Annotated in this window: 62 protein-coding genes and 2 pseudogenes (1 of these 64 running past the window's edge); 31 read left to right on the top strand and 33 right to left on the bottom strand. The window is 71.6% G+C overall.

All coding sequences use genetic code 11. The annotated features are described in order from the left end of the window. The coding region (locus NQO67_RS36640) for a type I polyketide synthase (RefSeq protein ID WP_255954774.1) at positions 1 to 5,391 on the top strand (5,391 nt) is incomplete at its 5' end. Positions 5,392 to 5,491: 100 nt separating this feature from the next. On the opposite strand, the gene NQO67_RS36635 is transcribed toward NQO67_RS36640, so the two are convergent. Further along, positions 5,492 to 7,846 (bottom strand): MFS transporter, encoded by a 2,355-nt coding sequence (locus NQO67_RS36635; protein WP_308295731.1) that lies wholly within the window; start codon positions 7,844 to 7,846, stop codon positions 5,492 to 5,494. Positions 7,847 to 7,955: 109 nt separating this feature from the next. Here NQO67_RS36635 and NQO67_RS36630 point away from each other — a divergent pair, with 109 nt between their 5' ends. Continuing rightward, positions 7,956 to 8,555, top strand: a complete 600-nt coding sequence (locus tag NQO67_RS36630; protein WP_255954773.1) for a TetR/AcrR family transcriptional regulator — start codon at positions 7,956 to 7,958, stop codon at positions 8,553 to 8,555. Positions 8,556 to 8,641: 86 nt separating this feature from the next. Here NQO67_RS36630 and NQO67_RS36625 read toward each other — a convergent pair whose 3' ends face one another. Further along, the gene (locus tag NQO67_RS36625; RefSeq protein ID WP_255954772.1) at positions 8,642 to 10,315 is read right to left on the bottom strand and encodes an FG-GAP-like repeat-containing protein; all 1,674 of its coding nucleotides are present in this window, start codon (positions 10,313 to 10,315) and stop codon (positions 8,642 to 8,644) included. Between the two features lie 200 nt (positions 10,316 to 10,515). Here NQO67_RS36625 and NQO67_RS36620 point away from each other — a divergent pair, with 200 nt between their 5' ends. The 3 genes from NQO67_RS36620 (at position 10,516) to NQO67_RS36610 (ending at position 13,377) form a co-directional block, all read left to right on the top strand. Then, entirely contained in the window at positions 10,516 to 11,508 is a 993-nt protein-coding gene (locus NQO67_RS36620; protein WP_255954771.1) for a phosphotriesterase family protein, read from the top strand. Positions 11,509 to 11,584: 76 nt separating this feature from the next. Then, on the top strand, positions 11,585 to 11,869 hold the full coding sequence (locus NQO67_RS36615; RefSeq protein ID WP_255954770.1) for a DUF3311 domain-containing protein: 285 nt from the start codon (positions 11,585 to 11,587) through the stop codon (positions 11,867 to 11,869). Beyond that, on the top strand, positions 11,866 to 13,377 hold the full coding sequence (locus tag NQO67_RS36610; protein WP_255954769.1) for a sodium:solute symporter family protein: 1,512 nt from the start codon (positions 11,866 to 11,868) through the stop codon (positions 13,375 to 13,377). The genes NQO67_RS36615 and NQO67_RS36610 overlap by 4 nt, the downstream gene beginning before the upstream one ends. Here NQO67_RS36610 and NQO67_RS36605 read toward each other — a convergent pair. The 8 genes from NQO67_RS36605 to NQO67_RS36570 all read right to left on the bottom strand — a co-directional run bounded on the left by NQO67_RS36605 (position 13,277) and on the right by NQO67_RS36570 (position 22,882). After that, on the bottom strand, positions 13,277 to 14,296 hold the full coding sequence (locus NQO67_RS36605) for a DMT family transporter (RefSeq protein WP_255954768.1): 1,020 nt from the start codon (positions 14,294 to 14,296) through the stop codon (positions 13,277 to 13,279). The genes NQO67_RS36610 and NQO67_RS36605 overlap by 101 nt on opposite strands. Before the next feature lie 276 nt (positions 14,297 to 14,572). After that, positions 14,573 to 15,751: a methionine adenosyltransferase gene (metK, locus tag NQO67_RS36600; protein WP_255954767.1), complete on the bottom strand. Its 1,179-nt coding sequence runs from the start codon at positions 15,749 to 15,751 to the stop codon at positions 14,573 to 14,575. A gap of 304 nt (positions 15,752 to 16,055) precedes the next feature. Next, positions 16,056 to 17,153, bottom strand: coding sequence for a pyridoxal phosphate-dependent aminotransferase (locus NQO67_RS36595; protein WP_255954766.1), 1,098 nt, complete (start codon positions 17,151 to 17,153; stop codon positions 16,056 to 16,058). Beyond that, positions 17,150 to 18,274 carry an iron-containing redox enzyme family protein gene (locus NQO67_RS36590; RefSeq protein WP_255954765.1) on the bottom strand — a complete coding sequence of 375 codons (1,125 nt, stop codon included), beginning with the start codon at positions 18,272 to 18,274 and terminating at the stop codon, positions 17,150 to 17,152. Before NQO67_RS36590 ends, NQO67_RS36595 begins: the two co-directional genes overlap by 4 nt. Before the next feature lie 50 nt (positions 18,275 to 18,324). After that, positions 18,325 to 19,521, bottom strand: a complete 1,197-nt coding sequence (gene alr / locus NQO67_RS36585; RefSeq protein WP_255954764.1) for an alanine racemase — start codon at positions 19,519 to 19,521, stop codon at positions 18,325 to 18,327. Further along, positions 19,518 to 20,696 (bottom strand): KamA family radical SAM protein, encoded by a 1,179-nt coding sequence (locus tag NQO67_RS36580; RefSeq protein ID WP_255954763.1) that lies wholly within the window; start codon positions 20,694 to 20,696, stop codon positions 19,518 to 19,520. The genes alr and NQO67_RS36580 overlap by 4 nt, the downstream gene beginning before the upstream one ends. Before the next feature lie 56 nt (positions 20,697 to 20,752). After that, positions 20,753 to 21,733, bottom strand: coding sequence for a C-terminal binding protein (locus NQO67_RS36575; protein WP_255954762.1), 981 nt, complete (start codon positions 21,731 to 21,733; stop codon positions 20,753 to 20,755). Between the two features lie 360 nt (positions 21,734 to 22,093). Continuing rightward, positions 22,094 to 22,882 (bottom strand): MBL fold metallo-hydrolase, encoded by a 789-nt coding sequence (locus NQO67_RS36570; RefSeq protein ID WP_255954761.1) that lies wholly within the window; start codon positions 22,880 to 22,882, stop codon positions 22,094 to 22,096. Between the two features lie 123 nt (positions 22,883 to 23,005). Between NQO67_RS36570 and pip the strand changes: the two genes are divergently transcribed. After that, positions 23,006 to 23,971 carry a prolyl aminopeptidase gene (gene pip / locus NQO67_RS36565; RefSeq protein WP_255954760.1) on the top strand — a complete coding sequence of 322 codons (966 nt, stop codon included), beginning with the start codon at positions 23,006 to 23,008 and terminating at the stop codon, positions 23,969 to 23,971. A gap of 120 nt (positions 23,972 to 24,091) precedes the next feature. On the opposite strand, the pseudogene NQO67_RS36560 reads toward pip, so the two are convergent. Continuing rightward, a pseudogene (locus NQO67_RS36560) lies at positions 24,092 to 25,318 on the bottom strand (glycoside hydrolase family 27 protein); the annotation flags it as partial. 520 nt (positions 25,319 to 25,838) lie between these two features. On the opposite strand from NQO67_RS36560, the pseudogene NQO67_RS36555 reads away from it, so the two are divergent. The 4 genes and pseudogenes from NQO67_RS36555 to NQO67_RS36540 all read left to right on the top strand — a co-directional run. After that, positions 25,839 to 26,948 (top strand): annotated as a pseudogene (locus NQO67_RS36555) (arabinofuranosidase catalytic domain-containing protein); the annotation flags it as partial. Between the two features lie 250 nt (positions 26,949 to 27,198). Further along, complete coding sequence (locus NQO67_RS36550) at positions 27,199 to 28,398, top strand: cysteine desulfurase-like protein (RefSeq protein WP_255954759.1); 1,200 nt, start codon at positions 27,199 to 27,201, stop codon at positions 28,396 to 28,398. After that, complete coding sequence (locus NQO67_RS36545) at positions 28,395 to 29,144, top strand: SDR family NAD(P)-dependent oxidoreductase (protein WP_255954758.1); 750 nt, start codon at positions 28,395 to 28,397, stop codon at positions 29,142 to 29,144. Before NQO67_RS36550 ends, NQO67_RS36545 begins: the two co-directional genes overlap by 4 nt. Positions 29,145 to 29,274: 130 nt before the next feature. Then, the gene (locus NQO67_RS36540; RefSeq protein WP_255954757.1) at positions 29,275 to 32,202 is read left to right on the top strand and encodes an AfsR/SARP family transcriptional regulator; all 2,928 of its coding nucleotides are present in this window, start codon (positions 29,275 to 29,277) and stop codon (positions 32,200 to 32,202) included. A 354-nt stretch (positions 32,203 to 32,556) separates the two neighbouring features. Here NQO67_RS36540 and NQO67_RS36535 read toward each other — a convergent pair whose 3' ends face one another. After that, complete coding sequence (locus tag NQO67_RS36535) at positions 32,557 to 34,251, bottom strand: TIGR04141 family sporadically distributed protein (protein ID WP_255954756.1); 1,695 nt, start codon at positions 34,249 to 34,251, stop codon at positions 32,557 to 32,559. A 191-nt stretch (positions 34,252 to 34,442) separates the two neighbouring features. Between NQO67_RS36535 and NQO67_RS36530 the strand changes: the two genes are divergently transcribed. The 6 genes from NQO67_RS36530 (at position 34,443) to NQO67_RS36505 (ending at position 45,031) form a co-directional block, all read left to right on the top strand. Then, the gene (locus NQO67_RS36530) at positions 34,443 to 36,563 is read left to right on the top strand and encodes an N-6 DNA methylase (protein ID WP_255954755.1); all 2,121 of its coding nucleotides are present in this window, start codon (positions 34,443 to 34,445) and stop codon (positions 36,561 to 36,563) included. A gap of 78 nt (positions 36,564 to 36,641) precedes the next feature. Further along, complete coding sequence (locus NQO67_RS36525) at positions 36,642 to 38,708, top strand: type I restriction-modification system subunit M (RefSeq protein WP_255954754.1); 2,067 nt, start codon at positions 36,642 to 36,644, stop codon at positions 38,706 to 38,708. Continuing rightward, positions 38,705 to 39,964: a restriction endonuclease subunit S gene (locus NQO67_RS44430; RefSeq protein WP_255954753.1), complete on the top strand. Its 1,260-nt coding sequence runs from the start codon at positions 38,705 to 38,707 to the stop codon at positions 39,962 to 39,964. Before NQO67_RS36525 ends, NQO67_RS44430 begins: the two co-directional genes overlap by 4 nt. A 7-nt stretch (positions 39,965 to 39,971) precedes the next feature. Further along, on the top strand, positions 39,972 to 41,213 hold the full coding sequence (locus tag NQO67_RS36515) for an AAA family ATPase (protein ID WP_255954752.1): 1,242 nt from the start codon (positions 39,972 to 39,974) through the stop codon (positions 41,211 to 41,213). Next, positions 41,210 to 41,824 (top strand): DUF4276 family protein, encoded by a 615-nt coding sequence (locus tag NQO67_RS36510; protein ID WP_255954751.1) that lies wholly within the window; start codon positions 41,210 to 41,212, stop codon positions 41,822 to 41,824. The genes NQO67_RS36515 and NQO67_RS36510 overlap by 4 nt, the downstream gene beginning before the upstream one ends. Before the next feature lie 6 nt (positions 41,825 to 41,830). Further along, entirely contained in the window at positions 41,831 to 45,031 is a 3,201-nt protein-coding gene (locus NQO67_RS36505; RefSeq protein ID WP_255954750.1) for a type I restriction endonuclease subunit R, read from the top strand. A gap of 42 nt (positions 45,032 to 45,073) precedes the next feature. Here NQO67_RS36505 and NQO67_RS36500 read toward each other — a convergent pair whose 3' ends face one another. Continuing rightward, positions 45,074 to 45,487, bottom strand: coding sequence for an ATP-binding protein (locus NQO67_RS36500; protein ID WP_255954749.1), 414 nt, complete (start codon positions 45,485 to 45,487; stop codon positions 45,074 to 45,076). Between the two features lie 255 nt (positions 45,488 to 45,742). Between NQO67_RS36500 and NQO67_RS36495 the strand changes: the two genes are divergently transcribed. The 3 genes from NQO67_RS36495 to NQO67_RS36485 all read left to right on the top strand — a co-directional run bounded on the left by NQO67_RS36495 (position 45,743) and on the right by NQO67_RS36485 (position 48,495). Further along, complete coding sequence (locus NQO67_RS36495; RefSeq protein ID WP_255954747.1) at positions 45,743 to 46,594, top strand: helix-turn-helix domain-containing protein; 852 nt, start codon at positions 45,743 to 45,745, stop codon at positions 46,592 to 46,594. A 9-nt stretch (positions 46,595 to 46,603) separates the two neighbouring features. Next, the gene (locus tag NQO67_RS36490; RefSeq protein WP_255954746.1) at positions 46,604 to 46,795 is read left to right on the top strand and encodes a hypothetical protein; all 192 of its coding nucleotides are present in this window, start codon (positions 46,604 to 46,606) and stop codon (positions 46,793 to 46,795) included. Between the two features lie 83 nt (positions 46,796 to 46,878). Then, positions 46,879 to 48,495, top strand: a complete 1,617-nt coding sequence (locus tag NQO67_RS36485; protein WP_255954745.1) for a serine/threonine-protein kinase — start codon at positions 46,879 to 46,881, stop codon at positions 48,493 to 48,495. 247 nt (positions 48,496 to 48,742) lie between these two features. On the opposite strand, the gene NQO67_RS36480 is transcribed toward NQO67_RS36485, so the two are convergent. Next, positions 48,743 to 49,975: an MmgE/PrpD family protein gene (locus NQO67_RS36480; protein WP_255954744.1), complete on the bottom strand. Its 1,233-nt coding sequence runs from the start codon at positions 49,973 to 49,975 to the stop codon at positions 48,743 to 48,745. 301 nt (positions 49,976 to 50,276) lie between these two features. Here NQO67_RS36480 and NQO67_RS36475 point away from each other — a divergent pair, with 301 nt between their 5' ends. Further along, the gene (locus tag NQO67_RS36475) at positions 50,277 to 51,596 is read left to right on the top strand and encodes a hypothetical protein (RefSeq protein WP_255954743.1); all 1,320 of its coding nucleotides are present in this window, start codon (positions 50,277 to 50,279) and stop codon (positions 51,594 to 51,596) included. 126 nt (positions 51,597 to 51,722) lie between these two features. Here NQO67_RS36475 and NQO67_RS36470 read toward each other — a convergent pair whose 3' ends face one another. Continuing rightward, positions 51,723 to 52,841: a hypothetical protein gene (locus tag NQO67_RS36470; protein ID WP_255954742.1), complete on the bottom strand. Its 1,119-nt coding sequence runs from the start codon at positions 52,839 to 52,841 to the stop codon at positions 51,723 to 51,725. A gap of 320 nt (positions 52,842 to 53,161) precedes the next feature. Here NQO67_RS36470 and NQO67_RS36465 point away from each other — a divergent pair, with 320 nt between their 5' ends. The 3 genes from NQO67_RS36465 to NQO67_RS44425 all read left to right on the top strand — a co-directional run bounded on the left by NQO67_RS36465 (position 53,162) and on the right by NQO67_RS44425 (position 59,141). Then, on the top strand, positions 53,162 to 55,651 hold the full coding sequence (locus NQO67_RS36465) for a GTPase-associated protein 1-related protein (protein WP_255954741.1): 2,490 nt from the start codon (positions 53,162 to 53,164) through the stop codon (positions 55,649 to 55,651). A gap of 428 nt (positions 55,652 to 56,079) precedes the next feature. Beyond that, positions 56,080 to 56,745 (top strand): vWA domain-containing protein, encoded by a 666-nt coding sequence (locus NQO67_RS36460; RefSeq protein ID WP_255954781.1) that lies wholly within the window; start codon positions 56,080 to 56,082, stop codon positions 56,743 to 56,745. After that, on the top strand, positions 56,742 to 59,141 hold the full coding sequence (locus NQO67_RS44425; RefSeq protein WP_308295730.1) for a protein phosphatase 2C domain-containing protein: 2,400 nt from the start codon (positions 56,742 to 56,744) through the stop codon (positions 59,139 to 59,141). The genes NQO67_RS36460 and NQO67_RS44425 overlap by 4 nt, the downstream gene beginning before the upstream one ends. 386 nt (positions 59,142 to 59,527) lie before the next feature. Here the strand turns inward: NQO67_RS44425 and NQO67_RS36445 are convergent, their stop codons facing one another. The 5 genes from NQO67_RS36445 to NQO67_RS36425 all read right to left on the bottom strand — a co-directional run bounded on the left by NQO67_RS36445 (position 59,528) and on the right by NQO67_RS36425 (position 66,256). Next, entirely contained in the window at positions 59,528 to 60,535 is a 1,008-nt protein-coding gene (locus NQO67_RS36445; RefSeq protein ID WP_255954740.1) for a threonine ammonia-lyase, read from the bottom strand. A 48-nt stretch (positions 60,536 to 60,583) separates the two neighbouring features. Then, entirely contained in the window at positions 60,584 to 62,938 is a 2,355-nt protein-coding gene (locus NQO67_RS36440; RefSeq protein ID WP_255954739.1) for a fibronectin type III domain-containing protein, read from the bottom strand. A gap of 113 nt (positions 62,939 to 63,051) precedes the next feature. Then, the gene (locus tag NQO67_RS36435) at positions 63,052 to 63,531 is read right to left on the bottom strand and encodes a hypothetical protein (protein ID WP_255954738.1); all 480 of its coding nucleotides are present in this window, start codon (positions 63,529 to 63,531) and stop codon (positions 63,052 to 63,054) included. Then, positions 63,528 to 65,405, bottom strand: coding sequence for a hypothetical protein (locus tag NQO67_RS36430; RefSeq protein WP_255954783.1), 1,878 nt, complete (start codon positions 65,403 to 65,405; stop codon positions 63,528 to 63,530). Before NQO67_RS36430 ends, NQO67_RS36435 begins: the two co-directional genes overlap by 4 nt. Positions 65,406 to 65,635: 230 nt before the next feature. Further along, a complete protein-coding gene (locus NQO67_RS36425; RefSeq protein ID WP_255954737.1) occupies positions 65,636 to 66,256 on the bottom strand; it encodes a hypothetical protein in 621 nt (206 codons plus the stop codon). A 306-nt stretch (positions 66,257 to 66,562) separates the two neighbouring features. Here NQO67_RS36425 and NQO67_RS44905 point away from each other — a divergent pair, with 306 nt between their 5' ends. After that, complete coding sequence (locus NQO67_RS44905; protein WP_308295732.1) at positions 66,563 to 67,036, top strand: hypothetical protein; 474 nt, start codon at positions 66,563 to 66,565, stop codon at positions 67,034 to 67,036. 3 nt (positions 67,037 to 67,039) lie between these two features. Here the strand turns inward: NQO67_RS44905 and NQO67_RS36415 are convergent, their stop codons facing one another. The 3 genes from NQO67_RS36415 to NQO67_RS36405 all read right to left on the bottom strand — a co-directional run bounded on the left by NQO67_RS36415 (position 67,040) and on the right by NQO67_RS36405 (position 69,726). Continuing rightward, complete coding sequence (locus tag NQO67_RS36415; protein ID WP_255954736.1) at positions 67,040 to 68,083, bottom strand: alpha-hydroxy acid oxidase; 1,044 nt, start codon at positions 68,081 to 68,083, stop codon at positions 67,040 to 67,042. 91 nt (positions 68,084 to 68,174) lie between these two features. Further along, positions 68,175 to 68,963, bottom strand: coding sequence for an SIR2 family NAD-dependent protein deacylase (locus NQO67_RS36410; RefSeq protein ID WP_255954735.1), 789 nt, complete (start codon positions 68,961 to 68,963; stop codon positions 68,175 to 68,177). A gap of 136 nt (positions 68,964 to 69,099) precedes the next feature. Next, entirely contained in the window at positions 69,100 to 69,726 is a 627-nt protein-coding gene (locus tag NQO67_RS36405; RefSeq protein WP_255954734.1) for a hypothetical protein, read from the bottom strand. Between the two features lie 187 nt (positions 69,727 to 69,913). Here NQO67_RS36405 and NQO67_RS36400 point away from each other — a divergent pair, with 187 nt between their 5' ends. The 3 genes from NQO67_RS36400 (at position 69,914) to NQO67_RS36390 (ending at position 72,144) form a co-directional block, all read left to right on the top strand. Continuing rightward, the gene (locus tag NQO67_RS36400) at positions 69,914 to 70,918 is read left to right on the top strand and encodes a metallophosphoesterase family protein (RefSeq protein WP_255954733.1); all 1,005 of its coding nucleotides are present in this window, start codon (positions 69,914 to 69,916) and stop codon (positions 70,916 to 70,918) included. A 153-nt stretch (positions 70,919 to 71,071) separates the two neighbouring features. Beyond that, positions 71,072 to 71,698 carry a DUF1349 domain-containing protein gene (locus tag NQO67_RS36395; protein WP_255954732.1) on the top strand — a complete coding sequence of 209 codons (627 nt, stop codon included), beginning with the start codon at positions 71,072 to 71,074 and terminating at the stop codon, positions 71,696 to 71,698. Between the two features lie 56 nt (positions 71,699 to 71,754). Beyond that, a complete protein-coding gene (locus NQO67_RS36390; protein WP_255954779.1) occupies positions 71,755 to 72,144 on the top strand; it encodes a hypothetical protein in 390 nt (129 codons plus the stop codon). A gap of 95 nt (positions 72,145 to 72,239) precedes the next feature. Here the strand turns inward: NQO67_RS36390 and NQO67_RS36385 are convergent, their stop codons facing one another. After that, the gene (locus NQO67_RS36385; RefSeq protein WP_255954731.1) at positions 72,240 to 72,431 is read right to left on the bottom strand and encodes a hypothetical protein; all 192 of its coding nucleotides are present in this window, start codon (positions 72,429 to 72,431) and stop codon (positions 72,240 to 72,242) included. Between the two features lie 11 nt (positions 72,432 to 72,442). Continuing rightward, positions 72,443 to 73,291 carry a helix-turn-helix domain-containing protein gene (locus tag NQO67_RS36380; protein ID WP_255954730.1) on the bottom strand — a complete coding sequence of 283 codons (849 nt, stop codon included), beginning with the start codon at positions 73,289 to 73,291 and terminating at the stop codon, positions 72,443 to 72,445. A 214-nt stretch (positions 73,292 to 73,505) separates the two neighbouring features. On the opposite strand from NQO67_RS36380, the gene NQO67_RS36375 reads away from it, so the two are divergent. Next, positions 73,506 to 73,928 carry an ATP-binding protein gene (locus NQO67_RS36375; RefSeq protein WP_255954729.1) on the top strand — a complete coding sequence of 141 codons (423 nt, stop codon included), beginning with the start codon at positions 73,506 to 73,508 and terminating at the stop codon, positions 73,926 to 73,928. A gap of 19 nt (positions 73,929 to 73,947) precedes the next feature. Here NQO67_RS36375 and NQO67_RS36370 read toward each other — a convergent pair whose 3' ends face one another. Further along, positions 73,948 to 74,838 carry an AraC family transcriptional regulator gene (locus tag NQO67_RS36370; protein WP_255954728.1) on the bottom strand — a complete coding sequence of 297 codons (891 nt, stop codon included), beginning with the start codon at positions 74,836 to 74,838 and terminating at the stop codon, positions 73,948 to 73,950. A gap of 112 nt (positions 74,839 to 74,950) precedes the next feature. On the opposite strand from NQO67_RS36370, the gene NQO67_RS36365 reads away from it, so the two are divergent. Continuing rightward, a complete protein-coding gene (locus NQO67_RS36365; RefSeq protein WP_255954727.1) occupies positions 74,951 to 75,826 on the top strand; it encodes a phytanoyl-CoA dioxygenase family protein in 876 nt (291 codons plus the stop codon). Positions 75,827 to 75,865: 39 nt separating this feature from the next. Here NQO67_RS36365 and NQO67_RS36360 read toward each other — a convergent pair whose 3' ends face one another. From NQO67_RS36360 to NQO67_RS36350, 3 genes are all read right to left on the bottom strand, one after another. Next, entirely contained in the window at positions 75,866 to 76,894 is a 1,029-nt protein-coding gene (locus NQO67_RS36360; RefSeq protein ID WP_255954726.1) for a nucleotidyl transferase AbiEii/AbiGii toxin family protein, read from the bottom strand. After that, on the bottom strand, positions 76,891 to 77,559 hold the full coding sequence (locus tag NQO67_RS36355) for a hypothetical protein (protein WP_255954725.1): 669 nt from the start codon (positions 77,557 to 77,559) through the stop codon (positions 76,891 to 76,893). The genes NQO67_RS36360 and NQO67_RS36355 overlap by 4 nt, the downstream gene beginning before the upstream one ends. A gap of 65 nt (positions 77,560 to 77,624) precedes the next feature. Then, complete coding sequence (locus NQO67_RS36350; RefSeq protein WP_255954724.1) at positions 77,625 to 78,362, bottom strand: hypothetical protein; 738 nt, start codon at positions 78,360 to 78,362, stop codon at positions 77,625 to 77,627. Positions 78,363 to 78,660: 298 nt separating this feature from the next. On the opposite strand from NQO67_RS36350, the gene NQO67_RS36345 reads away from it, so the two are divergent. Continuing rightward, positions 78,661 to 79,359, top strand: coding sequence for a DUF4232 domain-containing protein (locus NQO67_RS36345; RefSeq protein WP_255954723.1), 699 nt, complete (start codon positions 78,661 to 78,663; stop codon positions 79,357 to 79,359). A 297-nt stretch (positions 79,360 to 79,656) separates the two neighbouring features. After that, positions 79,657 to 80,889: a threonine synthase gene (locus NQO67_RS36340; protein ID WP_255954722.1), complete on the top strand. Its 1,233-nt coding sequence runs from the start codon at positions 79,657 to 79,659 to the stop codon at positions 80,887 to 80,889. Between the two features lie 135 nt (positions 80,890 to 81,024). Here NQO67_RS36340 and NQO67_RS36335 read toward each other — a convergent pair whose 3' ends face one another. The 4 genes from NQO67_RS36335 to NQO67_RS36320 form a co-directional block, all read right to left on the bottom strand. Further along, positions 81,025 to 84,048: an AfsR/SARP family transcriptional regulator gene (locus NQO67_RS36335; RefSeq protein ID WP_255954721.1), complete on the bottom strand. Its 3,024-nt coding sequence runs from the start codon at positions 84,046 to 84,048 to the stop codon at positions 81,025 to 81,027. A gap of 171 nt (positions 84,049 to 84,219) precedes the next feature. Beyond that, a complete protein-coding gene (locus NQO67_RS36330; RefSeq protein WP_374119244.1) occupies positions 84,220 to 85,143 on the bottom strand; it encodes a carbohydrate ABC transporter permease in 924 nt (307 codons plus the stop codon). Next, positions 85,140 to 86,096 (bottom strand): carbohydrate ABC transporter permease, encoded by a 957-nt coding sequence (locus tag NQO67_RS36325; RefSeq protein WP_255954777.1) that lies wholly within the window; start codon positions 86,094 to 86,096, stop codon positions 85,140 to 85,142. Before NQO67_RS36325 ends, NQO67_RS36330 begins: the two co-directional genes overlap by 4 nt. Further along, on the bottom strand, positions 86,096 to 87,163 hold the 3' portion of the coding sequence (locus tag NQO67_RS36320; protein WP_255954720.1) for an ABC transporter substrate-binding protein. Its footprint extends 264 nt past the window's final position; 1,068 of the gene's 1,332 nt are visible here — the last part of the coding sequence; the start codon falls outside the window, past its right edge — the gene reads right to left on this strand; it ends in the stop codon at positions 86,096 to 86,098. The genes NQO67_RS36325 and NQO67_RS36320 overlap by 1 nt, the downstream gene beginning before the upstream one ends.

The following is an 87,163-nucleotide window of genomic DNA, read 5'->3' as shown; positions in this document are numbered from 1 at the left end:
ACCTGGGAGACCTTCGAGCGGGCCGGCATCGACCCGGGCACCGTGCACGGCAGCGACACCGGTGTGTTCACCGGGATCATGTACTACGACTACGGAACCCGCCTCGCCGACCGGGTGCCGGACGACCTCGAGGGCTACCTCAGCACCGGCAGCGCGGGCAGCGTGGCCTCCGGCCGGATCGCCTACACCTTCGGGTTCGAGGGCCCGGCCATCTCGGTGGACACCGCGTGCTCGTCGTCGCTGGTCGCCCTGCACCTGGCGGCGCAGGCGCTGCGGGGCGGCGAGTGCACGATGGCGCTGGCCGGCGGCGTCACCGTGATGGCGACGCCGACCACCTTCCTGGAGTTCAGCCGCCAGCGCGGGCTGTCCCCGGACGGTCGCTGCAAGTCCTTCGCGGGTGCCGCTGACGGGGTCGCTTGGGCGGAGGGCGCGGGCATGGTGCTGCTGGAACGGCTGTCGGACGCCCAGGCCAACGGCCACCCGGTCCTCGCCGTCATCCGCGGCTCCGCCGTCAACCAGGACGGCAGGAGCAGCCAGCTCACCGCCCCCAACGGCCCCTCCCAGGAACGGGTCATCCGGGCGGCGCTGGCGAACGCGGGACTGTCCACCGCCGACGTCGACGCGGTCGAAGCGCACGGCACGGGCACGACGCTGGGCGACCCGATCGAGGCGCAGGCGCTGATCGCCACCTACGGGCGGGACCGCGACCCGCTGCAACCGTTGTGGCTCGGGTCGCTGAAGTCGAACATCGGCCATGCGCAGGCCGCCGCCGGTGTCGCCGGTGTGATCAAGACGGTGGAGGCGCTGCGCCGCGGGGTGCTGCCGAAGACCCTGCACGTGGACGAGCCGTCCCCGCACGTCGACTGGGCGGACGGCGGCGTCGAACTGCTGACGCAGGAGCGCACGTGGCCCGAGACCGGACGTCCGCGCCGGGCCGCCGTCTCCTCGTTCGGCATCAGCGGCACCAACGCGCACGTGATCCTGGAGTCCGCACCCGAGGCGAAGACACCGGCCACGGACGCACCGACCGGGGCCGGTTCGGTGGTGCCGTGGGTGCTGTCGGCGAAGACGGAGCCGGCGCTGCGCGACCTTGCCGGCCGGCTGCACGGGTTCGTGTCCGGACGGCCCGAGCTACGGTCCGCCGACGTCGCGGCTGCGTTGCTCACCGGCCGCGGCGCCTTCGAGCAGCGGGCCGTGGTGCTCGGCGCCGACCGGGACGACGTCCTGACCGGACTCCGGGACCTCGCCGAAGGCACCGCTTCGCAGCGTGTCGTGTCCGGCCCGGTGCGGGGCGGGAAGCTCGCCGTGCTGTTCACCGGGCAGGGCGCGCAACGGCTGGGGATGGGACGCGAGCTGTATGCGGCCCACCCGGAGTTCGCGCGGGCCTTCGACGCGGTGTGCGAGGTCGTGGACCCGCACCTGGAGTCCCCGTTGAAGGAGGTGCTGTGGGGAGACCAGGGCGCGGGTGCCGGCGCCCGGCTGGACGAGACGCGGTACACGCAGCCGGGGCTGTTCGCGCTGGAGGTGGCCCTGTACCGGCTGGCGGAGTCCTTCGGGGTGCGGGCTGATGTGGTGGCCGGCCACTCCGTGGGCGAGCTGACCGCCGCTCATGTCGCCGGGGTGCTCTCCCTGGAGGACGCGGGCGTGCTGGTGGCCACCCGGGGCCGGTTGATGCAGGGCGCCCGCCCGGGCGGAGCCATGGTCGCTCTCCAGGCGACCGAAGAGGAGGTGCTGGCGCACCTCGCCGAGCAGCCGGGCGTGTCGATCGCGGCGCTCAACTCCCCGGACTCCACGGTGGTCTCCGGGGACGCGGACACCGTGGCACGCATCGCCGGGCACTTCGCCGAGCTGGGCCGTAAGACCCGGCATCTCCAGGTCAGCCACGCCTTCCACTCGCCGCACATGGACGGGGTACTGGAGGACTTCGAGAAGGTCGCGGCCGGGCTCACGTTCCGGGAGCCGTCGATTCCGGTGGTGTCGAACGTGACCGGGCAGGTGGCGACCGTCGACCAGCTGACCGACCCGGCGTACTGGAGCGGGCACGTCCGCCAGCCCGTGCGTTTCGCGGACGCGGTGCGCAGCCTGCACGCGTTCGGGGCGCGTACGTATCTGGAGCTCGGCCCCGACCCGGTCCTGACCGCGCTGGCCCGGACCACCCTGGACGGCGTCGACGAGGACGTGGCCGCCGTCGCTGCGCTGCGCGGCGAGCACCCCGAGACGCACACCTTCCTGGCCGCGCTCGCCGCGGCGCACGTGGGCGGCGTCCCCGTCGACTTCGAGCCGCTCGTGCCGGCCGCCGGAGCCGGGGTGGCGCCCGCGCTGCCGACGTATCCGTTCCAGCGTGACCGCTACTGGCTCTCGCCCACCCGGCCGGCCGGTGACCTCGGCAGCGCCGGGCTCGAGGCCGCCGGGCACGCCCTGCTGGACGTCGCCGTCGAACTGCCCGACGGGAGCCACCTCCTGACCGGGACGCTGTCCCTGGAACGGCACCCGTGGCTGGCCGAGCACACCGTGCTGGGCGGCCCCGTCCTGCCCGGGGCCGCGTTCGCCGATCTCGCCCTGCACCTGGCCGGCAGCTTCGGCTACGGGCAGGTGGCGGAGCTGGTCCTGGAACACCCGCTGGCGCTGCCCGAGCGCGGCGGCGTGGAGCTTCGGGTCCTGGTGGACGCGGTGGCGGACGCGGCCGGTGAACCCGAGCCCGGGGAACGGCCGTTCAGCGTGCACAGCCGCCTGCGGTCCGCGGACCGCGAGACGGGGGAGTGGGTCCGGCACGCCACCGGACGGCTCGCGGCGGACGAGCCGCACACCGCCGGGCGGCGGCCGGCGGAGCAGGCCGGCACCTGGCCGCCCACCGGCGCGACACCCGTGGACCTGACCGCGCTCTACGACGTCCTCGCCGACGTGGGCATCGGCTACGGCCCGGTGTTCCGCGGGCTGACCGCGGCCTGGACGCACGACGAGGAGCTGTACGGCGAGGTCGTGCTCGGCGACGACGTCGCACCCGACGGGTTCACCGTCCACCCGGCGCTGCTCGACGCGGCCCTGCATCCGATCGCCCTGACCGTGCCGGACGGCAAGGGCGACGACAACGCCTACGGCAACGACAAGGGTGACAAGGGCGACCGTGACGGCGCTGCCGGCGGCGGGCCGCGGCTGCGCCTGCCGTTCGCGTGGAGCGGGCTCGGCGCGCGGACGACGGGCGCCACGGTGCTGCGGCTGCGGATGTCGCCCACCGGCCCCGGCACCGTCGGGCTCACCCTCACCGACCCGGTGACCGGTGCGCACGCGCTGACCGCGGAGTCGGTGGCCGTCCGCCCGGTGGACCCCGCCCAGTTCGGCCCGGCGGGCGAGGAGCCGGCACCGCTGTACCTGGACTGGACCCCGATGCCGGCCGGCACCGCGCTGCCGGTCGCGGACAGCCGGTGCGGTGTCCTGGGCGCCGTACCGGACGCACTCGCCGGCCGGGCGCTCAGCACCTGGGCGGACCTGGACACGCTGGCCGCGGCGTACGGCGAGGCGAGCCAGCCGGCGGGCGCGGCAGCCGCGACGGGCGCACCGCACGCGGCGGGCACCGGAGCGGGCACGCGTGCGGACGGCACCGGGGCGCCCGACCCGGCGGTCCTCCCCGACCTCGTGTACTTCGCGCCGGGCGGTGCGCCGGGCGGCACGGCGGGCGACACGGCGGACGGCGGGCCGGTCGAGGCCGCGCACGGGGCGGCGCAGGAGGCGCTCGCGGTGCTGCGGGGCTTCGTCGCCGACGAGCGGCTGGCCGGGACGCGACTGGTGGTCCTGACCGAGGGCGCCCTCGCGGCGCGCGCCGGGGACACCGTGCCGGGGCTGGCGAACGCGCCGGTCTGGGGCCTGGTGCGGGCGGCGCAGTCGGAGAACCCGGGGCGGTTCGTGCTCGTCGACCACGACGGGACGACCGCCTCCTGGCAGAAGCTGCCGGCCGTGCTCGCCGGCGGTGCGGCGGCGCACGAGGAACAGTTCGCGCTGCGTGCCGGGGAGGCCTTCGTACCGCGGCTGGCCCGCGCGTCCGAGGCACCCGGCACCGGCCGGGCGCTGGACCCCGACGGCACCGTGCTGATCACCGGTGGCACCGGCACCCTGGGTGGGCTGCTCGCCCGCCACCTGGTCGGCACGTACGGCGCACGGCACCTGCTGCTGGCCGGCCGGCGCGGTCCGCAGGCCCCGGGCGCCGCGGAGCTCGTCGCCGAACTGGGTGCGTCGGGAGCCGAGGTCACCGTGGCGGCCTGCGACCTCACCGACCGGGACGCGCTCGCCGGGCTGCTGGCCCGGATCCCGGCCGCGCATCCGCTCACCGCCGTGTTCCACTCGGCCGGGGTGCTGGACGACACGACGCTGCCGTCGCTCACCCCCGAGCGGCTGGCGGGCGTGCTGCGTGTGAAGGTGGACGCCGCCTGGCACCTGCACGACCTCACCCGGGAGTCGGACCTGGCGGCCTTCGTGCTGTTCTCGTCGGCGGCCGGCACCGTCGGCGCACCCGGGCAGGCCAACTACGCCGCCGCCAACACCTACCTGGACGCGCTGGCCCAGCACCGCAGGGCCGGCGGCCGTCCCGGGCTCGCCCTCGCCTGGGGGCTGTGGGAGCAGGCCGGCGGGATGGCGGGCGGCCTCGACGGGCAGGACCGGGCCCGGCTGCGGCGCTCCGGCATCGCGCCGATGGGTGCGGAACTGGCCCTGCGGTGGCTGGACTCGGCGCTCGCCGCCGACCGCGCCACAGTGGTGCCGCTCCGCCTCGACGTGGCCGCCCTGCGCGCCGCGGGAACCGTCCCGGCGGTCTTCCGGAACCTGGTGCGCGCCCCGGTCCGCCGGGAGACCGCCGCCGGGCCGGCCGGCCGGGCCACCCTCCCGGAGCGGTTGGCGGGGCTGGCGTCCCAGGAGCAGTACGACCTGATCCTGGACACCGTCCGTGGCCAGATCGCCGCGGTGCTCGGCCATGGCACCCCGCGTGCCGTCGATCCCCGGCAGGGCCTGATGGAGATGGGCTTCGACTCGCTCACCGCCATCGAGCTGCGCAACGGCCTGGGAGCGGTCGCCGGTCTGAAGCTGCCCAGCACCTTCGTCTTCGACTACCCGACCCCGAAGGCGATCGCCCGGCAGCTGCACGAGCGACTGGGCACCGGCGACGCGGAGTCGGCGGCCGTGGACGAGACGGCACTGCGCCGCACCCTGGCCGCGGTGCCGCTGGACCGGTTCCGCGCCGCGGGGCTGCTCGAACCGCTGCTGAAGCTGGCCGGGTTCGCGGCGCCCGGGACAGCGCCGGCCGCCGATCCGACCGCCGGCGAGGCCGACGAGCCGGACGCGATCGACACGGCCGACACCGACGAGCTGATCCGGATGGCGCTCGCGGCCGACGGCATGGCGTGACGGAGCCCGTCGGCCCGCGTGGAGTGACGACACGTGGGCCGACGGCAGGTGGGCCGGACCCGTACGGGCCCGGCCCACCTGTGTGACCTGCTGGCGCGTCCTACTCGCCCTGGTGGACGAGTTCGATGTCATGGCTGTCGATCCGGCGCCCGGTGATGGTAAGACCGGCCGCCACCGGCGGGTAGCCGGCCGCCGTCACCGTGTACGCCCCGCCCTCCAGGTCGGAGAACGCGTACGCGCCGTCAGCGCCGGTCGTCGTCGTGGCGACCACGTTGCCGGAGGCGTCCGCCAGCGTGACCCGCGCACCGCTCAACGGGGTGCCCGCACCGCGCACCGTGCCCCGCACGTGCGCCCCGGACTGGAGCTCGATCTCGACCCGGGTGGCCCCGGTGCCGCCCACATCGACGGGTTGGGCGAGTGCCCGGTGGTGGGCCGAGTTGACCGCGAGGGTCACCGTGCCCGGCACCAGGTCGGGGATGGCGAACTCGCCCACGCCGTCGGTCTCCGTGGTGGCCAGCACGTCGCCGCGCGCGTTGGTCACGATGACCACGGCGCCGGGCACCGGGGTGCCGTCGTCCGCCGACCGCACCAGACCGGTCAGGCCGCTGGTGCCGCTCAGCTGGATGTCGTAGGTGAACGGCGCGTCGGAGACGAAGACCGTCAGTGCCTGGGGCTGGTAGCCGCCCGCCGAGGCGATGAGGACGTAGGAGCCGGAGGCGGGCGCGGACACGGTGTAGGCGCCGTCGCCCTCGGCGACCGACCGGCCCAGCTGGCGTCCCGTGGGCGAGATCAGCGTCACCGCGGCGCCGGGCACGGGCGTGCCGTCCGCGGTGTGGACGCGCCCGTCGATGCGGACCCCGCCGGCGAGTCCGTGCATCACGCCACCGACGTATCCGTTCACGCCGGTGCCGGCCGGCGGCGCCGGCTGGTCCTGGGCGGGCACGGGGGCGGTGCCGGGCGCGGGCTGCGCGGCGGTGGTCGTGCCGTCCGGCACGGGGGCCGGCGCCGTGGCCAGTGCCGCGGTCCGGGTCACGGCGGCCGGCTGGTGGCGCGGGATGAACGCGGCCAGCACCGCGGCGAGCACGGAGGCGCCGGCGCCGATCACCAGGACCGTGCGGAAACCGTCCTTGGAGGGCAGCTCGAAGGTGCCCAGCCTGATGGTCATCTGGGCCAGGATGACGCCGGCGACGGCGCTGGCGGTCGAGGTGCCGATGGACCGCATCAGGGTGTTGAGGCTGTTGGCAGCGCCCGTCTCGGACAACGGCACGGCGGCCATGATGAGCGACGGCATGGCGCCGTAGGTGAAGCCGATCCCGGCTCCGATGACGCAGGAGACCACCACCAGCTGCCAGACCTCGTCCATCAGCGCGATGTTCAGACCGTAGCCGAGGGCCACGATCAGGGCGCCGACGATCAGCGTGATCTTCGGGCCCTTGGCCTTCGAGAGGGCGGCGGAGACCGGGGCCAGGGCCAGCATCACCAGGCCGGACGGCGCCATGACCAGGCCGGCGGAGAGCAGCGACTGGCCCAGGCCGAAACCGGTCTCCTTGGGCATCTGGAGCAGCTGCGGCAGGACCAGGGACATCGCGAACATCGCGAAGCCGAGCGCGATCGAGGCCAGGTTGGTGAAGAGCACCTGGCGGCGCGCGGTGGTGCGCAGGTCAACCAGCGGCTCTTTGCTGCGCAGTTCGAAGACGCCCCACAGCAGCAGGATGACGACCGCCGCGCCGAACAGGCCGAGGGTGGTGCGGCTGCTCCAGCCCCAGTCGGCGCCCTTGGAGATCGCCAGCAGCAGGGACGACAGGCCGGCCGCCATCCCGATCGCGCCGACCACGTCGAACCGTCCACCCGTGCGCACCTGCGACTCCGGTACCAGGATCGGTACGAGGACGACGGCGATGAAGCCCAGGCCCGCCGAGGCCCAGAACAGCATGTGCCAGTCGAAGTGCTCGGCGATGACCGCCGCGGCGGGCAGTCCGAGCGCGCCGCCGACGCCGAGCGAGGCGCTCATCACGGCGGTCGCGGTGCTGAGACGTTCGACGGGGAGCTCGTCGCGCATGATGCTGATGCCGAGCGGGATCACACCGGACGCCATGCCCTGGAGGGCGCGTCCGACGATCATCGGCGGCAGGTTGTCGCTGAGCGCTGCGGTGACCGAGCCGGCCACCAGCATGATCAGGCTGATCAGCAGCATCTTGCGCTTGCCGAACATGTCGCCGAGGCGCCCCATCATCGGGGTGGCGACGGCGGCGGCGAGCAGGGTGGCGGTGACCGCCCAGGCGGCGTCGGACGCCGAGGCGTTCAGCAGGCGGGGCAGCTCCGGGACGATCGGGATGACCAGGGTCTGCATCGTCGCGACGACGATCCCACCGAAGGCCAGAACCGCCACGACAGCGTTCACCCGCGGCGCCGCGGGCATCCCCTCGCTGGAGGGGCGGGGAAGGGCATGGGACACGATCGGGCCTCCATAGGGCGATCAGCTCCGCGCCAGCCTCACAGAGACCTTCCCTTTGCGCAAGTTTTCCCCATGGGAAATTCTTCACTCTTCCCGTATGCTCGCCGTGATGAGCTCTGGCCTGCGTGAACGGAAGAAGGCGGCGACCCGGGAGGCGTTGCACGACGCCGCGGTACGCCTCGCCGCCGAGCGGGGCGTCGAGAACCTCACGGTCGAAGCCATCGCCGATGCGGCCACCGTCTCGCGGCGGACCTTCTCCAACTACTTCGCCAGCAAGGAGCAGGCGCTGATGCACCGCGACCGGGCCAGCATCGCCCGGCTCGTCGAGCACGTCCGCGCCCGCCCTGCGCACGAGACCCCGGCGACCGCTCTCGTCCACGCCGCGGAACAGCTCGCCGCGGGGCACACCACCGATCCCGTGCGGGAGGAACGGTACTGGGAGTTGCGCCGCCATCCCGCGCTCCTTGCCGAAATCGTTGCGACTTATGCCGCCGCCGAACAGGATCTGGCCGAGGCCGTCGCCCGGCGCCTCCCCGCCGGCGGCCCGACCGACCCGCTGCGCGCCCGCGTCATCGCGTCGACCTTCCTCGCCACCCTCCGCGTCGCCAGCCAGGCGGCCTCCGACCACCGCGACATGGACTACCGTGACCGCCTCTGCCGGGCCTTCGCCCATGCGCGGGAGGGATTCGCGGAGGGGGAGGCCGGCTAGCAAGGGGCGCGACGGACGCCGCGGACGCGAGAGCAAGGGGCGACGGGGCCGCGACGGCAGGACCGCGCCACCCGCCCGGCACCGCGTCACGAGTTGAAGTCCGCGCCGATCCAGTCCCAGTGCCCGGTGGGCGTGGACAGGGTGCGCGGGGTGATGTGGAGGGCGTTCCTTGTGGTCACCCCGCAGGCCGCGGACAGGAACTGCCAGGCCGCGCCGGAGACGTCATCGCGGGTCTCGGCGCCCTTGCCCTGCTGCGGGGCGCCGACGAGCAGGTCGGCCCGGCCGTCGTTGCCGGTGTCGACGAGCCTGACCGCCGCCCCGAACCTACCGCCGCTCACGGCGGCGCCCGCCACACCGCGGGTGCCCTCGCCGAGGGTCTGTGCGCCCTCCCCGGTCGGGCCGTGTGCTGTGCCGCGCATGATGACGACACGTCCCCGGTCGTCGTTCTCGTTCGGTACGCCGACGGCGAGGTCCGCCAGTCCGTCACCGTCGATGTCAGCCACGGAGAGGGCGGCGCCGAAGTCGTCGGACACCATCATGTCCCCGTCGGGCGTCTCCTCCTCCTCGGCGACTCCGGGGACACCGGGAGTGTCCTGGTTGTAGGTGGTGATGTGCCCGGTGTCGGGGCCGCTCCCGCCACCCGGCACGTAGACGACGGCGCCCGCCTTGATGTTCGGCACGTGATGTGCCCTGCCGTACCTGTCGACGTCCCCGTCCCCCGCCACTCCGCCGCCGTCGGCGTCGACGTACTGGAAGTCGTCGTCGGCGACGATGTCGTCGTATCCGTCGCCGTTCACGTCGCCGGTGGCGACGGTGCCGGCCACGTCCACACGGGAGCCGTCGGGCCTGGTCAGGAGGGTGCCAGAGGTGAGGCCTTGGTGGCTGCCCGGCCAGTGGACGAGGCCGTTGACGGTGCCGTCTCCGGTGCTGACGGCAGCGAGGTCGGTGATGCCGTCGCCGTTCGTGTCCCCGGCGGCCATGGTCCGGATGCCTCCGGCGTTCCTCGGTCCCCGCACGTCGTGTACGCCGCCGGCCGGTGTGCCGTCGCGGCCGAACGGACCGGTCAGGAGGCGCAGGTCGTCGTGGGACCCGATCCGGGTCGCCAGGTCCGGGGCGCCGTCGCCGTTGAAGTCGCCCGCCACGACCGTCCACCCGACGCCGTCACCCGGCTCTGCGCGGCTGGGCAGCGCGGCGGAACCCGACAGGCCGTGTGGGCCGCCCCAGACGACCGTGAGCGCCCCCGCGAACACCACGTTGTTGGTCCGGGGATCCACTGGTGAGTCCTCACCCCCGGAACCGACGACCAGGTCCGCGTACCCGTCGCGGTCGAGGTCGGCGGTGGTCACCGAGGTGCCGAAGCCGTCCCCGCGCTCGGCGGTTCCCACGATGCCGGGCCCGTTCTGGTGGATGAGCCGCTTCGACGAGGCACGCAGGCCGGAGGCCGAGCCGTACAGGACGGCCACGTACCCGGTGCCGAGTTCGGTCACCGGCACCTGCTTCAGGTGCTCGACCGTCGTGTTGGGGACGGGGAGGGCCACGTCGGAATAACCGTCGCCGTTGAAGTCGTCGTGGCGTGGCCCGTCAGGGTGCCGCGCGGAGGCGGACATGGTGCTCGTCGCGGGAGTGCCGTCGGCGCACCACCCGGGCAGGCCCTCCCCCGTTCCGGAGCCGGGCACGGAGACCGTGCAAGCAATCACCGACAGGCCCACCGTCAGCATCACCACCAGCCCACGGGCGTGTGCGGCTCCACGTGCGTCCATGTGCGTCCCTCGCCTTCCAGCCACTCCTTCTGTCTCTCGTCCGACCTGCCTGCGGGGGCCATGGATGCCCGCCTGCACGTAACGTTCCGTATGCGAACGGATAACGGGCCCGGCGGGGCGTGTGTACGCCTCGTCAGGAGCCCGTCGGCATCATTGCCCCGCCCCACCGTGCGCCCTAGATTGAAAGGGTGCTGGATGTCATGACCACCACAGGTCTGCTGGGGGCGGCACACCTGGGCACCGTCCTGCCCCATGAGCACTTGCTGTCCAACACGATCCGGGAGTACCGGGCCACCGGACTGCTCCATGACATGGCGGTGATGTCCGCCGAGGTCAGCGCCTTCGTGGCGGCGGGTGGCGGGACCATCGTGGACGTGACGCCCGCCGAGATCGCCCAGGGCGCGGCGCCGGATCCGCTCGGTGTCCTGGACGACCGGGCGAAGCGCAGGCGTCCGGCGGCGGACACCACGGGCACCCGGCCGGTCGCCAACGTCCTGGCGCTGGCGCGGCTGGCGGAGGAGACCGGCGCCCATGTGGTGCTCGGCACCGGGCACTACCGGGACCCGTACCTGGACCGCGACTGGTTCGACCGCACCAGCGCCGACGAGATCGCCGAGCTGATGGTCAGGGATCTCGAAGAGGGGTTTCCCGGCACGGCGGTCAGGGCGGGCGTCATCGGGGAGATCGGCGCCGAGCAGTGGTACGTCTCGGCGGCGGAGGAGCGCTCCTTCCGCGCCGCCGCCCGTGCCCAGCTGCGCACCGGCGTCATGATCACCACGCATGCCATGCGCTGGCCCGTCGGACTGGCCCAACTGGACATCCTGACCGCGGAGGGCGTGGACCCGCACCGGGTCGTCATCGGCCACTGCGACCTGGTGCCGTTGCCCGAGTACCACCTGGAGATCGCCCGGCGCGGTGCGTACGTGCAGTTCGACACCTTCCACCGGTGCACCGACGCGGGCCAGTTGCGGGCGCGTGTCGAGGCCATGGTGCGGCTGGTGCGGGCGGGGCACCTGGAGAAGGTCCTGGTCTCGCACGACGTGTTCCGCACCGACCACCTGCGCTCCTCGGGCGGCACCGGCCTTGCGTTCATCCCCGAACGGTTGCCCGGCGCGCTCACCGACGCCGGCCTGGACGCGGAAGAGGTGACACAGATTCTCACCGTCAACCCGCAGCGCGCGTTGGCAGGGTGAATTCGACCGGCACATCGGCCCCACCGACCTCCCCCACACCGCGATGGCGTGGGAGGTGCCCCCAGGAAGGCGGCTCATGACGCGCAGCATCGAAAGCGAACGTGGCAGCGGCGGCGGCAGCAGCGGTCACGGCAGCGGTAGCAAGGGATTGTTGATTCTCCGTGTGGTGCTCAGCGTGGTCCCGTTCCTCGGCATGTGCGGCGCCGTGCCGCTGGTCAACCAGGTGGAGCCCTACGTGCTCGGTATGCCCTTCCTGGTCTTCTGGATCGGCGCCTGGACGGTGCTGACCAGCGTCTGCATGGGGCTGGTCCACCTGCTCGCGCCCGCTGCGACAGTGGCCGACGAAGGCCGGCGGTCATGAACGCCGGCCTGGTCTGCATGGCCGCCGTCTGCCTGGTGGCCCTCGTCATCGCGCTGCTCAGCCGCTCCCGGAACGTCGACCTGGAGCAGTGGTCGATCGGCGGCCGGCGGTTCGGCGCACCGTTGATCTTCCTGCTGCTGGCCGGTGAGATCTACACGACGTTCGCGTTCCTCGGCGGCAGCGGCTGGGCCTACGGGCAGGGCGGTGCCGCCCTGTACGTGGTGGCCTACTCGCCGCTGGCCTACGTGGTGTCCTACTGGCTGCTCCCGGTCGTCTGGCGCTATGCGAAGGCCACCGGAGCCATCTCCCAGTCCGACTTCTTCACCAGCAAGTACGACAGCCCCGTGCTCGGCGTGCTGGTCACCGTGATCGGCGTCGGCGCGATGATCCCCTACATGACGCTCCAGCTCCAGGGCATCAGCATCATCGCCTCCGAGGCGTCCTACGGCCGGCTCGGCCGCACCCCCGCCGTGCTCATCGCCTGCGCGCTGCTGGTGGCGTACGCGGTCGCCGGCGGTATGCGGGGTGCCGCGCTCAACGCCGCCATCAAGGACATCCTCATCCTGGCCACCGTCATCGCGCTGGTCGTCTACCTGCCGCACCACTACTTCGGCTCCTGGGAGGGCATGTTCCGGGCCGTGCAGCTGAAGGACCCCGGGCACGCCACGCTGCGGGTGGCCACCGGACACGGCGTCACCTGGTTCATCTCCACCGTGACGATCAGCGCGATCGGGTTCTTCATGTGGCCGCACCTGTTCACGGCGTCGTTCGCGGCCCGCAACGAGCAGACGTTCCGGCGCAACGCGGTGCTGCTGCCGCTGTACAACCTGATGCTGCTGTTCGCCCTGCTGGTCGGCTTCACCGCCTTCGCCCGGATCCCCGGTCTGTCCGGCACCGATCAGGACCTGGCGCTGCTGCGGCTGGTCAAGGACGCGCTGCCGCCGTGGCTGGTCGGACTGGTCGGCGCCGCCGGGCTGCTGACGGCGCTGGTGCCCGGTGCGGTGCTGGCCACCACCACCGGGACCCTGCTCGCCAACAACGTGTACCGCCCGCTGCGCCCCGGCACCGGTGACCGGCAGCTCGCCGGCGTCGCACGCGGTGCGGTCGTCCTCGTCGTCGCGGCCGCCGCGCTGCTGGTGTTCTACGGCGGCTCCACGCTGGTCAGCCTGCTCATCGTGGGCTACTCCTACATCGTGCAGCTGCTGCCGGCCCTGCTCACCAGCCTGTTGCCGCGCAACCCGCTGGAGCGCTGGGGCGCCGGCGTCGGCGCCGTGGTGGGCGTCGTCGTCGCCAGCCTCTTCGCCTTCAACGCGGTGACGGTGGCGGACCTCCAGAAGGTGCTGCCCACCGAGCTGGCCCAGCTCAACAGCGGGGTCTTCGCGCTCGTGGCCAACGTGCTGGTGGCCTTCACGGTGTCCGGCGCGATGCTACGGAGTCGTCGCTCCCGGCCGTCGCCCCGGCCGCAGCCGGCGCCGGAGCAGCAGGTACCCGGGTCCGCTGCGCCATGAGGACCGTGCCACCGACCCCGAGGCCGACCAGCAGCATCACGCCGTTGAGCGGCTCGTCCAGCAGCAGGCTGGCGAACAGCATGGTGAGGATGGGCTGGAGCAGCTGGATCTGCCCGACCTTCGCCACCCCGCCCGCGGCGAGCGCCCGGTACCAGCAGAAGAAGGCGATCAGGGAGCTGCCCACCGCCAGGTAGAGGAAGGCGCCGACGGTGCGCCAGGTCAGCGACGCCTCCGACGGCAGGCCGGTGACCAGCACGATGGCGAGGACGGCGGGGAACCCGATGATCAGCGACCAGCAGGTGACCAGCCAGCCGGGCGCTTCACGGGACAGCACCCCGCCCTCCGCGTACCCCAGCGCGCACAGCAGCACCGCCAGGATCAGCTCCACATCACCGGCGCCGAACTGGCTGTCGGCGCCCAGCGCCAGGTAGCCGGCGATGAGCGCGGTGCCGGCGCCGCACCACGCCCAGAAGACCAGCGTGGGCTTCTCCCTGGCCCGCGCCGTCGCCATCACGGCGGTGGCGGCGGGCAGGAAGGCGATCATCACGGCCGCGTGGCTCGCCGAGACCGACTTGAGCGCGTGCGCGGTCAGCAACGGGAAGCCGACGACCGACCCGATGGCGACGACGACGACCGACACGAGCGAGCGCCGGGGCGGGAACACCGGACGGCGCAGCACCACGAGCAGCAGCACCGCGATCAGCGCCGCCAGCAGGGCCCGCCCCGGCCCCACCAGCTCCGGACCGAACGCGGGCACGGCGTACCGGGTGACGGGGAGGGTGAGGCTGAAGCCGACCACGCCGGCCAGACCGAGACCCTGGGTGCTCAGGGTGCTCAACCCCGCCTCGCTGCCCGCCGACCCGTCCGTGTCGCCGTCGGCCCGCCCGTTCGTGCCGGAGTTCCCGCCCGCGTCGCTCATAGGTCTCCCTTACTGTGCTGTCGTGTCACCGGACCGGGCCTGGAGCTACTCAGGTTTCCCGCGCGATGCCCGCGCCGGTCACCCGACTGGCCCGTTTTTCCGGCTGGGGGTCCGGGGGTCATCCCCCGGGACATGCAGTCGGCCGGGGGTCCGGGGGTCATCCCCCGGGACATGCAGTCGGCCGGGGGTCCGGGGGTCATCCCCCGGGACATGCAGTCGGCCGGGGGTCCGGCCCGTCGCGGAGCGATTGTGGACCACAGCGTCCCCCGGGAAAACTCAGTGTGCCGTGGTGTCACCGAAATGGGCCTGGAGGTCCGCGGCCAGGCCGGTCCCGTCCCAGGGGAAGGCCGTGTCGAGCCGGCCGAAGTGGCCGTAGGTCGCCGTCGGCAGGAACGCCACCTTGCGCAGCCCCAGCCGTTCGATCACGGCCTCCACCCGGAGGTCTACCAGGTTCGGCAACGCCTGCGCGACCTGCGCCGCGCCGATGCTCCCGGTGCCCAGGAAGTCCACGTCCACCCAGACCGGCAGCGGCTCGCCGATGGCGTAGCCCAGGCCGACCCGGCAGCGCCGGGCCAGCCCGGCGGCCACCAGGTTCACCGCCAGGTACCGGGCCGCGTACGCGCCCGAGCGGTCGACCTTGGTCGCGTCCTTGCCCGAGCAGCACCCGCCACCGTGCCGCACCAGGCCGCCGTAGGCGTCCACCATCAACTTGCGGCCCGTCAGGCCCGCGTCGGCCGAAGGACCGCCCACCACGAACGTGCCGGCCGGGTTCACGTACACCCGGGCGGGAGCGACGCCGCGCTCGCGCAGCGCCGGGCCCACCAGCTTCTCGGCGACCATCCCGGTCAGCTCGTCGAGGCCCAGCTCGGCGGGGTGCTGTGCGGAGACCACCACCACGGCCTGCTGCCCGGTGCGTTCGTCGGCCGCGCTGCCGGAGAGCTGGACCTGGACCTTGCCGTCCGGGCCGAGCAGCCGGGCACCGTCGTCGTCGCGCGTGGTGCTGACGCGCCGTGCGATGTCGTGCGCCAGCACGCAGCTGAGCGGCATCCGTTCCGGGGTCTCGTCGGTCGCGTAGCCGTAGACGATGCCCGAGTCACCGGCACCGCCCTCGTCGACCCGGTGGGCGATCTCCGGCGACTGCCGGTCCAGCAGCAGGCGTACCTCGCTGCGCTCGGCCGACAGGCCGTGCCGTGCCTCGTCGTGGTAGCCCACCCGATCCAGCACCCCGCGGACGGTGGCCTCCACGTCCACGTCGGCGGTGGAGGTGATCTGCCCGGTGGCCACCACGGTTCCCCGGGTGACCAGCACCTCGCAGTTGACCCGCGCGAACGGGTCGGTGGCGAGGAAGGCGTCCAGCACGCTGTCCGATATCTGGTCGGCGACCTTGTCGGGGTGCCCGGGGCACACCGATTCGGCGATCTGCACTGCGGTCGGCTCGGCGGAAGGCTGAACCATGCGGACTCCTCGGCTTAGGGCCTGTCCGGCGGATCAGGCCGCATTCGGGTAACGGTTCCCTTATCGGTGCACGTGAGCGGGGTCTGGTGCTCCCCCACTGCCCTAAAGGCGTGGGAGGTGCCCCCATGCTGCAAGGCGGAGGAGGGCGTCGACGCGGAGCGACGGGGGTACCTCCCTGCTCGAACGAAGTTGAGAGCTTGGGGGAAACCGACGACAACGCCGCTGGGGGTACCTCCCACGCCTTTAAGGCAGTGGGGGAGGGCGTGCCAACCCCGCGACCGCGGCAAGATCCGCCGGACAGGCCCTAGGGGGAGACGGGGGAGGGACGGACACCGCTGCGTGCGACGGCGTCCAGGACGAGGGCACGTTGGCGGGCCGGACCGACGCTGATCCGCAGGCAGTCGGTCAGCCCCGGTGCGGCGGCCAGCTGCCGTACGAAGACGCCGAGCGCCTGCAACTCCTCGGCGAGCCGCTTGGCGTCGGCCGGCGAGGGCAGCCGCACCGTCACGAAGTTGGTGTGCCCGTGCAGCACGGTGAACCCCAGCTCGTCGAAGGCGGTGGCGTAGTGCGCCCGGCCGGCGGCGGTCTCGGAGAGCACCCGGGTGAGGTGCTCGCCGGCGTCGAGCGCGGCGAGCGCCGCGGCCTCCGCGATCCGGCCCACCACGTAGTGCTCGGCACCGTCCGCGAGCGCACGGACCAACCTGGGCTGGCCGACCGCGTACCCGATCCGCAGCCCGGCCAGCGCATACGCCTTGGAGAACGTGCGCAGCCACAGGATGCGACGGGACGCCAGGTCGTCGGCGGTCAGCTGGGTGGCCGGGTCGGCGTGTGCGGCGTATTCGGCGTAGGCGCCGTCGACGACCAGCACGGTGTGTTCCGGCAGTTCGTCCGCCAGCGCCAGCAGGGCCGTCCGGCCGTGCAGGGCGCCGGAGGGGTTGTCGGGGTCGGCGATGTAGACGACGTCGGCCCGCCTGCGGTGCGCGCACTTCACCAGCGCCCGCAGGTTCGGCGCGTCCGACAGGTACGGCACCTGGTGGACCTCAGCCCCGGCGGCATGGGCGAAGTAGCCGAAGGTCGGATAGGTGGCGTCGCTGGTCACCGCGTCCCGTTCGGGACCCAGGAAGGTACGGCAGACCTGGCCGATCAGACCGTCCACGCCGGAGCCGATCCGGATGCCGTCCGGGGACACCCCGAGCCGGCCGGCGAGCCGCTCGCGCAGCACGAGGTGGTCGCAGTCGGGGTAGCGGTGCACCTCGGCCGCCGCCGCCGCGATGGCCTCGACCACCTCGGGGGCGGGCCCGAACTCGTTCTCGTTGGTGCTCAACCGTTCCCTGGCCTGCCGGCCGACGGCACGCTCGGTCATCTCCAGGGAGGGAAACGGGTTCTCCACGTCCGCGCTCACTCGGGTCCTTCCGTCGCCGCTCCGGGGCTCGCAGCGGTGCCTGGGTCGCCGAGGCCGAGCCGTTCGGCGAGGTACTCGTTGTAGCGGCGCATGGCGAGCATCCGCAGCGCGCCACCGGTGATCAGCTCGATGCCCGCGTCGGGTTCCGCGGCCACGATGGGCAGGATGACGCCGTCCAGCCACTCGGGCCCGTGCTCGGCGTCGCCCTCGATGTGGCTGTGGAAGAACTCGAAGTCCTCCGACCCGGTGTAGCCGTGCCGCTCCAGGCCCTTGACCACCGCGGCGTCACGGTCCACGTCGAACAGCTCGGGCATGGCGAGGCTGCCGAGCGCCTTGAAGTAGTGCCGGCGGTTGCAGGCGAGCACGAAGTACAGGTTGTGGCCGGCGTAGGGCCGCCAGTCCTCCCACGGGGGGACGTCCGGGAGCGACAGCGACAGGGTGCGCAGGCCCCGGGTGAACTGGAGGGTGTGGGCGCGGTGTTGGGTGCCCTCGCCGCACTCGTCCCACATGTGCTGGCTGATCTCGTGCTTGACGGTCTCCATGAAGTGCGGCTGGGCCAGCACGAGGGCGTCGTAGAAGCGGTAGTTGAGGTAGCCGTCGGCCTGGATGAAGCGGGCCAGCTGGTCCAGCGTTGCCCGCTCGGCCAGCGCGGTCTCCACCGTGCGGTCCAGCGCGTTGCGCTGCTTGGCCTCGGTCAGGAACCAGTCCCGCACGAAGTCCGGGCGGGTGGCGTCCCCCTCGGGCGGCAGCCGGTCGGTGATCTCCTCGACGTCGCCGCGCAGCACCGCGTCCTCGTAGATCGAGCGGAACGCGTTGAACCAGGCGCTGCGCTCGTGCACGGCGGGGCCCAGCGGGTGGCCGAGCACGGCCTCGTAGACCGTGTACGCGCTGCGGTGCACGTCGAGCAGGGCGTCCTCGTCGCCACCGCGCAGCCCGAGGTCGAGGCGCTCGCGGAGGGTGGCCAGCAGGGTCCGGTGGTGCGGGTTGAGTTCCAGCGGCTCCGTCGGGCCCCGCAGGCTCTCGCCCAGCAGGCTCTCCACCGACCCCGGCGGGACCTGATCGGCCGAGCGCAGCACGCCGGCACGGGGCGGGACGCGTTCCAAGGACAGGTCGTCGATCACGGCATTGCTCCCTTGATCACTTGTCTCCCCGATGTCTTCACCCGATGTGTTCACCTGATGTCCGCCACGGAATCGTCGAGCCGTACCGGCATCCGCAGCGTCGCGAGCAGTTCGTACAGGCTCAGGTTCAGCTCGGCGGCGACCTGCTGGGCGGTGCGTGCCGCGCCGCGGCCGTCCGGCTCGGACCCGATGAAGGTCATCCAGTCGCCGGGGCGCGCCCCGGGCGCGTCGGTCACATCGAACTGGGTGCAGTCCATACCGGGCCGGCCCACCATCGGGCAGCCGCGTCCGTGCAGCAGCCCCGTGAACCCGGCGGGCGCCCCGGCCAGGCCCCGCGAGAAGCCGATGGCCACGGAGGCGACCCGGCGGCCGGGTGCGACGGCGGCGACCCGGTCGTAGCCGAGGCCCTCCGCACGGGTGAGCGTGACGACGTCGAGCACCCGGGCCCGCACGGTGACGGCCGGGCGCAGCCGGTGCAGCCCGGAGCCGTCCCAGCCCGGCAGGGACCGGCCGGCCGGCACGAGCAGCCCGTACAGCCCGATGCCCGGGCGCACCCAGTCGGTGCCGTGCAACGCCGCCGGGTGCAGCACCCCGTGGGTCGCCGCAAGACTGGCCGCGACGCCCGCACCGAGCACCGCACGCACCCGCTCGAGGCGGGACGCGAACGTGGCGGCCTGCTCGACGGTCTCCGCCGCGTCGTGCGCGGAGCTCGACAGGTGCGCGAAGAACCCGGTCACGAGCACCGCGGGGCGTGCCTGGCGCAACCGGTCGAGCACCGCGTCGAAGTCCCGCTCCTCGCGCGGCCCGAAACGGTTGAAGCCGACATTGGCCCGCAGCCACACGCGCACGGGTGCCCCGCGCCGCTGCGCCACCGCCTCGTGGCGTGCCACCTGCTCGACGGTGGCGACCGCCGGCGTCAGCCGGTACCGGGCGCACGCCTCGGCGTTCTCGTCGACGTCGACGTCCATCACCAGCAGCGGCGCGGTGCTGCCGTGCTCCCGCAGCGCGACGCCTTCGGCGACGGTGTCCACCGCAAGCGCGTCGACGCCCGACGCCACCAGCAGCTCACCGACCGCGGGCGCGCCGAGCCCGTACGCGTCGCCCTTGACGACGGCCATGATCCGCCGGCCGCCGGCGGCCGAGCGCAGCACGGTCACGTTGTGGCGGATCGCGTCGCCGGAGACGGTCTTCGCCAGCCGGGCCGCGGCCAGCAGGGCCGGGGAGGAGCGGACCGCGGTCTCGGTCATGCCCGGTCCCGGTCCGGGTAGTGGACCCGCTTGCCCTGCCAGTTGACCAGCTCCAGCACCCGGTAGCCGTGGTCGTCGACGGTGTGCCGCGGGTAGCCGTCCGCCGCGTCGATGTCGACCAGGGGCACCGTGTACTTGCCGGTGGAGTGCGGCAGGACGTACTCGGGGACGGCCGGGTTGGAGATGTGCCGCTTCAGCGAGCGCACCAGTTCCACCCCGCGCTGCACCGGCACGTGGAAGCACTCGGACTCCGGGCTGTGCGGCATGAAGTGGTACAGGTAGCCGGCGTGCACGCCGCGCCGGTACAGCCCCATGCACAACCGGCGCAGGGTGGCCGGATCGTCGTTGACCCCGGCCAGCAGCGGGACGTTGGCGAAGATGATGGGCACGGCCTCATGCAGCCGTCGCACGGCCGTGTCGAACGCGCGGCTGAGCTCGTGCGGGTGGGTGATGTGCAGGCCGATCGCGGTCACGTCGTGCCGGGCCAGTACCGCGACGAGTGCGGGGTCGACCCGGTAGGGGTTGAACGTCAGCGCACGGGTGTGGATGCGCAGGATCAGGTCGGGGCGGGCCTGCCGCGCCTCGTCCAGCAGGGCGTCTATCTGCTCGTTGCCGTGCATGAGCGGCTCGCCGCCGCTCAGGATGATCTCCTCGACCTCCGGGTGCTGCACCAGGTAGGACAGGGTGTCCCGCCAGTGGTCGTGGTCGAAGGTCTCCTTCGACGAGTCCTTGTCGAGGGTGCGCAGCGCCTCGTAGCAGAACTGGCAGTAGGCGTGGCAGACGTTCGCGTAGCGCACGATCAGGCGGTTGTCGTACTTGCGCTGCGCGATGGGGGTCACCATCTCGTGCGCGAGTTCCCAGTTCTCGGTCTTCCCGTCGTAGCGGTACGGGTCGTCGCTGCTGTCCTCGTCGAGCGGGGCGACCTGCCGCCACAGCGGGTCCTCGGCCAGCGGTGCGCCGGTGTCGGGGTCCTTGTCGATGAGGCTCAGGTAGTACGGGGTGACCTGGAACCTCCTGCTGACGGTGTGCTGGTCGATGCGCTCCAGTAACTCCCGGTCGCAGCGCGGGAAACGCTGCTCGAACTGCCGTGAGGTGCGTACCGCGTTGCGCTGCTGCCACCGCCAGTCGTTCCAGGGTTCGCTGGTGGTGTTCGGCGTGATGATGTTGCTGGTCATCCTGGTTTCCTAGGGGTATGGGTCGAGCGTGTGGGGGGGGTGGGGCGGCCGGGAGGTCAGGCCACGGGGAACGCGGAGGTGACCGGAGCGCCGGTGATCATCTGGAGCACTGCTTCCGCGGCCCGGGTGCGCAGTTCGGCCATGGACTCGACCGAGTAGAAGGCGGCGTGCGGGCTGAGCAGTGCCCGTTCATGGCTCCGCAGCCACTGCGGGATCGCCGGCTCACCCTCCACCACGTCGAGGCCGACGTGGGCCGGCCGCTCCTCGGCGAGCGCGGCACGCAGCGCGGCGACGTCGATCAACCCGCCCCGTGCCGTGTTGAGCAGGATCGCGCCCTGCTTCATCTGGTGCAGTCGCACCCCGTCCAGCAGGTGCCGGGTGTCCGGCGCGAGCGGCACGTGCAGGCTCACGACGTCGGACTCCCGGAGCAGTTCGTCGAGCTGGTGCCGGCGCTCGATGCCGAGGGCCTTCTCGACGCCGGGGTGGTTGTACGGGTCGTGGAAGACCACCCGGATGCCGAACGCGGCCGCCCGCTGTGCCACCGCGAGCCCGATGCGGCCCAGGCCGACGACTCCCCACACCATGCCCCGCAGCCGGCGCGGCGCACCGATCACCCGCCAGTCCCACCCGCCGTCGCGCGCATGCTCCTGGAGGCCCTGCAAGCGACGTGCCAGGGCGAGGAAGAGCGCCAGCGTGTGGTCGGCGACCTCCTCGGTGCCGTAGTGCGGGACGTGGTAGACGGCGATGCCGTTGGTGCGGGCCGCGTCGGTGTCGACGTGGTCGTAGCCGACGCTCGCGCACACCACGGCGCGGCAGGTCTTGTTCCGCTCGAAGAAGGCCGCGTCCAAGGAGACCCGGTGCCAGAGGATGAGGTACTCCGCGTCGAGGTCGTGCAGGCGATCGCGTTCGTCCTGGGCGACGATCAACGGGTGGACCTCGCCGCGTGGCGCGATGATCTGCTCTTCCAGGTCGGTGGTGGTGACGTACCCCGCGCCGGGAGCATCGACCACCGCGACGGACGGATTGTCTCGGTACATGGGCATCGCCCCCGAAGCGCCGCTGGTGCCGCGCACACGGCACCCCTGGTACTGCATTTTCCCGGGGGACGACCCCCCGGACCCCCAGCCGGAGAAGCAGGCCAGCCGGGGCGACCGGCGCGGACATCACGCGGGAAACCTGAGTAAACGCGCAATGCACCGACGGTCGCACGGGTATCGCCGCTGGCCTAGGCTTCCTTTCAGCCGCTCCACGAACGGTGTGTCGAGCGGGATCGGCGCAGGTCATGCCGGGCCAGCAGGGTGTTCGTGGCGGGCCGGGACGGCTGCCGGGGCAAACCGCCTGATGATCACGGCCGATAACCGAGCCTTGACATCGTCGCGTGACGGCCATGACGGCCGTCAGGAGCCGGTTGCACTCCGGCCGATCGGGAAAGTGGCACCGGGGGCGGCGTACTCGACGGGACCGTCGAACCGCGCCGCGGCACGCGCGACCGCCTGCTGCGGGGTGAGGGAGCGTCCGACGTGCGTGACGACCAGCCGGCCCGCGCGGGCCGCACGTGCCGTCTCGCCGGTGTCCTCCGGAGTGTGGTGCACCTGCTCGTCGTCGACCGGCGCCCGATCGCTCTCGGCCTCGCACAGCAGCACGTCGCAGCCGGCGGCCAGTTCGGTCAGGCTCGGGCAGGGCGCCGTGTCCCCGGAGTACACCAGCGACCCGCCGGCCGCCTCGACGCGCAGGGCGAAGGCCGGGATGCCGTGCGCCACCGCCCGGCTGGTGAGCGTCAGCGCGCCGACCCTCACCCGGTGGCCGTCGTGCAACTCGGTGACCGCGAAGGCGGACTCGACGGGGCTGCGGGCCGGGGTGTTGGTGAGGAAGCCGGCCAGCCGGTCGGCGGTGCCCGGCGGGCCGTAGAGGGGGATCGGCGCCGCGCGCCGGATGTCCGCGTACAGGACGCCGTAGTACGCCGTGAGCAGGTCGGCGCTGTGGTCGGCGTGCAGGTGGGAGATCCAGATCGCGTCGAGCCGGTCCAGCCTCACGTGGCGCTGGAGCGGGCCGAGGGTGCCGCTGCCCGCGTCCACCCAGACGTGGGTGTCACCACCGGACACCAGATAGCCGGAGCACGGGTTGTCGACGGCCGGGTACGGCGTCGCGGACCCGAGGACGGTGAGAGCCAGCAGCTCAGGAGCCATCCCGGGATTCTAGGCCGGTCGTCGGGTGCAGGGCGCGGCGCGGAAACTCGGGCGACATCGCCGCAACCCTCCCCTAGCCTCGCGAGGTTGTGCCGCCCGCCCGCCTTTCCCCAGGAGACCGCCATGGCCGAGCCCTTCCCGCCCATCGATCCCCACGCGCAGGGCCTCCTCGACGTCGGTGGCGGCAACGAGATCCACTGGGAGGAGAGCGGCAACCCGCAGGGGAAGCCGGCCCTGGTCGTGCACGGGGGACCGGGCAGCGGAACATCACGGGGCAGGGCCAGGCTGTTCGACCCCGAGGCCTACCGGATCGTGCAGGCCGACCAGCGGGGCTGCGGCCAGAGCCGGCCGCACGCCTCCGACCCGACCGTCGGCCTCGAGCACAACACCACCGACCACCTCATCGCCGACATGGAACGGCTGCGCGCGCACCTGGGCATCGAACGCTGGCTGCTGTACGGCGGTTCCTGGGGATCGACGTTGATCCTCGCCTACGCCGAGCGCCACCCGGAGCGGGTCTCCGAGATCGTCATCTCGGGTGTCACCATGACCCGGCCCGAGGAGACCGACTGGCTCTACCACGGCGTGGGACGCCTGCTGCCCGGCGCCTGGGAGGCGTTCCGTGACGGCCTTCCGGAGGCGGACCGGGACGGCAACCTCGTGGTGGCCTACGGACGGCTGGTGAACAGCCCCGACGCGGCGGTCCGGGCCAGGGCGGTGCGGGACTGGCTGGCGTGGGAGGACGCCGTCATCGCCCACGAGGCACTCGGCCACCCGGGCGCCTACGGCAACCGGCCCGACGACGCGGCGATGGCGTTCGTCCGGATCTGCGCGCACTACTTCGGGCACGACGCCTGGCTGGCGGACGGCCAACTGCTGCGGGAAGCGCACCGGCTGGCCGGCATCCCCGGAGTGCTGATCCACGGCCGGCTCGACCTGGGCAGCCCGCTGAAGACCGCGTGGGAACTGGCGAAGGCCTGGCCCGACGCGGAGCTGAAGGTGATCGACGACTCGGGGCACACCGGCAGCCCCTCGATGCAGCAGGTGATCCTGGAGGCGCTCGCACGCTTCGGCGGATACGGCGGATGACGGGTTGCGCTCCGTGACCGGGGCGGCGAAGCAGTCGGGCGGGCAGGGCCGGCCGGTGCCGGGCGGACGTCGCCGTCCGTGCCGGTCGGCCCTGCCGTGGTCGCCCGGTCAGCGCGCGGTCGTGCCGCCGCTGACGCGGTACAGGACGGTGCCGTGCGCGGGGACGGAGGCGCTGATGGTGTCACCGGTGGTCCGGGTCGCGCCGGTCCACAGGTCGGTCAGCTGGTAGCTGGAGGCGCCGCTCTTGCCGATCGCGGCCGCTGTGGTGCTGAGGGTGGCGGTCGAGTCGGTCTCGTTGAACAGGGCCACCGCCACATCGCCGCCGGACAGCGGCTTGGCCAGCACGTGGTGGCCGCCGGCGGACGACACCTCGGTGCCCTGCTTGCCCAGCGGGTCCTGGTCGACGGCGATCACGGCCTTGTTGGTGAGGATGCCGAGCGTGGTGTCCGACGCCTGGGGGATGTTGGTGCCGGCGATCAGGGGAGCGGCCATCTCCGCCCAGAGGCTGAACTCGGTCTGCTGCTCGGTGACGGACATGCTGCCGTTGCCGATCTCCAGCATGTCCGGGTCGTTCCACTGGCCGGGTCCCGCGTAGCCGGCGAGGCCCACATTGGCCTTGAAGATGGACAGCATGCTGGAGTAACTGGCCTGGATGTCGCCGGTGGTGCGCCAGCTGTTGCCGATGTCGGCGCCCCAGGTCCACACGGACTCCTGGCCCCAGCTGCACAGGCTGAACAGGATGGGCCGGCCGGTGGCGGCCAGCGCGTCGCGCATGGCGGTGTAGCGGGTGCGGGCGGAGGAGCCGTCGTTGTTGCAGTTGTCGTACTTGAGGTAGTCGACGCCCCAGGAGGCGAACGTCTGCGCGTCGGTGGTCTCGTGGCCGAGGCTGCCGGGGTATCCGGCGCAGGTGGCGCTGCCCGCGTCCTCGTAGATGCCGAGCTTCAGGCCGAGCGAGTGGACGAAGTCGGCGGTGCCCGAGATGCCGTCGGGGAACTTGGCGGAGTCGGGGACCAGCCGGCCGTTGCTGTCGCGTGCGTGGGTCATCCAGCAGTCGTCGATGTTGACGTAGGTGTATCCCGCGGCCTGCATGCCGTTGTCGTGCATGGCCTGCGCGGTGGACTTGATCAGTGACTCGGTGACGTTGCAGCCGTAGGCGTTCCAGTCGTTGAAGCCCATCTGCGGGGTCAGGGCCAGGCCGTTGCCCAGCGCGGACGCCGGGGGCGCCGTGGTCAGGGTGACGGCCGACGCGGTCGCGACGGTGAGGGCGGCGGCGAGCGCGAGCGTGCCGGTGCGCAGCCATCGCTTCGCCGTTCCGGCCGAGAACGTGGAGGTGTGTACGGACGACATCTGTGACTCCCGGTGTGGGGTGAAGGAGTACCGCGCCGCCAGGCACCAACAGCGGCGGGAGTGGCCACCGCCGGCTGAGGGGCCTGCCTTGAGGGGGGATCTCTGTCGCTCACGCAGCGTGCCCGTGCAGCGGGTGTGAGCGGTCACAACACTGCATGATTGTGACGTCGGAACCGAACCTGTCAATACCCGGTGCACGAAGCGGACCGCGCTTCGGCGGGCCCGTCACCCGGTCGCGCCAGGGGTGTTGACACGCTTCGGGGCCCCTCTATCATCTATGACTGTCCGAGAGTCCGACCAGTGTTCGAAATACCGAAACTCAGAGATGCCGGGCGAGCACCTTTCTGGCCTTCCCGAGTGCCCCTGTGCCTGCTTGTCTGCCGTGCCCGTCGTGCCCCCGTTCGGACTCCGCAGACTTCCCGGACTCCGCGGACGTGGGCGCAGGTCTTCGATCGACCCCGGAGGCCTGTGACCGCACGAATGACATGGACATGACTCAATGCCTCCCGAGGAGATCCGCATGTCTCTCGTTCCGACCGGCATACGACGGGCCAAGCCGCTCGCCGTGCTCGTGCTCGCCAGCGCCGCCGCACTCTTCGGCGGTCAGGCGTCCGCCACCGGGCCGGCGGCGACCACGCCCACCGCCGTGCACCACGCGGGCACGACCGCGGTGACCGCGGGCTCGCTGCCCTGCGACATCTACGCCGCCGGCGGCACACCCTGCGTGGCCGCGCACAGCACCACGCGGGCCCTCTTCTCGTCCTACACCGGGCCCATCTACCAGGTGCGACGCGCCTCGGACAACACCTACAAGAGCTTCCCGCCGACCACCGCCGGCGGCTACCCCGACGCCTCGGCGCAGGACTCGTTCTGTGCCAACACCTCGTGCGTCATCACGCGGATCTACGACCAGACCGGGCGGGGCAACGACCTCACCCAGGCGCCCCCCGGCGGCTTCTCAGGCCCGGCGGCAGGCGGCTACGACAACCTGGCCGACGCGAAGGCGGCACCGATCACCATCGCCGGCCACAAGGCCTACGGCGTCTACGTGGCCGCCGGCACCGGCTACCGCAACAACAACACCAACGGCATCGCGACCGGCGACCAGCCGGAGGGCATGTACGCGATCCTGGACGGGACGCACTACAACGGCGGCTGCTGCTTCGACTACGGCAACGCCGAGACCAACAGCCGGGACAACGGCAACGGCACCATGGAGGCCATCTACTTCGGCAACATCAAGGTCTGGGGCTACGGCACCGGCAACGGCCCCTGGGTCATGGCCGACCTCGAGAACGGCCTGTTCTCCGGGGTGAACCCCGGCTACAACTCCAACGACCCGTCCGTGAACCACCGCTACCTGACGGCCATCGTCAAGGGTGAGTCGAACCACTGGTCCATCCGGGCCGGCGACGCCCAGTCCGGCGGCCTGTCGACCTACTACAACGGCGCGCGCCCCAACGCCTCGGGCTACAACCCGATGAAGAAGGAGGGCGCCATCATCCTCGGCATCGGCGGCGACAACAGCAACGGCTCCGCCGGCACCTTCTACGAGGGCGTCATGACCTCCGGCTACCCGTCGGACAGCACCGAGAACTCGGTCCAGGCCAACATCACCTCGGTCGGCTACGGCCGCTAGGGGTAGGGGACCGCCGGGTTGTTCACACGGGTGACGGGTCGGTGGCCGCCGACCGCGGCAAGGTCCGCCGACAGGCCCCCGCGCATGCCAGAGCGCGGAGCCGGGCCGTGCCATCGACGCCATCGATGGCGCGGCCCCGGCGCATCGGCCGACGCGCCGGCCCGGCCGGTACCGAAGGGCGCGCCCCCGGCGCCCCGGACCTGCGAGGTCGCACGCGGCCCCGGCGAGGCAGGATGGACGCATGAGTTTCGACGTCTCCAGGATCCGTGCCGACTTCCCCGCCCTCCAGGACGGTGTGGCCTACTTCGACGGGCCGGGTGGCACCCAGGTGCCCCGGCAGGTCGCCGAGGCGATCGCGGCGGCGATGTGCTCGGGCGTCTCCAACCGGGGCACGACGACGGCCGCCGAGCGCCGTGCCGACCGGATCGTCACCGGCGCCCGGCAGGCCCTCGCCGACCTGCTCGGCTGCGACCCGCGCGGGGTGGTCCTCACCCGGTCGGCGACGCAGGCCGCGTACGACGTCGCCCGGGCGCTGGCCCGGGGGTGGGCCGCCGGTGACGAGGTCGTCGTCACGCGGCTCGACCACGACTCCAACGTGCGCCCGTGGATCCAGGCCGCCGAGTCCGCAGGCGCGGTGGTGCGGTGGGCCGGGTTCGACCGGGAGAGCGGCGAGCTGGGCGTCGACGCCGTCCGGGAGCAGCTGTCCGACCGCACCCGGCTGGTCGCCGTCACCGGCGCGTCGAACATCCTGGGCACCCGGCCCGACCTGCCGGCGATCGCGGACGCCGTCCACGCGGTGGGGGCGCTGCTGTACGTCGACGGGGTGCACCTGGCCGCGCACACCCCGGTCGACGTCACCGCGCTCGGCGCCGACTTCTTCTCCTGCTCGCCGTACAAGTTCCTCGGCCCGCACCACGGGGTGGTCGTCGCCGATCCGGGCCGGTGGGAGGGGCTGCACCCGGACAAGCTGCTGGCCTCCAGCGACCAGGTACCGGAACGCTTCGAGCTCGGCACCCTGCCCTACGAGTTCCTCGCCGGCACCGAGGCGGCCGTGGACTACCTCGCCGGCCTCGCGTCGACGGCGCCCGACCGCCGCACCCGGCTGCTGGAGTCGCTGCGCGCGGTGGAGCAGCACGAGGAGGCGCTGTTCGGGAAGCTGCTCGCCGGACTCGCGGGCATCCCCGGCGTGCGGCTGTACGGGGCGCCGGCCCGCCGCACCCCCACGGCGTACTTCTCCGTGGCCGGCGTGCCCGGCGCAGACGTGTACCAGCGGCTGGCGGAGCGCAAGGTGAACGCGCCGGCCAGCCACTTCTACGCGCTGGAGGCCTCGCGCTGGCTGGGCCTGGGCGACACCGGAGCGATCCGGGCCGGCCTCGCCCCGTACTCGAACGACGAAGACGTGGAGCGGCTGCTCGCCGGGGTCGCCGAGGTGGCCGGGTGACACGAGGGGTACTGGTCACGGGCGCGTCCCGGGGCATCGGACGCGCCGTCGCCGAAGCGTTCGCGAAGGCCGGGGACCGGGTCGCCGTGCACTACAACAGCGCGGCCCGGCAGGCCGGCGAGGTGGCCGGCGCACTGCACGGCGACGGGCACGTCGTCGTCCAGGCCGACCTGGCCGACGCGGCCGCGGTGCGACGTGCCGTGGACACCGCGGCCGAGCGGTTGGGCCGCCTGGACGTGCTGGTCAACAACGCCGGCGTCTATCTGGCGCACCCGCCGCTCAGCACGTCGTACGAGCAGTGGCAGGAGGTGTGGTCGGCGACGCTGGCCACCAACCTCACCGGGGCGGCCAACGCCACGTTCTGCGCGGTGCCGCACCTGAGCGCCGCCGGCGGCGGGACGATCGTCAACGTCTCCAGCCGCGGCGCGTTCCGCGGCGAGCCCGACCACCCGGCGTACGGCGCGTCCAAGGCGGCCCTGAACGGCTTCGGCCAGTCGATGGCGCTGGCGCTCGCCCCGCAGCACATCAGCGTGGCCACGGTCGCACCGGGCTTCGTGGACACGGACATGGCACGCGAGATCCTGGACGGGCCGCAGGGCGAGGCGATCCGGCAGCAGTCGCCGTTCGGGCGGGTGGCCCGGCCGGAGGAGGTCGCCGCAGCGGTGCTCTGGCTGGCCTCCCCGGAAGCGGTCTTCGCAAGCGGCACCATCATCGACGTCAACGGCGCCTCCTACCTGCGAAGTTGACGGCCGGAGCGAGGCGGAGCCGAGCCCCGGCACCGGGGCCGCGCGGCCCCTGGGGGCGGTTCTGGGGAGGTGGGTTGGGTGAACCGTGTGAAAGCCGGTGCGGCCGTGACACGCGCGTTAGCGTGAGGCCATGCCCGACCCGGTCGAACCTGAGCTGCGCTTCACCGTGCTGGGGCCCGTGCGGGCCTGGCGGGGCGAACGGGAGCTGGAGCTCGGCTCGCCGCAGCAGCGCGCCATGCTGGTGGCGTTGCTGCTGCGGGGCGGGCGTGCGGTCACCGCGGAGGAACTCGTCGACGCGGTGTGGGGCGAGCAACCGCCGTCCGCCGCCGTCCCGATCCTGCGCACCTACGCCTCCCGGCTCCGCAAGGTGCTGGAACCGGACCGGCAGACCGGCCGGCCCCCGCGCGTCCTGGTCTCCGTGGCCGGGGCCTACCGGCTGCACCTCACCGAGGACGCCCTGGACATCCGGGTGCGCGAGCACCACGTCACCGAGGCGAAGCAGGCACGCGCCGCCGGCGACCTGCCGCGGGCCGCGGCGCTGCTGCGCACCGCACTCGACGGCTGGGAGCCGGTCACGCTGACCGGCATACCCGGGCCGTTCGCCGAAGCCGAACGGTCCCGGCTCGCCGAGTCGCGGCTCGGGACGCTGGAGACCCGGCTGGAAGTGGAACTCGACCTCGGCCGCCAGGACGAGCTGGTGGCCGAGCTGACCGCCCTGGTCGCCGAACACCCGCTGCGCGAGCGGCTGTGCCAGTTCCTGATGCTCGCGCTCTACCGCTGCGGCCGGCAGGCCGAGGCGCTCGCGGTCTTCTCCGACACCCGGCGCACCCTGGTGTCCGAACTGGGCGTGGAACCCGGCCCCCCGCTGAAGGACCTGCACGCCCGGATGCTCGCCGCCGCCCCGGAACTGGCCGCAGGGCCCGCACCGGCCACCCCACCCTCGACCGCCGCACGGGTCCGCCCGGAACAGCTGCCCGGCGCCATACCCGACTTCGTCGGCAGGGACGAGGAGATCGAGCAGCTCCGCGCGGCGCTGCGCACCCCGCCCGACGCACCGGCAGCGGCGATCACGGCCGTGGTGGGCATGGCCGGTGTCGGCAAGACGACGCTGGCCGTGCAGGCCGCGCACGCGCTGGCCGAAGCCTTCCCCGACGGCCGGCTGTACGCGGACCTGCGCGGCGCCGACGAGAACCCGGCCAGCCCGCACACCGTGCTGGCCGGTTTCCTGCGCGCCCTCGGCGCCGCCGACGACGCACTCCCCGGCGATCCGGCCGAACGGGCCGCCCTGTACCGCTCCCTGCTGGCCGGACGGCGCATCCTCGTGCTGCTCGACAACGCGTACGACACCGACCAGGTCAGCCCGCTGCTGCCCGGCTCCGCCTCCTGCGGCGTGCTCGTCACCAGCCGCTCCCGGCTCGCCGCGCTCCCCGCCACCCGACGCGTCCACCTCACCGGGTTCACCCCGGAGCCCGCGCTCGCCCTGCTCGCCAGGATCGTCGGCGCGGAACGCGCCGCCGCCGAGCCGGCCGCGGCGTTAGAGGTCGTACGGGCCTGCGGCGGGCTGCCGCTGGCGGTGCGGGTCGTCGCCGCCCGGCTGGCGGTGCGGCCGGGCTGGTCCGTCGCCGCCCTGGCCGACCGGCTGTCCGACGAGCGCCAACGCCTCGCCCAACTGCGCGCCGAGAGCCTCGCCGTCGAGTCCTCGTTCCGGCTCGGCTACGCACAGCTCACCACCGACCAGGCATGCGCCTTCCGGCTGCTCGCCCTCCCCGACACACCCGACATCTCCCTGCCCGCCGCCGCTGCCCTCCTGGACCTGGCCCCGGGCCCGGCGGAGGACGTCCTGGAGCACCTGGTGGACGTCGGCATGCTGGAGTCCCCGGCGCCGGACCGCTACCGGTTCCACGACCTGCTGCGGCTGTTCGCCCGGCAGCGCGCGGAACAGGAGGGCACCGCGGACGACGGAGCCGACGCAGCGCTGACCCGGCTGCTGGACCTCTGCCTGGCCACCGCCCGCACCGCCTACCGGCTGATCCGCCCCGCCCACACCGTCCCCGACGCGCTCAGCGCCACCGTCGCCCCCGGCCTGTCGTTCGCCGACGTCGGGGCGGCCCGCGCCTGGGCGCACGGCGAGCTGCCGGGCCTGCTCGCCCTCACGGCACAGGTGGCCGCCCGGGGACCGGCCACCCTCACCGCGGTCGCCGCCGACCTGCTCTGGGCGCTCGACCCGGTGCTGGAGGAGCAGTTCGGCTGGCAGGACGCCGTGCCGGCCTGCCACGCCCTCATCGCGGCCGCCCGGCTGGTGGGTGACCGGCGGGCCGAGGGGCGGATGCGCTACATGCTCGCCGGCTCCCTGATGCAGTTGGACCGGTGGGGGGAGGTGAACGAGCACGCCCGCGTCGCGCTCTCCCAGGCACGCGCCGGCTACGACGGGGTCACCCTGGCGATGACGTTCAACGTGTGCGGCGCCCACGCCTCCTACCAGGGCGATCCCGACACCGCCATCGACCACTTCGGCCAGGCCGTCGAGATCAGCCGCGCCATCGAGGACCGCGGCGTCGAGGACTACGCGCTGGGCAACCTCATCCAGGCCCGCCTCGACCGGGGCGACGGCGACGCGTCGCTGCTGACCGCCGCCCAGCACCACCTCACGATCACCGAGCAGATCGGCGAACCGTTCACCAGGTCGCGTTCGCTGCTCCGGCTCGGGCAGGTGCTGCGGCAGCTCGGCCGGCCGCAGGAGGCGGTCGACACCCACCACCAGGGCCTGGCCCTGATCGAACCGGACGGACCCCGGCTGCTGCGGGCGGGCCATCTGTTCCGCCTCGCACACGCGCTGCACCTGGTCGACCGGCCCCGGGAGGCGGTCGGTGCGGCGGAGCGTGCGCTCGCGCTGGTACGCGACATCAAGTTCGCGTCCGTGGAGGCCCGGATCCTGCGCTTTCTCGGCGATGTCCTGGACGAGCTGGGGCAGACCGAGCGGGCGCGGGCCTGCTGGCGGCAGGCCCACGAGATCCTTACGCGGCTCGGGCTGCCGACGGGGGAGCCGGCGGGCGGTTGAGGGAACCCAGCGGGGGTGGGACGGGGCTGTGCCCGCTGTATCCGGGAGCTGGGCCCGTGACGCGTGCCGAATTCCCCTGTGTCAGTGCACGACCGAAGCCAACCGTTCCACCAGTGCCGCAGCCTCGGACTCCCCACTCCGGGGCGCTTCGGGCCATGGATCGAGCCGGTCCCAGGGGTATTCGCTCGGAGTCCCGGATAGCGAGGGATCACGTGGACGTGGAGGTGGGCAGACGAAACAATCGGCCGGTGCTGTGTTGTCCGCCATGACAGACGTGATGCTGCGTCCGACGACAAGCCTCCTGCCGGCGCCGAACGGAAGGCAGAGTTGGGCGCCTACGCCTCCGACACTCCGCTATGCGGCCAGGCGGCGGATTCCCGCTCGGCTCGGAGCCACCGCTGCGGCCCGGATCCCGACGACCTCGACCTCGACGCCCCAGGCTGCGAGGGTCTTGGCCGTCTGTACGAGGGTGACCTGGGAAAAGGGGAAGAGCGTGTCAGCGGTGAGGTCGGTTCCACTCTTCAGCAGGATCGCGAACACGACCTTCGACGGGCGGAAGCCGTCCGGCAGAGCCCGGCCGGGCCGGGCAGCGGCCACCTTCCTGGCGAACTCGTCCATGGCCTCCGGCGAGTGCAGCAGGGTCTGAACGGCGACCACCGCCTGACCGAAGAGATGGCTCAGCGCGTCGGAGCCCTTGGCCCGCTTCACCATGATCAGAACGTTGTCCGGGCTCAGCAGGTCGCAGATCTCCACGCCGTTGCCCCGGTGCAGAGCGGTTCGTACGTTGTCACGGTCGAAGCAGACATACCCGGGCCGCATGTCAGGCACCGACTCGTTGTACGTCCGCTCCGTGTCGCCGAGTACCCAGGCCGGAAGGTCGACCGAGGGTGTGCCGGTGATGAGCCGTTCCATCTGCGAGCGGATGGCCTTCCGGTACGCCTCGCCGATCTCGTACCACTGCCCGTCCAGCAGGAAGAACCGGCGGCCGTCGAGCGTCACCCAGGCTTCGATCCACCGCAGCACGTTGGACGTCCACAGAACGTCATCCCTGTTCGCTCGGGTGTGCGAAAAGAGAGTGACGGTGCCGTCCCGGAGCGCGGCGAGGCGTCGTCCCGGCCTGTGCACGCGTGCCCGGTTGAGGACGTACTCCAGGCTGAAGTCGTCCGTGAGATAGGCCGCCGAGCGGTTGACCCTGGTGGCGAACAGCTGGGCGGCGGTGTAGTCGTCCCAGTGGTCGGAGGGGACGGCGACCGCGATGCGCCCGTCGGGCTCCTCGCCCAGCAGGGCGTCGAGCCGCTCCTCCAGCCGCGTGAGGACGTCGGCGTCCTTGACGGGGACGATGTGCTCGACGAATTCCAGCTCCGGGTTCGGGGCCTCCTCCCGCAGGACACGGGCGATGGCACGGATGTCCGCGACCAGGTCCGTGGCGTCGACGCCGAGCCGCATCCGCAGCCCGGTACCGCCCTCGACGCTGGAGATCTTCGTACGGTCGTCCTTGGCGATCGTGAGCTGCATGCCATCGAGCCGACCGCCCAGCCGGCGCACGATCTGCGCGTGCTCCTGTACACCCAGGCTCCAGACCGGCGTGCCACCGGGCACAAGGGTGATGTCGGTCCGTCCGCCGCCCGGCGTGTGGGAGACCAGGTCGCGGATCTGGGCGGGGTCCACCCTGCGGATCACGAAGCTCAGCCCGAACCGGCGGTCCTTGATGTCGTCGGGCACCAGGCGGAACCCCTGGTCGTAGCCGATGGCGTATACCGCGCCGTCGATCGCGAGCATCAGCAGACCGGCCGACCGGTTGACGGAGCGCGACACCTCGCACCCTGTGGTGCGGTTGACCTCATCACACCAACTGGCGACCGGCTGCTCGAAGCCGCCGGTGACCAGCAGCGCCGGAACCCCCAACCGGGCCTCGGGAAAGCCCAGTTCCGCGCGGACGGCGTCAAGGCGAGCATGGTCGAGGGCTTCGAACATCGCGTCGACCGAGGGAGCGACACCCGTGAGCCGGTACAGGGTGCGCTTCGACGTGCTGGAGGTATTCGGGGCCATGGCGCCGTTCCAATCCGAGGTGTTGAGGGCAGGGCGTAGCCCCGGGAGTCCAGAGGCAGCCGGGACGGCCAGTGAAAGCGTCTTCAGTAGAGCGTTAACTGAAAGCACTGTCAAATGCTTCACGGTGAAGGGGGACCGGTATAGAGTGGGACCCGTCCAGCACGCCCGCCCCGCGTCACCGGCAGGAGCCCATGAACCAGCAGGCCAGTGCCCTCGTGACCGCCGCCGACATCTCCCGGCTGGCCGGAGTGACCCGCGCCACGGTGAGCAACTGGCGTCGCCGGCATCCGGACTTTCCGGCACCTGCGGGAGGCACAGACACCAGCCCGACCTACGACCTCGACGCGGTACGTGCCTGGCTCTCGGCCCGCGGCCAACTCCCTGAGGCCACGACGTTGGACCAGTTTCGCACCGCGCTGCGCGCCCGTTCTCGCGACGGCGAGCAGGCCCTGCACCTGCTCCTCGCGGTACTCGCGACTGCCGGCCTGGGCCGAAAGGAGCGCGAAGCCCTTCCCGAGCTATGTGACGACGCACTGCTGCGATGGGCCAGGTCGGCTGCCGAAGACGGAGCCCAGGACGTTCCGGGAACCGAGGACGCCGCATACGGTCCCGAGGCGGCCGGACCGCTGAGGGCCTTGTTGCGGTGCGTCGCCACCGAGGGCGCCGAGGCCGCGACGGATGTCCTGGCCGAACGCCTAATGGAGGACACGGGGAGCACCGGCACCCACCGCACGCCGCGCCCCTTGGCCGACCTCATGACCCGGCTCCTGACCGGCAGCGCGGGAGCTTTCCCCGCGAGCGTTCTCGACCCCGCGTGCGGCACCGGATCGTTGCTCGCCGCGGCGGCGTCCGCCGGCGCGACCGCACTGCACGGCCAGGACGTCCTGGTCGGCCAGGCCGCCCAAGCCGCAGTACGGCTCCGGCTGAGAGCCCCTCAGGCGGTGATCTCGGTACGCACGGGAGACAGCCTGCGTGCCGACGCCTTCAGGGGCCTCACCGCGGACGCCGTCCTGTGTAATCCGCCGTACGGAGTCCGTGACTGGGGCCACGACGAGTTGGCGTACGACCAACGCTGGGCCTACGGCGTGCCTCCCAAGGGCGAACCCGAGCTCGCCTGGGCCCAGCACTGCCTGGCCCACCTCACCCCCCGCGGCCTTGCCGTCCTGCTCATGCCGCCCGCCGTCGCCGAGCGCACGGCCGGCCGGCGCATCCGGGCCCAGCTCGTACGCGACGGAGCCCTCCGCGCGATCGTCTCGCTTCCCCAAGGAGCGGCCACCCCGCTCCACATCGGCCTGCATCTGTGGATACTCGAACGCCCCGAGCCGCAGGCCGAAGCCCCGGCTACGGTCCTGCTCGTGGACGCCGCCGCCGAGACCCGGGACCTCAACTGGGACACCGTCAACGACACCGTGCTTTCGGCGTGGCGGCCCTACCTCGACGACCAGGAGAGTTTCACGGGCACCCCGGGCGTCGCCGCCGCCATGCCGGTCACCGACCTCCTGGACGAGGCCGTGGACCTCACCCCGGCCCGCCGCATCCGTACGGTTTCCCGGCAGGCACTCCGCCCCGCCCTGCTGGCCCGGCAGGCATCAGAGCTGTACGACCAGCTCCGCCAAGGAGCCACGGACCTGGTCGGCCTCAGCACCGACGGAAACTGGCCGCCGGCCGACGACCGGCCTCGCGACTGGCGCACCGCAACCGTCGCGGACCTTCTGCGCGGTGGCGCTCTCCGCCTGCTCCACACCGCGCCCCCAGGCCGCCGGACCCGTAGCGGCCAACCGCAGCCCCGGCCCGAAGCGGAACCGGCCACCCGGCCGACTCTCACGGCTGCCGACGTCTTCGAGGACCGGCCCGCCACCGGAGCCGAAGCGGACCTTCCCACCGGCGGTGCCCGCCCCTTGGTCCAGGCAAGTGACGTGCTGCTTACGGAGATCCTCCGGGTGGGACGTACGGCTGTGGCCCGGGTCGTCGAGTCGGGCGAGGGGGGCTGTTTCCTCGGACCCCACCTTCTCCTCTTCCGCCCGGACCAACGCCGGCTCGACCCCTGGTTCCTGGCCGGGTTCCTGGCGGCGGAGCAGAACGTCAACGCCGCCGCCACCGGCACCTCGCTCGTCCGGGTGGACCCGAGACGCCTGCGCGTTCCTTTGCTCCCCCTGACCGAGCAGCAGCGCTACGGCGCCGCCTTCCGCCGCCTGCACGCCCTGCGCACGGCCGCCCGCCGCGCCGATCGGGCCGCCGACGAGGTCTCCCGTCTCCTCAGGACCGGCCTCACCGGCGGCGCACTGCTGCCGGACGACCACGAATCGGCGTGAAACGTGCGGCCCGGAACCGCGAACCACCACACTTGACGTCTCTGCCCCGCCGGGACGGCGAACACCGGAAGGACTCCGTTGAACAGCAGTAAGCACACGGAACTGGCGAACCACGCGTGGTCGGTCGCCGACCTCCTGCGCGGCGACTACAAACAGTCCGACTACGGCAAGGTGATCCTGCCGTTCACCGTGCTGCGACGCCTTGAGTGTGTCCTCGCGCCGACCAAGGACAAGGTCCTGGAAGTCGCCGCCCGCTACCAGAACCAGGACATCAACCCGGACCGCTTCCTGCGCATAGCGTCCCGCCACAGCTTCTACAACACCAGCGCCTACACGCTGAAGGCCATCGCGGGCGACCCCTCGCACGCCGCGAAGTACCTCAACGAGTACTACGGCGCCTTCTCACCGAACGCCCGGGAGGTCCTGGAGCGGTACGAGTTCGCCCAGCAGATCAAGCGGCTGGACGCGGCGAACCTGCTGTACGAGGTGGTCGGACGGTTCGCCGACCTCGACCTGCGGCCGGTGAAGAGGGACGCGGACGGCAATGTCGTACTCGACGAGCACGGCAAGCCGGTCGAGATCGTCACCAACCACCAGATGGGCTACATCTTCGAGGAGCTGATCCGGCGCTTCGCCGAGCAGTCCAACGAGACGGCCGGTGAGCACTTCACACCGCGCGAAGTCATCCGGCTGATGGTCAACCTGCTCATTGCCCCGGACAGCGACGCGCTGGCCCTGCCGGGCACCGTCCGTACCGTCATGGACCCGGCCTGCGGGACCGGCGGCATGCTCAGCGCGGCCGACGAGCACATCACGGCTCTCAACCCGGACGCGACGGTCAAGGTCTTCGGCCAGGAACTCAACCCCGAGTCCTGGGCCATCTGCCGGTCGGACATGATGATCAAGGGTCAGGACCCGGAGAACATCAAGTTCGGCAACTCCTTCAGCGACGACGGCCACGCCGGAGCCACCTTCGACTACCTGCTGGCCAATCCGCCGTTCGGCGTGGAGTGGAAGAAGGTCAAGGGCGCCGTCGAGTACGAACACGAACACCTCGGCGAGAGCGGACGGTTCGGCGCCGGCCTGCCGCGCATCAACGACGGCTCGCTGCTCTTCCTCCAGCACATGATCTCGAAGATGAAGCCGGTGGACCCGTCGGGCTCGGGTGGCAGCCGCATCGCGATCGTCTTCAACGGCTCCCCTCTCTTCACGGGCGCGGCGGAGTCGGGTGAGTCCAGGATCCGGCAGTGGATCATGGAGAACGACTGGCTGGAAGGCATCGTCGCCCTGCCCGACCAGCTCTTCTACAACACGGGCATCTCCACGTACTTCTGGGTGCTCAGCAACCGCAAGGCCAAGGACCGGCGCGGCAAGGTCGTCCTGCTGGACGCGCGCGACTACTGGCGCAAGATGCGCAAGTCGCTGGGCGACAAGCGCAAGGAACTGGGCGAGGAGCACATCTCCGAGATCACCCGGCTCTACACGGAGGCGCTGGCGGTCCTCGACGCGGGGGAGAGGGGCGGCGGCCACGACCTCGCCGACCGGGCCGGAAAGATCAAGGTCTTCCGCAACGAGGACTTCGGGTACCGCCGGATCACCGTCGAACGGCCCCTGAAGCTCCGCTTCGAGGTGACGGAGGAGACGCTGACGGCGATCGCCGCGTCAAAGCCGATCGCACGGGCCACGGACGTCGAGGCATTCGTGGCGGCGTTGCGCCCGTTGGTCGGCAAGTCCTGGACGACGAAGTCCGACGCGTGGCTCGACCTGAAGGACGCGGCTGTCGCGGCCGGCCTACTGTGGCCGGCGGGCGCGCCTTTCATCAAGGCGCTGCGCGAGGCGGTCGGTGTCCGCGACCCGGAGGGCGAGGTCCAGCGCGTGAAGGGCGAGCCGGAACCGGATCCGGAGTTGCGTGACTACGAGAACGTGCCGCTGGACGAGGACGTGGAGGAGTACCTGCGGCGGGAGGTTCTGCCGCATGTCCCGGACGCGTGGATCGACGACAGCAAGACGAAGATCGGGTATGAGATCCCGTTCACGCGGCACTTCTACGTGTACAAGCCGCCGCGGCCGTTGGCGGAGATTGATGCGGAGTTGAAGGCTCTGGAGGCGGAGATTCAGGCGCTATTGGGGAAGGTGACGGAGTGACATCATTCAGGATTAAGGATGTCACTCGAATTAACCGGAGTGTGCTCTCCGAAAATACAGAGTCGAACTTTCGTTTTCGCTATATCGACATTGGTGCAGTTGATGACCTTGGTCGCATAAGTATTCCTGACGAGGAGATGGATTTCAAGTCTGCTCCGTCACGAGCTCGCCGTCTTGCGCCAGCTGGTGCCGTTGTCGTGTCAACGGTGCGAACTTACCTACGTGCCATCGCGGCGGTGCCTGACGTCGCGGCACCCCTGGTCTTCTCGACTGGATTCGCTGTACTGGAGGCGGGCACCCAGATCGACAGCCGATTCCTAGCCCATTATTGCCGATCTCAGACCTTCATTGACGAAGTGGTTGCTAGATCAGTGGGCGTAAGCTATCCGGCCATCAACGCGGCCGACATCGGAAATCTTCCGATCACGCTCCCGGATAAGGAAGAGCAGCGCCGCATCGCCGACTTCCTCGACGCCGAAACCGCCCGCATAGACGACCTTAGGCAGAAATTCATTCGTCAACTAGCGCTCCTTCAGAACCAATTTCACGAGAAAATGCGCTTCTGGACGACGGTAGCCAATGACGAGGTGAAGCCGACAATGATCCCGTGGATGCCTGAGATGAGCTCCGGCTGGAGTCTCCTCAAGGTGGGCCACCAGTTCATGACAGGAAGCGGCACGACCCCCACATCAACGGTCGCCGAGTACTTCGATGGCCCCTACTGGTGGGTGAACAGTAGCGACCTCAACGACGGAGAGGTCACATCAAGCGAAAAGACGATCACAAATAAGGCTATAGTCGACTTTCCCGCATTGAAGCTCCACGGTCCCGGCTCCTTGGTGATTGCGATGTACGGACAGGGCGCCACCAAGGGGAAAGTGGGATTGCTAACGAACAGTGCATGTGTAAATCAAGCATGCTGTGTCCTATCTCCAGTTGGAGAAATCTCTACCCAGTACGCCCGCTACTGGTTCCGGGCACACAAAGAAGGAATTGTAATGCTTGCTCAAGGAGCCGGTCAGCCTAACCTTAGCCAAGAGTTGATCAGGAGTCTAAGGATTCCCACCCCAGACCTGGGTAAGCAGCAGAGGATTGTGTCCCACTTGACCAGAGCGGAAGACCAACTTAGCCGTAGGAGCCATCTCTTCAGGATGAGGGAGACCCTTCTCGCCGAGCGCCGCCAAGCCCTGATCACCGCCGCCGTAACCGGTCAGATCGACGTGTCCACCGCCAGCGGACGAGGGATCGAGGAATGATTGCGTCATGAGTCCCGCCGCGCCCCATCGCCCGATGCCGTTCCTCACTCGTGTCCGGATCGACAACTTCAAATCCATCGCCCATTGCGACGTGAAGCTCGGCCGGTTCACCGTCCTGCTCGGGCTGAATGCCGCAGGCAAGTCGAACTTCCTGGACGCCCTGCGCTTCATCCGTGACGCGCTGGTGAAATCTCCGGCCGAAGCCGTGGCGACGCGCGGCGGATGGACGGAGGTGCTGCGCAGGGTGCCTGAGTCGGCGACATCCTGCACGATCGGGCTGGAATTTCACCTGTCGGCGACCACTCCCGAGGCAAATCCCTGGGTGGGGCAGTACGAGGTAACTCTCGCGCCGTCGATCGCCCCCGGGGCGGGGCACGACGCGGGGCCCGGTGTCCGTATCCAGCGGGAGTTCTGCGAGATGCGCCACCCTGGCGACGGGGGCCAGGCAAAAACCAAGCACTTCCTGATGCGCGACCGCACGGGGAAGGGGCGCCGTCACAAGCTGTTGGAACTTTCGCGAATGAGTGAGGCAGAGCCTTTTACCGAGCTTCACTCGGCTCTCACGGAGATGTTCTTCTACAGCCCTGACCTGTCCCATCTCCGCAAGGCCAGCCCGAACACACCGACCGCCGGAGCTCTCGGTGAGAACGGCAGCGAGCTCGGTCCAGCTCTGGCCGCACTCGGGGATCAGGAGCGTGACCGCCTCTCGCAGTACCTGGGGGTGGTCGTGCCCGGAGTCGTGGAGGTCGGTCCCACGGACCCCTCCGCTGACTACATCGCGGCACGGATCAGCTTCGCCACCGACGGTGAGGCCGAACCGCACGTGTTCCGGGCTGAGTCCATGTCGGAGGGGACTATCCGCGCCATCGGTCTGCTGACCGCCCTCTTCCAGCCTGAAGCCCGGGAAGGCTGGATTCCGCTGATCGCCGTCGAAGAGCCCGAACTCGCCCTGCACCCGCTTGCCGCCGGAGCCCTCTACGACGCGCTCACGGAAGCGAGTGAGTACGTACAGGTCCTCGCCACCACGCAGAGCGCGGAGCTGTTCGACCGCAAGGAGGCCGATCTGTCGGCCATCCGCGTGGTCGCCGCCGAGCACGGCGTGACGGTGATCGGCGAAGTGGACCCCGTGAGCCGGTCGATCGTCGCCGATGGCCTGGCGACCACGGCCGAACTCCTGCGCTCCGACCAGCTGCGCCCGGTGGTCGAACCTCTCACCCAGCCCGACGAGCAGCCGGAGGACGAGGAGTGAACCACCCGAGGGCCACGATCGCCTCCGTCGTCGAGGGCGAGGGCGAGATCAGCGCACTGCCCGTCCTCCTCCGACGGCTGATGTACGAGGCGCAGATCTGGGACGCGGACATCCAGCCGCCCTTCCTGGTCGACCGCGGCAGGCTGGTCCGACCGGGCGGCCTGGAAGCCGCCGTGGAGGCTCAGGCCCGCCGCGTGCCCGCCGACCACCCGGGCGGCATCCTGGTCGTCATCGACGCCGACGACGACTGCCCGGCAAGCCTCGGGCCCTCGTTGCTGGCCCGGGCCGAAGCCACCCGGCCGGACCGCCGCACGGCCGTCGTATTGGCGAACCGGGAGTTCGAGGCGTGGTTCCTCGCGTCGGCGCCGTCCCTCGGCGGCCGGGCCGGGCTCGCCGAGCACTTGGAGGTCCCGGCCAACAGCGAGACGTTACGCGACTGCAAGGGCTGGCTGACCCACCACCGGCGCGACGGGGTGCGGTACCGCCCGCGTGTGGACCAGGCGGCACTGGCCGACGTCATCGATCTCGACCTCGCTCGCGCCAACTCACTCTCCTTCGACAAGTTCTGCCGTGACATCGGCTACCTGATCACCGGAAAGCGGGGGGAATGACCGCTCATGCCCGTGCACGACGAAGCAACCTTCGGGAACGCCATAGCCGCCGCCATGAAGAAGCGCGGCTGGCGTGAAGGAAACCGGCAGGACTACCGCCCCCACCTCGGCCTGGACACCGCCCAGCTGTTCGAGTTCATCGGCAAGACACAAGCCGATGACTGGAGTGAGCTGATCGCCCTCTACGGCGGGGACCCCAACACCGCCCAGGCCGGGTTCGCCAAGCGCGTGGACCAGGCGATCGGAACCGATGGAGTACTGGACGTACTCCGCAAGGGTGTGAAGGACCACGGCGTCCTGATCAGGCTCGCGTACTTCAAGCCGTCGCTCGTCGCGTCGGACGCGGTCCTGGACGACTACCGGAAGAACCGGCTGACCTTCGTCAAGGAGCTGGAGTACGCCGCCAAGCAGGCGGACAAGGGAAAGCGCCTCGACCTCACCCTCTTCCTCAACGGGATTCCACTGGCGACCGCCGAGTTGAAGAACGCCCTCACGCGCCAGGGTGTGGAAGCCGCCAAGGAGCAGTACCGCACCGACCGCGACCCCACCGAGCTGATCTTCACGCGGCGCGTGATTGCGAACTTCGCCATCGACACGGACCTGGTGTTCGTCGCGCCGGAGCTGCGGGGCAAGCCGACGCGGTTCCTGCCGTTCAACACCGGGTCGGAAGGCCCGGGGGAGCCCGGCGGCGCAGGGAACCCGCCGCCCACCGTCCCCGGGACCTACGCGACCTCGTACCTGTGGGAGCAGATCTGGGAGCGGGACACCTGGCTGGATCTGATCGAGCGGTTCGTGCACCTCAGCAAGGAGAAGGGGCCGGACGGGCGGACGCGGAAGAAGCTGATCTTCCCGCGTTACCACCAGTGGGACATCGTCAAGAAGCTCGCCGACCACGCGTCCCGCCACGGCGCCGGTCACAACTACCTCGGCATGGCCTCCGCCGGCTCCGGCAAGTCGAACACCATCGGATGGCTGGCCCACCGCCTCTCGTCACTGCACACGCCCACCGACCCGACCGAGATCGACCCCGACGCTATGGCTGCCGGGCTCAAACCGGGCGCGCCCGTATTCGACAAGGTCGTCATCATCACGGACCGGCGCAATCTCGACGCTCAGCTCCGGGAGACCGTCGGCAGTTTCGAGAAGACCGCCGGTCTGGTCGTGAAGATCGACGAGAAGCACGGGGCCAAGTCCGACCAGCTTGCCAAGGCGCTGTCCCGCGAGACCGGGAAGATCATCACGGTTACGCTGCACACCTTCCCGGCCCTCATCGACTACCTGCGCCGCAACCCCACCGAGATCCAGGGCCATAACTTCGCGATCATCGTGGACGAGGCGCACTCCTCGCAGTCCGGCGGCGCGGCCACGGACGTCCGCGCGGCACTGCGTGACATGGGCCTGGACTCGGACTCCGATGAGCCGGGGGCCACCGAACAGGCAGCGGCGGCGACCACCGGTGCCAAGCTCCGCAGGAAGGCCGTCCAGCGCAGCAAGGCCTCCAACCTCTCCTACTTCGCGTTCACCGCCACACCCAAGGCCAAGACGCTCGAACTCTTCGGCACCCTGGAGAACGTCAACGGCAAGCCGACGTACCTCCCCTTCCACACGTACTCGATGCGCCAGGCCATCGAGGAAGGCTTCATCCTCGACCCCCTGCGCACCTACGTCACGTACAACACGTACTGGAAGCTGGTGAACAAGAACCCGGACGAGCGCGAGGTGGACCCCTCCAAGGCGAACCCGCTGCTCGCCCGGTACGCCCTCACGCACGACTCCACCGTGGCGCAGCAGGCACAGGTGGTCGTCGAGCACTTCCGCACCCACACCGCCGGCAGGCTCGGCGGGCGCGCCAAGGCCATGGTGGTGACGGCGTCCCGGCACAGTGCCGTGCAGATGGCCCGTGCGATCAGGAAGTACATCGACGACCGCGCGTATCCCGACCCCGGCGTCCTGGTCGCGTTCTCCGGAAGCCTCACGTACGACGGCGAGGAGACGACCGAGCCGAAGGAGAACGGCGGCCTGGCCGAGTCCGCGCTGCCGAAGGCGTTCGCGTACACGCGCAAGGACGACAAGGCCGTGCGCACCGGCGGGAGGGCGACGCAGCGCGAGTACCGCATCCTGGTCGTCGCCGAGAAGTACCAGACCGGCTTCGACCAGCCGCTGCTCACCACGATGTACGTGAACAAGAAACTCGCGGGCATCAATGCCGTCCAGACCCTCTCCCGTCTGAACCGTACCGCCGACCGCAAGTCGCAGGCGGACCTGGCCGTTCTGGACTTCGTCAACGACGCCGAGGACATCAAGGAGTCCTTCCGCCCGTACTTCGAGGAGGCGAACACCCTCCCCTCCGACCCCAACCTCCTCTACACCGCGCAGAGCCGGGTCATGCAGCCCGACATCCTCGTCGAGGACGAGATGCGGGACTTCGCCGACGCCTATCTGACGGCCGAGGAGAAGGCGGCGGGCTCGGCGGCCCGCTGGGAGAAGCTGCACGCCGAGCTGTACCGGCACCTCGGCCCCGCCGTCGATCGGTTCGCCGAGCTGCTGGACCGCAAGGACGAGGCGGGTGACCCGGACGAGGATGCCCGCGAAGCCGCCGAGCAGTTCCGCGCGGACCTCAACGACTACGTGCGGAAATACGGTTTCCTCTCGCAGATCGTGCCCTACCGCGACGCCGACCTCGAATGCCTCTACCTGTACGGCCGCCACCTGCTCAACCGCCTGCCGCGACGCGGGGACGGCGGCGTGGACATAGGCGACGTCGACCTCAGCCATCTGCGCGTGCAGAGGACCGGCGAACACGACCTCTCCCTGACCGCCGAGGGACCGGCCGAGCTCCGAGGTTTCGGCGAAGGTGCGGGAGGCACCAAGGAGCACGAGAAATCGCTTCTGTCTGAGCTGATCGAGAAGTTCAACGACAAGTTCGGCACCGACTTCACCGAACAGGACGTGATCACGCCGTTCTCGGAGGCCAAGGCGGACCCGAAGGTCCGCGCGGCGGCCGTCAACGACGAGGAGAACTTCGGGCTCGTCTTCGACGAGGTCTTCGAGGACAAGATGGCCGAACACATCGACACCATCGCCGACATGGGACGCCAGTACTTCAGCCATGACGAAAGCTTCAAGCAGTCGCTCAACCAGAGTGCCCGCCGGGCGGCCTGGCGGATGATCCGCCGGGAGGAGAACATCGACGACGAGACGGCCTGAGCCTCCCGGCCTTCCGCACCCTCCCGGCCGACCACTCCCAGGTCAACCACCCTGCTGGAATGAGAGGCCCGCGATCACGGATGTTCCGCACGTGGGGCGGGGCCGGACGGTCCAGGCGGCGGCGAGATGGTCGACGAGGATCAGACCCCGGCCGTTCTCGGAGTCCGCGTCCGGGTGGGCCAGTACGGGCTTTCCGGCGCCGGGGTCGGAGACGGCGAGCCAGTAGTGTCCGTCGGCCGGCCAGAGAACGAGTTCGATGAGGTCCTCGTCCTCGCGGCAGGCCCCGTGCCGGAGGGCATTGGTCACCAGCTCCGAGGTCAACAGGCCCAGGTTGTCGCCGAGGTGGCGCCGGTGAACGTGCGGCAGCGACTCGGTGACGGCGTGCCGGGCCCGCCGCGCGGAGGCGGGGCGGGCGGGGAAGCGCCAGTGTGCGGGGACGGCGGGAATGTCGGGCATGGCGAGCTCCATTGCTGTGGTGGAGGGATCGAGGTCGCCGGTGGCCTACCGCCCTGGCCGCGGGCGCGCCCGCCCAGGGCAGGCGGGCATGCCCGCGTGGCGCGCTTCCGGCGTTGCGGTGTGTAGCGTGCGCGTAACGGAACGCTAGCGGACGGTTAGGCGCCGCGCTACTGTTTCAGTGGCACATTGCCACGATCGGGTTCGGCACGATTCTTGGACGCGGCAGATCCGGCCGGGTCAAGTGGAGGGGACCGCATGTCGATGCGAAGCGCACCCACGGAGCGGCAGCAGCGCCTCGGTGCCGAGATGCGCAAACTCCGCATTGCGGCAGGCATGAGTACGCAGTATGCGGCCAGCCTGCTCGGGTTGGACCGTGCCAAGATCAACAATATGGAGGCGGGTACTCGGGTCATCAGCGCAGCGCGCGTACGCACCCTGGCCAACAACTACGACTGCTCGGACGATGCGTACATCGAGGCGTTGGCGGCGATGGCCGAGGAGTCCGAGCCCGGTTGGTGGGAGCAGTACCGTGGAACTCTGCCCGCGGAACTACTCGACATTGCCGAGTTCGAATGGCATGCCAAGCGTCTCCGTACCGGACAGATCGTTCACCTGCCGGGCATGCTGCACACGGAGGACTATGCACGAGCCGTATTCAGCGTGGGGCTGCCGCCCATGTCTCGTCTTGAGATCGAGTTGCGCGTGAAGTTCAGATTGGAACGGCAGCAGGTTCTGGACCCACCCGTCTCGCTCGACTACATCGCCTACGTTCACGAAGCGGCCATTCGTATCCCGTTCGGTGGAAGCAAAGTCGCTCAGACGCAACTCCGGTACCTCTGCATCATGTCAGAGCGCCCCAACATCACCGTGCGCGTCATTCCCACCAGTTGCGCGGGCTTCCCGGGCTCGGGACATGCGCTCGGCTACGCCGAAGGCGCCGTACCGCAACTCGACACCGTTCAACTGGACTCGACACGCAGGCCCGAGTTCACCTACGCGGAATCCCAGCTCGCAAAGTACCGTTCTTACCTTTCCTGGATGGACGAACACTCGTTGAGTCCCGAGGAATCCCGGGACCTTATCCACGCCATCGCCAGCAACCTCTGAGGAGACCTCATGCCCGACATCACCTGGGAAGTGCCTTTCTGCGCCGACGGAAGCAACTGCTTCCGTCTCGGCACCGACGCCGACGGCAACGCCTACATAGCCGTAGCCGGCCAGGAGGACCACTACCTCACCGACTCCCTCGAAGCCCTGCGCACCCTCGTCACCGAGATCAAGGCCGGCAAAGCCGACCACCTGCTGTAGGAACGCCAGCGCTCGGCACCGCCAGGTCGGTACCGTGTACGGCTGTCGGGTAACGAAGCATCAGTGCAACGGGGGCGCGACGCGTGGCGCAGGCTCGGAGGATCGGTGAGCAGGGTCGTTATGAGCTGATCGAGGAGATCGAGTCCGGCGGCATGGGCACGGTCTGGCGCGGCTACGACGCCATTCTCGACCGGGAGATCGCGGTCAAACTCATCCGGCCCGACGTCGTCGTGTCACCCGCGCAGGCGAAGGAGTTCACCCGCCGCTTCGAGCGCGAGGCGCGCGTCACCGCACGGATCGGTCACCATGGCGTGCCGCAGGTGTTCGATGCGGTGCTGGACGAGGCGTCGTACGACCGGCTGTACCTGGTGATGGAGTACGTGCGCGGGATCTCCCTGCGCAAGGTGCTCGCGGGTGCGGAGGACGGGGCGACGGCGCGGCTCCCGGTGAGCTGGGCCGCGTCGATCGCCGCGCAGATCTGCACGGTTCTGTCGTACGCGCACGCGATCCCGGTCGTGCACCGCGACCTGAAGCCGGACAACGTCCTCATCGCCGCGGACGGCACGGTGAAGGTGCTGGACTTCGGCATCGCCAAGCTGCTGGGCACGGACGTCACCCGGCTCACGGCCACCGGCAACCGGATCGGCACCAGCCGCTACATGCCGCCCGAGCAGATCGAAGGCGCGCAGATCACGCCGCTGAGCGATCTCTATGCGCTCGGCTGCGTGCTGCACGAACTGCTTGCCGGTGAGCCGGTCTTCGGCGGCGACAACGACTACCAGCTCATGCAGCAGCACATGGACGTGCCGCCGACGCCGCTGCGCGCCCTGCGGCCCGAGGTGCCGCAGGACCTGGAGGCACTGACTCTCGACCTGCTGGCCAAGACGCCCGAGCAGCGCCCGGCCGACGCGTACGCCGTGTACGAGCGCCTGTCGCCGCACCTGCCGCCGCCGGGTTCAGCGACGGACGCCGTGGTCCTCTCCCACGGCGGATCCCCTGCGGATGTGCCCGACCCGACCCTGGTCTACCGGCAGCCGAACGCACCCCTGCGGCGGACCACGCCACCCGCGCCCTCGCCCGAGCCCGCGTCATCCGCGCCGATCGCGGTGCGCGCCGACACCGCGCTGCGGGACGCGATCCGGGACGCCTACGCCCGATCCGTGGACCTCGCCGAGAGCGGACGGTTCGCCCAGGCCGCGGACGCCCTCAAGGCGGCGATCGCCAGGGCCGCCGGCACCCTCGGGCCGCACAACCCGCGGGTGCTCGGCCTGCGGCGGCAGCGCGCGGCGGTCCTCATGGCCGGCGAGGACTTCCGGCGTGCCTTACCGGAGTTCGACGTGCTGGCCGCCGTCTACGCCCGTACGGCCGGACCGTCCAGCGGCAGCGCACTGGAGTGCCGCCGGCACGCCGCCCACTGCCGGGCCAACCTGGGCCAGGCCACCGCAGCCCTTCGGGAGTTCCAGGAAGTGCTTCAGGCCGTGTCCGACACGGACGGAGACGGCTCCGAGACCGCTCTCGACCTGCGCCGCAGCATCGGCGTCCTGCTCTTCTCCGAAGGCCGCCGCACCGAGGCCGAGGGCGTCCTCGACGCCCTTCACGAGGACATGTGCGTACTCCTCGGCGAGGACCATGAGGAGACCCGCGAGATCGCCGACCTCCTCGCCCGGCTGCACCGCCCGGAGGGGTCAGGCCCCTACTGACGGTCCCGTCGGTGCCGTCACGCCTCGCCTTTTTCGTCGTGGATGCTCTTCGCCAGATCCCACAGGCTGCGGCCATCCGCGACGATCCAGCGAGCCGTTCCCTGGTTGGCGACCGGCCGCCACCCGCATCACCGCGCGGCCCCGCGCCAAGGCAAACGCTATCCATCCCGGGAACGGCACCGAAGCGCCCGCCCGTGCGCGGCCGAGGAGGGAGCGCGGGGGCGACGTCACGCGGTCGTTCACGTGGTCATGCGCTCTCCCGGCCATCCCCGGGAAAGCTCTTGCGCAGCAGCCCCGCAGCCCGCTCCCACCCGATCCCGGCCACCAGCCCGACCACATCGCCCCCGCAGTCCGCAAGCTTCGCGTCGAACTCCTCGCCGGTGGCCGGCAGCCCGGGCGAGCCGGGCGGCAGCGCGAGCGCGGCGCTGTGCACGGCGCCGTCGTCCGTGGTGATGTCGACGACCGTCTCACCGGTGAGCAGCCCGGAACCGTCCCCGGTCAGCACCGTCTCGACCCGTTCGACCAGCGACAGCGCGAGGGGCCGGCGCACCTGCGCGTCGGTGAAGGAGGCGAAGCCGGGATGCCCGTCGAGCAGCGCGGCGGCGATCGCGTACGGCAGGCTGAACTTGCCCTGGAGGCCGGTCTGCGGACGGTCGTGGATCAGCGGGTGCACGGCGGCCGGGGGCGTGCGCACGACGATCCGGCGGACCCGCTCGGGTGCCACGGCCGCACCGGCGAGCAGGGCGCGCACCGCGCCGATGGGCCGCTGCATCGCGTAGCAGCACGGGAAGATCTTCGTGGCGAGGCCGTCCGGCACGGCGGGCCCCGAGGGGTCCCAGACGCCGGCGCCCAGCGCGGCCGGATCGCCGCCCACCAGCGGCAGCCACGCGTCGAGCGCGGCCGGGTCGGAGCCGGCGCCCGCGGCGGCCAGCCGGGCGGCCCGCACGCCCGCCGCGGCGGCGAAGCCGACCTGGAGCGACTTGGCGTCGGTGCCGAAGGCACGCTGCACCCCACCTGCCGCGGGTAGCGCGAGCGCGACGGCCCGTGCCAGTCCCGCCGCGTCCAGACCGAGGCAGAGCCCGGCGCCCACCGCGGCGGCCGGTGCGCCCGAGGTGCAGGTGGCGTGCCAGCCCTGGGTGTAGTGCCGCCAGCCCAGCGCCGTGCCGAGGCGGGCCATCACGCCCGCTGCGGCCAGGTATTCCCGGGCGCCGCCGCCGCTGGCGAGTACCGCGGGCACGCAGACGACGCTGATGTGGGCGGTCGACGGCAGGTGCAGGTCGTCGAAGTCCAGGACGTGGCCGACCGCGGCCCAGCGCGCCGCCTCAGGCAGTTCGGCCCCGAGCCGGGCCATGGGGTGGTCACGGGCGGCGAGTGCGACGGCCACGGTGTCCTGAAGGGCCCGGTCGGCAAGCGCGAGGTCGTCCGGTGACGGGTCGAGGGCCACGGCCCACGCGGCCAGTTCCTCGGCGAGAGGCGACATGTGTGCTCCTGGGACGGGGACGGGGACGGGGGCGGAGACGGGGGGCGGAGACAGGAACAGGGGACAGGGGACAGGGACGAAGGCAAGGTCGGACGCGGGACGGCGGCGGGACGGCGGCAGGACGGCGGCAGGATCGGATGTCACTTGGCACCCTGCCACGCGCCCCTCCCACCCCGCACCGGTGCCTGCCGCCCCGCACGGCGCAACCGGCGCCTTCCGGACACCGTCCAGAACCGTGGCCGCGCCGCGAAGGGCGGCGAAGACGCTGCCACCCCGGCATGCTCTGCGTACTCTCATGTCCATGACACAAATCGGGATGCGCGTCCGCACCCTCGTCGCGGCGGGTCTGCTGATCGTCGGTGCAGCGGTCGCAGGCGGCGGGACGGCGCAGGCGGCGACACCGTTCGCGGCCATCGACACGGCGACCGTCAACCAGTTCACCTTGGACCCCGGCACCTCCTTCACCGGCTACGGCGCCGCGATCGACGCGGTCGAGGCGGGCGGTGCGGTGCACGTGATGGACGCCAACCAGGTGCTGGCGTCGGGCGGCCGCACCGGGTCGACGGGGCTGTGCCACGGGACCGGGCTCTCGTCGAGCCTGTCCCCGACCGGCTTCTGCTGGGACAAGGCCGACGACACCTCCAACTCCTACACACCGGACGGCGGCTGGACGCCCCAGGGCATCACCGGTTCCTACGACGCACAGCCCAACGGGAAGTGGGACAACCAGACCACCTCGCACACCGCCTACCTGGCCTCCTGGCACTTCGACCAGGACCTGGGCGGCAGCAACCCGCAGAGCAACGCGTTCGCCCGGCTGACGCTGGTCAACGCGGACAACGGCGCGATCACCTACAACCACATGCTGCTGGTCGAGCCCACCGGCGACCAGAGTGCCGGCGGCAACTTCCGGGCCGCCGCCGGCACGCACGCCGACGGCGTCGTCTGGTACGGCAACCGGGTCTTCGTCGCGAACGGGCGCTGGCTCCAGGTCTACGACCTGCGCCACATCTGGAAGGTGACGTCGAACCAGGAGATGGTGGGCATCTCGGGCGGTGTCTCGTCGGCCCGCTGGAGCAACTACGCCCTGCCGATGATCGGCCGCTACCGCACCACCGCGTCCGACGGCACCGCCTGCACCCCGGTGACCGGGACGGCGCCCTGCCTCAACTCGCTGAGCCTGGACAGGTCGGGCCAGGACGGTCTGGTCTCCGCCGAGTACTACGCCTCGAACGCGGCCGGTGGACGCGTGATCCGCTGGCCGCTGGACGCCGCCACGACGCTCCCCTCGACGTCCGACACCTCCGGCGTCGGCACCAGCCACGCCACCGTCGGCTACACCTCGCCCATCTGGCACATGCAGGGCGCCGCCACCGACGGAACCTACTGGTACCTCGCCGGGGACTGCCCCTCCGGCGTGGGCGGCGGCTCCGGCGACTCGATCGACTACTCCTGCATCCACCGGGCCGAGCCGAACCAGGCCCCGCACGTCTACACGACGTCCCCGGTCCTGACCGAGAACCTCGGCTACGCACCGTCCGCACACCGCCTGTGGGGCATCAACGAACGCATCAACAGCACGACGGGCATTCGGGTGGTCTTCTCCATCACCGCCACCTGACGCCCGGACCGGGCGGCGGCAGCGGTCCCCCGTGCTCCGGAGGTCCGCTGCCGGCAGCCGTGCTCCGGAGGCCCGTCGGGTCGGCCTCCGGAGCACGGGGAACACGTGGACACGCGTGGGCAAGGGTCAGAGGTTGCCGTACCCGCTGTTGCCGAGCCCGGTGTCCGTCTGGTGCGCCCACAGTTGCCCGGTCTTGCCGAGTGACTTGACGTCGCCGATCACCAGGGTGTCCACCTGGTCGCGAGGCTGTGCCCCGGCACCCGAGACGAGGGAGTCGTAGGCGTCGGCCGCGCTGCTGGCGGAGATGCCGGACGTGCTGCTCGACCAGGGGGAGCCCAGCTCCGTGCCACCGGCGCGTACCGCCAGCGAGCTGCCGTTCAGCTGGCCGTCGAGCGAGCTGTCCAGCAGGTTGCCGCTGTTGTAGATGGATTGGTTGCCCATCTGGTAGTAGGCGTTCGACGCCGAGGTGGTCCGCGGTCCTGCGATGAAGTAATTGCCGATCACGTCGTGCAGGAAGTGGCCGCTGGAGTTACCCGCCGTGTAGCCGGCCTGGTAGTTGTACACCACGTTGTTGATGAACTGGGTGTTGGCCTTTGCCAGCGGATTGCGGTTGTGGTCGTTGGCCCACACGTTGCGGTACCAGGTGAACGAGTCGCCCTCGGTGTGGGCGCCGAACTGCTGCCCGATCGGGTCGGCGATGATCGAGTCCTGCACCGTGATGTTCTTGGCGCCGACGGCGTCGATGTTGTTCCACTGCCCGAACTCGATCGAGACATGATCGAAGATCATGTTGCTGGCGTTGTACAGGTTCACCGCGCTCTTCTTCTCGTCCGGGTCCAGGTCGCCCTCGCGGAACCGGAAGTTGCGCACGATGTCGTTGCCGGAGCCGGCGAACGACACCTCGCCGGCCATGATCCCGACGCCGTTGCCGGGTGCCGTGGTGCCGTCGATGGTGAGATCGCTTGCCACGCTCACCGGACTCGACACCCGGATGTACCCGCTCACGTCGAACACGATCGTCCGGTGCCCGCTGCTCACGGCGTCCCTGAACGACCCCGAACCGGAGTCGTTCAGGTTGGTCACGTGGTACTCGGAGCCGCCCTGGCCTCCGGTGGCGCCGCTGCCGAACCCGACCGCGCCGGGAAACGCGACGGTCGGACCGGCGGCGTCAGCCGCCGCCCCCGACGTCAACGCCGCCGTCACCAGGGCGGCCAGTGCCACCAGCCCGATGCCTCGTCCTGCCATGCTGTGCCTCCAGTCTGGAACACCGCCCCGGTAAGCGCTTTCTACGCTACCGGGAAACGACCAGCCCGGCAGGCGAACTTCAGTAATCGGTGGGGCGGTTGGGGTGGTCGGGGTGGTCGACCGTGGCACAGGTGTGGGCGGGCGCCGGGAAGGGTCGGCGGGGCCGAGAAGCACCGCTCGGCAGCGGAATGCCCCCGCTCGGCAGCGGAATGCGCCCGCTCGGCAGCGGAATGCGCCCGCTCGGCAGCGGAATGCGCCCGCTCGGCGCCGGAATGCAGGGAATCGGGCCCCCTCCCGGCAGGCGGCGGTCAGAATGGGGCATGGTCATCCGCCGCCTCAGTTACCGCCTCGCCCCGGAATCGGCCACCGGAGACCTCCGGTTGCAGCCCGACCCGGGCACCGGGTCCGAGTCCGACCCCGGAGACCTGCCGTTCGACTGGATGGAACGGGCCATCACGCTCACCCACCGCGGCATGGTGCACGACGGTGCGCCGGAGCGCCGTCGCGGACGGTGGGCCCGGCGTGGCGCGCGGGAGCGTACCGCCGCGCTGAGCTGTAGCCGGCTGCCCGGCGGCGGCACCCTGCTCTGTGCGGCGCGTACCCAGGACACCTCACCCGAGGTGGGCATCGAAGCGGTCTACCTGTCCGCCGGCGCGGCGGAGCGCCAGCACTTCTGGCCGATCGACACCTGGTGCTCACCCGCGTGGGAGCACTTCGAGGCCAACCGGGCCAAGCGGGCCGAACGGGCCGACCGGGCCGACGAGGACGCCGCAGACGCAGCCGCCGACCTGCCCGGGCCCGGTGGGCGCTTCACCCACGAGCTCCTGGCGGAGTTCGCACGCGAGCACGCGCCCCGCGTCGCCCCCTTCCTCGCCGACGTGCGCCGGCTGTTCGCGAACCCGGCCGGGCGCCAGATCGTCCTGATCGAGGACGAACCCGAGACGGTGGCCCACTGGATCGCCCTGGCCTGCGCCGCGCTGCCCGAGGAGCACGGCCGCGCCCTCACCTTCACCACCCGGACCATGGATCCGCACCGCGCGCCGCAGCAGATCCTGGGGATCGGCCCCGACACCCCCTTCGACCGCGGCCCCGACCAGGCCCACCGGTACCGCGTGCACGACGGCACCGGCGGCCCCGACAGCCCCCCGCTGCCCGACCCGTGGGCGGACGTCGTGGCCCGGCTCTGGGTCGCGGGCCGCAGACCGGCCTACCCGCCGTCCGCGGCGGCCGCCCCGGGCGTCGACGCGTTCGCGCCGGACCGGCTGGCACCGCAGCTCCTGGAGGTCGCGTCCGCGGGCGCGCTGGCCGACCTGAGCGGGGAGGCGCTGCGCGGCACGGTCGCGGTGCTGGCGGACGCCGCACGCCAGGTGGAACTGGACAGCGAGCGGTTCGACGAGCTGGTCACGACCTGTCAGGAGATGGCCGAGCCGGGCCAGCCCGGCGTGATCGAGCCGCTGGCCCTCGCGCTGGCCCGGGTCTGGCTGACCGCGGCCCAGCGGCACGGCCCGGACGTCCGCCGCCCCGACCTGCTCGACGAGCTGCCGCTGACCGGCGAGGCGAGACGGGTGCTCAGGGGCGAGGTCGCGGTCTCGGCCGAGGCGGAGCTGCGGCGCCGGTTGCCGGGCCCGTTCGCCGCCTGGGCCGGCCCGCTGCACCTCGTCCTGACCCTCGGCGGCGGCACGGGGCACGCCGTGGCGGACGCGGTGGCCAGGCTGTCCTGGGCGCTGCTGCACCCGGGGGAGCGGGACTGCGCCGACGCCGCCGCGCTCCTGGAGCGACTCGCTCACCCCGGACTGACCCGCCGGGTCCTGGAGCGGCTGGCCGCCGACGGCTCGGGTCGGAACGTGCACGCCCTACGGCGCTTCGCCGCCTCGCCCGAAGGCCGGCGGCTCACCGCCGACCTCGACTTCGACACCGCACCGCTCACCGTCCGGCTCGCGCTGGCCGCGGCACGCTGGGCCGCGGACCCGGAGGGCCCGCGCGGCGCGGGGCTGTTCGTCCGGCTGGTCGAGGCGTTCCCGGACGGCCCGCTCGCCGATCCGCGGACCCTGGAGACGGTGTGCGCGCTGGTGTGGCAGGACGGCCGCCCCGCCCGCGCCGACCTCCCCGAGGTCATCCGGGTCTGCCCGCCCCGCCGGTTCGTCGCCGCGGGATTGGGGCGGCTCGTCGCCGACCTACTCGCCGACCCGATGGTGCGGGTCGACCTCGAACTGCTGGACTACGCACGCGAGATGCTGCGCTACCAGGCCTGGCTGACCCCCCAGCAGCGGAACACCGCCGAACTGCTGGTGCTCGTCCGGGACCTGGAGCAGGGCCGGGTCCCCGTGGTCGCGACCCTGGAGCGGATCAACAACCTGGTGTGGATGATGACGGACGCCCGCCACATGCGCTGCGAGGGCCCCTTGTGGGAGGGCGTGGTGGCGCTGCTCGCCATCGGCCTGGCGCGTACCCCGCCGACCGACCTGAGCACCCGACCGGTACCCGCGTTCCTCGCCGCCTTCCACTCCGACGTGGCCCGCAGCTACGGCTCCGCGGTGTTGCAGGAGTACCCCGCCGGTCCCGGCACGGACCTGCTGGCCACTCGGCCGGAGTCGGTCGCCGCGCTGTTCTGCGTATGGCACTACGACAGTGCGGACGCCAAGGACGAGTGGCGCCGGACCTCCCGGCGGCTGCTGACGGAGGTGCTCGGCCGTGCCGTGCTGCGGATGGACCACCGGGGACTGGCGGAGGTGGCCCGTCACCTGCGCCGCCGCGGAGACCACCCCCCGGGGACCTGGGAACACTGGCTACGGTCCCTGGGCCCGCAGTGACCGCCCATGACCGCCCATGACCGCCCACGATCGTCCACGATCGTCCATGACCGCCCATCACCGTCCAATGACCGACGAGCCCGCACCGGCCGCCCCCGGTGATCCCACCCACCCGGGACCCCTCCCGGAGTTCATGAGGACGATGCAGTGTGACCGGAAAGGGCCACGGAAAGGCACGCGGATTTCGCCGGCCGGCGGAGTGTACGGACGTACTGCCAATTAAGCTAGGAACCAGGCGAGTTGACCCGTTTACCCACACTGGTTGTCGGCAATCGGGAACTGCCCGGTACCGCATTGCGGTGTACCACAGTGACCATGGGTGAGTCCCGGCACGGATCAGCCCGCCAATCGATCGGCCCGGTATCGGGGGAAGGACCGGCGTGACGGACAAGACCACACCATTCGACATCCCTGGCGGCGAGGGGGCCATGGCCAGCCGCCCCGTGCACTTCATCTGGATGCTCGACTGCTCGGGCTCCATGGGAGTGAACGGCAAGATCGGTGAGCTGAACTTCGCGATCCGGGAGGCCATCCCCGAGATGCAGGAGGCCGCGGAGTCCAACCCCGCGGCCTCGCTGCTGGTCCGGGCCATCTCCTTCGCCACCGGAGCCAGCTGGCACATCAAGAAGGAGACCCGCGTCCAGGAGTTCACCTGGGAGGACGTGCACACCTACGGGGTCACGGACATGGGCGCCGCCTTCCGGCTGGCGGCGGACGCCCTCCAGACCCCGCCGATGCCGCAGCGCGCCCTGCCGCCGGTGCTGGCCCTGGTCTCCGACGGGCAGCCCACCGACGACTGGCGTGCCGGGCTGCGCGCGATCGACAGCACCCCCTGGGGCAAGCGTGCGGTCCGGGTGGCGGTGGCCATCGGGGAGGACGCGGACAAGAGCATGCTGAAGGAGTTCCTCGCCAACCCGGAGCTGGATCCGCTCCAGGCGCGCAACCCCAAGCAGCTGGCGAAGGCGATCCGCTGGATGTCGACGGCCGTGGTGAAGAACGCGTCCACCCCGAAGGGCGGCGGCGACAAGGGCATGAACCCGCCCGTGGACCTGGTCAAGGACACCCCCGACGACGGCGGCGACCTCGTCTGGTGAGCGACCGGGGGAGGACGACCGCCGGCTGGGAGCTGCTCAGCGGGGCGGTCAAGGGGGTGGCGAAGAAGCACAGCCAGGACAGCTCGGTGGCCCGGCTGCTCCCGCTGGACGGCGGACCCGCCGTCGTCCTCGCGGTCGCCGACGGCCACGGGTCGGCTCCGCATTTCCGCAGCGACCTCGGCGCCAGCTGGGCCGTCGAGGAGTTCACCGTGTGCGCCGAGGCGTTCGGGCGCGAGGTGCTGCGGCACGGCGGGGACGCGGCGCGCTGGCCCGGACTCCTCGCGCTGGCCCGCCGGCTGCCCCACTGGGTGGTGCACCGCTGGCGCGCCCGGGTCCTGCTGCACGACGCCAACTCTCCGGCGCACGGCAACCCGTACGGCAGCCCGTTCCCCACCGCACCGCCCGCGCCGGGCCCACCCGCCCTCCCGGCCGGCCCGTCCGTCTTGAGCATGCCGCCCGCCGCCGACTCCGTGGTCGACCTGACGGCGTACGGAAGCACCCTCGTCGGCGCGGTCGTCACCGAGCACCTGCTGGTGTGCTGGCAGCTCGGCGACGGGGACGTGGTGCTCGTCGACGACAGCGGCGCACCGCACACGCCCTTCTTCACCGGACCGGAGTTCGGAGACGAGACGGACTCCCTCTGCGAGGAGGACGCCTGGCGCAAGGCCCGGTTGTTCTGGCGGCCGCTCCCGGGCGGTGCGCCGCCGGCGGTGCTGCTCTCCACCGACGGACTGTCCAAGAGCTTCGCCGACCACCACAAGTTCCTGGACTTCGCAACCGGAGTCCGAACCAGGGTCGTCGAGCAGGGCATCGGCACCGTTCAGGAACAACTGGCGGACTGGCTGAAGCGCGCGGCCGGCTACTCCGGTGACGACACCACCCTGGTCGGGGTCTTCCCGGCCGGGCGACCGGGGGCCGGACTCCGCACGGACGACAAGGACGCGACGGGTTCCACGGACCCCGTCTGCATCGATCAGACGGGTCGGCCGGGCCGGATGGCAACGTCGGCCCGGACAGCCCAGACAGAGGGGAACAGCACGGTGAACGGCATGCTCGCAGCCGGCCAGAAGCTGGTGACCGAGTCCGGCGACAGCATCAAGGTCGCGGAGCTGTTCGGCTCGGGCGGCCAGGGTGAGGTCTACCGGGTCAGCACGCCGCACGGCGACCGCGCCCTGAAGTGGTACTTCCCGCAGCTCGCCACGGCACGGCAGCACGAGATCCTGCAAGGGCTCATCGAACGCGGCTGGGCGGACGACCGCTTCCTGTGGCCGCAGACCACCGTGGTGGACCCGTCGGGCCACCATCCCGGCTTCGGCTACCTGATGGACGTGCGTCCCGCACGCTTCCACGACCTGCCGGCACTGTTCCGGAGGGACCCGGCGGTGGCCGGCGTGACCGTCCGCTCGCTGCTCACGGCCGCCCTGCACACCGTCGAGGCCTACCGCACCCTGCACTCACGCGGCATCGCCTACCGCGACATCAACTGGGGCAACGTCTTCTTCGACCCGGCCACCGGCTCCGTGCTGATCTGCGACAACGACAACGCGGTGGTGGAGGGGGAGGACGCGGGGGTCGCCGGCACCCTGGACTTCATGGCGCCCGAGCTGGTACGCGGTGACGCGGGCGTGCGGCCCGGCATCCAGAGCGACCTGCACTCGCTGGCCGTGCTGCTGTTCATGCTGCTGATGACCGGCCACCCGCTGGACGGTGCCGCCGAGTACCGCATCCACTGCAAGGGCCCGGAGGCCAAGGCGCAGCTGTACGGCACCGACCCGGTGTTCGTCTACGACCCGAACGACACCCGCAACCGCCCCGACCCGGACGACCACCGGGTGGTGATCGCCTCCTGGAAGGTGCTGCCGCAGATCCTCAAGGACCTCTTCGTGAAGACCTTCACCGAGGGCCTGGCGAACCCCTCGCGCCGGGTGCGCGAGACCCAGTGGCGCAATGCGCTGGGCCGGGTGCTGGACGCGATCGTGGTCTGCCAGTCCTGCGGCCGGCAGAACCTCACCCAGCCGGACGGCGCACTGCCGCAGTGCTGGCACCCCAAGTGCGGCACCCAGCTGCGGCAGCCGCCGTCCCTGGAGATCGTGACGGGCACGGGCGCGCTGCGCAGCCACCGCACCGTCCGGCTCGCCCCCGGCACCCGCCTGTACGCCCACCACCTGATCGACGACCCGGAACGCCACGACTTCTCGGCGGTCGTCGCCGAGGTGACCGCCCACCCCACCAGGCCGGGCCGCTACGGCCTCACCAACCGCACCGACGGTGACACCTGGACGGTCCGGCAGAACGACGGGACCGTCCAGAACGTGCCGCCCGGTCGCACGGCGGGCCTGCGGGCCGGCCTGCTACTGGAGTTCGGCGGCGGCGCGGAGGGCAACGTGCGGGGGTGAATGCGGCTCCGCCGCGGGTGCGCCCGGTAAGGGGCGCGGGGCTGTGTTGATTTGCGGCTCCGCCGCGTGGGCGCGACCACCGGCCGGTGGGGGTTGTTCGCGCAGTTCCCCGCGCCCCCTAGCAGGCGCCTGTGGCGCCGTTCGGGGGCTCCGGCCCACCTAATAGGGGCGCGGGGAACTGCGCGATCAGCCACGACGAGACCGTCGGGTCGTCACCGTCCCGGAGGGGCTGTTTCGGTCGGGGCCGGGCCACCGGCTGGTGGGGGTTGTTCGCGCAGTTCCCCGCGCCCCTTAAGTGGGCGCCTGTGGCGCCGTTCGGGGGCCCGGGCCCACCTAATAGGGGCGCGGGGAACTGCGCGATCAGCCACGACGAGACCGTCGGGTCGTCACCGTCCCGGAGGGGCTGTTTCGGTCGGGGCCGGGCCACCGGCCGGTGGCGCGTCCGCGAGCGCGGCGATTTCCGCCGCAGACGCGTTACCGCCCGAGCACATCACGGCAATGCGCTGGCCCGCGAACTCCTCCGCGTGGGCCAGCACGGCGGCGAGCGCCGCCGCCCCGGCGCCTTCGGCGAGGGTGTGTGCATGGCTGGCGAGCAGCCGCTGGGCCGTGGCGATCTCGGCGTCGGAGACCAGGTGGAAGTCGGCCAGTCCGGTACGCAGGACGCCTTGCGGCAGGGCGAATCCCCGTCCGGTGGCCAGGCCCTCCACGACCGTGCGGTTGGGGCGCTGCACGCAGGTGCCGGCCCGCCAGGAGTCATGCGCGGCCGGCGCCTCGGCCGACTGCACCCCGATCACCCGGCAGTTCGGGGCGAGCTCTGCCGCGACCAGGCAGGCGGCGGCGGCTCCGGTGCCGCTGCCGATGGGTACCACCACCGCGTCGAGGTCGGGTCGGGCCTCGAAGACCTCCAGGTACGCCGTGCCGACACCGGCCAGCAGCGCCGGCGTGTCACCCGGGCTCACCAGGAGCCGGTCCTCGTCCGCCGCCAGCTTCTCGGCCCGCTCCTGCGAACCGCCCAGGTCGTCCCCGTGCAGCACCACCGTGGCCCCGAGCGACCGTGCCGCCCGTACCTTCGTCGCGCTGACGGCCGTCGGCATCACCACCGTGCACGGCACGCCCCACGCGGTGCAGGCGTACGCCATCGACTGCGCGTGGTTGCCGGTCGAGTAGGTGACCAGGCCGCGGGCGCGCTGCTCCGGTGGCATCCCGGACAGCAGGGTGAGCCCACCGCGCACCTTGAACGCACCCACCGGTTGCACGTTCTCGTGCTTCACGTGGACGGTCGCGCCGATTACCGCGTCGAGCGCGGGATACGACCACATCGGGGTGGCGGGCAGGCGGCCGGCCAGGAGTTCCCGTGCGGCCACGATGTCGTCGAACGTCGGAGTCTGCTCCATGGCACCAACGTTCGGGCAACCGCCCCGTCGGCGCAACGCAAAATCGGCTCACGGGGACGGCTGCCGCAGCGTTCGCCACCAGCTACGCCACCGCGCCCACGCCCACGTCCACGGCAGGGCGTTGGAGTGCTGCGCCAACCCCCCTGAAGCGCCCCACGGGTCCGGCGCGGGGAGCGCGGGGAGCGTCGTCCGGGCGGGTGCGGCGGCCACCACCACCGCGTCGGGGCGGGGCAGCGGGGCGACGGTGACCTGGCACGCCTCCCGGGTCACCGGGATCGTGGCCACCCCGGCGGCGAGGTGACGGCTGCGCGCCAGGCGCTGCTCCCGGTGGCCCGCGTCGGCCTGGTCCCACGCCAGCAGCACCAGCACGGCCGGCTCCGGCCAGCGGAACCGTATCTCGGCTCGGTCCGCGCCCACCCGGACGGCCGTCAGTTCCTCGACGGCACCCGGGTGTTCGACGACCACGCTCGACCCGGCGACCGCCCGGTCCCCGAGCACGCTGACGGCGGTCACCCGGGTCCTGCCCCGCAGCGGCGGCACCAGGGTGACGGGGAGCGGGTCGGTGGGCGCCGATGCCCCCGGCGCGCTGTGTGAGGCCGTGCCGTTCGGGACGGTGTCGTTCGGGACGGTCCCGTTCGGGATCGCGTGGTCCGTGTCCGCGTCCGCGTCCGTGTCCGTGGTCGTGGTCGTGGTCGTGGTCGTGTCGTTCGGGGTCGTGCCGTCCGAGGCCGTTCCGTTCGGCGCCGCGTGGTCCACGTCCCGGTCGGCGCCGGCCGTCGCCACGGTGACGCCGGCCGGTGCCGTGGCGGCCGGGGCGGCGGTGAGTTGGGAGAGCCGGTCCGACACGTCGGTGCCGGGGGTCACCGGGGTGGGCCAGGACACCACCCGGGCATGGCCGCGCTCCGGTTCGCCCCAGCTGACGCTCAGGGGGACGCCGGGGCCGGCGCCGTGCACGGTGAGCGAGTCGACGGGGGAGGGCCAGACCACGGCCGTGCCGGTCACGTGCTCACCGGTGGACCACACCAGCCGGTCGTCCCGGCCGCGGTAGCCGCAGGTGATGCGGTAGTCGTACGTGCCCGGGGGCAGCGGCCGGTCGACGAGTCCGGTCGGGCCGCACTCGACGGACACCCCGGCGGCGACCCGGTCCCGGCGGGTGCGCACCGCCCGGATCTCGACAGCGGCCGGGTTCGCCCGCCAGCGCAGCCGCAGCCCGTCCGGCACCGGCTCCGCACCCGCCTGCGTCACGTCCGGGGCGATCAGCAGCGGGGTCGCCGTGGTACGCGGCACCCCGGCGCCGCGGCACCGGTACAGCGGGATGACGGCGTACCGCAGCGGCTCGCCCAGGGGAACGTCCGTGTCCTGCGCGGTGGTCGCGGTGTCGGGACCGCGTACCTCGACGGCCCGTTCCGGCATGCCGTCGGGGAAACGCACCACCCGGTACGTCACGTCGGCGGTGTGACGGTGCGCCGGGGACCAGGCGAGGCGGATGGTGCGGGTACCGGGGTCGGCGCGCACGATCGCCTCGGGCGGGGTCTTCGGGTCGTCTGCGACGGCGGTGGCGGCGCCGAGCAGTCCGGCCAGCGCGTCGGCGCTGTCGGTGGCCAGCCGCAGGATGCGGAACCACGCGGCGGTCCGGGCGTGCGGCTCGCCCGTCCGGTCAAGCCGTCCGGCCTGCGCGATCAGGTGCTCCACGCGGGCGCACCGGGCCTGTACGGCGGTGAGGAGGGCGGCCAGGACGTGGTCGTCGGCCGGGTCGAGGTCCCGGGCCACCTCCAGGACGCCGTACGGCCGGTCGCCCGGCCAGATCTCGCTGATCGTCTCGGCGGCCCGGCGGCGTGCCGAGTCGCGCGAGGGGAAACCGGCCGCGACGGCGGCCGCGAGCGCCTCGGCCTCGTTGCCGTGCACGCCGAGGGCGGTGGCCGCAGCGGCGGTGGGCCCGTCGCCGCCGTCCGTGAGGAGACGGCCGAGCTGCCACAGCACGATCCGCCGCAGCCCCATCGGATCCCCGTGCAGCACCCTCTCCAGGACGCCCACCGCGTCCGAAGCGGCCGTGGCGCGCGAGGCGTCGCCGTCGGTCTTCCAACGCGCCCGGCAGCCGCGTACGTAGGCCAGGTCCACCCGGCGCCACAGGTTGCCCCGGCCGGGGATCCAGAGCCCGTCCAGGATCCGGAAGCCGTCGTCGGAGGTGGACTGGGGGAAGGCGGCGGTGTGGGCGGCGGCCGGTCTCGGTTCGGCCGGGGCGGCGCGCAGCAGGTCGACGGCGTGCCGGAAACCCAGCCGCAGGATGGCGTCGTGCAGTTCGATGAAGCCCCGCACGCCGGGGAAACGCGGCAGGCCGGGCAGCGGCGGCCGGAGGCCGGGATCCGTCCCCCGCAGCCCTGGTCGCCACTGCGTCACCGTCACGTTCGTCGGTCCTCTCGGTCGGTGGGTCGCGCATCGGGTGGGTCGCGCCCGATCGTGTCCGTGGGTGCGGGCGGGGCGGAACCGGGCGGCGTCGGGGCGCGGTCGGGTCGTGGTCAGGTGGTGTAGAAGTAGACCCACACCTCGGCTGTGGAGGGCGTTCTCCCCAGCTTGAGGAAGTCGTCGGTGGCCGCCTTGCGCGGGAACATGCCGGACCGTGCCTTGTTGAGCAGAGAGTTGACGTGGTGCGCGTAGTGCGTACCGCCCTGGCCGCCGCCGAAGGTCTGCACGAGCGCCGCCTCCTTCCCGTCCCACTTGGCCGTGGCCTTGCGGATCTGGGAGACCAGCGACTTGTCGTTGTTGCCCTTGACCTCGAACGACTGGCGTTTACGGTCGAGCGAGCGCGGTCCTTGCGGCTTCTTCGACGGCGAGGGCGACGGGGACGGCGACGCGGACGGACTGGCCGACGCACGCGGCTTGGCGGCCAGCGGGTCGGGCCGGTCGGCCAGGGTGACCACGGCCAGCACCAGCAGCAGATCGGCGAAGAGCCAACCGGCCAGCGCGACGGGGCCCAGCCGGCCCCGGCGCCGGGTCACGGCTGGGTCCCGTCAGTGCCGGTGCCGCTGCCGCTGCCGGGAACGGTGGGTGGCTGGCTGGGCTGGGGCGGAGACGGGTCGGGCTGCGGGGTGCCCGGGTCCGGCAGCAGCGGCACCGTCGTCCCGGGACCCGAGCCGGGCGGAACGTGCCCGAAGCCGGGTCCGTGCGCCGGCACCTGCGGGGTCCCGGGCGCCGGGGCGTGCGCAGGTGCTGACGTGGGTGCGGGTGCGGGTGCGGGTGCGGGTGCCGATGCGGGCGCGGGTGCCGGTGCGGGTGCGGGCGTGCCGGCATGGCCGGACCCGGCGCCGTTCGGGCTGGTCACCGGGTGGTCGGGGTCGGCGCCGGGCGCGCGATCGTAGCCGTAGCCGTACCCGCTGTCGACGCCGGCTGGCGCGCGGTAGTGGCCGTAGTCGACGGTGGGTGCGTTGGCGGCGGGAGTGCCGGGCTGGCCGTAAGCGTCCGCGGGGGTGCGTTGGTGGTCGTCACCGTCGGCGGGCGTGCCGTGGTGACCGTAGCCGTCGGCCGGCGCGTCGAAGGCCGGCGTGCCCGCGTCGTCGCCGCCGTGCAGGCCGTTGCGGCTTCCGGTGAGCGTGCGGATGCCGGAGTCGAGCCGGGCGGCGGCGTCCTGCCAGTGTGCGGCCACCGCGTCCCAGCGTTCGGTGGCGTCCCGCATGCCGTCGACGGCCTCGTTCGTACGCGCCGTGCTGGCCAGCAGCGCCTGGGAGGCACGCTCGCTGGCCTGCGCGACGGTCTCCGACTTCGCGACGAGGGCCTGCTGGGCGGTGGCCAGGGTGCCCAGCGCCGACTCGACCGTGGCACCGGCCGCCTTGATCCGCTCGGCGATGCCGTCGGCCGCCGCGGTGTTCTCCTTGCCGGCCCGGACGATCGCCTCCTGGCCGGAGCGCACCACGGTCTCCAGCCGGCTCGCCACCCCGCCGATCTTCGGGATCTCGGCGGTCAGTCCACGGGCGGCGGCCTGGAGGTCGTCGGTGGCCTGCTTGATGAGGGTGCCGGTGGTCGTCAGCGCCTTGTGGCTGGCCTCGGCCTGGGCGGCGAGCGACCCCAGCCGCTTGGCCGCGCCGGTCAGCTCACGGGCGAACTGCTGCGGCCCGGCGGCACGGTGCGGCACCAGCGCGAACTGCGCCTGCGTGAGCAGGGCGGCCAGGCTGCCGAGCAGGTGCTCGTCGGCCTCGTGGCGCTCGGTCTCCTGCCGTTCGGCGCGGGCCCGGGCGCGCGCCTGCCAGATGGCGAGCAGGACCAGCAGCGTGATGAACACGACGGTGGCCAGGGCGACGTTCTCGAACCGCCCGATGGGCGACAGGTGCCCGCCGAACCCGGACTGCCACAACTGGAGGAAGGGCCGCGCCGCTTCCTTCCGGTCGACCTTGCTCAGCTCGCCGTACGCGCCGACCGCCTCGCGCAGCCCGATCCAGGTCACCAGCAGCGGGATGAACACCAGGACGCCCATCATGGCCTCCAGCGCCCCGTCCCGCACCGGTTGCTGCCGCAGCCCGTCGCGCAGCCAGCGGACGATCCCGGTGAACGAGCGGTTCCGGGGTCCCGTGGTGCGCAGGTAGTCGACGAGGGCCCGCAGCCGACCGGCGCCGCCACCGGACGACGCCGGGGCGAGGCTCTCCGGGCGCACGAACGAGTGCACCAGGTCGACTTCGGCCCACTGGTCGAGATGCGTGCCGTGCTGCAAGTCATGGGCGAGGGCGCGCAGTTCGGCGGCGCGCGGGGTGATCCTGGGTTCGTCGGCCAGCTTGTTCAGTTGCGTGGCGAGGACGTCCTTGGTGAGCAGCCCGCGCTGCGGCGCGTGGCGTGGTGTGTTCTGCGACGCGCTCTGTAGTGCGTGCTGCGGTGCCTGAGGCAAGTCCTTCTTCCCCCTGATTCAGCCCGACCCTGCGTCGGTGGCCGTCCACGGTGGTGCCGCCGTGCTCCCTGACCGAGGACGCCCCGCCGACCCCTGCCGGTTTCGTCGGATGCGGTGCGGCGTGCACTGCCGCGGGACTCCGTGGACCAGCGTGGCAAGCGATGCCGGGGAGGGGTCCCGAACCGAAAGCCCGACCGAGCCCCGGACGGCGGGGGCCCTCGGGTGTGGCCCTACTGGTAGGGGGTGGCGGTCGGGACGACGTCGCAGTGGTCGACGGAGTCCGCGTCGCCGGGGTAGGCCAGCTCGATCTTGCTGGTCTTCTTGCCCTTGCCGGATACGTCCACCTGCTCGGTGGTGTTGCTGACGACGGAGCCGTCGGCGTCCAGGAAGGTGACGGACACCTGGAAGTGGCCCTTCCGCTCGTTGTCGTTGGTGACCTGGACGGTCGCGTACGGCTTCGACTCGCTCGCACAGCTCACCAGCCTGACCTTGGCGTCCTTCAGGTCGTCGGTGCTGCTGCCGGTGGGCGAGCTGGTGGAGTGGTGGGTGGGGTACCGGTTGTACGAGCCACCGCTGGTGCTGCTGCCGTACGTGTCGTCGTCGTCCGTGTAGGTGTCGTCGTCGCCGTACGCCGACCCCGATGACGAGCTGCCGTCGTAGTCGTTGCTCGACGACGAACTGTCATGATCCGAGTGCGAGCTGCTGCACCCGCCGCCCCCGCCTCCGCCGTGGCTGCTGTGGCCGCTGTGCCCGCCGTGCCCGCCGCGCTCCGGCGCGAAGCCGGTGAGTGCCAACGCGGTGACGGCCAGGGCTATGGTGAGCTTGAGCTTGTTCTTCCCCCGATTTGGCATTCGGCTACTTTATCCGTCGCGTGCCGGGGGCCGGAGCCGGTTCTGCCACCGTTGCCGCAACGGGACGCGGGGCAGGAACAATGCCGGAAACGGCGCTGAACGGAACTGACTCCTACCGGCACCGGCACCGGCACCGGGACGGCAGCGCGTTGCCCGCACTGCCCCGCTGGTCCAGCGGGCCGTCGACGCGGCACGCACGCACGGTTTCGCCCACTCCTGCCGGCCCGAGCAGGGCCGCCTCCTCCAACTGCTGGCCGCCGGTGCACCCCACGGCATCGCCGAGACCGGTAGGGCTGTGGCGTCGGCCTGGCCTGGCTGGCGTCCGGCGCCCCATCGGGCACCCGCCTGGTCAGTGTCGAACGGGACCCGGAACGCGCCCGCATCGCCACGGACCTCTTCCGGGACCACCCCCACGTCGAGGTCCGCCACGGCGACTGGCAGCGCGTCGAGGAGGGCGGCCCGTACGACCTCCTCGTGCTGGACGGCGGAGGCCAGGCCAAGGGCGACGGCACCGCGGACCCCGCCCGCCTCCTCATCCCCGGCGGCACGCTCGTGATCGACGACTTCATGCCGGTCACGACCTGGCCGCCCCGTTTCAACGGGGAACCCGACCGAGCTCCAGACGGCGGGCGCCCTCGTCCTCACCGCCCACCTCGACACCCATCGCCCCTCCTCGAACGCCTGGTGGCGAGCTGGCCTCCGCACACTCCCCAGGCGGACGACATCCGCGAGGCCTTGGAGGTGGACGTGGAGGCGGAGGCGGGCGCGGACGGCGCGTGACGCCTATGACCTGTGGCGCGTCGGGCTTGCGTCGTGGACGAGATCGCGGGTGACGGAGGCGACGTCCGGTGCGCCCGCCAGGGCCATGGCGTGGGCCAGCTCCGCGGTGAGCTCGGTGAGCAGCCGTGTCACCCCCGCGGCGCCGTCGACGGCCAGCGCCCACAGCGTCGGCCGTCCGACGAACACCGCCGTGGCCCCCAGCGCGAGGGCGACGAGCGCGTGCCGTCCGGTGCGGATGCCGCCGTCGACGTAGAGTTCGGCGCCGGTGCCCGCCAGGGCGTCGGCGACCGGTCGCAGGGCCCGGGCCGTCGCGACCGCGCCGTCCAGCTGCCGGCCGCCGTGGTTGGAGACCCAGACCGCCGAGGCGCCCGCGGCCACGCACTCCCGTGCGTCGTCCGCGCGCAGCACACCCTTGACGACCACGGGGAGGCCGGTGGCGGTACGCAGCCAGTCGATGGTGGCGGGCGTCAGGTCGGCCGCCTTCTCCAGCTGCGTGTCCTCCACCCCCCGCCAGGCGACGTTGGCCATCAGATGGTCGTCGGGAACGGTCTCCCACACGCTCGGCCCGTTGCCGTACTTCTCCCCGACGACGGGGGTGTCAGCGGTCAGCACCACGGCCCTTGCCCCGGCCTGCCGTGCGCGGCCCAGCATCTCCAGGGTCAGCTGCCTGTCCCGCAGCACGTAGGCCTGCACCCACCAGGGCCCGGAGCCCGCCAGCGCCCCGAACGGCGTCCCGGCGTTGCTGGAGACGCACACCAACGACCCCGCGTCGGCGGCACCGCGCACCATGGCCGCCTCGCCCTCCTCATGGGCCTGACGTTGCAGGGTGGTGGGGGCGACGAGGACGGGCGTGTCGACCGACGTGCCGAGCACCGCGGTCCGGGTGGAGACGTCACTGACGTCCCGCAACACATGCGGCAGCAGACGCAGCGCGTCCCAGTGCGCCTCGGCTTCCGCGGCCGACAGGCCGGCCCCGGCGCCCTGCCGGAAGTAGGTCATCACGGGAGCAGGCAGCCACGCCTCGGCCTCCTGCACCAACGTGTCCATCCACCGCATCCGGATGCCCCTCCCCAGGGTCCTGTGGGGTCCAACTCGGTCCAACTCGGCGCTACCCGGTCCAACGCGGTGCCAGGCGGTCCTACATGCCCGATGCCACCTTGGCCGACCCCACGGCAGCCGCGTGCAGTTCGGCGAGCACGTCTCCCAGAACGTCGGCGGCGTCACCGAGCACTTCACGTTCGAACGTGGCCGCGTCGTCGGCCCACGGCTGGGCGTTGACGAGCACCCGGACCGCGCCGGTGCGGCAGTACTCGATGAGCCCGGCGGCGGGGAACACCGTCCCGGACGTGCCGACGGCGATCCACACGTCGGCGCGGCGCGCCGCGTCGATCGAGGCACGCATCTTCCTGGAGAGCAGCGGCTCGCCGAAGAGGACGACGTCAGGGCGGGCCGTGCGCCCGCAGTGCGGGCATGTGGGCACGGTCTTCTCGTGGATCTCCTCGTCGGGCCAGGCACCGTGCCGGGCGTGGCACGCCCTTCTGGAGCAACGGCTGCGGAGCACGTTGCCGTGGAGTTCGGTGACGTTCGTGGACCCGGCCCGGGTGTGCAGCCCGTCGACGTTCTGGGTGGCGATGTGCACGTCGAAGTGGGCTTCGGCGGCGGCCAGCGCCTCGTGCGCCGGGTTGGGGCGGGCGGTGGACGCGCCACGGCGAAGCTCGTTCCAGTGGTCCCATGCCTGCCGGGCCCTGCCGTGCCAGCGGGACGCGGTGGTGAGCTCCGCGATCTTCGGGTCGCGGTCCCACATCCCGCTGCCGCCGCGGTAGACGGGCAGCCCGGACGGGGCGGAGATCCCCGCCCCGGTGAGGACCGCGAGCCGGGGCGTGCGGTCGGCGACCGCGGCGGCGCCGGTCGCGGCGGCGTCAGTCATGCGGTCATTGTCGGCGCTGGCGGGAACTCATGACACCGGATTTTCCTCCGGGCCGTTCATGGCCTTTCATGGCCGTGCCTGGCCGACGAGGGGACCCGCGCCGTGCTTTCATGCCGGCCCGTACACCGCGGCCTTCTCAGGCGGAGGGGTTGCCCAGGACGGGCCGCCGGTCGCCCGGCGAGACGTACCGCAACCGTCCGAGCATGTCGGTGACCGGTGTGAGGCCCGCGGCCTCCAACACGGCGGCGTACCTGGCGCGTTTGCGCCGGGTGTGTGCGAGTCCGATGGGCACGCAGGCCATGAAGACGGCCCAGAGGAGGCCCGCGACCAGGGCGACCGTGCTGTGTACGCCGAACCGGATGCAGGGGGCCGCCGCCAAGGCGGTCATGAGGGGAACCCCGAGCGCCACTCGCTGCTTCGGAGTGAACTGGCTGGCGAGGTCGAAGGAGATGCGGGCCTCGAGCAGCGCGATCTCCTCAGCTACGGGGGGCGGCAGCGAGACCCCGTCGCCCGCGTTCGGGTACGACGCCCGGTTCCGCGTGGCGCGCGCCTGCGCCTCGGGCCGGGGGTCGGGCACGAGCTCCAGCACGAGCTCCGCGGACTTGAATCCGCCGAGCCCTGCGTCGGCGTACGCGTAACCGAACTGCTCGGCGACGAAAGCGAGTCGCGCAAGGCTCCGGACCGAGCCCGTCCGCTTGGTGATCCTCACCCGCTCGCCACTCGCGATCTTGCGCAACATCGCGCGCACGTGTCTCTTGCTCACCGGCCACCCCCAACACCATGCACATTCCGCAAAGTACCTTATGCCTGGACACCCGGCAGGGCTCCGGTGACGGCTGTGTCGACGCCTTCTCGAGGACGCGGATTGCCCTCTGGGTGCCGTCCCGGCGGTCGGGCGCCGCGCGAAATTCCTTTGTACGCCGAACCGATGCCTCCCTAGGATCGCCGGCATGCGGCGCGTGATCATCGTCGGTGATATCCACGGTTGCTTCGACGAACTCGTGGAACTGCTGGAGGAAGTCGCCATCCGACCGGACGACCTGCTGGTCAGCGTGGGCGATCTGGTCGACCGCGGGCCGGCACCCGGTGAGGTGGTCCGGTTCTTCCGCGAACGCCCGAACTCCGTCGTGGTCATGGGCAACCACGAGCGGAAGCACGTACGCGGGGTCTTCTCCTACGCGCAGGAGATCACCCGCCTGCAATTGGGCGACGACTACGCCGAATCGGTCGACTGGATGCGGACGCTGCCGTACTACTTCGAGAACGAGCACGTCCGTGTCGTCCACGCCGCACTGCGGCCCGGCATTCCGTTGGCCGACCAGAGGGAGGAAGTCCTCTGCGGCTCGACGAAGGGTGAACGAGAGCTCGCGACGCTGTTCCCGGACGGCCACTGGTACGACCACTACACCGATGCCAAGCCGGTCGTGTTCGGTCATCACGTGACCGGCCGGGAGCCGATGACCCGCGACGGCAGGATCTTCGGCCTGGACACCGGCGCATGCCATGGCTGGAACCTGACCGCGCTGTGCCTTCCGGACCGCACGGTCCACTCGGTGAGAGCGCACGCGGACCACTGGGCGGCCACCAAGCGCCGCTGGCAGTTGCCCGTCCTGAAGACCAGGCCCTGGCGTGACGCCAGCTGGGTGGAGCTGGGTCAGGCGACGGAGCGGTTCTCCTGCGCACCCGACACGGACGCACGCAGGTGGCTGGAGAGGCTCCAGGTGTGGGCCGCGGGCCTCCAGTCGACGTTCCCCACCCTGGTCACCACGGCGCATCGAGTCGCCGACGAACTCACCAGGGACGAACTGCGCCGGCACCCCGCCGCGAAGATCCTCTTCCAAGCCCTTGCCGGCCGACTCGACGGGACCAGCCTGGCCAGGCAGTGCCCCACACCGCGCAGAACGATCGACCTCGCAGCCGCGTTGGGGCTCGTACTGGAGGAGCCGCCCACCTGAACGGCGGGCAGGCGGGGGAGCGCAGGAAGCAGCAGGAGACGATGGTTGCCTCGCACTGCTCGGGCGGCAGGTCCGTCCGCGAACCGTCCGGTCACGGTGCCAGTGGCGTTCGTGTCGTGGATGGGCCAGTGATCAGATCCAGAAGGAGACGATATGACCAGTGCCTGGACCGTGCCGGGGCTTCCCTTCGCTCTCTCGCCGTCGTCCGACGAGGCGTGGACCGTCGAGGAGGCGACCGCAACGGTGAAGGCCGCGGCGGCCGCTCGCAGCGATATCTTCATCGACCCGGGTGCGGGCACCCAGCTCAATGCCGAGTCCATGCTCAACGCCGCGACCCTGCTCGGTGTCCCGCCGGACGGTGACTTCCAGTTCAGCGCGCGTGTCACGGTCGAGTTCGCCTCCACCTATGACGCCGGCGTGCTGCTCTTGTGGGTCGATGACCGCCGCTGGGGCAAACTCTGCTTCGAGTACTCCCCCGACGGCGAACCCATGATCGTCTCCGTGGTCGCCCGCGGTGTCGCGGACGACGCCAACGCCTTCGTCGTCGACGGCCGGACCGTGTGGTTGCGTGTCTCCCGGATCGATCACGCCTTCGCCTACCATGCCTCCCTCGACGGCAGGACCTGGCGGCTGATCCGCTTCTTCACCATCGACGACATGTCCAGGCCCGTCTCCATCGGCTTCGAGGCGCAGTCCCCGACCGGTGACGGCTGTCTCGTCACCTTCGACGACATCCACTTCACCGGCGAGCGCCTGCGCGAACTGCGGGACGGTTCGTGATCCTGGCCCCGCCGCGCCCGGTCCGTGTCGGCACGGTTTAGGAGAGTCCCGTGAGCATGCCTTCGCATGTGAGTACAGACGACTGGATACTCATCGCTGCTGTCTCCACCATCATCTACATGGTCGCGATGCGCTGGTGCATGCCGACCCCGAAGGCGAAGCGGAGCATGCTCTTCGCCCCGGTCGCCGGCTGGATCTTCCTGCTGCCCAACGCCGCGATAAAGGGCTACTCCGTCTCGCACACCCTGTACTTCTACAGTTGCGCCCTGCTGATGTTCGTCATCATGCTGGCGCCGGTCGCGAAGAGGGTTGCGGCCGACATCCTGGAACAGGAGCAGAAGCCTTGGGAAAAGGTGCCTCTCAACACCTTTTCCCTGTACTGGATCGCCGTGTCGGCCACGGGTTGCATCGTGGGCATGGTCTACCTCTGGCCGATTCTTGAATAGTGGCAGGTTGTGTAGCCACGCCCGGCAGCCGCAGCCGTTGCGACTGCCGGGCAGGGTGAGGCGTGGACGCCCGGCCCACGCCTGGGTGACGGCTGCTACAGCAGGTGGTCGGCTTTGCCGGCTTTGATGTCGGTGATGAGGGTGCGGAGGGCTTCGGTGGAGTCGGTGATGTAGTGGTCCTCCGCTCCGGAGACGGCTATGTAGGCGTTGCCTTCGGTGTCGGTGCCCAGGCGGAAGCAGGAGCTTCCCTCGGCGCAGAAGGGGGCTTCCCAAGTGATCTCGGACATGGGGCTATTCCTCACGGTTGGCGTGCGATCTCCCGGATGAAGTCACGGGACTGCTCCGGGGGCAGGGACAGCTTTTCCAACAGATCGAGTTGTGCCCTGTATTTCGCCAACTGCGCTTCGGCATGCAGGAAGGCCGGCCCGTGGGAGCTGTCCACCTGCACTGTATCGAGTTGGGGTGTAGCCCCCTCCGTGTAAACCAGCGTTTGTCCAGCTCCGGGGAAGGCTCCGCGTTTGAAGGGCAACACGAGCACCGTCACGTTCTCCCGCTCCGAGATTTCAATCAGGTACTCCAACTGGGCAAGGGCGACGACGGAGCCGCCGAATTCCATGCGCAGAGCTGCTTCGTGGACGACGGCCACGTACGGGATGGCCTTGTCGCCAGTGATCACCTGCTGACGCTCGGAGCGAAGCGCCATCCGCAGGGCAACCTCATGCTCGGGCAACGAAGGAACCGCGGCCCGGAAAATGGCCATGGCGTGTTCCGGTGTCTGGAGCAGCCCAGGCACATGCACAGTGTTGGCGCCGCGAATCCGCTTGGCGTGGGCTTCCGTCTCTGCGATGTCCAGTAGCCCGTGGGGCAGGCTGCCCCGATAGCGCTCCCACCAGCCCGTGCTCGGTTGAGCCATCTCGATGAGCGCCTCTACGTACTCCTCGTCCGTCAGATCGCAATTGCAGGCGAGGGTGCGCAGACGGTCGGCGTTAATGCCTCGGATGCCCGACTCCATGTTGGAAATCTTGCTGCGGTCAACGCCCAACAGACCCGCCGCAAACTCCGCTGACATGCCCGCCGCTGTGCGGATACGTCGCAACTCGCTACCCAGTCGCTTCTGCCGTTCCGTCGGCATCGTCCGTGGGGGCATGGCGTTCCTCTCTTGACGTGACGTCAGGCCAGCGCTGCCAGGCGTCCGTTCACCGCTTTGGGGCCAATGTGTGCGAGCCGGTGGCCAATCTATCACTCGGTGCTCTACGGTCAGTACCGCGCTAGCTACACACTGCAACACCGGCAGCGCACCGCGCGAGCACGCCCAGCTGCCCTGCTCGCCCACCCTCACCACGCACGGAACGGAGTTCGTCATGCCCGAAATCCCCGTCGTACCCGCCCACTGGCGCTTCCCCGCCCGTCCGCTCTCCGTGCGACGGGCCCGGTGTGCCGTGGCCGGTGCGCTGCCCAAAGGGGTGCGGGGCCAGCTCGCCGACGAGCTGGGGCTGTTGACCTCCGAGCTGGTCACCAACGCCATCCGATACGGGGCCGACGCCGAGGACGAGGATCTGGTCGAACTCGTGCTGTGGCCGGCCGACGGCCACTACTGGGTCGCCGTGTCCGACCCGGGCGACCCCGGCGGCAAGCTGCCCGCGCTGAGGTACCCGGACGCGGCGGCCGAGGCCGGCCGGGGCCTCGTCATCGTCGACCGGCTGGCCGCCGCCTGGACGGTCCGACCCCGCCCCGTCCGGGGCACCTCCGTGGTCGCGGGGCTGCCGTTGCACGGCGGTGGTTGACCGGGCCGGGAGCGGTCGCTCACCCCTCCCGCAACCGGGCGCGGTACTCGCGGGGCGCCATCCCCCGCACCTCCCGGAAGCGCCGGTTGAAGTTGGCCAGGTTGCCGTAACCGCAGTCAGCGGCGATGTCGGCGATGCGTCGGTCGGTCTCCGCCAGCAGGTGGCACGCGGCCTGCACCCGGAGGCCGTTGAGGTAGCCGGTGATGGTCGTGCCGGTGGTGCGGCGGAAGAAGCGGCTGGCCGACGTGGGGGCCATGTGCGCCGCCTCGGCCACCTCCTCCAGGGCGATGGGGCGCGCGTACGACGCGTGCAGGAGCCGCATCATCGCGTCGATGCGCTGGCCCGCGGCACGGTTGAGCGACGGGCTGTACCGGGCGCCGGCGAGCGGGCGGTTGTCGTCGCGGTCGGCGAGGTGGACCAGGAGGCGGAGCAGGCCCAGGGTTCGTTCGGCCGGGGGGAGGCCCAGGAGTTCCTCGGGGGAGTCGGTGGGGGCGGGGGAGCCGACGGGGTCGGTAGGGCGGGGGAAGTGCAGGCCCCGCGACGCCCGTTCCAGCAGCGCGCCCACCGGCGCGAACTCGGGCCGGTCGAAGAGGTCCGGGCCGAGGAAGTCGCGGCGGAACTGCACCACGACCGCCTCGTGTACCTGATGTCCGCCCGGACCGTCCCGTTCGGGCGCCGGCGGCGCCGACGCGTACGAGTGCGGCAGGTCGGGGCCGAGCAACGTCAGGTCACCCGGCCCGTAGTCCTGCACGCTGTCGCCGACCACGCGGGTGCCGGTGCCGCGGGTGATCAGGGTCAGTTCGAACTCGGGGTGGAAGTGCCAGTGTGAGGAGAACCGCGGTTCGCTGCGCACCCAGAGTTTCCACGACATCGCGGGCGTGGGGACGACATGCTCGAACGTCGCTCGCATCCTGCCGTGATGCCCCGTTCCCCGGCCCGCAACCCGGAATGCGGGCAAGAAAGTACCGGTATTCGCCATCACAGGCGTGGCCGGTCGCGCGGCGTGCGGCCAGCCTGGGTGCATGACATCCACGGAATCCGTTGAGACGGAGTCGGCAGTCCCCTACGACCTCCACCAGCCCTACGCCCTGGACGCCGTTTCCCGCCAGCACTTCGACGACCACGGCTTCGTCAAGCTGTCCGGGGTACTGTCGCCCGAGACCCTCGCCGCGTACGAGCCGGAGATCACCGGCAAGGTGATCGAGCTGAACACGCAGCACCTGCCGCTCGCCGAGCGTGACACCTACGGCAAGGCGTTCCTCCAGGTCATCAACCTGTGGCGGCACAGCGAGCGGGTCGCGGAGTTCGTGTTCTCGCGACGCCTCGCGCGTATCGCCGCCGAGCTGCTGGGCGTGGACGACGTCCGGCTCTACCACGACCAGGCCCTGTACAAGGAGCCCGGCGGCGGCATCACCCCCTGGCACGCCGACCAGTACTACTGGCCGCTGGCCACGGACCGCACCGTCACCGCGTGGGTGCCGTTGCAGGACACCCCGGACGAGATGGGGCCGCTGGCGTTCGCGGCCGGCAGTCACCGTTTCGCGTTCGGACGTGACCTGCCGATCAGCGACGATTCCGAGCGTGAGGTGCAGCGGGCGCTGGCCGAGCAGGACTTCGAGCTGGTGGAGACGCCGTTCCGGCTGGGCGACGTCAGCTTCCACCAGGGCTGGACCTTCCACCGTGCCGCGTCCAACCGGTCCGCGTCCGCCCGCAAGGTGATGACCGTCATCTACATGGACGCCCGGAACACCATCGCCGAGCCCACCAACGACGCCCAGCGCAACGACCTGAAGTGCTGGATGCCGGGGGTGGGCGTGGGGGAGGTGCCCGCTTCACCCCTCAATCCGATCCTCTCCTCCTCGCCCGTCGGACGAGGCGACACGCGAGGAGGCTGCTGACCCTCCCCCCAGCGGGGACCCAGGGACTACGGAACGGCCCTACGGACGCGCGAACGTCGGTGTCAGGGCCTCGACCAACCGCCCCACGTACTCCTGCCCCGTCGCGTCGACATGCGGGTACTCCGTGAGGAAGTCCTCCCACTCGACGTACTCGTTGATCTCGTCGAAGTCCTCCAGACGCACGTCCTGCCGGTCGGCGTGCGGCCACTCGCCGGAGAGCCGGAACACCTCCGCCAGTCGTGCGTACGGCAGCGGGTACCGCTCGGCGAGCAGGACGGCGTCGTAGAGGTCCTTGCCCTGGGGATAGCTGTCGTTGATCAGCCACATGACCTTCCAGGCCAGGGAGAGCTCCGGGGTCACCGTCCGGAGGAGCGCGCCCTCACCGTCGCCGCCCAGGGCCGGGACCCGGGTCGTGGTGACGGCCCTGGGCAGCTGCTCGTTGAAGACGAAGTCGATCTGCACCTGGCCGCCCGGCAGCCCCGGTGCCGACCAGGGCAGCACCAGACGGCGCCCCGGGACCCGGTCGTAGGTCCATATGTCATCGCTGACGGCGTCCTCGGCCGCCAGCCGCAGGCCGCTCCCGCACTCCTCGGCCGCACCCTGCACCACCTGGGGGATGCCGTCGAACAGCGCGGCCGTGCGGTCGTCCTCGATGCCCCAGTCGGCGGGTACCACCACGAAGTCCAGGTCGCCCGGCTCCCGGGCGGCCTCGCCGAACCATGCCGCCATCAGCACGCTGCCACGCAGGACCAGCGAGGCGGCCCACGGGGAGCCGGCGATCGCCGCCAGCACCAGGTCCATGGCCTGGCGCCGCGCCGCTCGCCACGCACCGGTCCTCGCCGGGTCATCGAACGACGGATCCGCCGCCCGGTACGCGCTGGTGTACTGCTTGAGCGCCGGATCGAACACCGTGCCCTGCGTCAGGTCCTCGCCCGCCAACGGCCGCAGGGTTCGCGGCAGGCCAATGGCCGTGCGGTCCTCCTCGCCGAGAGGTTCCGTCGGGAGCACCGACTTGCGCCAGCCGTGGTCATACCAAGTCCGGGTCGTGCCGGACTCCGCACCGGTCATGGCATCGGTCCTTCCGTGATCCACCCGTCGTCGACCGACGGATTGCTGTCGTACAGGACGAACTCCCGCTCCACGGACAGCACATGATGGGCCACCTGCACCGCATCGCGTAGCGCCGCGAGCCTGAGCCCGGCCCGGCGCGCCCCCACACCATGGCAGCGCTGGGTGACAAACCGCTCGTGACGCCCGGCGGCCCGTACCCGGCGAGCGTTCCAGGACAGGTGTGCGCCGTGCCTGCTGGCGAGCGCGGCCAGTTCCTCGAGGTCGTCGCCCGTGTCCAGGAGCAGCTTGAGGTGATGCTCGAAGTAGCGGCCCGGGCCCAGACCGGCCGCCTCGCAGTCGTCCTGAGGAACCTCCGGCGCCCACGGCGAGGCCTCGATCTTCACCCGTGAGGACGCGAAACCGACCCGGCCCAGCCGCTCCGCCAGCGCCTCGGCAGCCCTGCGCTGCCCGTCGAAGCTCTCCGCTCCGCGCAGCGTCAGCATCGGCTGCGACACCATCCGGCCGCGGGCGAGCACGATCCGGGTCAGCTTCAGCCCGGCGTCCTCGGCCCACGACCGCAGCCGGGGCAGGTCGCCCTCCGCGCAGCGCACCGTCACATGAGCCTCGTACTCGGCCCGCGCCGCGCACTCGGCCCGCGCTGTGCCATCCGCACTCGTCCCCACTCGATGACTGTCCCAGACGCCCCCGAGATTCCGCTCCCGAATTCTCGGCTGCTGCCGGGACGGCGTCACGGAGACGTCGCGATCGCGATGATCAGCACCAGGGGCAGGAGGAGGAACAGGGCGCCCGGCCGGAGCATCACCGGCTTGCCGGGGTCGGCGGGCGGGCGCCATCCCATGGCGGCAGGGGCGGGGACGCCGCGGATGGTGGACAGGACGAGGAGATTGAACAGCAGCGTGAGCGGGGTGATGAACGCCGACGCCATGCCCCACCAGCCCTGCACCATGGTGTCGGACTGCATCTCACGCCAGATGGCCAGGCCGCAGCTGCGGCAGAACACCCCGCGGCGCTTCAGGAAGCGCATCATCAGCACCATGCCCTGGTGGCCACGGATGGTGACCTGCGCGGCGGGCGCGGCCCCGCAGACTTCGCAGCCGGCGGCACCGGCACCCGCACCGGCACCCATGGGCATCGGCATGGGCGCCATGCCCCCGTAGGGCTGCTGCTGCACATGCTGGGGCGATATCTGCTGCGGCGGCGCGCCGTACTGCTGAGGCGGTGCACCGTACTGCTGCGGCGCCGGGTACGACTGCTGCTGCGGGTACGCCTGCGCGGCGTTCTGCGGGTACGCCTGCTGGGGCCCGGGATGGCCCTGCTGGGGTCCCGGGTAGCCGTAACCCTGCTGTGGCGGTGCGCCCTGCGGGGCGGGGGCTCCGTACGCGGACGGGGGCGCGGCGTAGGCCGGAGGGGCGGCGGGCGACGCGGGGGGTTGTGCGCCGGGCGGTGGGTAGGGTGGGGTGCTCATCGGGGACTCCAACAGGGGATCGGGCGGACCGAGCCAGACCCTACTTCTCCACCGCGGGTGCCGCCGACCCCAGAGGGGCGCGGACCGGCCAGGCCAGGGACGCCCGTCGCGCGGTCGGACGGGACGCCGGCGGGCGCGCCGTGCACCCGGGCGGTCGAACGGCGTGGACGTCTCCTCGAATGTGCTCGCGCCGTACGTATTTCGTATCCGGCGTGTAACGCACGTTGACCGAGGGCAGCCGGGCAAGGTCTTCCCCAGCGGAACAACCGCCACCCCCTACGGAAGAAGAGGAACCGCCATGCTCACCAAGACCGCTCGCCGCGGCGTTCCGGCCGTCGTGCTCGTCGCCCTCGGACTCGCGCTGACCGCCTGCGGGCCCGACGACGCCTCGTCCTCGTCCGACACCAGCGGCTCGTCCGCCGCGACGAGCGACAGCGACACGTCCAACGGCAAGACCGGGTCCGGGCCGACCGGCTCGTCCGGTGGCTCCGAGTCGTCGAGCGGCTCCGAGTCCTCCAGCGGGTCCGGCACGTCCGGCTCCGCCGGCTCCCAGGGCAAGTCCGCGGCCGGTGGGCCCGCGGCCTGTGCGACCAGCCGGCTGAAGACGACCACCGAGAACACCAGCAGCGCCGCCGGCCACACCGGCTTCCAGATCGTCTTCCAGAACACCGGCAGCCAGCCGTGCACCCTGACCGGCTACCCCGGCGTCTCCTTCGTCAAGGCCCACAACACCCAGCTCGGCAAGGCGGCCGTGCGCACCGCCGGCAGCACCAAGTCCGTGACGCTGCTGCCGAACGGGCACGCCTGGGCCGAGGTGGAGACCGTCAACGGCCAGGGCGGCTACTCGGCCGACGAGTGCGACCTGACGAACGTTCCGACGCTGCGGGTCTACCCGCCGAACCAGAAGGAGTCGACGAACATCCCGTGGAACAAGGACGAGTGCGTCGGTTCCACCGTCCAGAACCTGCGGGTCGGACCGGTGCACGGGAACCGGTAGTCGCGGCGCACCCACCCACGTCCGGTGCGCACCCTGAGCCGGAGTGCACCGGAACCAGGACGAGGGTCGTGACCGCCCCCCATTCGGCCACGGCCCTCGTCCGCCTTTCTTCGTTCTTCGTTCGGCTTCATCCGTCTTCATCCGTCTTCGTCCGTGCTCGGGCCCGCCGCTCCCCGAGCAAGTTGAACGCTTGACTGATGTACGCGGCATGGGATCTGCTCTGGATGGCCACCGCCACCCGAGCCCCGGCCGGCCCGTGTGCGGGCCGGGTGCGGGCCAGACCAGCGAAGGGACCCCATGCCCGCGTACTCCGCCCTGTCCCATCTGGAATGCTCACGGACCGGCAGCCGGCACGATCCGGACGTGATCCAGGGCACCTCCCCGGCCGGCGCGCCGCTGCTGGCCCGGTACGACGTGGAACGGGTCCGGGCCACGGTGACCAAGGAGGAGATCGCCGCTCGCCCCGCCTCGCTGTGGCGGTACCACGAGATGCTGCCCGTACGGTCCGAGAGGAACGTGGTCTCCCTCGGCGAGGGCATGACCCCGCTGCTCGACCTGCCGCGCTACGGCGCGGCGCTGGGCGTTCCCGCGCTGAGGATGAAGGACGAGAGCCTCATCCCCAGCGGCAGCTTCAAGGCACGCGGTGCGGCGGTCGGCGTGTCGCGCGCCGCCGAACTCGGGGTCACCGGCATCGCGATGCCGACCAACGGCAACGCCGGCGCCGCCTGGTCGCTGTACGCGGCCCGGGCCGGCATGCGCAGCCTGGTCGCGATGCCCACGGACGCCCCCGAGATCACCCGCACCGAGTGCGTGGTCTCCGGCGCCGAGCTGTACCTGGTGGACGGTCTGATCGGGGACGCCGGCCGGCTGGTGGCCGCCGCCGTCGCCGAACGCACCGGCTACCAGGAGATCTCCACCCTCAAGGAGCCCTACCGCATCGAGGGCAAGAAGACGATGGGCTACGAGATCGTCGAACAGCTCGGCTGGCGGATGCCGGATGTGATCCTCTACCCGACCGGCGGCGGCGTCGGCATCATCGGCATCCACAAGGCGCTGCTGGAGCTGCGCGAGCTGGGCTGGATCGACGGTGACCTGCCCCGCCTGGTGGCCGTGCAGGCGACCGGTTGCGCGCCGATCGTCGAGGCCTACGAGCGCGGGGCACGGGAGAGCGAGCCGTTCCCCGACGCCCGCACGGTGGCGTTCGGGATCACCGTGCCCAAGGCGCTCGGTGACTTCCTGGTCCTGGACGCGGTCCGGGAGACCGGCGGTACCGCCATCGCCGTCACCGACGAGGACCTGCTCGCCGCGCAGGCGGCGCTGGCCCGCGTCGAAGGCGCGTTCATCTGCCCGGAGGGCGCCGCCTGCTTCGCCGCGGTGGAGCAGTTGCGGGCGTCGGGCTGGCTGCGCGGCGACGAGGAGGTCGTCGTGCTCAACACCGGAGCCGGCCTGAAGTACCCGGAGACGGTGCCGGTGGACGTGCCCACGCTGCCCGTCGACGGCCGGATACCGGACCTTCCGGAGTCCGCCTGACGGGGGCCGGCGGCGCGCCCGGGACCGATGCCGGCACTTCGACGAGGCGGCGCCGGCGCCGGGCGTGGACCTGCTGGAGGACGTGGTGCGGTGGGCGCTCTGAGCCCCGCGCCCCTACGGGCGATCCGCGCGCCGCTACGGGGCGTGGATGTGCTCGGCGAGCTGGGCCCTGACCGACTCCGCGTTGACGTCCTCGACCTCGGTCAGGCCCAGTTCGTCGAGCAGGGCCAGGCACCGTGCCCAGTGCGGGCGGGCCTGCTCGCCCTGGCCGAGTGCGTGGTGGACGCGGGCCAGGCCGTCGTGGGCGCGGGCCTGGTCACTGAGTTGTTCCAGGTTGCACGCCAGGGCAAGGGCGTCCTGCTGGTGGGTGAGCGCGCGGTCGGCGTCGCCGACCAGCAGGTAGGCGTGCCCGAGGGCGTGCAGGGCCTCGAACTGGTAGTTGAGATTGCCCATCGTCTTGGTGAGGTCCAGCACCTGGAGGTAGGTGTCGAGCGCGGCCTCCGGCCGGCCCTGCATGCGGTGGATGTCACCGAGTCCGAGGAGTGCGTACAGCTCGCCCTTGCGGTCGCCGGTGACGCGTGCCAGGCGCAGACTGCGCCTGTAGTGCTCGGCGGCCGGCTCGAACTGGCCGCGTGAGTAGTGCACGTTGCCGAGGCCGAACAGCACGTGCAGCTCGCGGTTGCGGTCGCCGTAGGCGATGGCGATCTCCAGGGCCTGCTGGTAGTGGTCGGCCGCTGCGGTGTGCTCGCCACGCAGCCGGTGGATGTCACCGATGCCCCGCAGCACGTCGGCCTCGGTGCCCTGGTCGCCGATGGCGCGGGCGAGGGCCAGCGCCGGCCGGTAGTGGCCGGCCGCTTGCGTGAAGTGGCCCTGCATGTGGTGGCTGTTGCCGAGGCCCCGTACCGCGTTGAGTTCGCCCTGCCGGTCGCCGAGGTCGCGCGCCAGGTCGAGGGCGCGCTGGTAGCAGTCACGGGACGGGTCCTGCCGGCCGCGCAGCCGGTGGACGAGGCCGGCCGCGTTCAGAGCGGCCAGTTCGCCGGCGCGGTCGCCGATCCGCCGTGCGGCGGTCACCGCCTCGGTGTGCAACCGTTCGGCGCCGATGAGGTGCCCTCGGGTCTCGAGGTGCTGGGACAGGGTGGCCGACAGGTGCACCGCGTGCGCGGGCCAGCCGTGTCCGGCGGCGTGTGCGGCCATGTCGAGCAGGTTGGCCTGCTCGTCGTCGAGCCACCTCGTGGCCCGGGTCTCGTCGGCCGGCGCGGCGGCGGGCCGTGACCAGCGGGGCCGGCGGTGGATGTCGTTCGGGTAGGCCACGTCCATGGCGGCCGTCGCGGCGCCGGCGTAGTGGTCGAGCAGCCGGGTGAGGGCCGACTGCCGGGCCGTTGCCGGCTCGTGCTCGTGGCAGGTCTGGGCGGCGTGCGCACGGACGAGGTCGTGGAACTGGTACCGGCCGGTGTGGTGCTGGTGCAGCAGATGGGCGTCGAGCAGAGTCTCCAGGACGTCTTCGGCGTCCTGGGGGCTCCCGGTGCCGGTGAGCGCGGCAGCGGCGGCGGCGTCGACGTCGGCGCCCGGGTGCAGGCCGAGCAGCCGGAACACCTGTTGCTGGTCCGGGCGGAGCTGGCCGTAGGACAGGCTGATGGCCGCCGCGACACCGCGCTGTCCGGAGGACAGCTCACCCAGCCGGCGACGCTGGTCGCGCAGGCGGTCGACGAGATGGTCGAGGGTCCAGCTGGAGCGGGCCCGCAGCCGGGCCGCCGCGATCCGGATGGCGAGCGGCAGCTGCCCGCACAGCCGCACGATGTCGCGTACCGGCTCGACGTCCTTCTGCGGGCCGGTGATGTCCGTGAACAGGGCGACCGCGTCGGGCAGCGGCAGCACGTCGAGGCTGAGCGGGACGGCGTGGTCGAGGCCGGTCAGCCGGCGCCTGCTGGTGACCAGGACCAGGCAGCCGGGGGTGCCGGGCAGCAGCGGTTCGATCTGGTCCTCGTCCGCGGCGTTGTCCAGCACGACGAGGATGCGCCGGCCCGCGATCCGGCTGCGGTACAGCGCCGCGGCCGGCTCCACCTCGTCGGGCACGATCTCGCCGGGCACGCCGAGGGCACGTAACAGCTGGTCGAGTGCCTTGGCGGGCTTGGTCGGCTCGATGCCGTGGGTGTGGCCGTGGAGGTCCACGAACAGCTGCCCGTCCGGGTAGTGCGGCGTCAGCTGGTGCGCGGTGTGCACGGCCAGCGCGGTCTTGCCGATGCCGGGCATCCCGTCGATCGCGCCGACTCGCACCGTCGACGGCGGATCGGCGCGCAGCAGGTCGTGCAGCCGGCGGAGCTCGTCGTCGCGACCGGTGAACGTGGGCAGGTCGGCGGGGAGCTGTGCGGGCCGGACCGCCGGCTCGGCGGCCATCCGCGGGCCGACCTCGGGGCTGTCCTGGTCGTCACGGAGGATCTCCGCGTGCAGCGTGCGCAGCCGCGCGCCCGGATCCACCCCGAGCTCCTCGACGAGCCGGTGCCGCACCGTGGCATAGGCCTCCAGGGCCTCGGCACGCCGGCCGGACCGGCACAGCGCGATCATGAGCTGCGCCCACAGCTCCTCACGCAGCGGGTGCTCGACGACCAGCCGCCGCAGGTCGTCGATGGCCGCCCCGTGCTGCCCCAGCCGGACGCACGCCTTCGCGTGCTGCTCGACGGCGTGCAGCCGCCGCTCCCGCAGCCGGGCCAGCTCGGCCCGCAGCCCCGGTCCCGTGCGGCACCCGTCCAGCGGCTCACCGCGCCAGGTGTCCAGGGCCGAGCGGAACGACTCGGCCGCCGCCTCCGTGTCGTTCCCGGCGAGCGCACGGTCGCCCCGTTCGACCAGGTCGTCGAAGACGGTCAGGTCCAGCTCGTCGCGCCCGGCGACCAGCAGGTAGCCACCGTCCTTGGTCAGCAGCCGGGCGGAGCCGTCGGGCGCCGTACCGAGACGCCGCCGCAACCCGGTGACGTAGGTGCGCAGATTGGTCTCCGGTGAGGCGGGCGACCGGTCCCACACCGCGTCCACCAGATAGGGAACGGTCGCGATCCGGTTGGCCCGCAGCAGCAACGCCCCCAGCACGGCCCGCTCCCGCGGCCCGCCAAGGCACACCGGCTCCCCGTCCCCGACGACCTCCAACGGTCCCAGCAGTCGGAACTCCATCTCGCCTCCCCCGCAAGACACGAGCATCCTACGGAAGCGCAAAGGTCGAGCACATTCCTTCGGAAGCCGGAAGCCGGAAGCCGGAAGCCGGAAGCGGGAAGCCGGAAGCGGGAAGGGGGGAAGGGGGAGCGGGCGGCTTCCGCCCCTCGCCGTTCACGAGGGGGGAGGAAGTCACTCCTTGACGCTGCCCTCGGTGAGCCCGGTGCGCCAGTACCGCTGGAGCACCAGCATCGCGATGACCAGGGGGATGACGGAGGCGAAGGCGCCGCCGATGGTGTACTGGATGAGTTCGGGGACCCGGTCGGCGGCGGTCTGCCAGGTGGCCAGGCCCAGGGTGATGGGGTACTTGCGCTGGTCGGAGAGCATCACCAGGGGCAGGAAGTAGTTGTTCCAGATGCCGACGAACTGGAAGAGGAAGACGGTGACCAGGGCCGGCGACATGATCCGCAGGACCAGGCCGAAGAAGATCCGCCCCTCGTGCGCCCCGTCGACCCGGGCAGCCTCCAGCAGGTTGTCCGGGACCGCCGACTCGGCGTAGATCCGGCACAGGTAGACCCCGAACGGGGAGCCGATGCTCGGTATCAGCACCGCCCAGTACGTGTTGACCAGGCCGAGCTGGCTGAACACCAGGTACAGCGGCAGCGCCAGCGCGGTCTGCGGCAGCAGCACGCCCGCCAGCACGATCCTGAAGATCGCCTCCCGGCCGCGGAAGCGGTACTTGGCCAGGGCGAAGCCGGCCGCGGCGGCCAGCAGGGTGGCCAGGGTCGCGCCGACCCCGGCGTACAGCGCCGAGTTGGCCACCCAGCGCAGGTAGATGTGGTCCTCGTAGGTGAAGACGTGCCGCAGGTTGTCCAGCAGCTGCGGGTGGTCGAACCAGAGGCCGAAGCTGCCGTTCAGCTTGTCCGTCGACTTGGTGGCGGCGATCAGCAGCCAGTACACCGGCAGCAGGAAGTAGCCCGCCGCGATCGCCAGCACGGCGACGAGCAGGATACGGCCGGGCCGCAGGGGATGGCGGCGCGGTGCGCCGTGCGCGGCGGCGGGGGGTGCCGGCGCCGGGGTCGGCACCGTGGCGGTGCCCGGGGTGGTGGCGCTCACCGCTCGCTCCTTTGCTTGCGGGTGACCAGGGTGAGGAAGCCGAACGACAGGGCGCTGGCGACGAGCGCGAGGAGCACGGCCTTGGCCGCCGCCGGGTAGACGTTGGCGTTGCTGAAGGCGTCGTTGTAGGCGCTGAGGTTCGGCGTGTAGTCGTTGATCACGGCGGGCGCGACCGGCTTGAGGATGAGCGGTTCGACGAACAGCTGCAAGGTGCCGATGATGGAGAACACGCAGGTCAGGATGAGCGCCGGTCGGACGAGCGGAAGCTTGACGCGGAGCGCCGTCTGCCAGGGCCCCGCCCCGTCGATCGTCGCGGCCTCCAGCAGCTCCTGCGGGATGGACTTCAGCTGGGCCACGATGATCAGCATGTTGTAGCCCGCGAACTCCCAGATGACGATGTTGGCGATGGACCACAGCAGGTCGTGGTAGCCCAGGAAGTCCGGTGCCGCGTCGCCGAGCAGATCCGTGATCGGGCTGATGCCCGGAATGTAGAGGAAGCCCCACAGCAGGGTGGCGATCACGCCCGGGATGCCGTACGGCAGGAAGTACGAGGCCCGCAGCAGCCCGGAGAACCGTGCGGGGACGTGCTCCAGCAGCAGCGCCAGCACCGTCGAGAGCAGCAGCATCACCGGTATCTGCACGATGCCGAAGAGCAGCACCCGCCCGAAGGACTCGATGAACCCGACCTGCTGGAGGGCGAACGCGTAGTTGTCCAGGCCCGCGAAGCCGACCCTGGCCGGGCCCAGGCCCATCGGGCCGCTGCGGTCGACCTTCAGCAGGCTCTGGTAGATCGCGTAGCCGATCGGCAGCACGAACGTGAACGCGAAGACGGCGAGGAACGGTGCGAGGAAGGACCAGGCGGCCCGGTCGGGGCGGGCGGAGCGGCGGGCGCCCGCACCCGTACCCGCCCGCCCACCGGCGCCGGACCCGGTGGCCTCGGGGGAACCGGGCATCATGCGGCCCTCGCTTTCAGGCCCTTGGCCTTCAGGTCGTCCACCATCCGTGGCTGGGAGTCGCGTAGCGCGCCGACGAGGGTGGAGCGCTCGGCGATCGCCTGGCCGAAGGCGTCCGAGACATGCGCGATGGACTGGGTGTTGGTGGGCGACCACTGCCAGGAGGTGTCGACCCGGCGGTCGGAGCGTGCGAAGACCTCGTTGTAGACCTGGCCGCCGAAGAACGGGTCCGGCTTGCCCAGCTTCGTCGTGTGGAAGTCGACACGGGCGCCCGGCCAGCCGTAGCCCGCGGCGATGAGCATGTCGATGCTGGTCGGATCGGTGTTCAGCCAGTGCGCGAACTGCATGGCCTCGACCGGGTGCCGGCTGCCCTGGAGGACGGCGACCGAGGAGCCGCCCCAGTTGCTGGAGGTCTGCCGGCCGGCCTCCCACTGCGGCATGTCCGCCACCCGCCACCTGCCCTTCAGGCTGGGTGTGTTGACCCGTAGCAGGGCGTCGCACCACTGCGCGCCCACCCAGCTGAGGATCTTGCTGCGCTGTACCGCGTTGAACCAGGCGCTGTTGGAGTCCGCCATCACCGTGACCAGGTCGTCGCGGATCATGCCGTCCCAGAAGTCGGCGACCTCCAGGGACTCCCGGCTGGTGACGTCCACGATCCAGGTGTCGCTCGGGTAGTCGGCGCGGATCCAGTGCGCACCGCGCTGCCAGGCGAAGGAGGCGAACCAGCCGGCGTTCGCGGGCGGGAAGGAGCAGATCCGGGCGCCACCGCCGCGCTTTCTGATCGTGATCGCGGCCCGCCGGAACTCGTCCCAGGTGGCGGGCACCGCAAGGTCGAGACGGTCGAAGACGTCCTTGCGGTAGAAGTAGCCCATCGGGCCCGATGCCTGCGGCAGCGCGTACACCTTCCCGCCGAAGACGCACTGCTTCCACTGCCAGTCCACGTATGCGCTCTTCAGCTTGTCCGCGCCGTACCGGCTCAGCTCCGTCAGGCCGTTGACCAGCATGAACTCCGGCAGGATGCCGTACTCGACATGGGCTATGTCCGGGGCGTTGCCGGCCTGGAGTGC

The organism is Streptomyces odontomachi, assembly GCF_024435355.1.
GTDB lineage: Bacteria > Actinomycetota > Actinomycetes > Streptomycetales > Streptomycetaceae > Streptomyces > Streptomyces odontomachi.
The sequence above is the reverse complement of the archived record's forward strand: the minus strand, read 5'-3'. Positions and strand labels throughout refer to the sequence as shown.

What these genes read in the sequence shown, in the direction of transcription:
- metK (WP_255954767.1), bottom strand. Translation starts at nt 15,751, where the DNA reads ATGGTTCAGCCTTCCGCCGAGCCGACCGCAGTGCAGATCGCCGAATCG.
- NQO67_RS36580 (WP_255954763.1), bottom strand. Translation starts at nt 20,696, where the DNA reads ATGACCAGCAACATCATCACGCCGAACACCACCAGCGAACCCTGGAAC.
- NQO67_RS36490 (WP_255954746.1), top strand. Translation starts at nt 46,604, where the DNA reads ATGCCCGACATCACCTGGGAAGTGCCTTTCTGCGCCGACGGAAGCAAC.
- NQO67_RS36480 (WP_255954744.1), bottom strand. Translation starts at nt 49,975, where the DNA reads ATGTCGCCTCTCGCCGAGGAACTGGCCGCGTGGGCCGTGGCCCTCGAC.
- alr (WP_255954764.1), bottom strand. Translation starts at nt 19,521, where the DNA reads ATGACCGAGACCGCGGTCCGCTCCTCCCCGGCCCTGCTGGCCGCGGCC.
- NQO67_RS36415 (WP_255954736.1), bottom strand. Translation starts at nt 68,083, where the DNA reads ATGGACACGTTGGTGCAGGAGGCCGAGGCGTGGCTGCCTGCTCCCGTG.
- NQO67_RS36345 (WP_255954723.1), top strand. Translation starts at nt 78,661, where the DNA reads ATGCTCACCAAGACCGCTCGCCGCGGCGTTCCGGCCGTCGTGCTCGTC.
- NQO67_RS36620 (WP_255954771.1), top strand. Translation starts at nt 10,516, where the DNA reads ATGACCACCACAGGTCTGCTGGGGGCGGCACACCTGGGCACCGTCCTG.
- NQO67_RS36575 (WP_255954762.1), bottom strand. Translation starts at nt 21,733, where the DNA reads ATGTACCGAGACAATCCGTCCGTCGCGGTGGTCGATGCTCCCGGCGCG.
- NQO67_RS36530 (WP_255954755.1), top strand. Translation starts at nt 34,443, where the DNA reads ATGAACCAGCAGGCCAGTGCCCTCGTGACCGCCGCCGACATCTCCCGG.
- NQO67_RS36605 (WP_255954768.1), bottom strand. Translation starts at nt 14,296, where the DNA reads ATGAGCGACGCGGGCGGGAACTCCGGCACGAACGGGCGGGCCGACGGC.
- NQO67_RS36630 (WP_255954773.1), top strand. Translation starts at nt 7,956, where the DNA reads ATGAGCTCTGGCCTGCGTGAACGGAAGAAGGCGGCGACCCGGGAGGCG.
- NQO67_RS36470 (WP_255954742.1), bottom strand. Translation starts at nt 52,841, where the DNA reads ATGGCAGGACGAGGCATCGGGCTGGTGGCACTGGCCGCCCTGGTGACG.
- NQO67_RS36380 (WP_255954730.1), bottom strand. Translation starts at nt 73,291, where the DNA reads ATGCCCCCACGGACGATGCCGACGGAACGGCAGAAGCGACTGGGTAGC.
- NQO67_RS36370 (WP_255954728.1), bottom strand. Translation starts at nt 74,838, where the DNA reads ATGCGAGCGACGTTCGAGCATGTCGTCCCCACGCCCGCGATGTCGTGG.
- NQO67_RS36535 (WP_255954756.1), bottom strand. Translation starts at nt 34,251, where the DNA reads ATGGCCCCGAATACCTCCAGCACGTCGAAGCGCACCCTGTACCGGCTC.
- NQO67_RS36615 (WP_255954770.1), top strand. Translation starts at nt 11,585, where the DNA reads ATGACGCGCAGCATCGAAAGCGAACGTGGCAGCGGCGGCGGCAGCAGC.
- NQO67_RS36570 (WP_255954761.1), bottom strand. Translation starts at nt 22,882, where the DNA reads ATGGCTCCTGAGCTGCTGGCTCTCACCGTCCTCGGGTCCGCGACGCCG.
- NQO67_RS36515 (WP_255954752.1), top strand. Translation starts at nt 39,972, where the DNA reads ATGAGTCCCGCCGCGCCCCATCGCCCGATGCCGTTCCTCACTCGTGTC.
- NQO67_RS36500 (WP_255954749.1), bottom strand. Translation starts at nt 45,487, where the DNA reads ATGCCCGACATTCCCGCCGTCCCCGCACACTGGCGCTTCCCCGCCCGC.
- NQO67_RS36460 (WP_255954781.1), top strand. Translation starts at nt 56,080, where the DNA reads ATGGCCAGCCGCCCCGTGCACTTCATCTGGATGCTCGACTGCTCGGGC.
- NQO67_RS36625 (WP_255954772.1), bottom strand. Translation starts at nt 10,315, where the DNA reads ATGGACGCACGTGGAGCCGCACACGCCCGTGGGCTGGTGGTGATGCTG.
- NQO67_RS36540 (WP_255954757.1), top strand. Translation starts at nt 29,275, where the DNA reads ATGCCCGACCCGGTCGAACCTGAGCTGCGCTTCACCGTGCTGGGGCCC.
- NQO67_RS36395 (WP_255954732.1), top strand. Translation starts at nt 71,072, where the DNA reads ATGACCAGTGCCTGGACCGTGCCGGGGCTTCCCTTCGCTCTCTCGCCG.
- NQO67_RS36335 (WP_255954721.1), bottom strand. Translation starts at nt 84,048, where the DNA reads ATGGAGTTCCGACTGCTGGGACCGTTGGAGGTCGTCGGGGACGGGGAG.
- NQO67_RS36475 (WP_255954743.1), top strand. Translation starts at nt 50,277, where the DNA reads ATGACACAAATCGGGATGCGCGTCCGCACCCTCGTCGCGGCGGGTCTG.
- NQO67_RS36425 (WP_255954737.1), bottom strand. Translation starts at nt 66,256, where the DNA reads ATGCCAAATCGGGGGAAGAACAAGCTCAAGCTCACCATAGCCCTGGCC.
- pip (WP_255954760.1), top strand. Translation starts at nt 23,006, where the DNA reads ATGGCCGAGCCCTTCCCGCCCATCGATCCCCACGCGCAGGGCCTCCTC.
- NQO67_RS36550 (WP_255954759.1), top strand. Translation starts at nt 27,199, where the DNA reads ATGAGTTTCGACGTCTCCAGGATCCGTGCCGACTTCCCCGCCCTCCAG.
- NQO67_RS36465 (WP_255954741.1), top strand. Translation starts at nt 53,162, where the DNA reads ATGGTCATCCGCCGCCTCAGTTACCGCCTCGCCCCGGAATCGGCCACC.
- NQO67_RS36610 (WP_255954769.1), top strand. Translation starts at nt 11,866, where the DNA reads ATGAACGCCGGCCTGGTCTGCATGGCCGCCGTCTGCCTGGTGGCCCTC.
- NQO67_RS36350 (WP_255954724.1), bottom strand. Translation starts at nt 78,362, where the DNA reads ATGAGCACCCCACCCTACCCACCGCCCGGCGCACAACCCCCCGCGTCG.
- NQO67_RS36390 (WP_255954779.1), top strand. Translation starts at nt 71,755, where the DNA reads ATGCCTTCGCATGTGAGTACAGACGACTGGATACTCATCGCTGCTGTC.
- NQO67_RS36495 (WP_255954747.1), top strand. Translation starts at nt 45,743, where the DNA reads ATGTCGATGCGAAGCGCACCCACGGAGCGGCAGCAGCGCCTCGGTGCC.
- NQO67_RS36400 (WP_255954733.1), top strand. Translation starts at nt 69,914, where the DNA reads ATGCGGCGCGTGATCATCGTCGGTGATATCCACGGTTGCTTCGACGAA.
- NQO67_RS36360 (WP_255954726.1), bottom strand. Translation starts at nt 76,894, where the DNA reads ATGACCGGTGCGGAGTCCGGCACGACCCGGACTTGGTATGACCACGGC.
- NQO67_RS36325 (WP_255954777.1), bottom strand. Translation starts at nt 86,096, where the DNA reads ATGCCCGGTTCCCCCGAGGCCACCGGGTCCGGCGCCGGTGGGCGGGCG.
- NQO67_RS36375 (WP_255954729.1), top strand. Translation starts at nt 73,506, where the DNA reads ATGCCCGAAATCCCCGTCGTACCCGCCCACTGGCGCTTCCCCGCCCGT.
- NQO67_RS36410 (WP_255954735.1), bottom strand. Translation starts at nt 68,963, where the DNA reads ATGACTGACGCCGCCGCGACCGGCGCCGCCGCGGTCGCCGACCGCACG.
- NQO67_RS36445 (WP_255954740.1), bottom strand. Translation starts at nt 60,535, where the DNA reads ATGGAGCAGACTCCGACGTTCGACGACATCGTGGCCGCACGGGAACTC.
- NQO67_RS36385 (WP_255954731.1), bottom strand. Translation starts at nt 72,431, where the DNA reads ATGTCCGAGATCACTTGGGAAGCCCCCTTCTGCGCCGAGGGAAGCTCC.
- NQO67_RS36505 (WP_255954750.1), top strand. Translation starts at nt 41,831, where the DNA reads ATGCCCGTGCACGACGAAGCAACCTTCGGGAACGCCATAGCCGCCGCC.
- NQO67_RS36365 (WP_255954727.1), top strand. Translation starts at nt 74,951, where the DNA reads ATGACATCCACGGAATCCGTTGAGACGGAGTCGGCAGTCCCCTACGAC.
- NQO67_RS36340 (WP_255954722.1), top strand. Translation starts at nt 79,657, where the DNA reads ATGCCCGCGTACTCCGCCCTGTCCCATCTGGAATGCTCACGGACCGGC.